The organism is Pseudaquidulcibacter saccharophilus (genome assembly GCF_019455445.1).
Lineage (GTDB): Bacteria > Pseudomonadota > Alphaproteobacteria > Caulobacterales > Aquidulcibacteraceae > Pseudaquidulcibacter > Pseudaquidulcibacter saccharophilus.
In genome coordinates this window covers 1-115,343 of sequence record NZ_JAHWUS010000004.1, presented here as the reverse complement: position 1 = coordinate 115,343, position 115,343 = coordinate 1, and the positions used below count along the sequence as shown (strand labels likewise).

The window sequence follows — 115,343 nt, the reverse complement described above, 5'->3', positions numbered from 1 at the left end:
GGTAAGAAACCAAATTTCCCAAATTACACATTATTTGCAATAGACGCAAAAAGCCAACCGTTAATCTCTGACCTAGTCGGTGTTCCCGATAAAAATGGCAAAAAGTGGGAAAAAGGACTTTTAATACCGCTTGCAAAAGACGGTCTTTATGAGCCTAAAAGTGGCACCTCGGGCTGGAACCAAAAAGCCGATGTCGGCATGCAACCTGTTGGTAATGGATTATTTTATCTGGCGGTAAATTCGGGCAGTAAAGATCAACAAACTGCTGACCTAACTCTAATGCGTTGGACAGGAAATAATCAGCAGCCGTTCAGCCCGACAGGCATTGAGGAATTAAACAAAATCATACACTAAAAATATTACGACCGCGCTCGACCTTCATACGATGCGTACCTGCAAGCGTGGTTGTTTTAGTTTTTACTGTCTGCATAAACAGCCATTCTCCCGTAACATTTTGTGGGGTGATTTCAATCATCATATAACCACGTTGATGGGTATTTGCCCATTTCATCTCATGGTTAGTAGTAACAAAACCATTTGCAACAATTTTTGGATCTGCGCCCATGCTGCCCTCAATGCCGTTTGAACTTACACTATGTCCGGCAAATTCTACACCTGCGGGACGTTTATCTTCAGCTAATTCATACGCCCAAGCGTTATGGCTATCGCCAGATAGCATTACCAAGTTTGCATCGGCATCTTGCGCCGCCTTTAATAGGCGTGAACGCGCCGCAGGATAACCATCCCATCTGTCCATCCACATTGGAAGACCGTGTTTGGCGGCAAGAACATTATTTTTAAAATTAGCTATATTACGTTCACTGGCATCAGCTTTTAGCCAACCAATAGCATCATTGGGCATTATTGTTCGCCCCATTATCGTTCCCATACCAACTAATTGCCAAATTGTTGAACGTGAATTGTTTTTAAACCCATGATACAGCCAACTTTCTTGAGTTGAACCAAGCATTGTTGCCGATGGGTTCTGCCACTCTCCATCACGAAATGTATCAAGCGCGGCATCAATATTTGTTGCACGATATGCCGCACCAATATCAGCCTGTTTGGTACGTCCCAAAAGACGGGATTCGGTGCGATATAAAGTTGCCAAATTACCGATTTGATATGCCTTCCATGGCTCTTCAGAAACCGGCATCCATTCACGATAGGCCTGCATCGCGGCAGCGCGGCGAATGCTCCAATCACCTTCCTTGTCAGGTTGATGGTTTTGCGCACCACCTTCCCAACTGTCATTGGCGGATTCATGGTCATCCCAAAATGCGGTCATAGGCGCCATTTGGTGCAAAGCTTGCAAATCTGCATCTGCACGATAACAAGCGTAACGCAAACGATAGTCTGCAAGTGCGATAATTTCATGATCGGGTGCTACCACCCTTCCCGCAACGATGTTGTCATGATTGGACGAATTGCCATATTCATAAAAATAATCGCCAACATGCATCCATAAGTCAAGGTCATCACGCGCCGCCGCATGGGCGTAAGCATTAAACCACCCTACCGGAAAATTTGAACATGAAAACACTGCCAACCCAAAGCGCTTAACATTGCCTACCGGAAGCGTTTTGGTTCTGCCGATTGGCGATTTACTGCCATCAGGAGCAATAAAACGATACCAATATACACTTCCTGGTTTTAACCCATCAATCGTTATTTTTGCCGTCCAATCACGCCATGAACCGGTTTGTATACTGCCGCCAGCAATTTTTTTTGTGAAATCCTTATCTGAAGCCACCTCAACTTCGAGTTCGACAATATCATTTTGTGCGGAAACATAGCGTGTCCACAATAATACCGAATCTTCAGATGGCTCACCACTTGCCACATTATGCGTAAAACCTTTCGCAGTAAGTAAATCTTGCGCAAGCGTTCGCCCAGCAGGAAGTAAGAGCGACATAAGCCCAATGCTTCCGCCCAAAATCAAACTACGACGATCAATATTCGTAATCATGGCAATTCCTTTTTTAAAAAGTTCCTTTGATACCAACATTCCACATAGATCCATATATGCTATATTGCTGTACACGGCTTGGAATGTTTGAATAAATAATATCAGGGGCATTAAAGATGTTGCGACCTGCGACCATAAATTCAAAGTTATTTTTGAATTTGTAGCTGGCACTTATGTTCCATAATTCACGGTCGGCATGGTATAAAATGCCGTTATTTGCGGTAGTTGGCGTATTACTAAGCGAACTTGTACGATATTTTGACTGCCAATTGCCAGTAAGCTGGAAGTTAAATGGCCCGCGATTATACTTCAGCCCCCAATTAGTAGAGGTTTTTGGCATACTCACACGTTCACCATCGGGGTCAACCTGTGTAATAGAACCGCGCAACCCAATTCCTTTTAACCATCCAGGAAGAAAGGTCATTTGTTGATCATATTCAAAGACCACTCCATTATTTGTGCTGGTCCCTGCAAGATTTTGCGCACTACGGAATATATAACCTGGATAGTCAGATGAACTATAACCAACATCTTCTGGATTAACGGTAATACCCGTTACCTGCATGTCCTTCATGTCAAGCTTATATGCAGAAAGCCCAATAATACCAGATGGCTCAAGATAATATTGTAAGCTTACATAATATTTGGTTGAATGTTCTGGCTTAAGTTCAGGGTTGGGAACCGTAACAATCATCGTATCATCGTTCACGGACACAACCCCACCCAAGTTTCCATAGTCAGGGCGCAAGATAGACTGGCTAAATGCAATTTGACCGACCAGCTTTTTGCTGAAATCATATTTCATCCCACCACTTAAAAACCAATCATCATACTCGCCACGACGCGTGGAATAAGTGCCATTATGATATTGATACAAAAGCCCTTCTACAGTGCTTAATGAATATCCTGCAGCAGTAACCTCTTTTGCCGGGCGGATATCCGCTATTCTTGATGCTGTTTTTGTTTTTTCATATCGCAAACCAAGGTCAAATCGTGCCTTGCCAATCTCTGCCTGCGTCTCTCCATAAGCGGCATAAATTTCTTCTTCGATCTTTTTGTTATTGTCTAATTTACGCTTTAAATTGCCCACAGTGTCCGCAACAAAATATTCAGGATGTGCAGCATATATATCGTACATCGCATAATTGCTGTCGGCACGCCAATTTTGTAAATTAAGATTACCAGCATCGAAACCTTTAATAACAAAATCATAATAGTTTGTTGCAGGAATCATTGCCGCTGGGTCTTTTTGTGTCAGATCATTATTTGGCCCAACATATTGGAATTGTTGATAAGAACCTTCGTTGGTTTGCCATTCATTTGTCCGCCCACCGAGACCGGCAAGCATTGTTACTTGAACCGAATTGACATTAAGCCTCTTCTTCAAATCAAGGTTTAAACCATACATCTTGCCTTTTGCATCGGATTCTGAGGTGCGGATATTATTACCAATATCACTGTCACGGTTGAAGCTTGTTGCATCACCCCAAGGACGGCCAGCGGTTTGATTAAGTGTCCATGCGTTTGAATCTTCTGATGCACGGTCAAGTGTAAAACCGATATTTGTTAGATAACTATCAGTACGTTGGAAAAACCCCTTGCTATTATCGCGGAAGTTGAATTGAGATGTTGAATAACTACCGCGCAAAACGGCTTCGATAGTGTCACCTCTATATTCAAGTTTTGGCGCAAAAAGATACACGGGAGTTGCCGCATAACGGTGTGAATATTGGGTATGAAGGCGGGTATTAGTTCCATTTGCATTTACGACAATATGAGTTGGCGTTGAATCAGCCGTTGCATAAGATTTCGTTGTCGTACCAAAAATTAAATAAGTATATTGGTTGAAATATTCCACATCATAAAAAGAATATGTGCCACGTAATGATAATGCGAGCTTGTCTGTAATCTTGTAATCAACGGCAAGGTTAGCGGCTTTACGATGGGTTAGCTTCGGACCCGGGCGCCACATTACCTGATAAGGCATAACACGACCATCAGGAAGATAAGACCAATCTGTTTGTATTCTGTCTTGTTGGACATAGTTTGCATTATAACTTGCGTTAAATGCAATACCCAAACGACCATCAAGAAATACATCACCATAACCAAATTGTGCAGATGGATAAATGGTTGAATGTTTTTTATCATCAGGAAAATAAATTGGATTACGGCGGGAATCAGATGTTCCCACACCGCCAATTTGGAAACGCAATAAACGGCTTTTACGTTGGAAGGCATATTGGCTGCGCATATTGATGCTGCCCCCCGGTGAGTCGGCATCCATACTGGCGGTTAAAGTGTTATTTAACTCAATTGAATCAATACCTGTAATCGACATTTGCTCAAATGAGTTCTGACGCCCACTATTATTATTTGATGTAGCTGTCGCCATGCGCGCGCCATCTGTTGTGAATGTTGAATATTTCGGGTCAAGGCCACCAATACGAACCGAAGTTGCATCAACTTCTGTATAATCAAGAGATAGACCGGGCATATTTTTCATAAATTCGCCCACATCGCCCATGGTCAAAATTCCGTAATTATCGGCGGCAACCACGCTTTTTGCATTTAAAGATGCGCGGCGCTCCATCAATGCTTTTGCTTGTCCACCACGTGCGGCGGTAACAATTACGGTGTTGGGGTCACTGCTGCCCAATGAAGTATATGACATTGGTTTTAATTCAATGTTTAATGTCGCGGTCTGATTTATTCCAACTTCAACCGGTGATTTCCATTCCTGCAAGCCTGCATATCTTACAGTAAGATTTGCCGTACCGGCAGGAACACCATTTAAAAAGAAAACACCGCCGTCACCAGAATAAGCAGAAATATTTGTGCCTTCAATTCTAACTTCTGCATTGGCAATATATTCGCCTGTCGCAGTATTTATTACCCGCCCTTGAATATTACCTGAAGTAACATTTTGAGCATAACTAATAGTAGGTGAAGCTGCAAAAAGCGCAATTAAAGCAGTACTTAAACACAATGCAGAATAACGATAACTCATTTTTTGCCCCTAAAAAAAATGTAATAATTGGGGCTGTTTAGTTAGTCGTTATAACAATTATTTGACATTAACTTTTCATTATTGCGAAATAAATAATACAATAAAATTGCTTCATACATCGTGAAGAAGTTTTGGAATTTTATGTCATGTGTTTAATTCTGATTTTTCCTTTTAAGATATCAAATCTGCTAAATCAACGCAAACTTAGGTTGTTAATATTTTGATTAGTCAATTGTTGTAAAACAACAAAATTATACCAGTTTTACAGGAATGATTAATGAAAAAACGAAATTTATCAATTTTTGTAATAATTTTTATTATTGTTGTGTTTGGTATTTTTATTTTCAAGAAATTTGAAAATGGTGCAAATTCGGATTTAGTCGCTTCAGATTTGCCAAATTTATCACCCAAAGAGCGTGGCGCTTTTTATTTTTCAGGCGACGCTTGGGGCGGGTTAAGTTTAGGAGCTTTGAAGACACATGCTATTCCGTGGAAAATAACTACTGCATCGCTTATCATTAATGAACAGCATATTAACCCCAATATCAAAACAAATAAATCTGAAATTGATAATATTTTCCAACAATTTGGTTTTCTAAAATACAAAGAAATTGCAAATTTTCCTAAAGGTGCAAAACCCATAAAATCGCAATTACCCAATGGCATGGTTTATGGTAATCTTTTAGGGGTTCAGATGGCAAATATTGGCTGTTCATCTTGTCATAGCGGCGTTTTATATAATGAAGATGGTACACCTAATACAGATAAAATATGGCTCGGATCACCCAATACTTCACTTAATTTAGAGGCCTATATACAAGAGGTTTATAATTCATACATAATCAGCCTTAATGATAAAGAACGCTTACTGAAGACCATAAAACAAATTTATCCTGAAACCACCGCCACCGAAATGTTTATGATTAAATATTTCATTCTGCCGCAAATAGAAAATCGTATGAAAATGCTTGCAAAAAGTGGACGTGCTTTACCATTTCCTAGCGGTTCACCTGGGGTTACAAACGGTGTTGCCGCACTTAAACTTATGATGAAATTGGATATGGATGATGGTGGCAACAATGAAACAGGTTTCACATCAATTCCCGACCTTGGAGACAGGGCTTGGCGAAGCTCAATGCTTTATGATGGGGCCTATGCACCAAGCAAGGATAAAAGACAAATTCCTTTGAAATATAAGGACATAAACCAAAAAAGCATCGACAGACTTGCAATAATTACAAGTTTCTTTTCTGTACCAAGCATGGGAGTAAGTCCAAATGTAACCCATAGAAATTACAACAAAGCCAAAGATGTCTATGCATTTTTAAAAGATTATCACGCGCCCAAATACCCTGCAAAAATCAATATGGTTGCAGCCAAAAAGGGTGAAGGAATTTATGGTGAAAAATGTGCGTCCTGTCACGGATATTATAATTATGATTTATCTAATCCAAAATTGGTGCAATTCCCAAATTGGATTGGTGATGTCGGAACCGATAAAAGACGGGCGCAGGTATTTAATCAAAATGCGGCAAATGCAGTAAATTCTACAATTTATAAAAAAGATTTGATCGCCAAACATACCGGTGAATATGTCGGAACACCATTATCAGGCATATGGCAAAGTGCGCCATATCTTCATAATGGTTCTGTTCCCACTATTGATGCGTTATTAAACCCGTCAAAAAGACCAAAAAAATTTATGACTGGTGGGCATAGCCTTGATTTCGTCAAACTTGGGATAAAGATTGATGAGAACGGAAATTATCCCGCAAACTATAAACCGTGGTCAAAACCTGAAATATACGAAACGACAAAATCCGGAATGTCAAATTCGGGGCATGATTACGGGTCAGAATTAACACCTGATGACCAAAAGTCTTTAATCGAATATCTTAAATTACTATAATAACAAATCCTCTGGCTTTAACCGCGCGCGAATTGCCATATTATCGGAACGACCTATACGAAATGTGGTAATAATTCGTCTTTCGTTGCCAATATTATATTTATTGCATAAAAGATTCTGACATTCTATATCATCTGCCAAAGAAGCCATTACCGCCGCTTGAAAGCCATTTGCAACAATTTTAAGCCAGGTTAGGTAAAAATGTCTTCCGCTTTCATAATGGCTTTCGGTTTTTGGGCGGTGTAATAATATTACGCCCGCACTTCCAATAACTTTGCCTGCTTCGGCTGTTATTGGCCCCCCCAGCCCAATTTTATCAATCAAGGGAAATATTTTTTTGCTTAATACAATGCCCGCTGCTTTCGCTTCAAATTCGGACATTGCCATTGCATCATAATTTAGACCATCAATAGACCATTTGGGGTGTTTTTTGGAAAGGCGCATCCACGATAATAATTCTTCGCGAAAATTATCATCCCGAAAAAATCTTAGGCTTGCGGCATCATAAATCTTACCAATTTCTTTTAAATCTTCTTTTTCGGTTACAGAAATAATATTATCGTCAGATAATGATTTTGCGGCGGCAGTATCCCGGGGAAGCACTTTATTAAAATTCCCACGTTGTGAATATCTTTTAGTTACAAATTCTGCAAGCGGATGTTTTCCTGCACCTTTTGTGATTTCAAAAGCCCTGCACGTTTTAATGTTATTTCCAAAGCCAATATCACTGTCAAACTCACCCTTATCAACAAGCGAGTAGCCTTGATTTGCAAGCTCTATCCTTAATCCTTCGGCGGCAATTCCAAGGCTAAAACCTGTATCACGCCCCATTGGGTCACCACATGGAATACGACGAGTTAAATCTTCTAAAAGGTAAATATTATCACCCGTGAAATGAAAACGTGCTGGTTGAACATTATGTACGCTTGGTGCGTTTGCAACCGCAGCAATAAGTTTTAATTGCTGTTCACGTGTAAACAACATTATGAGATTTCCTTTTTAAAAAGATGCAGGCCTTGCAATTTTTTTGCGCCGATTTTTTCAATTTGTCTAAGGCTGGCTTTATTTATGTCGGCTATCCAGGTAATCCCCAATTCTTCATAACCGCCGACTTTAAGTGCTTTAATAACATGCCCCAACATTGCAGGGTTAATTCCCATTTTATGAAATTCTTTTGCCACTGAATAAAAAATTATAACTGCCCGTTTGCGGTTAAAGCGATATTTTATGAAATTGAATAAGGTCATAAAATTATATCTTGATTTGGAATCTTTCATAAAACCATTCAAATCAGGGATACAAATTATCGTACCAACAGGTTTCCCGTCATGATGCACTATTGCAGATAATCTGGGGTCAAGTATCGACATCATTTCTTGTGCCTGAAATGTGAATTCCTCTGGTGTTAGTGGAACAAACATTGGGTTTTCACTAAAGCCATCATTTAAGACGATGCGAGCTTCTTCCATTCTTTTTTTAAAATCTTTACGCAAGATTGGAGCAAAGCTAAAACCACGGGCGGTAAACTCCTCATAATCTGGGGCATTTATTGTGGCATTGGCGACATCAAGGGTGAACGTAGACATTGGAAAAAATCGTATAAATCCATTTTTTTCAAGCAACTTTGGAATATATGGCGGGTTTACAACCATATCAGTATAAGTTTTAACGCCAAATCCTTCGGTAACAATTCCCGCCTGTTGCATTGCGGTAAGGTTAAAATTTCCGACAAGCTCTGTCATGCCATATTCACTTGCAAATTCAGCGGCAACATCAAGCAAAATTTTCGCAATTTTATCATCATTTTTGCAGTCAAAAAAACCAAATTGAGCACGTTTAATACTGTGTAATTCATTAGATTGGCGGTGAATATTGGCAATAATCCGGCCAACAGGTTTTCCGCCTTCAAAAACCACCCAAAACTTAAAAGGGTTACCACAACTGAATAACGGGTTTTTTTCAGCATCCAGAAATCGGAATATATCCGATTTCATTGGTGCAACATAATTATCAGTGTCATCGTAAATATTGAATGTGGTTTCAAAAAATGCCGCTTTGTCATTTTCAACTAATTTAATCATTACCTGCCCTTTCGGCAATTAAGGTAAATATTCTCAGTTCTGTGTCCAATTTTTTATCAAAGCCAATTTGCCCAGTAGCAATTGCCAAAAATTTTGCGGGAGACCTATTGAGGCGCAGAAGATAATTAGCCCCTGTTTCATCTAATAGATTTGATAATGCCTCTGCGGTTTTAGTTTTGGTATAGGTTTCGCGATTTATCACACGCTCTTGTAAAAAATCACTTATTGTTTCGTCATCGTATAATTGCAATTCCTTTAAACCCAGAATTTTCCCTGATGAAGTTAAAGGATGTGCTGAAATAATTTCATTAAGGCTTGAATTATCGCCAATCTCGCTAATTTTTTCGAGGAGGTTTTTACCGAATCTTGCATCAAGATAATTTTCAATGTTTCGATAAAGACCAAGAAGAACAATATTTATCGCAAAGGCAAAAGCCCAAACTTGCATCATCAAATTAAAGCCAACACCAGGTCGCAATATTAAAATAGCAATATCTAATAATGTCACGCTTAGAGATATGATTGCCAAATCCTGTAAAAGCTCTCGTGGCGATCCTTTTTCCGACGACAATGCATATGTGGTATTTACAAAAATTAGTATGCCAATTGCCCCCAAAGTTATCGGTATATTCGGCCACAACCCCCTAAATTCAGTAACTACAAGTAATGAGCAAACGGCAATTGCGATTGTAAAACTATCCACCATTTTTGTTTCAAAGAGTGAATTTTGATTATTGCGGTTTTTAATCAAAAATAACGTAATTATCAAAAGGCTTAGTGCGCAATATGCCGCAAAAAGCGTCAACCAAAAAACTGGCCATACCGCTCCCAGAAACAGTGCGCCAGCGAAGAAAATTCCTGCGCCGACTAATACAAAAAGTTTGATATATTTTTTTGCGTGTCGTCTTAAAACTTCTTCGGCAATCAATAATATTAAGAATGGCATGATTGCACCTGATGCCATTATAATATTCACCAAAAAGGGCAACAAATGAAAATAAAAAATTTGCCGAGCGAGGAAAAACACAACTAAACTTCCGTATAGAATACTAAGTTTATTGTCTAAGCTTGACTTATTTGGTTTAAGACCAGCCAGAAATGCGGCAACCACGCCAATCAGTGTTATAAAGTTTAGAATTGCATCCGCTATGAGCATTACTCACCTATCAGCTTATTTAAAAACTTTCTTACGAAATAAAGCTTTATATTTGCTAATAATGGCGATAACGGTCTTTCGGTTTTGGTGGTGTGAGTATTAAAGAAATAACCACGATAATCTGCACCGCCTGCACGCCCTAAAATTTGTCGAATAGCTTCTTCAGCCATCATAGTTCCTGCCATAGTTACCATGGTTGAAAATGAAAAACGCGAACGCTTACCCGCAGCTACTTCCGCGGCAATTTCCAAATCAACATATTTATGCGAATTTGAATTTACCAATACATATTCGATTTCCCGCATTAGACATTCATTGCGCATTTCCCGTGTGATGTTTTTCCAATCTATGCCTATTGTCGGGTAATTTAAGCGCTCCTCCGGGCGCGGGTCTTCAGGGCAAACCATTGTTACAGATGGCAATGGCGAAGCATAAGCATCAATGACTTTTAACCCATGCTTTTTGGCAATGCGATATAAATGGACGCCAGCAGCGGCATCATCCATTCCATTTACAAAAATATCAGACTTTGTAGCTATTTCTTCTAAATTCTCAGTCCAGTCACCGTGATAAACTTCTATATTCACTTCAGGGTTTATTTTAAGCGCTTGTGCTTTTGCTGCGACTGCTTTGTGAATATTTACCGTATCAAGATTGCAAAATAATTGTCGATTAAGGTTGGAAATTTCAAAACCATCAAGATCTGCAATTATAAAATTTCCGATACCTGCACGTAACATTGCCATAAACGCCGCGCCACCCATTCCGCCTATGCCTGGAATAAAAACTCTTGCATTACGCAATTTACCCTGTTCATCAGCATTAATAAAACCTGCATTACGCGTAATCATGGTTTTATAGGAAAATATTTCTGAAGCATTATCCATCATTTGTTCGGCCTTAATCTTCCAAGCTGTTTGTCAGAACATATCCATTGAATTATTGGAGCAACAATCGACTGAATGCTTAATAGTAAAATCTGCACCACAATTTGCGGAATTGCGTTTTTTGGCGTTGATTTTCTTATAAAGCCTCCGGCACTTTTTATATTTAACTGGCCGATTTGCAGAACATCATCGCCTCGTTCGTAATTTAAGCGCTCCAAGCAAAATTCATTATAAACAGCGTCACGGTGTTTCTGTGCATCGGCAAAAGTTTTTTTAAGATTATCAGAACCACCAGTATAAGCGTTAGTTATTATACTGTTGTCAATCTCATAGCCGGCATCGTCGCCAACGCCAAAAATATGGCGATATGAGCCCATAATTTGTCTTGCAATATACTGATGGGCAAAACTTGGCTCTGTACCTTTTTGTGCTGGCCAAACATTGTCAAATGTTTGCGCAACCATACCAACAACAGCAGGAACTTGGGTTACGCTGCTAACCCATAAAGGTCGTAGTTGCCGCCTTGTAAATAATAATATGCATGTTAAACCATAAAGTATCCATGACAACCCTGATGATCTTACATCGGGGCGAACCATAACAAGGCCAAGATGTAATAATTCCGTCTGACTACCACCAATATTCACTTTAATTAGTGGCATTGCATTAAAAGCGATCGGTTCATCTTTATTATTTTTGATTAATGTTATGATTGTATTTTTTAAATTTTCCGGATCATCGGAAAAGATTCCATAATCCAAAACAACACCCTTAAGGCATTCTCTAGCAATCGTTTTACATTCATTTGCTAGTTCTTTAAGTTCATTGTCGGGCAACCACTCACCTGGGCATTCAATTATTCGAACTTTTATGTCTTTAGATGGTGAAAAAGATAGATTTAACCTTTGTGAAGTTAATATATCAAAAAACATGAAATCATCAGCCCCTTAATAAAATATATAAACTTTAAATATTAATATTGAGATAAGGTTGTTTTAGATTAATATTCTCTGCCATGTTTAATTTTAATACCCAAATTATAAAACTTAATAATAATTATTTTACGCGTTATTATGACAGCGGTGGGAATGGCGAAGCCGTAATTTTATTACATGGTCTTGCTTTATCGATTGAAATATGGGGGAAAATTATTGACGGGTTAAAAGATAAATTCCGTGTATTGGCGTTTGATTTTCCAGGTTTTGGTCAAGCAGATAAACCTAATGTAAATTATGATTCTGAATTTTTCGGTGAACAAATCATTGCTTTTATGGATACCCTTAATATCGAAAATGCGCATCTAATTGGAAGCTCTCTTGGCGGTAGCACTTTAGTAAGGCTTAGTAAAAAGCACCAACACAGGATGAATAAAATAATCCTTATGGCGCCTGGTGGCTTTGGTCGTGAATGTAATATTATTATGAGGGCACCTTCTTTACCTTTAATCGGTTACATACTTGGAACACCTTCATATTCATCAAATAAATTTTCAATGTCACTTTCAATGGCAGATAAAAATAACGTGACGCATGAATTACTTGAAACAATCACTAAATACTCTTCAATGAAAGGCTATCAAAGAGCCTTTATACGATGTGTCAAAAGTGGCATTGGACCTTTTGGCGTAAAGAATGTTGAAAGTTTCCGTGAATGTGCTCGTAATATTAAATGTGATTGTCTAATAATCTGGGGGAAACAAGATAAAGTTTTTCCGCTTTTTCAGGCAAACATTGCTCATGAATTAATTGAAAATTCAAAACTTGCAATCATTGAAAATTGCGGTCATTACCCCCACTGGGAACAGGCTGAATCCTTCTTGAAATATACAATTGATTTCTTAAAGATTTGAAACGTAATTTCACACAAAAGCCTATGCTATCAAAACAGGTAGCTTATGAATATAATTTTCTTGTTCTGGCAAGGATTACAAATGAGAGATAGTCATCCAAAGAAGCTGATTGCAATTTCATCACCGATAGGTGAGATTTGTAATATTTAAGCCTATTAAAGCCGCTGAATATTTTTCTCGGCTGTGAGTAATAAATGACTTATTGTGTGTTTTGGGTGCGGGGGCAGGATTTGAACCTGCGGCCTTCAGGTTATGAGCCTGATTTTATTTTGCATAATTAATTGTTTTAATTTGTATTTTCATCTGCTAAATATTTTTATGTGCTAAATTATGTGCTAGACAACGCGAGTCCATTCCCTATTCTGGCTTTAAAGTGTGCTAAATTCCCCAATTTGTACATTACATTGCGCGCAAGTTTGTCTTCACCAATAAAACCAATAACCGATTTCAATAAATCTTTACGCTTTTCATACGCGCCACGGCAATAAATTAACAACCAATATACACCGAAAATATTAAACCCCTTCATGACAGGAGGTCAAAATGGCTTTTGTATATTTATTTATCTGCGCGTTTTTCTTTGCATTAACTGGTGCAGTAGTGGTTTATCTTGACAGAATGAAGGCGACAGAAAAATGACCATATTTTATGCCATAGCCGCAATCATTGCAGCTGCATTACTAATTTATCTGTTCGTGGCTTTGCTAAAGCCTGAACTATTCCCATGAACTTTCCCGTGAATTGAGGTATCAAGATGGCACATCTTCTTACGATGAACGGCTTATTACAACTCGTCGCATATTTTTTAATATTGGCAATTTTTTATATTCCAATTGGCAATTATATGGCGAACGTCTTTTCAGGGAAAAACACTGTTTTAAGCCCTATTTTTAAGCCAATCGAAAAATCCATATACAATTTATTGAGCATTAATCCTGAAAAAGGAATGAATTGGCGTGAATATGCAATTACACTTTTAGCATTTTCATTTGCAGGTTTCGTGCTTTTATATTTAATCTTATTATTCCAAGGACTTTTGCCATTTAATCCGCAAAAGTTTGCTGGACTTTCACCACACCTGGCATTCAATACCGCAGTTAGCTTCATCACCAATACAAACTGGCAATCTTATGGCGGCGAAAGCACTTTAAGCTATTTTTCCCAAATGGCAGGTCTTTGCACCCAAAACTTTGTATCAGCGGCAGTTGGTTTAAGCGTATTAATCGCACTAATTCGCGGGTTAAGAGGTGTTGAAACCAGTGACATTGGAAATTTTTGGGCAGATGTCACGCGTGCAAACCTATACATTTTACTACCACTTTCCCTAATTGTTGCAATCTTATTGGGTCTAAGCGGCGTCATTCAAAACTTTCAAAATTATCTTGAAATAACAACCCTTGAAGGTGCAAAGCAAACTATTGCAATGGGCCCTGTTGCATCTCAAGAAGCAATTAAAATGCTTGGCACTAATGGTGGTGGTTTCTTTAATGTAAATTCCGCCCACCCATTTGAAAACCCAACCCCAATAAGCAATTTTATTGAAGTAGTTTCAATTCTACTTATTCCGGTTGCCCTTTGCCAAACATATGGCGTGATGGTTAATGATAAAAAGCAAGGTCTTGCTATAATTGCCGCAATGGTTTTGATTTTTGCGCCATTATTAATTTTTTGCGTCACTCAAGAACAGGCTGGCAACCACGTCCTTACCACGTTGAACATAGATCAAAGCGTAAATTCGCTTCAAGCCGGTGGTAATATGGAAGGCAAAGAAACACGCTTTGGCATTGTTAATTCTGCCCTTTGGGCAAGTGCTACCACCGCCGCATCCAATGGTTCGGTAAATGCCATGCACGACAGCTTTACACCGCTTGGCGGGCTTGTACCTATGGTGTTGATGATGTTCGGCGAAGTTGTATTCGGTGGCGTAGGATCTGGTCTTTATGGAATGTTACACTTCGTCATTATGACCGTATTTATAGCAGGCCTTATGGTAGGTCGAACACCGGAATATCTTGGTAAAAAGATTCAATCTTATGAGATGAAAATGGCATCTTTGGCGGTTTTGGTACCAAGCCTTTTTGTGCTTATCGGTGTGTCCATCGCTCTCATGACCAAAGCAGGACAGGCAGGCATTTTCAATAATGGCGCACAAGGTTTTAGCGAGGTTTTGTATGCATTTACCTCTGCGGCAAATAATAATGGCTCTGCTTTTGCCGGTCTTGGCGCGAACAGTCCATTCTATAACACATTGCTTGGGGTTTGCATGTTGGCAGGGCGGTATTGGATTATTATTCCAACCCTTGCTTTAGCTGGTTCATTGGCTGGTAAAAAACATATTCCAATTTCAGCAGGAACTTTACCGACCCATACACCATTATTTGTCGGCATTCTTATTGGGGTCATTATTTTGGTTGGCGTATTAACTTATGCGCCATCACTAGCGCTTGGCCCTGTTGTTGAACATCTTCACATGATTAAGGAGTAATGCCATGAATGAAGGCATAAAATCCAATTCTTTATTTGATGGGGCAGACATAAAGGAAGCAATTATGCTTTCATTAAAACGCCTCGCGCCACAATATCAATTGCGTAATCCTGTTATGTTTTTGGTTTTTGTTGGCTCTGTTGTTACCACATTGATTTTTATTGCAATGTTATTGGATAAGAACTCTATTGCTGGCGGCGGTGAACCAATTTGGTTTGTTGGCGCGGTAACTTTTTGGCTTTGGTTCACCCTTATATTTGCCAATTTTGCAGAAGCAATAGCCGAAGGACGCGGCAAAGCGCAAGCTGGCTCTTTAAAGGCGGCAAGACGTGACGTTAGCGCGAAGAAAATTAATCACCCGGATGAATTTGAAAACTTCACAATGGTGTCCGCCAATACACTTCGCAAAGGTGATCTTGTTTTAATCGAAGCCGGCGATTTTGTTCCATCCGATGGACAAGTAATTCAAGGCATCGCATCTGTTGATGAAAGCGCGGTAACAGGTGAATCTGCACCAGTTATCCGTGAATCTGGTGGGGATCGTGATGCATTAACAGGCGGCACAAGAGTGCTTTCCGATTGGGTGGTAATGAAGGTTACATCTGACCCCGGTGAAAGCTTTCTTGATAAAATGATTGGACTAGTAGAAAGTGCCAAACGCCAAAAAACACCAAATGAAATCGCGCTTTCAATTTTATTGGCTATGTTGTCAATTGTTTTTCTTCTGGTTTGTATTACCTTACTACCGTTTAGTCTTTTCAGTGTCGAAAAAGCAGGGGCGGGTTCGGTAATTACAATTACGGTTTTGGTTGCCCTTATGGTTTGCCTAATCCCGACTACTATCGGTGGACTATTATCGGCAATCGGCATTTCGGGAATGCAACGGCTTATTAAAGCCAATGTTATCGCAACTTCTGGGCGCGCGGTTGAGGCAGCAGGTGACGTAAACGTACTTTTGCTTGATAAAACCGGCACAATAACTTTCGGCAATCGACAAGCAGCAGCATTTTACCCGGCACCCAATGTCTCTGATCAAATGCTTGCTAGTGCCGCTAGGCTTGCGAGTATAGCAGATGAAACACCTGAAGGTCGCTCCATTGTTGTTCTCGCTCAAAAGCTATTTAATTTATCACCAATTGACGTAAAAAGCCTCAATGCAACTTTTATTCCATTCAGCGCGGAACAGCGTATCAGTGGGATTGTTATCAATGACCGTCACATTATGAAGGGCGCGGGTGATGCAATTGCAAAAGTTGTAACCATAAAAGGAGGCAATGTGCCCGAGGCGATTACCAAAAAAATTGAAGAAATCGCACGCCAAGGCGGAACACCATTATGCGTTGCCGAAGAAGATGCAATTTTGGGCGTTGTGCACCTCAAAGATATTGTTAAACCCGATATCAAAGCCCGTCTTGCTGATTTGCGTAAAATGGGCATCAAGAGCGTTATGATTACAGGTGATAATCCTTTGACTGCGGCGGCGATTGCGTCAGAAGCAGGGGTTGATGATTTCATCGCCGAGGCTACCCCTGAAACCAAACTAAAATATATTCGCAAGATGCAAGAAGGTGGCGAATTGGTGGCGATGGTTGGTGATGGCACCAATGATGCACCCGCTCTTGCGCAATCAGATGTTGCCGTTGCAATGAACTCTGGAACACAAGCAGCGAAAGAAGCTGGCAATATGGTGGATTTGGATTCCGACCCTACGAAGCTGATTGAAATTGTGGAAATTGGCAAACAATTATTAATGACGCGTGGTGCATTAACTACGTTTTCAATTTCCAATGATTTGGCGAAATATTTTGCTATTATCCCTGCTGCCTTTGCTACAACCTATCCTGCACTAAACTCATTAAATATTATGGGTTTAACATCACCACAAAGTGCAATTTTATCGGCCGTTATCTTTAATGCCCTGATAATTATTGCGCTCGTACCATTGGCTCTAAAGGGTGTGAAATACCGCGCAGAATCGGCATCCAATATGCTTAGACGTAATGTCTTCATATATGGCCTTGGCGGAATAATCGTGCCTTTTATCGGTATCAAAATCATCGATATTTTATTGACAAGTGTCGGCTTGGCATAGGGGATTACTATGAACAATATAGCAAAAACTACACTTAAATCCTTTGGACTTATGCTGATATTTACCGCAATATTAGGCGGTATTTATCCAACGATTACAAGCTTGCTTCTCGAAGGGTTTGCAAAACCCCAAAGCATAGGCAGCCTGATAAAGGCTAAGGATGGAAGTATTTTAGGTTCATCTTTAATTGGGCAAAATTTTGAGGAGCCAAAATATCTTTGGGGACGACTTTCCGCGACATCAACCCCATATGATGCTGCGGCATCAAGCGGATCAAATTTGGGGGTAAATAATCCGGTTCTTTTGGAAAATGCCAAAGCAAGAATTCAAAACCTTAAAAAATATAAGAATGATGAAAGTGCAAAAATTCCAGTAGATTTAGTTACCGCATCTGGTTCCGGTCTTGACCCTGAAATATCGCCGTCGGCCGCTTATTACCAAATCCCAAGAATTGCAAAAGCACGAGGAATTGATGAGGCATCAGTTAAAGCAATTATTGATAAAAGCACGAAGAAGCGAACCTTAAATTTATTGGGCGAAAGTCGTGTAAACGTGCTAAAAGTCAATCTAAGGCTTGATGGGAAAATCGATTGAAAGATAATAGACCTAATCCCGATAAATTACTTGAAATGATCAATAATGACCGCGCCGTTAGTTCGCGCGGTCATTTAAAGATTTTTTTCGGTGCATCGGCAGGCGTAGGTAAAACCTATGCCATGTTGAATGAGGCGCGCCGCCTTTTAGACGAGGGGACAGATGTTATAATTGGCGTGGTTGAACATCACGGCAGGAAAGAAACACTTGACCTAATAGAAGGCATTCCGATTTTGCCGCTATTGGAGACCAATCACAGAGGGATAATTGTCAAGGAATTCGATATTGACGGCGCGTTAAAACGTAAACCTTCTTTAATTTTGATTGATGAATTTGCGCACACAAATGCGCCCGGCTCCAGGCATCCCAAACGTTGGCAAGATGTTGAAGAATTAATTGAAAATGGAATTGATGTTTATACAACACTTAATGTCCAACACCTTGAAAGTGTAAATGATCTGGTTGCAAAATTCACAGGTGTTTGGGTTAGTGAAACTGTTCCCGATAAAATATTTGATGCAGCCGATGAAATATCACTCATAGATATTCCAAGCGACGAATTGTTAAAACGTCTTGCAGAAGGCAAAGTATATATTGCAGAAGGCGCAAATAAACGTGCGGCTGAAAACTTCTTCAAGAAATCAAATTTGATTGCGTTACGTGAACTTGCATTACGCCGGACTGCTGAAAGAGTTGATGCACAAAGTGATGAATTAAATGCGGCCTTAGGTAAAAACGAAAATCAATTAGGTCAAAAATATTTGGTACTAATTGGACCTGATCCTGTTTCCGAAACCTTAATTCGAAAAACAAAACGCATGGCAAATTCATCCAAGGCACCGTGGTACGCACTCAATCTTAGAACTGACAAAAGCGCAAACCTTGATGAAAAAGCGAAAATTAGAACCGAAAAATTATTACGTCTTGCCGAAAAAATGGGGGCAATAATCGTAAGAATTAATGGTAATAATGCAGCCAAGGATATTTTGGAATATGCTGAAAAAAATGGGTTTACACGCATTATAGTGGGGCACAAAAAACGCAGTCGATTTTTAAAATTCTTGCCAAGCCTGGCATCTGAATTAGTCGAGAATGCGAGTGGAATAGAAATAAATGTTGTAAACCAAAGCAATGAAAAATTTACCAAACAAAAAGAAACCAAAATTGAGCATAATAGCTTAAACAAAATATATGATTATTTTTGGTCAATTCTCATAATATTATTCTGCACACTAATTGGTTTGCCGTTTCGCGATATTGTTGATGCCAATGTTTTTACCGTCCTTTTTATAGCCGGAATTTATGTCATTGCGGCACGCTTTGGGATTGGTCCCTCTGTTTTTTCAAGCGTTGTGGGAGTTGGGGCGTATAATTTTTTCTTTTGTCATCCATATTATACTTTGGACTTCTATGAACAATCATCTCGATATACTTTTTTACTAATGCTTATTACATCGCTTTTTGTTGGTTCAATGACGGCAAAGCTGTCGCGTCTAGTTAAATTATCAAGAAAAGATGAACAAGAAGCACAAATACTTTATGGCCTAACTAAAGGGCTTTCTGTTGCGCGCGGCATACAGGCAATGGCACAATTCACTCAAGCCCACCTTGAAAGTGCCACAAGATATAAAATCATATTAGCAATAAAGACTGGTGAAAAACTTCAATTCTTAAGCACCTCAAACATTCCTCTAAATTTGAAAGAACAAAGCACCATAGACTGGGTCATAAAAAATAATCAGAGCGCAGGACTTGGCACCGATACAAGCCCGTCTGCATTTGCATTATATATTCCACTTTCCACAGAAGGAGAAATCATAGGTGTTATTGGTTTTAACCCAAACGAAGCACAAAACAATATATCCATCACAGATATTCAATCTTTTGAAACTTATGCAAGCTTAGTTGCAAGCTCTTTGGCGCGGGCAAAACGATCCGATGAAGCAGCCCTTACCAGAGTAGATGCAGAAAATGAAAAATTGCGCAATATACTTTTGTCCTCGCTTTCACATGACTTAAGAACACCCCTTACAATAATGAATGGAATAGCCAGCAATATACTTAAACACAGAAAATCTATGCCTAGAGAAGCTGTTAATGAGATTGTTTCTTTATATCAACAAATTGAGCGCCTGCAAAAATTCGTTTCAGATTTATTAAGAATGGCATCACTGACTTCAGGAAACATTAAATTAAATCAAAGAGAATATTCAATCGAAGAAATCGTTGGTGCGGCAATTAAAAAAATCGAAAAACAAAAAGGAAAGCGGCGCATTCTGACCGCATTATCAGGGATTACCCCGCCAATATATGTTGACGGTGGACTAATAGAACAAGTTATAAATAATCTTTTAGAAAATGCGATAAACCATACTTCTGAAGATGGCACCATTAAAGTTAACATAAGTCGTAAAGGAAATAATGTTGAAGTTTCAATAATTGACGATGGAAACGGTATAAACAACGAAATAAAAGAAGTCTTATTTGAGCAATTTAAAACCAACGCACAAAATAAAAATGATCGACTTAATTCCGGTGTCGGACTTGGTCTCGCTATCTGCAAAGGCATTATTGAAGCGCATGGCGGTATAATTGAAGCAAGTAATATTTCAGATGGCAAGGGCGCATGTTTTTCATTCACACTTTCAGGTGTTAAGGAGAATGGGCAATGACAACATCAATATTAGTAGTGGAAGATGATAAGCAGATAATAAAGTATCTTAAATCCGCAATAACATCCAATAATATGACTTTTTTCGGCGCACAAAATGCAAAAGAAGCCATACAAAAAATAATATCCAACCACCCAGATATTATTATATTGGATCTTGGCCTTCCTGATTTGGATGGGCAAGACTTAATAAAAGAAATCAGGGAATGGTCGCACACACCAATTGTAGTATTGTCTGCACGCGAAGCCGAGGTCGAAAAAATCAAAGCATTGGAAAATGGTGCAGATGATTACATAACCAAACCATTTAATACTGGTGAGCTATTTGCAAGAATAAAAGTCGCTTTACGGCATAGCAAAAAGTTAAACTCTCAAGCTGATAGCATATTTAAATTTGAATACTTCACATTAGATTTTGCATCCCGTCGGGTTTTCATTGAGAACCAGGAAGTTCGTCTAACGCCAATAGAATACAAATTGCTTTCAATACTCGTGAAAAATTCTGGGAAACTAATTACAAGGTCGCAATTGCTGAAAGAAGTATGGGGTAAAAATTTTGATGATCATGGCAATCATTTACGCGTGCATACCCAGCATCTTCGTGAGAAATTGGGCGACAACCCCCTTTCGCCACGCCTCATCATAACTATCCCTGGGATAGGTTATAGATTTGGAGAAGGCTAATATAGCCAGTATAGCTAGCTGTGACATATTATCAAAGTCTATTAAATGAAGGAGGATTTGGGTGCGGGGGCAGGATTTGAACCTGCGGCCTTCAGGTTATTTTATTTTGCATAATTAATTGTTTAATATATATATTTTCTCATTTTTTGATTTTATGTGTAAATATTTATGTAAGTTTTGATGAGCCGAGAACTGCAAAAACTTTAACTTTTGCTACAAAATACAATCACGAATATTTTCTATACATTTGGATAACAAATTGTTAAGTTATTAAATTGATAGATAATACTATCTAAAAATTTGTGCCAGGAATAATAACTTCCAAAGGTGAATTGGCAAAAATTCAAATGGTAAAATTAGGTTTGATAGCTTAGATTTGCGAACAGTTAGCCAAAAACACTTAAATTTGCATCTTAGTTAAAACATGAAAAAATCTAATTCGAACGTAATCAGCGTCACCCAAATAAATTACCAAGACGAAGAATTGACTTCAATTGGACTTCCAAACGGGGAAATGAAAATCACGCGCGGCCTTGGGTCTGGTCTCACTCAACGCGAAGGCGACCCCAAAAACCACTTTTGGGCAATTGGTGATAGAGGGCCAAACTTCAAAGTATCATTTGCAATTGAACGGCTTGGAATAAAAGAATTTGAAGATTTGAAAATAGTCGAAGGGGTTAAAATTATGCCCGCCCCACACATTGGTCCCGCAATTTCTGAACTTAAATTAGATGGCGATACAATAAATTGTCTAAGAACGTTCGCAATAAAAGACATTAATGGGGAAAGTATTTCTGGATTGCCAAGTGCCGCTAATCCTGGTGAAACTGCTGTGGATTTAAGTGGGAATCAATTTGAATCCAGTGCAACTGGTGTGGATAGCGAAGGCATTGCCGCAATGAATGACGGCACATTTTGGATTGCTGATGAATATAGCCCTTCCCTACTTCATTTGCATGAAAGTGGCAAAATAATTGTTAGATTGATACCCAAAGGGCTTGGGATTTTATTTAAGGGCGCGAATTACCCGATAAATGAAATCCTACCTGAAATTGCTGCAAAACGGCAGTTTAATCGTGGTTTTGAAGCAATTGCAATTTCCAAAGACGAAAAATTTCTATATTTGGCATTTCAAAGCCCCTTGGCACATCCAAATGAAACGGCCCACATGAAGGCAAGACACATTAGGATTTGGAAACTTAAACTAAAAACAGGTAAAGTGGTTGCGCAATTCCTTTACCCCTTAGACAGCGCAGAAAGTTTTGTTAGGGATAATGCAATATCGGAATTTAAAAAGTCAGATATTAAAATAAGTGAATTAGTTACAATTGAAAGTGATAAATTATTAGTTTTAGAGCGCGGATCTGCTACCAGTAAATTTTACAAAATAAATTTAAGCAAAAAATTTGAAATTGCCGAAAAGCATTTGCAAATTGATACCCGCCCTACACTTGAGCAATTAAGCATTGATGGAATTGATGACACAAATATTCAAATTTTGCCTAAATCCCTTGTATTTACTACTGATGACTTTCCACAAATTGATTCCGATTTAGAAGGTGTAATAATGCTCTCACCATGCACACTTTTGCTTGTGAATGACAATGATTTTGGAGTCGAAGGCAAAAGCACCCATTTTTGGAAAATTGCATTGTCAAAGGATATATAGTTTCAATATCTAATCGGGTTACGTGGAATTATTACTATAAAATGGGCATTTTAGATTCCCATGCAAATCTTTACGCTTACCATACGCGCAACAGCATTAAATTAACAACTAATAGACATCGAAAGTTCTAAACTTCTTTTCCAACAGGAGGAGCAAATGGCTTTTGTCTATTTGTTTGTATGCGCGGCATTCTTTTTTCTAACGGGTGCGGCGGTGGTTTACCTCGATAAAATGAAGGTGGCAGAGAAATGACCATTTTCTATATGCTCGCCACAAATATCGCGTTCGCTTTATTAATTTATTTGTTCGTGGCCGCGCTAATGCCTGAGTTTTTAACATTATTTGAGATGTCACTTGCTGCCTTATGCTCTCGCCTTCATCTAAACAAATTCAATTTAAATCATCAGAAATAATTCATTATCTGCTATTTATCGCAACTCTCAGAAGATAAATTTGCGCTTATACTAGAGGAATTGCGCATCTACTCTTTTGCGAGTGCGTCTGAACTATTATATTTTGGACTATTTTTTAATGCTTCTTTTATACAAATAGCATTTTCGTCAAATGATGACGACCGTTTATCAAAATAGGCGCAACCGCCCAACGCGGCAAAAGAATATCAATATTTTCTTTTTAAGCAATGCAATTGCAGATTAATTTATAATAATATTCAGAAACTTAAGCTATATTCAAATTGTTCATTGAATTAGCTGCGGTCATGTTACTTACCAACTTTCAATTTAACAACCTCAAAATACAAACACTTTGTCCGCCTCAATTGACCAGTTTGCAAGTTCGTCAAGTGTGCCGCGATGAGTGCCTTCGATTAATTCTTCGGTTTTAATACCGCGTGCGTCCATACATGTGCCGCAAACACCGACCAAGCCGTCTTTAACACGCGCAAGGCGTTTTATCATTAATTCAATATTGTAAAAACCATCAGGGACTTTTTGCCCAGATTTTGCGCAAGATGCAGCATCGCCCATCAAAAAGACTTTTACCTCTTGAGTGGTGTCTTTGGCAATTGCCCCCGCAAGACGTAGCCCATTATAAGAATGTTCGGTTCCATAAGGTTGTGCATTTAAAATAAACAGATTTTTCATTTTATTCTCCAGTAAAGTGTGATAATATTCAATCATTCAATAATATCGTTGAATGATTAGAGCAAGAGTCTTAAAATGTCAATGCAAAATGAGAAACAAGTAATTTATGAGAACCTTGCGCAAATTGCCCAATCAATTGGTCACGCAAGCCGCCTTGAATTGCTTGAATATATTGCCCAAGGTGCAAAGGCGGTAGAGGATTTGGTTTCGCTTTGCGGTTTAAGTTTCGCGAATACGTCACGGCATTTACAAATTTTGCGCCGTGCACGGATTATTGATGCTAATCGCTTGGGAAAGCGTATTTTTTATAGCCTTAATAATGACGAAAGGATTGTAAATTTATTGTCCGCACTTTCACAAGTTGGTGAGCATAATAATGCCGAAATAAGTAATATTTTGAACAGTTTTTATCAAAATCGAGAGACTATGCAGGCCATTTCCCGCGATGAACTGAATGATAGGTTAAAAGACAATTTAGTGACAATAATTGATGTGCGCCCACCTCAAGAGTTTGCGGCAGGGCATATTTCAGGCGCAATAAATATTCCACTTAACGAACTTGAAGCCCAAATTCAAAACTTGCAAGGTGACAAAGAAATAATCGCCTATTGCCGTGGGCCATATTGTGTATTGGCACTAGATGCGGTGCGCCTATTGACGGAAAACGGCTTGCGGGCAATGCGCCTATCGGGCGGTTTTCCAGAGTGGAAGGCCGAAGGGCGTGCTATTGAAAAAGTTTGATTTTATTTATCATGTAAATTAAGCATCTATCATGATTTCAAAATTTCTTAATCAAATCGGCGGCGCGGGTGCGGCTTTACTATCGGCGTTATTATTTGGCCTTAGTGTGCCATTGGCAAAATCCATGCTTGGCAATACAAGCCCATGGCTAATTGCGGGGGTCTTGTATTTTGGGGCGGGGTTTGGGCTTTGCTTAATTCTTTTTATTCAAAGAATATTTGGTAAATTAGAAATACCAAAATTTGAAAAATCTGATTTGCTCTGGCTTGGGATAGTTACTATTTTTGGTGGAATTTTGGCGCCTATCTTGATGATGTATGGCCTTAAATTTACAAGTGCCGCTAATGCATCGCTTTTGTTAAACCTTGAATCAGTGGCGACCTTATTGATTGCATGGATAGTTTACAAAGAGCATCTTGATACAAAATTACTTATTGGCGCAATTGCCATTTTATTAGGCGCATTATGCCTTTCTTGGTCGGGCGGCAATTTTATGTTCGATAAAGGGGCAATATTTATTGCACTTGCGTGCCTATTTTGGGGAATTGATAATAACCTTACGCGCAAACTTTCCTATTCAAATCCTATATTTATCGCCGCCATTAAATGCACGATTGCCGGTTGTGTTAATTTATTGTTTGCAACACAAGCGCAATTTAATATGCCAAAAATCGATGTGTTTTTAATTACGGCAGTGATTGGTTTTTTGGGCTATGGCCTAAGCATTGCGCTTTTTGTATTATCATTGCGCCATTTAGGCGCGGCTCGAAGTGGCGCTTATTTTTCAACCGCACCCTTTATTGGCGCTATCTATGCCCTAATTTTCATGGGTGAAAAACTAAGCATTGCTTTAATCATTGCAGGGGTTTTAATGGCAATTGGGGTGATTATACATTTGATAGAAGATCATGCACACGAGCATATGCATGATGAAATCGAACACTCACACGCACATATACATGATGAACATCATCAGCATGATCATAGTGGCGACATTTCACCAAATGAACCCCATAGCCACCGCCATAGGCATAAAAGCCTAGTTCATTCACATAAGCATTTTCCCGATTTGCACCATCGGCACTCGCATTAAAAATTGCTAGTAGTCCTCAATTCATTCATTATCCCGCATTCATGCGAAGCACCGCTATGGTCACACAGACTATTCAGATGTTTTAGCTGTTGCTCAGTTTCATGTAATAATTTCAATTGTTCACGCACCTTTTTCAATGCACTTCCAATCAATCTATTAACCTCACCACAATCACTTTGCGGATTTTCAAGATGTGATTGAAGGGATTTTACTTCTTCAAGTCCAAGTCCAATATTGCGACATTGTTTTATAAAAACCAATTGCGCGATTTGTTCTTCACCGTAATCGCGGTAGTTATTTGCATTCCGTCCGACATTTTTGACCAACCTTTGCTTTTCATAAAACCGAATAGTCTCAATACTAAAGCCGGTTTCCAATGCAATATCACCAATTTTCATGCTGCAAATCCTTAATTGACCCTATATTCACTTCAGGGTTTATAAAGCCAAAAAACTTAAAAGGCAATTATAATGGCAAACTGTTGCGATGATGAAATTTGCAAAAGTAACGTTAAACAAGATGGTGAAAACCATATAAATGACGACCACAATCATGATAGCTCACAGGGGAAAACCCCTTATACCCTTGCGGCTATTAGTTTTTTGCTACTATTGCTAGGAATAATATTTGAACATATTTTCAAGTTTACCATTTTCAATAAAAATATTTCTTTAATCTGGTATTCCATTGCCTATCTTACGGTTGGCTTTCCAGTTATGCGCGAAGGGTTTGAAGCGGCACTTAAGCGTGACTTTTTCAATGAATTCACCTTAATGAGCGTCGCCACAATCGGCGCGTTTGCACTTGGGCAATATGCCGAAGGCGTTGCAGTAATGCTTTTTTATGCAATCGGTGAATTATTCCAAAATGCTGCGATTAATAAAGCAAAGGGTGACATTAAATCGCTGCTTGATGTGCGCCCACAAATTGCAAGGGTTTTGCAAGATAATGCCGTGATAGAAACAAACCCAAATGAAGTTGCAATTAATGATATTGTTCAAGTTTTAGCAGGTGAAAAAGTCCCACTTGATGGCGAATTATTAAGCGAAAATGGAAGTTTTAATTCAATCGCTTTAACTGGTGAATCTGTGCCTCGACAAATCAAAAAAGGCGAAAGTCTTTTGGCAGGAATGATAAATCTTAATAATGTAATCGAGCTTAAGGTTACGAAGAAATTTGCCGATAGTTCAATTTCGCGAATAATTGAATTAGTTGAAAACGCAGCCACGCGAAAAGCACCAACCGAATTATTTATTCGTAAATTTGCAAAAATTTATACGCCAATCGTGTTCTTTTTGGCGCTTGCTTTGGTGATTTCGCCGAAATTTTTTATGGCCGACTATGTGTTTAATGATTGGCTTTACCGCGCATTGGTGTTTTTGGTGATTTCTTGCCCGTGCGCCTTGGTAATTTCAATTCCATTAGGTTATTTTGGCGGAATTGGCGCAGGTTCAAAAAATGGAATTTTATTCAAAGGTGGTAATTATCTTGATTTAATGGTCAAACTAAATACCCTTGTGCTTGATAAAACCGGCACTCTTACAGAAGGGGTTTTTGCGGTTCGTGAAATAAAAACCCAAATGAATGAAGCCGAGTTTTTGTCAATTCTTTGCACCATTGAACATAAATCAACCCACCCAATCGCCAAGGCAATCGTAGACTATGCAAAAGGGAAAGTTACCGTATCTGAAGTTAATAAAGTTAACGAAATTTCGGGGCATGGCTTGCAAGGTCAAGTTAAAGGCAAAGAAATTTTGGTTGGCAATGGCAAACTTCTTAAAAAATTCGGCGTTGAATACCCAAAAGAAATTGATGAAATTGTGCAATCAATTGTTTTGATGGCAATTGATAACCAGTTTGCAGGTTATGTAATTGTTGCCGATGCACCAAAGGAAGATGCAAAATCGGCAATTGCCAGTTTAACAAAGCTTGGCTTGAAAGATATTTTTGTTCTAAGCGGCGATAAAAGCGCAATTACCAAAGAAGTCGCAACACGGATTGGAATCAATAATGCGTTTGGTGATTTATTGCCAGAAGATAAAGTCAAAAAAATTGAAGAGTTAAAACAAGATAAATCGCGGATTATTGCGTTTGTTGGCGATGGAATAAACGACGCCCCCGCCCTTGCACTTGCAGATGTCGGCATTGCAATGGGCGGACTTGGTGCCGATGCCGCAATTGAAACCGCCGATGTAATAATACAAACCGATCAACCGTCAAAAATCGCCACGGCAATTGCAATTTCAAAAGCAACCAAAAACGTCGTATGGCAAAATATCGCCTTTGCATTTGGCATAAAAATAATAGTTCTTATTTTGGGCGCTGGCGGTATGGCATCAATGTGGGAAGCCGTTTTTGCCGATGTTGGTGTCGCATTAATCGCAATTTTTAATGCAGTAAGAATTCAAAAAATGCGCTTTAGTAATTAACAAAATTGCAATATAGAGCACATAGGCTAAATTGATGACAATGAAAACGAAGAATAGTATGAACATTTTGGCTGCCATTTTTATGGCAGTGTCGTTGCTATTTTCGGTTCTTTCGACAGCTGATGTGCATGCAGAAGAATTATTCAATGCACCACCTGACCATGTGCAATTAATTGAAACTCCCCATGCTGATGAACCTACTTATAAAACAGGCCATATTGGGGCTATTTGTTTTCATTCTGCATGCCATCATATTAACAATAGTTTCTATGAAACCGTTTCAATTGATGTAAAACCACAATTGCGTATTGAAACTATAAAGCCAATTTATATTGCGCCACAATCATATAATTTGTCATCGCGGTTGAACCGTCCCCCGCGCGCTTAATTGTTTGTTTTTTTATAATTAAACCAAACAATTAACGGATAAATCATGACAAATAATAATTATTATGCTGCCTTTGGCAGCTGTGCGTTATTGCTATTTGCAATCTCGCAACCACAACCATTGCATGCACAAGATACAATTGGTTTCAAAGAGTTGGTAGAAAATTTTGAAAACCTGCCAATCAATGCACAATTAAACGCTATCGCAACAGCAATTGAAATAGATGTAAGAATTGCCGGGATGCGCCCAACTCCCGTTATTTCACTGGGAGTTGAAAATATTTTTGGGTCATCAAATTATAAAGGCTTTGAAGCCGCCGAAACTACATTGCAAATTTCACAAGATTTGCAACTTTTTGGTCGTAAACAGGCAAATATAAATTATGCAAAATCACTTGCCCAAAGCTCAAAGCAAGAAATAGCGGTCAAAAAGCAAGAATATATAAAAGACCTTGCACTTTTATGGCTTGAATTTGAAAATGCAAATTATCAATCTAATCTTGATGATGAAAAAATTAACGCCGCTAAAGATGATTTGATGTTTATCACTCTTTTAGTTGATGGTGGACGCGAGCCAAAACTTCGGCAATTGCAGGCGCAATCTGATCTGAAAAAAGCAGAAATTGCAAAATTACAAACCCAGAATTCAATCAATAATTCCAAAAACAACCTTGCGGTAATCGCCCAATATAATGGCACAATAAAATCGCAAAAATTATTCATGGAAAAAATGCCAAGTTTTGGCACTTTTGATATTTCCCAAAACGTTAATTATCAATTGCTTTTGTCAAAACAAAAGAGTGGCAAGGCTGCAATTGAACTTGCAAAGATAGACAGCAAACCAAATATTGGCGCGTACTTAGGGGCAAAACATTTAGCAGCCAATGACGCCTTTAGCATGGTGGGCGGCTTAAGCATGACCCTGCCGCTAGGCTATAAAAATCAAGCGATTTTAGCGCAAAGAAAAGCACAAGCTAATGCCAATGATATAGCAATTGATAGTTTTACTAGGAATATCGAAGCACAAAGACTGTCGCTTATCGCCAAAATAAATTCATCTACCCGTGAGATTGCTCAATTAAATGTAAGCATAACCCCGCTTCAGGAAGTTTACGATTTATCAAAAATCGGACTTAAGGCGGGAAAAATCAGCCTTATAGAAGTGCAAGCAGCAAGAAACGAATTATTCGCCACCAAAGATAAATTACGCCTTGCGAAGTTTGAACGCTCCCGCGCCGAAATAGAGCTCTCTTATATTGAAAACCGCCTTCCATTTGAGGTGTCAAATGAAAAATAAATCATATATTATAAGCATTATTGCCGTCATTTCTGCTTTGGGAGCAGGTTATATGCTTCCGAAAAGCAACCCAAAAACCGAGACAGCAACAGAAAAAAACAACAAAACAGAAGAAAGACAAGAACCAAGTGACATTGTTGAAATTAATGACAATGACGCAAAAGCAGCCGGTATTGAAACCGCAAAAGTTAATTTCGGAACCGGAAATGAAATCCGCATTTTGGGGCGAATTATGGCGGCACCGGAAGCAAAAATAATGGTTGGTGCGCCAATTTCTGGTCGTGTTTCGCGTGTCTATGTTGCAGCGGGATCATTGGTCAACAAAGGGGCACCACTTTTTGAAATTATTAGTGCCGAAGGGGCAGGAATTGTTGCCGATGCTCACGCTGCCAACGCAAATGTAAATATGGCAAGTGCGGCCGCTAATGCAGCGAAAGTTGCGTATGCTTCTGATAAATTTCTTTATTCAAAAGGCGTAATCTCACGACGCGAATTGGAAAATTCGCTTGCAAATTCAGTTAGTGCAAATGCAAATGTTGCATCCCAATCAGCATATGCCAGCGCGGCAAGAGCAAAAATAGGTGCTGCAGGCGCACCAAGTGCAAATGGCGCAATTATCATCCGTACGCCTATTACAGGCATTGTAAATAACATGCCTATTTCAGTTGGCGGATTTGTGCCGCAAGGCACAATAGCAGGTGAAATTACCAATGTTGATAATACCGAAGCAGTGTTTCAGATTGCCCCGAACCTATTGGAGAAAGTTGCAATTGGGCAAAGCGTAAATATTGAAACAAATGATGGAAAACAGCTAAACGCAACAATAAAGGCAATCGCACCGGGTGCTGAAGCTGGCGCAAACAGCGCAATAATTCGTGCCAAAATTGACGGCGCAAACCTTGCGGTTGGTACAGTTATTAATGCACAAATTATATTGCAAAATGGCGCTCAAAACCTACGCCCTATTGTACCAAACGATGCAATTAATTCCATTGGTGACGCAAAGAAAGTCTTTGTTAAAACAGACAAAGGCTATCGCGCAGTTTCTGTGATTATTGGCAATAGTTTCAGTGGGCAAACGGAAATCATAAGTGGTCTTAAAGGCGATGAAATCATCGTAATTAAAAACGCATTTTTATTAAAGTCCCAACTCGCAAAAAGCGAATTGGAAGAAGAATAGGAAGGGCAAAACATGTTTGATAAAATCATCGACCTTTCGGTTAAATTCCGCGCTTTTATAATAATACTTGTCGCAGCGATTGCTGGATTTGGCTTGTTTCAATTATCCAAATTACCTATTGATGCCACGCCAGATATAACAAATAAACAAGTAAGAATAACCACAAATGCGCCATCATTGTCACCGGAGCAAATTGAAAAGCAAGTAACATATCCTTTGGAAACATCGTTACAGGGTATTGTCGGGCTTGAAAGCACCAGATCGCTTTCTAGAAACGGTTTCTCGCAAGTTATCGCGGTGTTCAAAGAAAATACCGACATTTACTTTGCGCGAAATCAGATAAATGAAAGAATTAGTCAAGCCAAAGAAAATTTGCCCCCCGATGCGGAGCCAAAACTAGCCCCAATAACAACCGGATTGGGTGAAATTTTTATGTGGACGCTTGATTTCGCCCCCCCAAAAAGTGCCAATGACATAAAATCAGGCACAGCAGGATGGCAAAATCAGAATGATTACTTAACTCCCGAAGGAGAATTACTTTCGACACCGGTACAAAAGGCAACTTATCTTAGGACTTTACAAGATTGGTTGGTCGCACCCCATATGCGCACCACAAAAGATGTTGCGGGAGTTGATACCATCGGCGGTTATGTTAAAGAATATGTCATAGCCCCAGATGTTGCAAAGATGCAGGCATATAATATTGGGTTCGCCGATTTGGCAAGCGCACTTGAAAACGCCAATACACAGGCTGGTGCCGGCTACATCCAAAAATCTGGCGAAGCAATTATTGTCCGTGCCGATGGTAAGGCGCAGTCAATTAACGATCTTGCTGATACACCTATTAAATCTAATAACGGACTAATATTAAAAATTGGCGATATTGCCAATGTCGCAATTGGTCAAGCACCACGGATGGGTGCCGCAACATTAAATGGCCATGAAGTTGTTATTGGAACCGCATTAATGCTAACGGGGGCCAATAGTCGGACCGTTGCACATGATGCACGTAAGCAGCTTGAGAGCTTGGAAAAGTCGCTACCGCCAAATATCACGGCGACCCCAATTATGGACCGAAGCATATTGGTAAATTCGACCATTAAAACCGTTGAACGCAACCTTCTTGAAGGTGCATTATTGGTAATTGCGGTTTTATTCTTTGCGCTTGGCAATGTTCGCGCGGCGCTTATCACTGCATTAATGATACCATTATCGTTTTTAGCAGCAGTGATTGGGATGCACTATTTCAAAATAAGCGGCAATTTAATGAGCCTTGGAGCTTTGGATTTCGGGCTCCTGGTCGATGGTGCTGTCGTGGTTATTGAAGGAACATTGCTTGCGCTATCACAAAAGGCACAAATACTTGGGCGTGCTTTATCAATATCTGAAAGGATTGAGGCAGCAAGTCATAGTGCCAAATCAATGGTAAAACCTACATTATTCGGACAATTAATCATTCTTTTGGTTTATGCACCTTTATTAACACTTGAAGGCGTTGAAGGAAAAATGTTCCAACCAATGGCAGCGACTGTTATGCTTGCGCTCTTGGGGGCATTTATTTTCTCCTTCACCTTTATTCCGGCAATGATTGCAATTTTTGTGCGCGAACCGAAAATTGGCTATAAAAATCATGATAAAGAACATGAGACCTTTATTATTAAAAAAATGCGTCTGGTGCTTGATCCAGCAATTACATGGTCAATAAAACGTCCGCGCCAGATTTTTCTGGTTGCAATTGGCGCATTGATTGTTGGTTATGGCTCATTCTCAATGCTCGGGCGTGAATTTATTCCAAAACTTGATGAAGGGGATTTGGCAATGGTTGCCCTAAAGCTCCCTTCGATTTCGCTTGAACAATCTGTTTTAATGCAAGCAAATTTGGAAAAGGAAATTAGCAAACTTTCAGAAGTTGACCGTTATTTTGCAAAAACCGGTACCGCAGAAGCGGCAACCGATCCAATGCCTATAAATCTATCTGATGGTGTTATTATTTTAAAACCTAAAAAAGAATGGCAAAATCCAAATTTATCAAAAGAGGAATTAATTGAAAAAATCGAAACCCTTGCAAATAAACAATTAGGCATGAACTATGAAATCAGCCAACCAATCGAACTCCGGTTTAATGAGCTTATATCAGGTGTTCGTGCGGATTTGGCAATCAAAGTTTATGGTGAGGATTTTACAACTATTGCCAAAACCGCAAATGAAATTTCAAAGGTTATAAATTCAATTGACGGTGCATCTGACCTTCGGATTGAACAGATTGGAGGACAACAAACCCTAGTGGTAAATGTTGATAGATTGACGGCTTCTGCTTATGGTATTCCTGCAAGAGAAGTTACCGAAAGTGTTGCAACTGCAATCGGGGGGCGCGCCGTTGGGCAAATATTTGAGGGTGACAAACGCTTTAATGTTTCAATCCGTTTGGGTGAAAATGAACGAAACAATCCTGAAATTCTTTCCTCAATGCCATTGCCGACACCAAGCGGACAAAGTATAAATTTGGGTTCTGTTGCAAAGTTACATTTAATTGATAGCCCGAACCAAATTAGCCGTGACAATGGGAGCCGCCGCATGGTGGTGCAAGCCAATATTAGAGGGCGCGATTTGGGCGGTTTTGTTACCGAAGCCAAAAAACAAGTAAGTGAAAAAGTCCAACTCCCCGCCGGCGTTCGACTTGAGTGGGGAGGACAGATTGAAAACTTACAACGTGCCGAAGCAAGACTACGCATCGTAATTCCTGTGGTCGGGTTGTTAATTTTCCTTTTGCTTTTCATGGCACTTGGATCAATTGCCGAGGCAGGTCTGGTATTTGCTTGCGTTCCATTGGCATTGGTTGGTGGGGCCTTAACATTACTGTTGCGCGGAATGCCGTTTTCCATTTCTGCGGCGGTTGGTTTTATCGCGGTTTCGGGTGTGGCGACATTAAATGGCTTGGTTTTAATGCAATCCATTCGTCAAAAACTTGAAAGTGGCCTTGAACCGCAAACCGCAGTGATTGAAGGTGTATCATCACGGCTGCGTGCAGTTTTGACCACTGCATTGGTGGCAATCGTCGGCTTTATACCAATGGCAGTCGCGCATGGTTCCGGGGCAGAAGTGCAAAAACCACTCGCAACCGTTGTAATTGGTGGATTGATAAGCGCAACGATTTTAACACTTATTGTTTTACCAACATTTGTTGCAAAAACATTGCGAAAGGCATGATTAATTAGGGCGGCTTAATTGCCGCCCTCTTTCAAAGCTTGGAAATAGTTACATTCAAGCTCGTTATAATTAGCTAAGCCGTTTTCGAAGATATTTATCTATTGCTTTGGCTTCAGTGGTTGCAATACCTGCGATTTCTGAAAATTCAAACCAATTGGCCACGGCTTGTCCATTGTCCTAATGGATTATAAGCATAGGCAACATCAAAAGCCGGTGATAATCTCCATTCACCTACCCTGTTTGTGGATTCCACGCTAAAATTGCTTTTGCCCTGACTCCGCCCGCCGAAGTAACAACACGTATTATATTTTCTAATTCTTTTCTATCATCTTCCCCTGTGAGATTTCAATACAAGCTTTCGCGACTATGCAAGACTTCATTGGCAAGTTTTACCAACTCTTCAATTTCCAATTTTGTGCCTTATCATAAACATTGAAAATGTTTGGCTGGAACTCAAGCGCCCCCATCCCTCTTTCACCAATATAGCAAAGTCGTTCAACTGGATTAAATGATCTCGCCTCGCGACCCTGCCTTATAAGCCAAGCATCAATTATTGCATTTTATTGTAGAATATATTTACCATAAAGAGCAAGCATATTAACTATGGTTCTCTTTGTCTATATTATGCAAATAAATCCAGTAAGTTTATATCCCAGCATCGCCTTAAGCCCGACTTCAACATTTGACGTAAAGTAACTATCACGTCACGAATGCTTGAAAGTGGTGGCGTCTTTTATTTATTTTAGAGTTTTTAGCGCTTCATTGGCACGCAATACTTGTGGGCTAGTTTTGTGGAACTGGATGAAGTTTTTGTAAAAATTTGAATAATCATTATACCCGCAAAAAAAGCTTATTTTTTCCAATGACATATCGGCATAAGCAGGATCATAAAGCATTTTTAATGCCCTATTTTGTCTAATTAAATGCAATAATGAAATAAAATTAGTGCCAGATTTTGTCAAAATATGCTGCACCATTCGGGGCGATAATTGAAGTTTACGAGCAATAAACTTAACATCCAATTCAGCATTATTTAGATTGCGCCTAATTATCCGATTTATTGCAAGACGCCTTGCCGATATAGCGCTTTGTTCTGATCGTTCAGTTTTAATAATTTTTGCTCCAAGCCAAAAAGAAGCAAGTTTGCTTATATGATTTGTGATTGCGTTGATTTCACAATCTGTAAAATTATTAGCTTCACATACAAGCATACAACAATAGTTTTTTAAAAGCTGAAAACGCGAATTATTTATACTGCCCTTGGTGCCGATGAAATCATCGACAAAATCTATCCATTCATCATATGGCTCGCGGGGCAATATAAGGCAAACAACTTCACCAGATTTTGAACCATCAAGAATTTGTGGAAATTCTTGTGTAAGCAAAATTCCTTCATTGGGCCCAAGGAAAGTTTCCTTTCCCAATTGCACAACGCGCATATCGCTTTTACCGGTATTGAAGAAAAGCATTATCCTATCATCCATATCGCGGACGATATGTTCGTGATTTCGTTTAAGTATAAGCGAATTGGCGCTGCTTGTGGCAATCATTGTTCCTGAAGGCGCGCTTAATTCAACAAGACCATTAAATCTTATTTCTTTATCAGGAATTATTGCTTCACCATTATAGCCACCGTGTAATAGGGCATTCGACCATTCAATCGCCCTTTTTGTGGGGTTGAAGTGTGCTGGTAATTCGTCTGAAGAAAAGATTAATTTCTGCATGTTTATCCCAATAACAAATATGCAATAGCATTGCGCAATCGGCAATGGAACAAGATTCTGTCATTTACTATGCAACATCCATTAATTTAAAGGATGACATAAGCAATGACTAAAAAATCGGCGTTTCATATATTAAAAATTTCCATTCCCGCATTATTAATTGCAATGAATGCAGATATTAATTCCGCAAATGCACAAGTCGCTATTGCAGGTGGTACGGCAACCCATGGTTCAGATACTGCTGTCGGAAATGGTTCACAAGCTACGGGTGATAATTCAACCGCTTTAGGGTCTGCGGCACATGCAACCGGTCTAAGTTCAACGGCCATCGGTGATGGTACAGAAGCGACAGGTGAAAAATCTACGGCAATTGGCCAACAATCGCATGCGTATGCCGAAGGTTCGACTGCGGTAGGGCAGTTTTCATCTGCAAACGGCACATACTCAATAGCTGCCGGTAAAAATTCTAGTGCATCTGGCCAGAATTCTAGTGCTTTTGGCACGTTTTCAGATGCATCAGGCATGAATTCAATTGCAATTGGTGGCATGGCCTCAGCTAGGAGTGCGGATTCAATTGCGCTTGGCTATGGTTCTTGGGCCTACGGAAGTTTTTCAACTTCCATTGGCACAAACTCAGCAGCAATGGGATCTTCATCAATCGCAATGGGCGATAAATCGATAGCAAACGCTGATTTTGCAAGTGTATTTGGGGCAAGCTCTAAGGCATTTGGATATAATTCCAATGTATTTGGCGCAAACTCTAATGCCAATAGTGCATGGTCAAATGTTTTTGGAAATTATTCAAACGCAACTGGCGATTCTGCACTGGCTATTGGCAGCGGAACAACCGCGAATGGTGATTTTACAATCGCAATCGGTGCTTCAAACGCAATTGGAATAAATGCAATTGCGTTTGGAAACCATGCCTTATCAAATTCAAGAGGCGCAATATCTTTTGGTAATGATGCTAAAGCCTATTATGACAATAGTACTGCAATTGGATCTGGCGCAAAGGCAGGTAGCTATGTTTATGACGCGCCAACAAATACGACTACGTTATTTGGGCTTGGCGCTACAGTTTTCGGAAGTAATGCCACTGCCCAATTTAATTATAGTTTGGCGCTTGGTTACAGCTCTAATGCTTTAGGCGTAAATTCAACCTCCATTGGTTCATTTTCAGTTGCAGATTTAGACAATTCCTTGGCAATTGGTTCTTCGGTTCACGCATATGGTATAGATAATAATGCCATTGGTTACTTTACAAATGCAGGAGGAACTAATTCAGTGGCATTAGGGAATTATGCTAATGCAGGTTATTTATTTGATATTGTAAACGGCATAACCACCCTGTTTGATAATACCACTGCGATTGGCACTAAGGCGAATGCATTAGCGAATGGCGCAAGCGCCTTTGGTGAAGAAGCCAATGCATCGGGGCAAAACTCTATTTCATTAGGTTACTTATCAAATTCAAGTGCAGGGGGCGCAACGGCATTGGGTATGCAGGCTTCTGCAAGTGGCATTGGATCTACTGCAACAGGACAGGGTAGTTTTGCTGGTGGTGAATACAGCTCTGCTTATGGCTTTCAATCTGAAGCATCATCTATTCAAGGAATTGCAATTGGCAATAATGCTTATGCACGTGGATACATTGACTCTTTGGCATTGGGTTCCGGCGCAAAGGCAAATAATAGTTCGTCTATTGCAATTGGATCTACTGCCAATACCAATTCCGACAAAGCGATTGCAATCGGTGATAATGCGGCAGCTTCGGCTTTTAATTCTATTGCGTTGGGTGCAAATTCATATACTGATCGCCAATATGCGGTTTCAATTGGGCGTGGTAACGGCATAGGCGAAGGGTCATTTTTACGTCAATTAACTAGCCTTGCTGACGGCACTCAAGATACTGATGCCGTTAATCTACGACAATTAAACAACGCCCTTGCAGGGATTGGTGCATTTGGTGGCGTTAATTATCAGCCACAGATAGATGCTTTGAATGCCAATTACGCCATGGTGATTAGCAATTTAAATAGCCATGAAGCGCGTATCGCATCACTCGAAACAGTTAATACAACGCAACAAACGCAAATAGATTCATTGTCAAATGCTTCAGGAGGCGTAGGTACTGATAATAGCGCGGCAATAAACACACTACAAACATCAGATACAAATCAGAACAATCAACTAAATATACATAGTGCACAAATAGCAACCATTCAGGAAAAAGATGCCGCCCAAGATGTGGTTTTGACTAATCATTCTAATCAAATTTCTGCTTTACAATCATCTAACGTTACACAAAGTCAAACGCTTGTGGCGCATACAAATCAGATTACAGCATTACAGGCTTCGGACGTAACTCAAAATCAAGCTATTGCAACACACACAAGCCAGATTAATAGTTTGCAAGTAGCAAGCGCAAGTTATGCAAATCAAATTTCAAATTTACAAACTGATGTATCAAATTTGAATAAAGTATTGGGTGAAAATCGCAATGAAGCGCGCCAAGGCATTGCAATGGCAATGGCAATGGCACCCGCCCCAATGCCCTCTGCGCCTGGTAAAACAACTTATAGCGTAAATTTCGGAAGCTATAAAAGCGAAGGCGCATTTTCCGCATCATTTGCACACCGAATTAATGCGCCAACTAATTTAGCCGTTACATTTGGTTATTCAACAGCAGGTTCTGGAAATTCTGGCGCTCGAATTGGTATAGCTGGTGAATTCTAATTTCAATTATGAGGCGGCCATAGATAACATACAGATATGTAGTAAGATACGCCCCATGAATAATTATTTCAGATATCAAAAAACACTTGTAATTCAAAAAATATATAACCTAAATATAAAACAACACCAACTTGCGGGGAATTTTTATGGCTCTAAAACTTAGCAATAAGCACTTTCGAAATTTTATATTTACCGGCCTTATGACTATGGCATTTATTGCTATTTGTAATAATGCGAAAGCGGATGAAATTACGCCGGACATTATCCTCTTCAATGGCAAAATATTCACCGGTGATGAAGTAAAAAATGCGACTGCAATTGCCATCTCTGGCAATATAATTTCTGCGGTTGGACTTGATAATGATATTAAAAAATTTGCATCGTCTAATACGAAATCTTATGACCTAAAAGGACACTTAGTAATACCTGGAATTAATGATGCCCATGTGCATTTGTCTGTGTGGCCTAAATCAACATACTTCCTTGAAACGCCAACTTTCGATCCATCTTGGGAAGAAGTTGCGAAAGAAATAAATAAAGCTACTGCCTTAAAAGATAAAGTATCCTTTATTTTTGGCACGATGGGTCCCAAGATTTTTTATGATACCAACATTAATCGTCAATCACTTGATAAAATCGCACCAAATCACCCTTTGATTATTTTGATGTTTGATGGTCATTCCGCTATTTTAAATTCAGCCGCACTGGCAAAATTAGGATTTGATGAAAAAACGCCAGATCCAATTGGTGGCAAGTTTGAACGTGATGCCAACGGTAAATTAAACGGAATATTACGTGAATATGCTGTTACTTCTGAATTAAACACACATTTTGCGGCTGTAACATCAGAAGACGATTCGGTCCGTGCCTTAAAAATACAACTTAATCAGGCAATATCGTTTGGCATAACAACCATTCAGGATATGCCAAGCGACATGAGCGTGACGCGTAGTATTGAATTATTAGAAAAGTCACAAACGCCGATTAGGGTTCGTGTAACACGTATGAATCATACAACAAAAGATGGTTTTGATTTAAATACTGATCAAGTAACACCATCATCCAAAAACCCTTTAATCAGGACAAATGGCACAAAGTGGATAATTGATGGCGTAGTATTTGAAGGCAGTCTTACACCGCGTGAAGATGCAAAAACCCTATTTGGTAAAGATGATGGTCCCTATACAGTTACCAATTTACCAATATTATTTAATAGCAAGCAAATTGAGAAATTATTACAAGATTCACTAGAGAATAATTATCAAATCCAATTCCACATTTTTGGCAGACCTGGGGCGATTGCAGTTTTGGATGCTATGGACAAGACTGGTGGCCCAAAAATATGGGCAGGTCGCAGGGTTAGATTTGAACATGGTGATGGTATCACACCAGATTTATTAGACCGCATAAAGGCAAATGGCATTATAGTCTCTCAACAAGCAACCCACCTCGATATATCAGAGGTATCGGCAGAAAAAGGGGCAATTATAGCAAAAAATATTCAAGACAGCAAAGCACAGCCTTTGAAATCGCTAATTGATAAAGGAATACCCGTAGTCTTGGGTTCTGACGGCCCTCTTAACCCATATATTGGAATATTATTGGCAAGCGTTCACCCTGATAATCCAGAAGAAGCCATAAGTCGTGAACAAGCATTATTGGCATATACAAAACAATCTGCATTTGCAGAATATCAAGAAGCTGTAAAAGGAACGCTTAGCGTTGGTAAATTAGCTGATTTGGCAGTTTTGTCAGATGACATACTAACCATTGCGCCACCTGAATTACCAAAAGTATCGTCGGTCTTAACTATTATTGATGGAAAAATTGTGTATGACGCAAAAAAGCTGAGTGAGAATTAAGCTGATACTGTAAAAATTATTCAAAAAGGATCGGGTTACCATACGAAAACGACCTAGGACAAACAGATTTTTTAATGCAAATAATTAAAGAATGCATAATTTCAGATTTATGTATTACGCACGTAATAAGCCCATATTTGGGGCGTTATGTTAAGTAATTGTAATTATGTGGATATTTGGGTGCGGGGGCAGGATTTGAACCTGCGGCCTTCAGGTTATGAGACGGATTATACTTTAAGCAACCACTTGTTTTTATTGTGATATAGTTTCATTTATAAAGTTAGTGAGCCCATAAGTGCGCCTAAGCATAGTTCAATAATGAATTATTGCCATTATTAATTCAGTTCAAACTTGGGAGAATTTCAATGTGATTTGGTGAATAAAAAATTAAATTCTGATACTTAGACATAAGATTATTGCTTATCTGGGTTATTTCTTTTATCGCCTCCCGCCCAAAACGTCACTTAGCGTGTTACCGCCAATAAAATTTTGTAAAATAAGAGGATTAAAAATAGCTCTATCTTTCAGGAAATTCTGCATTTCCACGATGTCAGAAACAAGCAATTGATTTGGGTCAACAGTTGTTCGAACTTCAAAGTCAATATCCGAAGAAATCAAAATATCTAAACTTTCGACAAACTTATCAAAAGAGTTTAATTTGGTGACCGCCTCAAATTTGTGATTGGGTGCTTTAAAATCGATTGCGACATAATCGACCAAGTTTAATGAAATGGCTTCTCTCACAACCTGAGGGTTAGACCCATTTGTGTCTATCTTCACTTTAAAGCCAAGTTCCTTAATCAAGGAAGCAAAGGCAATAAAATCTTTGGCAAGCGTGCATTCACCACCTGAGAGAACTATTCCTTGAAGCAATTTTGAACGTGAATTTAAGAAACTGACGACATCTTCGAATCTAAGAGGTCTATATTTTCCCAAAACCAGATCAGGATTATGGCAGTAAGAGCAACGCATATTACAACCCATAAACCAGATAATCGCCGCAATGTGATCTGGAAAATCTTGAAAAGTAATAGGCGTAATGCTAGCTATTGGTAATTTTAATGACTTTTGCACCAAAGTTTTCAACCCTAGTTTGAATTTGGCTCGACATAATGCTTACGCTCATTATGCTCACCTTTTTTGCCAAGATTAAAACTTGAAACTGGCCTGTGATACCCCATAACTCTTGTCCAAACTTTTGTCTCTTCGCCACATTTTGGGCAATGTGCTTTTTCTCCTTTAATGTATCCATGGGTTGGGCATACTGAAAACACTGGGGTTATTGTAATGTAGGGCAATTTAAAGTTTTCGATGACCGTTTTAACAAGCTGCTTACATGCTTCACCTGAAGAAATTTTCTCACTCATATATAAATGCAATACCGTTCCACCAGTATATTTAGTCTGCAAATTGTCTTGCAACTGCAAGGCTTCGAACGGATCTTCTGTATGATTTACAGGAAGCTGGCTTGAATTAGTATAATATATATTTGCCGCCTCACCGGCTTGCAAAATGTCGGGAAATCGCTTTTTGTCTTCTTTTGCAAACCTGTATGTTGTCCCCTCTGCTGGGGTTGCTTCAAGGTTATAAAGATGCCCAGTTTGTTCCTGAAACTTTCTAAGTTCATCACGCATTAAATCTAAAATGTCTTGCGCAATTTTAATTCCTGCAGGCATTGATACGTTGATTTCATCGTTGCTAAAATTGCGTAATAATTCATTCATTCCATTAATCCCAATTGTGGAAAAATGGTTGTTGAAATTTCGTAAATATCGCCTTGTATATGGATAGAGACCTTGATCATACATTTCTTGAATAAAAATGCGCTTCTTCTCCAAAGTGGATTTAGCGATTTGCATTAATTCAATAATTTGGTTTTTTAGACCATTCATGTCACCTTTGAATTTATAACCAAGCCTTGCAAGATTGAGGGTTACAACTCCAATGGAACCTGTCATTTCTGCTGAGCCAAACAGGCCATTTCCGCGCTTCAATAATTCTCGTAAATCAAGTTGCAACCGACAACACATGGAACGAACTGCATGGGGTTCATATGCGTTAGGATTTTTTATTCTTGTGCCATTTTCATCAGATAAATATTGGCTGCCAATGAAATTTTGAAAATATGAACTTCCGATTTTCGCTGTATTATCAAAAATAGCCTTCGTAACTTTTGAACCCCAATTGAAATTCTCCATTATATTAACGGTTGGAATTGGGAAAGTAAAAGGTTGGCCATTGGCATCACCTTGTGTCATTATTTCATAAAATGCTATAACCAACATTTCCATTTCAGGTTTGAAATCTGCGTAAGTTAGGTCTTCAGGATTATTAATTCCTCTTTGCCTAATTCTATTTTTTAGCTCATCAGAAATGTCTTCACCGAAAAAATGATTATAATTTATTGTGGGTGCTTGAATGGCAAGATCTGGCGGAACATCAATATCAAAAGTAATATTAGTAAATGGGCTTTGTCCCCATCGAGCGGGAACGTTCAAATTATATATAAATTGCCGAAGCGCTTTCTTAACTTCACGAGAGCTCAAATTATCCTTGAATATATATGGCGCTAGATATGTATCAAATGAGCTAAACGCCTGCGCGCCCGCCCATTCTGATTGCAAAATCCCCAAAAAGTTGGCGATTTGCCCCAAGGCTTCACGAAAGTGTTTTGGCGGTGAACTTGCAACCTTGCCCTGCACGCCATTAAACCCCTCATTTAGGAGAATTCTTAAACTCCATCCTGCGCAATAACCAGTTAGGCAATCAAGGTCATGGATATGAATATCGCCTTCCCTATGTGCTTGACCTTCTTTTTGATTATAAATTTTATCTAGCCAATAATTTGCAATTATTTTACCTGCGCAATTATTTATGAGGCCAGCGTTCGAATAATCTGAATTTGCATTGGCATTGACACGCCAATCTGACCGAAAAATATATTCAGAAATCGCTTCGTTACAATCAATTTTGGTTGAATTTGAGCTAGTTTTAAATTCAATTGCTTGGTTTTTTAACATTGTGAACTCACTATATATGGGGTTTAGTTTTAGTATCACCACTATATATTGTGATTCGCTAAATAATTATTGACATAAATCAATTTCTATAAAATTTCTAAACTTTTTTTGAAAACCGCTCATTTGTAAGAATTAGGAAATAAATTGGAAGCATTAAAATAAATGAGAAACTTAATAAGGTTGCGGCAAATAAATAGATAGAAGAGGACTGATTTGACAAAATCCATACCCAAAATACCCGTGCAAATGCGGCCTCAAGTGTCAATAATGCCTATCCTCACGCAACTAAAGCTGAACTAAATGAAATTGTAAAAAATTATCTAAACCGCGTAGTTTTAGGCGATAGTATAAATAAATTGGCCAACAAAACGTAATTTGGCATGAAACAACACGTTTGCAAAATTACTTAATGAAAGGTCGGGATCGCACAAAAGTACCGCAATTTATAATAACCTTGAATTGGATGAAGTGATCTTGCTGGCTGTTCAAGTAGTAACGTTAACCAACGCCCCAAATCCCAAAGTCGGCAAAATCCTTGTTGTTAAACATAAACGCTCGCGCGATAGAAAACATTCATGGAATATAAAATTATTACCAATAACTCGAAGACATTCTAAACTTCCTCAGTGATTAAAAACATGAATCACATTCATATGCGGCAAAAAAAAATCATACAATGCCCTTTAAACTAATTTTCAAGGGAATTCTAGTTATGGTTTATACTGCAATCATTGCACCATTCACAATCGCCATTTGCGATGTGGCGATTAAATCTGCTTCGCTTTGGTTGTGGGTTACATAAAGCATAGGTATCCTAACTTTATCGCGGATTTTTAAAATCAGCTCAAGAATCTGCGCTTTATTGGCTTCATCTAAGGCCGCGAGCGGTTCATCTAAAAGCAAAAATTTAGGGTTTGATAATAATGCCCGCCCTAAGGCTATTCTTTGTTTTTCACCCCCAGAAAGATTTTTTATATTACGATTGAGAAGCGGCAAAATACCCAAAATTTCTACAATTTCATCAAATTCAATGAATTTATTTCCACCACGCCTTTTGTAACCAAACAGCAAATTTTCATAAACATTTAAATTCGGGAATAATAAGCCATCTTGATGCACAAAACCGAAATTCCGCAAATACGGTGCATGATTAATCCCTTTTTCAGCGTCAAACGAAGTTGTGTTTTCAAGTTTGATTGTACCGCTGTCAGGATTTAATTTTCCACTTATACATTTAAGTATTGTCGATTTCCCAGAACCAGAAAAGCCACGCAATGTACAAATTCCAATTGAAGGAATTTTTGCATCAATTTGCAAATTAAGGTTTTTAAAATTCTTTGTAAATTTCAGCTCAAGCATCTTGAACCTCGTGACCTAATTTTTGCAATAATTCAGACGCCACCAACGCCGCCACAGAAATCGCAATAGCCACAAGTGACAATCGTATCGCACTACTTTCACCATTGGGGCTTTGCATTGCCGAATATATCGCCAAGGCAAGGGTTTGTGTCTTGCCTTCTATATTCGCCGCAAAGGTAATTACTGCGCCAAACTCCCCCAATGATGCCGCAAAACCCACTAATAATGCCGCAATCAAACCACGATACGCATTGGGCAAAGTGATAGAAAAAAACACATCTAATGGCTTTGCCCCAAGGCTTGCGGCAATAAACTCCCAATCCTTATTTATTGCTTCAAAGGCTTGCTTGATAATTCGCAGCATTAATGGAAAAACCATAAATGCTGATGCAAATGCTGCCCCATTAGCGGTAAAAACCAATGGCATACCCCATTTTGAAAGATATTTGCCAATAGGACCATGATTGCCAAAAATCAGCAACAAAATTAAACCAATCACGACTGGCGGCAACACCAAAGAATAATTCAGCATTGCATCAAGAATAATTTTGCCAAAAAATTTTTTTCTTGCCAACAAATATCCAAAAATAATGGCAGGCATTATTGCCATAATAGTTGATTTAAGGGCAATTGAAATACTTAGAATAATTGCGGAAATTTCTTCTGGAGCAAAGATCATTTTTTCCGCTCTTCGGTCAAAACTTCGGCGGCAGCATTAAAGCCATAGCGCCCAAATACCCCCATAGCATAGGGCGATTTAAGATAATCATAAAAACTTTGCGCTTGTGAACTGGCATTAATTGTTAAAGACAAGGGATAAATTATTGCTTTATGCGAATTATCAGGAAATTCAGAAACTATTTTTATGTCTGGCTCAACAAAAGCATCGGATTTATAGACTATTCCCAAATTTGCCTCGCCATGCGCGACATAATTTAATGCCATTCTAACATTTTCTGTACGAATTATTTGGTTTTGCAAACTGTCCCACACCCCAAATTTAACCAAAGCAGTTTGTGCATATTTTCCAGCAGGAACATATGAAGGGTCAGCAATCGCAATTTTGCCCTGCGCCCCTAAATATTGCGCGATTGGAAAATTTTTTGCAATTTTTAAATTTACATTTGCGTTTTTAGGGGCAATTAATACCAAATGCCCACCCAATAAATCAAAGCGACTTTGCGGCTTTATTAAATTGCGTGATTGTAAATATTGCGTCCAATCACTATCGGCGGTCATAATTATATCTGCTTTGGCACCTGCCTCAATTTGTTTTGCAAGCAATGCACTAGAGGCAAAAGAATAGACAATTTTATAACCTGTCTTTTTTTGATAATTATTGCCAATTTCTTTTACTGCATCAGTAAGTGAGGAAGCCGCAAAAATAGTGATTTCATTAGCAGCCTGCGCCCATGAATTTAGGGGCAAGCAAATTAAAAATATATTAGAAATAAATAGAATGATATTAATTTTCATTTTTGACATAATTTCGTTATATCCTATCAAACATAACGAAAATTGATTTAGGTCAAGCCGGCAATAATTATTCAGCAGTTAAACGTTGTATTTGCTCAAAAAACTTACTTACAATAGCATTTGTTTCACTTTGGCAGGCACGATATTGTTGCAGCACAAAAACCCCTTCTGGCGATAATTTCGCACCACCGCCAGAGGCACCGCCTTTTTGCAAAATTATCAAAGGCGTCTTAAAACCACGATTTATCGCATCAACCATTGACCAAGCACGTTTGTAACTTATAGAAAGTGATTTTGCTGCTTTAGAAAGTGACCCACATTCTATAATTGCGCTCATTAAATCGGCCTTGCCAGGACCAAGGGCGATTTCTTCACCCTGCATCAGTCGAATGTATATCTTATAATCCATATATTGCCATTATCTTCGTGCCGCATAGCGTTCAGTGGTTAGGATTGGAAAATAATGAATTACAAAAATTAAAAATGCAATCGCCATCATCAAGGCAGAGACTAAATAAAGCGCAATTGCAAAATTCGGCAAAGCCCATGCCCCAAATACCCGTGCAAATGCTGCCATATTCACCAACCAAAAAGCAAATATCATTTTTGGTGCCGCTGCTAAAGGTCGCCCAGTATGTCCAAGGCTTACGCGTGCCATCATCCCCAATGTTAATGAACCAATTGCACCACTTGTTATCGCATGATTGGCAATTGCATTGGGTAACGAAATTCCAAATAAATCTATGGCTTTTAAAAATAGCCCAACTACCAACCATAAATAGCCAATATGCAAAATCCATAATAATGGATTGTCAAAAGTTTTTTTACTCTGCCATTGTGAAAACCGTAATAGATTGGCAATTGCGGCAACCAAAAGCGCAAACGCACTTAATGCCGGAAGAAAGCGCAAAACATCAAGGATTGCCGCGATTATCGCACTTATCATTGCAAATTTTTCAATATTTGGGTTGCGCGTTATTTTTATAGCTTTGGCATTTTCAGTAAAAAATGGAATCACTCGACCACCTAATACCAGCATTATTAAAACGATAATATTCAAACCAAGGCGCATACCAATATCGTATAAACCAAAGTGCATAAGTGCATTGGCAATAGTTTGCATACTTAAAAGCCCAAGAAAGAAATAGTTGCGTTTATTTTGCGTTTTGGTGAGTGCAGGAAATATTGATGCCGCCACCAAAAGATAAAATGGCACGTCAATTAGCGCGACAATTATTTTAGGCAAAAATGAAGAAAACATCATTGCAAGGCGACCTAAAAGCCAAAAACCAGCCAAAGCAGCTAAAATTTCATTTTTGGGGGTTTGTTGCCCTGTCCAATTTGGCACTGCGGTAAGCAAAAAACCGGCAATAACTGCGGCAGTGAAGCCAAACAACATTTCATGGCGGTGCCAATTTATTAAATCCCAAGATACATTTGTTATTGGCAAATATCCTGCGAATCCCAATGCAAAATAGCTTATTAGTATAAACATAAAGACCGCGGCCAATAGAAAAAATGGGCGAAAGCCGCCGCTAAATAAAGGTGATTTAAATATTTTTTCCATGTCCCAAATAATCTCTAAACAAGCAATCTCTACAAATAAGCAAACTTTGCAAATATGTATTTCAAATACTGATATTTACCCCTTTGCCTTGATCTAAATCAACCACCCTTATGCAAGTTTTAGAATATTTACCCTGTCGCAATGGGTGAATTAAAATACGAATTGGAAGTCCGTATTGCCTTTATTTGCGGTATAACTGGGAAAAAGAAATGAAAAATACTAAACTTTCTTTGCTAGCGACAGTAGCTAGTTTAATTTTTGCTGCGCCAGCAATGGCAGCAGATAATGCCACCAATCTAATTGATGCAATTACAAATGGTCAAACGCATTTTGATGCACGTTTGCGCTATGAATTTGTATCGCAAGACGGCATTGCCAATGACGCAAATGCCACAACCCTAAGAAGCCGCCTTAATTACCAAACAAAGCGTTTCAATGGTTTTAGCGGCTTGGTAGAATTTGAAAATGTAACCCATATTTTCGGCAATGACTTTAACAATACCATCAATGGCAAAACGACTTATGCAACGGTTGCAGACCCTGATGATACTTTAGTAAATCGCCTTTATGTTGATTATGTTGGACTACCTAAAACCGCAATCACACTTGGTCGCCAATCAATAAATCTAAATAATCAACGCCATGTTGGTGCGGGTGCATGGCGACAAAACGATCAAACATTTGATGCGCTTTCAGTCAAAAATAACAGCCTTCCAAATACTGAAATTTATTATGCCTATGCTACACAGGTAAATCGTGTATTTGGCACAAAATCACCACAAGGTGTGTGGAAAGATACAGCAATTCATTTGCTGAACTTAAGTTATGACGCGAAAACCTTTGGTAAAATTAGTGTCTATGACTATTTGTTGGATTTACCAAATGCTGCTGCCTTATCAACGCAAACATTTGGTGCGCGTTATGAAATTGTCAAAGCACACCCAACTTTCAAACTTGGGTTTAACGCGGAATTTGCTAATCAAAAAGATTATGCCAATAATACTGCAAACGTTGACTTAAATTATTATTCGCTAGAGCCTTCAATAAGTTTCGGAAATTGGCAAGTAAAGGCCCAATATGAAGCCAAAGAAGGCAATGGAACACGTGCCTTCCAATTCCCACTTGGAACAAATCATGCATTTGATGGTTGGGTTGACAAATTCCTAACTACACCCGCCAATGGCTTAGTTGATGCCAATATTGGGGTTAGTTATAAGGCCAAATCGCCAAATAAATTGTTAGATGGCACAAAATTCTCGATAGTTTTTCATGATTTTGAAGCTCAAAATGGCGGTTTAAAATATGGCACAGAATGGAATGCCACAATAGAACAAAATTTCGGCAAAAATTATAGTGCTGGCATTAAAATTGGCAAATATGAAGCCGATAATCTATTCACAAATACCACAAAAATAATGCCATATATTGGCTTGAAATTCTAATCAAAGATATAAATGTCGTGGGATTATGCATATTCCCACGACATTTTTTTGTTATAAGTGCTATGCATTTTATTTTCGAAAGGGCTTTGCATGGACGACCATATTCATTGGGACGGCGTTTATAACACCAAACAATCCGATAGCGTAAGTTGGTTTCAAGAAACACCTAGAATCTCGCTTGATTTAATCGGAAAAATTGCCAAATCAAAAAGCGATAATATTATTGACGTGGGTTCTGGTGCGTCAAAATTAATTGATGAACTTGAAGCGCGCGAATTTACAAATGTTTCAATTCTAGATATTTCGCAAACCGCATTAAATATAACAAAAAAACGACTAGTTAAATTTGCTGATTGTTATAAATGGCTAGTTGGTGATATTACGAAAATAGAATTGCCAAAAAACCACTATAAGATATGGCATGATAGGGCAGTTTTTCATTTCCTTACGGAAAAAGAACAAAGGCAAAAATATATTTCGCAATTAACAAATTCGATTGCACCAAATGGCAATGTAATAATTGCAACTTTCAGCCTTGACGGGCCAAAAAAATGTAGCGGGCTTGATATTGTGGGATATAGCGCTCTGACACTTGCGCAAGAACTTGGAAACAAATTCACTTTGATTGAATCGACAATAGAGCAACATCATACACCATCTGTTTCAATTCAGGAATTTATCTATTGTAATTTCAAAGTGGAAAGTTAAGTTCTGTCGAGCAGATTTACAATAAAACAACCCCCGCCAGCGGAACTGGCGGGGGTTATAATTTGCGATAAATTGATTATCTAACCAATGGGCTGGTTGCGCCCTCTAAATCAATACCTTTTATTTCGCTTTGACCGACCAATATTTGCAAATATTGCGACACAGCGGTTTGCCAAGAAACATCTTTGAGGAATGCCGCAATCGTAGGCTTCACATGCTCAAATGCTACATAATTTCCTGCTGCATCCCTAAACGTACCTTGATTAGAATTATAATATTGTAAACATGAAGCCTCATCGGCATCAGGTGTTTTAATATCTTCTTCCAAAACGCGTGAAATAAGAAAATCTTCTTTGACAATCTGGCTTTCATTTTCGTCAGGTAGTAAAATTTGCAATTCATTGGCGCGAGACAAAAGTAGCTTTCTTATCACCAATGCACGTCCTGCTTTTAGCATTGCTTCTTCAACATTAGCAGCAGGGTGATATTGCATCTCGTTAAAGACTTCTTCGTCCTCAATTTCAAAATCATCAACAAATATTGGCATTCTTATCTCCTTGCTTGACGCGAACGCACAATTTGCAAAGGTCTAGGAAGGTATTTTGCAGGTATGCTTAGCATGTGGACTAAGCGGGTGAATGGGAATAAAAGCAAGATTGTTAAACCCAAGAACAAATGACATTTAAAAATCCAATCGGCATCTTTAATAAAATCAGCAGCACCGCTTCTAAAAGTCAAAATATGCTGTGCCCATTGCGATAAATTAAGCATTTGCGTAGCGTCATGATGCGATAATGAAAATGGAATCGTAATTAATCCAAGCATCATTTGTAACCATAACAGGAATAAAATTAATATATCCAAAGGCGAAGATGTTGCACGAATGCGGGCATTGCCAAGGCGTCGGGACAAAAGAATTGAAAGTCCAATAAAGCCAAAAACACCTGCAATACCACCCGCAACAATTGCTAACATTTGCTTTTGCTCGGCTTTAATGAAATGTTCATAAAGCGCATGCGGGGTTAAAAGACCTACAAAATGCCCCATGAATATAAAAATTATGCCAAGATGAAAGAAAATATTTCCAATTGCCAAGCCTTTATCAGACAAGATTTGGCTAGATGAAGCTTGCCACGAATATTGTTCGCGATCATAGCGTATTAGTGTTCCAAGGAATAATGATACTAAAGCAATATATGGGTATATTCCGAATAAAAATGAGTGAATGAAGTCAATCATTGGGTAACTCCTTGCGGGATATTTGTTTGAAGGCTGCAATTAGATTTTACGCTTGAAGGGCATGTGCCACAGGAATTTGTGTCAACGCCATTATCTGGATTCTGCGCACCCAAGAATTCAATTTGCTTTTCTTCCCATTCCTTATCTAATTCGTCGAAAGAAGTTTCTTCATCAGCTTTAACAACCACATCGCCGATTTCCTGACCAACCATTTTCAAGAGAGCCTGAAAAATACAAAAATATTGATTTCCACGTTCTTTAAGCTTGGTACCAATCGCCTTTAAAATATGTGCAACTTCATCAAGCTCCTCTAACGCAGTTTCAACAGGCAGAGTTGCGAGATATTCCAAAAACATTGGCAAATAATCTGGCAACTCACTTGAATCAAGTTTAAGTCCTTGCTCTAGATATCTGTCGGACAAGTCAATCATTGCCTGCCCACGTTCGCGGCTATCACCATGAACATGCTCAAACAAATGTAGCGACATTGTGCGCACTCTATCAAAAGTGTCCACATAATTTTCTTGGAAGGTAAATAAATCGCCTGATTTCATGCTATTAATAAAGTCTTTGATTGCATTGAAATCTTTGTCTTCAATGCAATTCTCACTTTTCATGAGCGCTAACAATTCATCACTACATTCAAGCCATTCATTATTTGGATACCAAAGCAAAATTCCAAGTGCTTTAAAGCTGTTTCGGGTTTTAAGATTTAGATTATTTTCCATGTACGTGCGCCCCGCCAAATAGATTTTTGCGTTTAGGTTTTTCGAACAGATTGCTATCCGAATTGCCGCCAGAGCAGCCATTGCCAAAGCTAAAGCCACATGAACGAAGATCAAAAGTATCTTCGACATATTCGCGATGAGAGGTAGGAATTACATAGCGATCTTCATAATTAGCGATTGCCATATAGCGATACATATCTTCAACCATCTGCACATTTAGGCCGACCGATTCAAGAATTTTTGTATCTGCATCTCCTTCAACATGGCGACCACGCATAAAGGCACGCATTGCAAGCATACGCTCAAGGCCAAGAGTTACTGGCTCTTCATTTCCAGCTGTTAGCAAATTCGCTAAATATGTCACAGGAATACGAAGCGATTTAACATCAGGTATTATTCCATTCATGCCAATATCGCCAGTTGATGCTGCGTTTTGAATTGGCGACAATGGCGGAATATACCAAACCATTGGCAAGGTGCGATATTCAGGATGAAGTGGGAATGCCACTTTCCATTCCATCGCCATTTTATAAACTGGCGAATTTTTTGCGCCATCGAGCCATGATTGAGGTATGCCCTCTGCTAATGCAGCTTTAATCACCTCAGGGTCATTTGGATTAAGGAACATATCTAATTGCGCTTGATACAAATCCTTGTCGTCTTTAGTCGCTGCCGCTTCTTCAATCTTATCTGCATCATAAAGTAGAACACCAAGGTAGCGAATACGACCAACGCAGGTTTCCGAACAAACAGTTGGTTCACCATTTTCAATTCTTGGATAGCAGAATGTGCATTTTTCAGACTTGCCGCTTTCCCAGTTGAAGTAGATTTTTTTGTATGGGCAACCAGAAACGCACATGCGCCAACCACGGCATTTATCTTGGTCAATAAGTACAATGCCGTCTTCTTCACGTTTATAAATCGCACCGCTTGGGCAAGATGCAACGCAGGCTGGATTAAGGCAATGCTCACATAGACGTGGCAAATACATCATAAATGTATTTTCAAATTGTCCGTAAATATCCTTTTGAACATTTTCAAAATTATAGTCTTTTGAGCGATGCTCAAACTCGCCACCAAGGATTTCTTCCCAATTTGGCCCACCGACAATTTTATCCATTTTCTTGCCTGTGATTACTGAAACTGGTTGTGCTGTCGGCATAGTTTTAGTTTCAGGCGATTTTTGCAAATGGCCATAATCAAATGTAAATGGCTCGTAATAATCGTCAATTGATGGTAAATTAGGATTGGCAAATAGATTTGCCAAAATGCGCCATTTACCGCCTTGTTTTGGGGTTAATTTACCACTTGCATCGCGCTGCCAACCACCTTTCCATTTATCTTGATTTTCCCAGTCTTTAGGATAGCCAATACCGGGTTTTGTTTCGACATTGTTGAACCAAGCATATTCAACACCGCGACGTGAAGTCCAAACATTCTTACAGGTGACGGAGCAAGTATGGCATCCAATACACTTGTCAAGATTAAGAACCATTCCAATTTGTGCTCTTACTTTCATGCTCTTTTTCCTATTTAGAAGTTACAAATTGATTTGATGTGTCGTAATTTTCTTCATTCATAAAATCGACTTTTTCCATTTTACGAAGAATGATAAATTCATCACGATTAGATCCCACTGTGCCATAATAATTGAAATCATAGGCAAGCTGGGCGTAACCACCAATCATATGTGTCGGTTTAAGAACTGCGCGGGTGACGGAATTGTGAATACCGCCACGCGCACCCGTTATTTCAGATCCTGGAGTATTTAGGATTTTCTCTTGCGCATGATACATTAAAATCATGCCCTCATTTACCCTTTGCGATACCACTGCACGCGCAGTAATCGCGCCATTGGCATTATAGGCTTCGACCCAGTCATTATCGATAATGCCGATTTTTTTTGCATCTATTTCTGAAACCCAAACAATTGGCCCACCGCGCGACAATGTCTGCATCAACAAATTATCAGTATAAGTTGAGTGAATGCCCCATTTTTGGTGTGGTGTAATGAAGTTTAAAACCACTTGTTTATGGTTTTTGCCAGATTTGGATTTGGCAAATTTATCTACTACCTCTGCAGTAGTTTTCATATCTACAGGTGGCTTATAGACGCATAATTGCTCACCGAATGCGCGCATCCATTTGTGATCTTGGTATAATTCCTGCCGCCCGGTTAAAGTTCGCCAAGGAATTAATTCATGCACATTTGTGTAACAAGCATTGTAGCTTACATGCTCTGATTCAATACCCGACCAAGTTGGTGAAGATATAATCTTACGCGGTTGCGCTTGAATATCCCTAAAGCGGATTTTTTCATCTTCACGCGGAATGGCAAGATGGGTGTGGTCGCGCCCTGTATTTTGCCCCAATGCTTCCCATGCCTTGAAAGCAACATGTCCATTTGTTTCTGGTGCCAATGACAAAATCATTTCAGCGGCATCAATTGCACTGTCAAGTTTGGGAAGCCCTTTTGAAACGCCTTCTTCGGTAACTATGTGATTTAATTCCTCAAGCATTTTTAATTCGGCATCAGTGTTCCAACCGATACCCTTGCCGCCATTCCCCAATTTGCCAAGCAATGGCCCGATTGAAGTGAATTTTTTATAGGTGTTGGGATAATCCCTTTCGACTAAGAAAACCGCAGGCATAGTTTTGCCAGGGACTGGCTCACACTCACCTTTTACCCAATCTTGAACTTCAAAAGGCTGCGCAATTTCATTTGCAGTATCGTGTTTAATGGGGTTTAAAACCACATCATGTTCGACGCCTAAATGCCCCACACAAAGTTCTGAGAATTTTTTAGCAAAGCCTTTATAAATTTCCCAATCCGATTTACTTTCCCACGCAGGGTCAACCGCCGCAGATAAAGGGTGAATGAATGGGTGCATATCAGAGGTATTTAAATCATGTTTTTCGTACCAAGTTGCGGTTGGCAAAACGATATCTGAATACATGCAAGTAGTGGACATTCTAAAATCCAATGTAACCAACAAATCTAATTTGCCTTCTGGCGCATCGTCATGCCAAACTACATCGCGTGGTTTTTGCTCACCTGTTTGGCCTAAATCTTTACCCTGCACACCATGTGAAGTTCCAAGAAGGTGCTTAAGGAAATACTCATGGCCCTTACCTGATGAACCAAGAATGTTTGAGCGCCAGACAAACATATTTCGCGGCCAATTTACAGGATTGTCTGGGTCGTGGCATGAAAGTTTAAGATCACCAGATTTCAAACCTCCAACAATTGCTTCGCCAACATTAGCGCCAGAAGTATGGATTTTAGCGCCTAATTCAAGCGGATTAGTTTCTAATTGTGGTGCAGAAGGTAACCAGCCGAGGCGTTCGGATTTTGCGTTACAATCAATAAATGAAAGCTGTTTCCATTCCTTATCATCTTCTAATGGAGACAGAATTTCTTCCATTTTAAGTTTTTCATAACGCCACTGATCAGTATGGGCATAAAAGAATGAGGTCGAGTTTTGTTGGCGCGGCGGTCTATTCCAATCTGTTGCAAAAGCTAAAGGAACCCAGCCAGTTTGCGGACGTAATTTTTCTTGACCAACATAATGGCTCCAACCACCACCCGATTTACCGATACAACCACACATTACCAACATATTGATAATTGCGCGATAATTCATGTCCATGTGATACCAATGGTTCATCGCTGCTCCAATGATTACCATGCTTTTACCATGCGTTTTATGGGCATTTTCGGCAAATTGACGTGCAACATTAATTACATGCTCACGTTTTACACCTGTGATTTTTTCCTGCCATGCGGGCGTATATGGGAAATCATCATCAAATGATTTTGCAACATTCCCGCCGCCAAACCCGCGATCCACGCCATAATTTGCAAGAAATAAATCATAAACTGAGGCAACAAGCGTTTCGCCTTCTTTTAAATTTAGTTTTAGAATTGGAACATTTCTATCGAGAATGCTTTCGTGCGAAGTTGCCGCGAAATACCCATGCTCATGCTCTTGGTTGCCAAAATATGGAAAAGATACTGAGGCAATTTCATGTTTGCTATGCTCATTTAATGAAAGCATTGGCCAAATTTCTTCGCCAGTTACTTCATCTTTAAGTTCAAGGTTCCACTTGCCTTTTTGACCCCAACGCGAGCCAATAGTGCCATTTGGCGCGTGGATTTCCTCATCTTTTGCACCAATTACAACGGGCTTCCAATCGGTGTTATTGGTTGCACCTAAGTCATCGGCAAAGTCCGACGCACGTATCATACGTTCGGGCACCAATCGATCACCTTTTTTTACAAGGCGAACTAAGAACGGCATATCAGTATACGTTCGACAATAATCATCAAAATAGTCGGATTTGTTTTTCACATGCCATTCACTAAGAATTACATGCCCCATTGCCATTGCAAGTGCTGCGTCAGTCCCTTGTTTTGGATGCAGCCACAAATCACATAATTTTGCCACTTCGGAATAATCCGGCGTAACAGCAACCGTCTTTGCGCCTTTATAACGAACTTCTGTAAAGAAATGCGCATCGGGTGTTCTTGTTTGAGGAACGTTCGAGCCCCATGCAATAATGAAGTTTGAATTATACCAATCAGCAGATTCAGGAACATCGGTCTGCTCACCCCAAGTTTGTGGTGATGACGGTGGCAAGTCGCAATACCAATCATAAAACGACAGACATACTCCACCAATTAGCGATAAATAGCGCGAGCCAGCCGCGTATGAAACCATAGACATCGCAGGAATTGGCGAGAAGCCAATTATTCTATCGGGGCCGAATTTCTTTGCGGTATAAATATTTGCCGCAGCAATGATTTCATTAACTTCATCCCAATTCGCGCGAACAAAACCGCCGCGCCCGCGATAGGACTGATAATCTTTGACAGTCTCAGGGTTAGAAGCTACTGCCGCCCAAGCATTTACAGGGTCTTTGGCGATAATTTTTGCGGCACGCCAAGCTTTCAAAAGCCTTGAACGAATTAAAGGAAATTTTAGCCTTTGAGCGGAATATAGATACCAAGAATATGATGCACCACGCGCACAACCACGCGGTTCATGGTTTGGCATATCGGTTCGCGTGCGCGGATAATCAGTTTGTTGGGTCTCCCATGTCACTAAACCATTTTTTACATAAATTTTCCAAGAGCACGAACCAGTGCAATTCACACCATGGGTTGAGCGAACAACTTTATCATGTTGCCAACGGCTTCTATAACCTTTTTCCCAACCACGAGTTTCATCGGTTTTAACACCGTGGCCATTAGAGAATTCTTCTTTTTCTCTTTTGAAAAAAGTCAGTTTATCAAGAAAATAACTCATAGCAAGTTTCCTTTAATTATCAAATTATTGTTATGGGTTTTGGACATAGGCGTTCTTACGAAGGTAGAACCACCAATTAATAATGATGCAAAGCGCATAGAAAATTGCAAAACCATAAAGCGCATTCTCAGGTGTTGCGGCTTTAATTTGCTCACCAAAAATTTGTGGAATGAGGAATGCGCCATAGGCCGCGATTGCCGAAGTCCAACCCAGAACTGGGCCCGCTTGTTCTTTATTAAATACGATTGCAATTGTTCTAAATGTTGAACCATTGCCAAGACCAGCGGCCACAAATAATAAAAGGAATAGACCAAGGAACGGGCCGAAATATTGTTCAGGGGCTTCAGATGCATATGCAGCTTTCATATAATATGCCAAGCCAAATGCCGCGCCAACCATCACAAAGCTAATGATTTGTGTAACCAAAGCACCGCCAATTTTATCGGAAATATAACCGCCAACAGGTCGAATTAATGCCCCAATAAATGGCGCCATCCATGCATATGATAAAGCACTTGGACTATTTGGGTTTACAATTGTGTGGGTCATTACCCCATTAACCATCACATGTTTAAAACCGAAAATAACTTCGATTGACAATGCGAGAGCCGCCGAGAAACCAATGAATGAACCAAAAGTCATGGTATAAATCACAGTCATCGCCCAAGTATGCTTATTGTTAAAAATTGCATATTGGCGTTTTAACGCTGCTTTATATTGCGCACCCATTGGCACAATCATCAAAAGTGCAAGTGTTGCAATAGTAACCCCTGGAACTACAATCCATTTAGAGATATTCATTCCGCCTGCTTTTAATGGCTGCATCAACCAGAAACCAATAGCAGAAGTGCCAAGACCAATTCCAAGCATCACAAGAATTTTTGCAAAAGCAGAAAAAGGATTACCAAGATTTGGGGTTACGTGTTCGACCTTGATATTATTCATGCCAACCCAAGCCAAATTGGTTAGTGGCAATAATAACAACAACCAAACAAAGCCGGCATTATGAATATAAGTTTCAGCACCAGCAGGAATTTTACCAAAAATCCAACCAGAAGCTTTTTTAAGCACCATAGAATGACCGCCAAACAATGACATGGTCATTACCAATGGAATTAAAATCTGCATGGTGGTTACGCCAAAATTGCCCAAGCCTGCATTTAAACCTAATGCCAAACCTTGTTCTTTCTTCGGAAAGAAAAAGGAAATATTAGACATAGAAGATGCAAAATTTCCGCCACCCAAGCCAGACAATAATGCAAGTGCCTGATAAACAATCAATGGGGTGTTTTTATCTTGCAGCGCGATGCCAGTACCTATCGCGGGAATCATCAATAGCATAGTTGTAAGGAACAAAGTATTGCGACCGCCGGCAATCCTTATCAAGAATGAAGACGGAATACGAAGCGTGGCACCTGCAAGCCCACCCATTGCTGCTAATGTGAATAATTCAGGCTTTGTGAATGGAAAACCCAAATTAAGCATTTGCACAGTTACGATGGACCAATACATCCATACTGCAAAGCCACACAATAAAGCAGGAATTGAAATCCACAAATTGCGATTTGCAATATTTTTACCTTCTGTCGCCCAGAAACCACCGTCTTCTGGATCCCATATATCAAGATCTTTAGCCATTTTTGGCCTCCTTTGTTATTTTAATTAATTTCACGCGTCACCAAGTTCAGGTAAGAATTTGCCTTTGGTGAGTTCTGGGTGAGATTGATGTTCCATCATGCGAACAGTTATATGCATCCAAATTAGGGCTATGCTCACAAGGACGAACAAAAGCATGAAGCAGCTTGTCCAAATATTAGTAATGGTGTTGAGATAGCCAAACGCTAAAGGCAAAATGAAACCGCCTAAACCACCTATAAGCCCAACAATACCTGCGACAGATCCAACATTTGTCGGGTAGTAAACAGGTATATGCTTATAGACCGCTGCTTTGCCAAATGACATAAATAGACCAAGAACGAATACTACAATCGTGAACCAAGTAAAATTCAAACCAAGATGAACTTTAATGTCGCTCTTTATGCCATGCACAATGAAGTCAGTTGATGGATAAGAAAGTATAAACAGACAAATTATGCACACAATAAAGGTTAAATACATAACTGCGCGGGCGCCGAATTTATCAGATAAATAGCCACCAATTGCGCGAAATGCAGACGCCGCGACCGAGAAACTAGCAGCCAACATGCCGGCATGCTTAATATCCAAATTATACACAGCGACATAGTAACGAGGCAGCCATAAAGCCAAGCCAACAAAAGCGCCAAATACAAAGAAATAATATAATGAAAAGCGCCAAACCCTAAGCTCTTTTAATGGCTCCATTGCCATCGCAGTAGTTTTTGGCTTTTCACCTGTAATTCTTCGCTCTATTAATTCTGGCTCATCTGAAGTGGTAAACCAGAAAATAATAGCCATAACTACAAGCGCAACAGCCCAAACCTTGGCAACCATTTCCCAGCCATAAGCAACCATAACAAAAGGTGCGCCAAATTTTGTAACCGCCGCACCAATATTACCCATACCAAAAATGCCTAACGCAGTCCCTGCTTGTTCTTTTGGGAACCATTTTGATAAATATGAAATACCAACTACAAAGCTGCCGCCTGAAATCCCAAGACCAAGCGCTGCCAATAGCATCATATTATAGGTTTCAGCATAGGATAGTAACCAAGTTGCTATGGCTGACGAAATCATAACCAAAACCAAAACCGGTCTTCCGCCATATTGATCCGCCCAAATCCCAAAATTAAGGCGCACAAATGAACCAGTAAGAACTGGCAAACCAATTAAAAAGCTGAATTCAGTTTCCGAAAGCCCCAAATCTTTTTTAATTTTCACGCCAATAATTGCGAAAATTGTCCAAACCGCAAAGCAAACGGTGAATGCGATAGTTGTGGCAGACAAAGCAAATGTTTGCTTTATTTTACTGACTTTAGATAAGTCCACCATTATTTAGCCCTCCAAATATGGAGCACTTATAATGAGGGTTGCAAGATACTAATTGACCTAAGTCAATCGCTACCTGTGACATTGTGTCGTGAAAAAAGGATTGAAAAGTTTAAATGGATTGATGCCGATCAATTCTTTGCAATCATACTTAAACTATCAAAAGCAAGTCGAATTGTTGTTTAAAACTCTCCCGTGGGCAAAACTACTCGACAAAACTGATAAAAACTAAACTTGAGGTTTTGAAGCCTAGCCACCCCTCAAAAAGGCTGTTTTTCGAAGAAGAGCCTTCAAAATCTCAAGCTCCCTCTGCGACAATTAAACGCTGCCTTGTGATAGCTTATCTTGATTTACATCAAGCGAAGAGGTTATGTAGTATTTTAAATACATAATTATTTTAAAATGAAGCGAAAACAATGCTTGTGGCAATAAATATACTTTGCGATTTAATCCATGAAGTTCAGCTCGAAAGAGGGCTGGCATCATTGTATTTGCGTACAAGCAGCAATGAATTTGCAGAATCAATGGAGCAACAATTCACAAAAGTCGATATTATGCTTAATCGAATGAAAAGCATTCCATTGTCTAAAAGCAACCATTATGAGCCATTTAAAAACGCTCTACTCTATTTGTCGACCAAGCGAAAATTTATAGTCTCACGACAGATTTCGCCATCAGACACGCTTTTATTTTACACACGTGAGATCATTGCACCAGCCGTAGAAATTATCCAAGATTTGGCAATTTTTGACAAAAATAATTCGCCCGCTCGAATTTCTTCTTTAATTAACTTCTTACAATGGAAAGAGAGGGTTGGTCTTGAACGCGCACTAGGGACGCAATTTGTTAGCCTTGACACAAATAGTGGCGCGGAACTTAGAGATCGCTTAGGCTATATAATTGAAGAACAACACGCCTATGAGCGAATGTTTATGGCGCTAGCAGATGATCATTGCCGAAAAGCAATTGAAAAACTTGAAAAAAACAACGAGATTTTTCAAAAGATTGAATTAATAAATGAAAGCCTTTCAAAGGGGAATCATTCCCAAATTGCCCGCGAAATTGCTGCACAAGAATGGTTTACACTTTTTAGTGCCAAAATGGACTTACTTCACGAAGTCGGTAAATCAATTGCTTTCCATCTTGGCGTCGCGGATGAACTTTTGTTTAACAATATTGAAAAGACTAAAAACACTTCAAATGGCGAAGCTTCTATAAAATTAGAAAAATCAATTATTGAAAATTTCGAGTTTATATCAAAACTTCCACTATTTTCTGGAATAAGCGATACCGAATTAAAATCCTTGTTAAAACACGCACGTATTTCAAATTACTCAAAAGGAAATTTGATTTTTATGCAAGGTGAACAGGCAACAAGATTTTACATGGTCATAGATGGCTGGGTAAAATTATTTAAAGGCGACATAGAAGGTCATGAATCAATTTTGCAAGTTGTTCATCGTGGTGAAGCACTTTTGGAAAGTGTCCTTCTTAAAGATGCCATTTTCCCAGTAAGTGCCCAAGCGGTTGAGAATGTCACTTTATTGTCAATTCCATCGGCTTTTATTCGTGAAGAAATGCAAACTAACAAATTCCTAGCGATTAATATGTTAGCAACTATCGCAAGCCGTTCCCAAGAATTGATTAGCCAATTTGAACAATTAACTTTAAAAAGTGTTACTCAACGTGTTGGTTGGTTCCTTCTGAAACTTTATCTTGATGAAGGGGAAAAATCTTCTTCTTTGAAATTACCTTATGACAAGTCTCTTATCGCAGGATATTTGGGCATGAAACCTGAGACATTTTCGCGCACCCTTCAAGCGCTTAGGGAGCAAGGTATTTACTCTGAGCAAAATGTTATAAATCTTCGCAATGCATTGAAATTATGTGATTTTTGCGATGTAGAACTTTCTGCAAGATGTATGCGAAAAGGCACAAATTTGTGCAAAAATTCTGATTGCCAATTCTAGACTTGATTTAAGTCAAGCACAATTTTTAAAATCCCACCTAACATAAAATTATCCGAGCTTGAAAGCCTAAAACCAATTTTGGTCATGGCTTAAAGCCAGCGAATTATCGCAAGGGCCTGAAAGGAAACTTTTTAGCCTCCCGTGTTTGGAAAGGATTATTTGTGACAGAGAGTTTCCCCAAAAGTGTGAAGCGGTTTTTGAAAAAGGAACGCGACATACAAAAGAATCTAACACCCCATTTCGATGCAAATGAAATGGGAAAGCCGTTAGAGTTAAAGGACCAATTTGGTAGGGTCTTCCCATATCTTCGCCTTTCAATAACCGAGGCATGTAATTTCCGATGTCAATATTGCCTGCCGAATGGGTTTCAAAAACCCTGCGACATGAATTTTCTGCGGCGGAATGAAATCATTAATTTGATAAAAGCCTTCGCCCAACTTGGCACAAAAAAAATCAGACTAACAGGTGGGGAGCCGACAATAAGAAATGATCTTGTTGAAATAATTGGCGCGATAAGAGAAATAAAAACTATTGAAACCATTGCATTAACAACCAATGGCTACAAATTAGAGCATCAGGCAAAAAACCTAATTGATGCGGGGCTTAATGCAATCAATGTATCAATTGATTCTTTGAATGCAGATAAATTCAAAATAATAACTGGCCATGATAAATTGCAATCAATTTTAAACGGCATTTTTGAAGTTGCGAAGGCAAAGCACATTAAAATTAAGACTAATAGTGTTTTGCTAAAGGGAATAAATGACGACGAATTGCCCAACATTCTTCGCGTGATTCAAAACAATAATATCACCATGCGTTTTATTGAGCTTATGCGAACAGGTGATAATCAAGATTATTTCGAAAAGCATCATGTATCAACCAATTTGATGTTGAAGCACATTGAAGAAATGGGCTTTGAGAGAATTTCACGCGATAAAGTCGCGGGGCCAGCCTCTGAATATGCACATGAAGATTACAAGGGTAAAATAGGAATTATAGCCCCCTATTCAAAAGATTTTTGTTCAAGCTGCAATCGGTTACGAATTAGCGCACGTGGAGAATTAAAACTTTGCCTTTTTGGTGATGGCGGCCTTGATCTAAGACCTTATTTGCAAAGTGAAAATCAAATAGAGGAATTAAAATTCCAAATTTTAAAAGCTCTGAAATTCAAATTGCCAACGCATAATTTGGCGGGTGGCTACACTGGCTCCACTAAACATCTTGCACAAATTGGGGGCTAAGATGAATAATAATTTTAAAATGATTGATGTTGGCAATAAACAAATCACCCATCGCCTTGCAATCGCCAATGGTAAAATTTTCGTTGGAAAAGATGCCTTTGAATTAATCAAGACCAAAACTTTGCCAAAAGGTGACGCATTAATATTAGCCGAGATTGCGGGAATTAATGGCGCAAAATTAGCTTACCAAATGCTTACATTATGCCATCCGCTGGGATTGGACATGGTGAAAATCATTACTGAATTAAATGAAATAGAGCATTCAATTGAATGTTTTTGTATCGCATCAACCCATGCCAAAACTGGAATTGAAATGGAAGTATTGGCTGGGGTTAATAACGCGCTTTTGACAATTTGGGATTTGACGAAAATGATAAATCCTGACCTCAAAATAGGCGATGTTCAATTGCTTTTGAAATTTGGTGGAAAATCTGGAATTTGGAAAAACCCTAAGGGAATTCCCGCTTGGGCGGAAGAATATATTCCGAAAAAGCCCCTAACACTCAAAGACAGAAATGTTGCAATAATAACCATGAGCGATAGGGCATCTGCGGGAATTTATGAGGATATTTCAGGGGATAATATTAAGAACATAATGCTCGAAAATGGTGCAAACATTGTTCAAAAAGCAATTATTCCAGACGAAATTGAAGACATTAAAAGCGCCATCATTAAAACAATTAATGATTTTGAGCCCCACCTAATTATTTGTACAGGCGGCACAGGAGTTTCGCCACGGGATTTTACACCCGAGGCACTATTGCCAATGTTTGACAAATTAATCCCTGGCATTGGCGAAATCTTACGCCTCGATGGTTCAAAATATACACCACTGTCATGGTCAAGCCGCGCTATTGGTGGAATAATTGGCAATAGTTTAGTTATCACTTTGCCTGGAAACCCAAAAGCGGTGCTCGAAGGCTTAAGCGCCCTTTTGCCAAACTTATTGCCACACTTAATTAGAATTATGAGGGCAGAGAAATGATTTCCTTTAAAGAAGCTATATCAATAATTGATGGGGCATCCAAAAGTCTTAAAACAATAAAATGCGATATTTTGGAAAGTTTGGGCATGATATGCAGCGAAAATATCAAAGCAAAAATCAATGTTCCTTCTTTTGATAATTCTGCCATGGATGGCTATGGTGTGAAAACTGCGTGGCTTGCGAATGCTACACATTCAACCCCCATTAAAATCGAAAAAAAGAAAATTATTGCAGCAGGTGATTTTGAACCAATTCAAGATGAAAACGCAACATGCCACATAATGACTGGTGCAAAATGCCCAACATGGGTTGAAGCAGTAGTTCCAATTGAAAAAACTAAAATTGATGACACCTTTGTTTCCTTTTTCGAACCTGTAAAGCATAGTGAAAACCTAAGGAGAATTGGTGAAGATTCTAAAATAGGCGAAATCCTTATAAATAAAGGAACGATGATTAAGCCAGAGCATATTATGGTTTTAGCATCACAAGGCATCAATGAAATTGCGGTATTTGAAAAGCCAAAAATAAAAATTATCGCAACTGGTAATGAGTTACAGCCTTATAATTCAGGCGAATTAGAAAATGGAAAAATTTATAATTCCAACGCACCATATTTATTATCTAAAGCAAAGCATCTTGGCTTGGATGCAGAATTTGTAGGAATTTTCCAAGATGACATTTCCAAATTCGCCGACTTTTTAGATAGGAATACCCATAATTCCATAATTATTTCAAGTGGCGCAGTATCGGCGGGGCTTTGGGATTTTGTACCAGAAGCCTTAAAACTTGTGGGCGCAAAAGTGCATTTTCACAAAGTCAATATTCGCCCAGGAAAACCAATATTATTTGCGACTTTAAAAAATGGGAGTTTATTTTTCGGCCTCCCTGGAAACCCAATTTCTAGCGCAATCGGCTTTGAATTTTTCGTGAAACAGGCCCTAAGCAATTTGATGGCAATTGAACCAACACAAGATTTCGTGTCAATTTCTAATTCAAAATTCGCAAAAAAATTTAAAGGCACTCAATTCCTAAAAGCTAAAACACTTTTTCAAGGCAAATATTTCGAAACGGAAATTTTGAATGGACAGGAATCGTTCAAAATTAAACCATTTGGTGAGGCAAATTCATGGGTAATTTTAGATGAAGATGTTACCGAAATAGCTTTGAGCCAAATGCTTCAATTCAAATTTTTCAATTAAGGAACGCTCATGACCAACAATATTAATATAGAAATTGAGTATTTTGGCGCTTTTTCAAAGTTTAAAGATGAAACCCCATTAATCCTTAAAATGCCAGTTAATTCAACTATTCAAGATCTGAAAACTACACTTTTTAAAGCACTTTCGGAGTTTGATGATGGCAAACTTGAAGGCCTTATAATATCAAGTGCAATCGCAGATGATTATCGAATTTACAATAAGGATGAAACTATAAGTAAATCGGGCAAATTAGCGATTTTACCTCCTGTTAACGGGGGCTAAAATGCAATTTCTAACCAAGATAAGCCAAACCGCACTTAACATTGAAGAAGCGCTTGAATTTGCACAAGCAAGTTCAAATGGTTGCGCAAATTTATTCGTTGGAAAAGTTAGAAACAATAATTTAGGCCGCGAAGTATTAGGCGTTTCCTATGACGCATTTGATCCCTTATGTATCAATATACTTAATGAAATTGCCATTGAGGCGATAAAGGAATTTGAACACCGCTTAAGAATTTATGTTTCACACTTCAAAGGTAAATTGGAGATAGGTGGAATAAGTGTTGTAATTGCGGTTGGAAGCCCACATCGCGATGCATCTTTCCTTGCCTGCCGCTATATTATTGAAGAGTTAAAAAAGCGCGCACCAATATGGAAAAAAGAACATTATATAGACGGCGATGATGAGTGGTTGCTCGGGCATGAGCTTGAAAAACAATGAAAATTGTCGCAATCATATTGGCGGGTGGAAACTCAAGCAGAATGGGCAAAAATAAGGCATTGCTGCCCTATAATGGCAAAAGACTTGTTGACCACATTGCAAACCAATTAATTTTGTCTGGTATCAAGAATATCATAATTAGTGGCAGTGTCGAAGGATATGAATGTATTCCCGATATTATTAAAAATGGTGGGCCATTGGTCGGTATTGCCACAGTAATTTCAAAAATATACGGCGATTATGATTCATTCTTGATTTTGCCTGTCGACTTACCGCTTTTAAATTCTGATGTGATAAATCAATTAATCAACAATAATAATAATTGTGATGTGATTTGTTTTAAATCTAACCCACTTCCCTTCAAAATCAACAAATCTTCCGCGCTTTTGGCCAAACTCAATTCATCAAATTTCATTGATAATTCCTCAAAGCAAAGCGTCAAAAGTTTTCTATCCAAATTTAATACACAAATTTTGGAGCTTTCTGACAGAAACATTAACGCACTAACAAATACCAACACTCCAAATGAATGGGAGCTGGCAATTCGCCAGACGAATTAGGATGGAAATTCATATTGCCCAAGATAGAATAATTTATTTTGTTACCAATGACGAAATTGACAAGCTATTCAATAAGAAAATCTTGACTACAAAAATCGATATTGGAAGCATCTATTTGCGATTTGCGATAATAATCGAAAATAACGAAGAAGAAATTGACATTGGGGTTGATAGCGATGGTTACGTTCTGAAAATTGCAAATAGTGCGTTATCCAAGTTCTTTGATGTTTCACGTGGCAAAATAGCAATCCATAAAACCCTAAAAATTAATGAGAAAAATATTATGGTTGGTGCAGCCGTCATAAATAAGGAAAATTGATATGATAAATGAAAATAATTCTCTTGTAGATTTTGCCTGCAGAATTGAGAATGGTGTTTCAATTCTAATCGCGCTCGGGGCCGATTTGTTGCTAAATGGGGCTAAGGATATAAAAAGCGAATTTGCAACTCTGAACACTGATTTAGATCAAATTGTGCACAAATATGATATCGACATTCATGGCAAAAAGCCGCAAAAAGACTGGCGTGAAGAAGCACCGAATAAATTGATTTCTCACTTAATAGCGAATTTCCATGAAAGTCATAGAAATCAATTGCCAGAAATTATCAAACTGGCAAGCAAGGTTGAAGCCGTTCATTCTGAACACAAAGAATGCCCACATGGCTTAGCAGCACAGCTTGAAAAAATGCTTTTTGAACTAGAAAGCCACATGAATAAAGAAGAAATGATTTTGTTCCCAATGATTGCACAAGGTTCAAAAAACATGGCGGGCGGCCCCATATTTGTAATGCAGCAAGAACACATTTTACATATTGAAGAAATAAAAAGGCTTGCAGATTTAACAAATAATTTCATGCCACCAAGCGATGCCTGTAGCACTTGGCGGCTATTATATCAATTTGTGAAGGACTTTAAATTAGCACTTTGTGAGCATATTCATTTAGAGAATAATATATTGTTTGCTGATTGATATAAAATGCAAATATTTATTCTAGCAATTGCCTTTTTTTGTGTCGCACTAATCTATTCTAGCGTGGGGTTCGGTGGCGGCTCATCATATACCGCTTTGTTGGTTTTGATGGGTGTTGCTTATAATTCAATTGCGCCAATCTCATTAATATCCAATATAATTGTAGTTTCTGGGAATTCTATAAATTATGCAAGGTCGAAAGCAATAGATTTTCCCCTCTTTACGTATCTTGCTATCGCTTCTGTTCCTATGGCGTTTATTGGTGGACTTGTCCCAATCAGTAAGAATACATTTATTTGGCTTCTTATCTGCGCCCTTTTGCTATCAGGCGTTTCACTTTTAAGGTCTGCATTTAAGAAAAATTATGATGAGCCTCAATCAAGACCTACAAATCCGTCATTATTAATGCTTATTGGTGGCATATTAGGGCTAATCGCGGGTGTCACTGGGATAGGTGGCGGAATACTCTTATCGCCAATACTTTATCAAATACGGGCGGCAAATTCAAAACAAATTGCCGCCACAGCATCGCTTTTTATTTTGGTAAATTCCATATCAGGATTAATTGGTCAATTACAAAAGCATGGTTTTGAGACGCAAAATAAATTGATTTATCTATTGCCGATACTCGTATTAATCGGGGGCCAAATTGGCAATAGATTTGCCATAAAATTCTTTACATCAAAAAATTTGGCACTGACAACTGCTGCTTTAGTAATTATTGCCGCCGTTCAGTTATTTCTAAAGCAAATTAAACTTATTTAGGTTTATCATATTGATTAATTAAATCGCTTTTCTAACTTTCACTAAAAATTCTGATACCGAATTTCGCATTGCATTACTTTTCTGGGACAATTCGGTTGAGGTTTCAAGGATTTGTGAGGTTGCAACACTATATTCTGAAATGACTTGACTAATTGACCCAATGCTTGCGCTTACTTCCATTGTTCCAGTTGAGGCTTGGTCAATATTTCGCGCCACTTCACTTGTCGCAGCACTTTGTTCCTCCACAGCAGCAGCGATTGCGGTTGCTATCGAACTTACATTATTAATTGTATTGGCAATTGTTTTAATTGACTGAACTGCTTGATTACTAGAATTTTGGATTTCAGAAATTTGCAATGTGATTTCATCAGTTGCTTTTGCAGTTTGGCTTGCAAGTGCTTTTACCTCTGATGCTACAACTGCAAAACCCTTGCCTGCTTCACCAGCTCTTGCAGCTTCGATGGTCGCATTTAAAGCCAAAAGATTAGTTTGACTTGCAATATCAACGATTATGGAAAGAATATTTCCAATTTTTGATGAGCTTTCCGACAATTTATTAATATCTAAAGTTGCCTGCTCCACATCCATAACTGCATTATTAGTTATAATCGAAGATTGAGTAACTTGGTGGTTAATTTCTGCAACTGAATTCGCCATTTCTTCGGTAGCGGCGGCAACTGAATTAACATTTGCAGAAGACTGTTCTGCTGCCGCGGCAACATTGGTTGCTTGTTCTTGGGCCGAGGACGATGAATTCCTTAAATTCGCCGCCAAAGCTTCTAATTCAGAGGCCGAGGTTGCAACAGAATCAACAACTTCTTCCATTTTATTTTCAAAAGATTTGACGACAGTTGAAAAAGTGCCTACTTTTTTTTCAATAGAATCCATGGCCGCATTGGCGGCTCGGCTTGCCTCGCCAAATGCCCCCGGCATGCCGCGTTCTGATATACGTCTATAATATTTATTTGCGGCCATATATTCCAATGAAGCACGAGATTCGCGAATATATGCGTCTGATTTGTCTATTAAGCGATTAATAAGATGTAGAAGATTGCCGGCATCTCCTTTTTCATTGATATTTTTTATTCTCGCTTCGAAATCACCGTTTGAAACTGCTTCGCAAACTTCGATAGCTTTTAATACGGCTGATTTATAGTCATTTGAAAACATGTATTTACTCTATCTATTGTGCATTAGTTTAGGCTGCAGCTTGTTTAGTGGGGCGCAAGGTCGCTATAAATTCGTCATATTCAACCTTATTGCTCGCAAGTAAATTTGTAAGCATTTCACTTGACGCAATAAGTCCATCCTTACGATTTGCATGGCGATTTTCTTCTGCGAGTAAATTCCTATAAAGTGGTGAGATAATGTTGTTTAAAATTTCACGATCAGGAACCCGACGATTAGAATGAAACCCAATAATATTACCTGACGCATCACGACTTGGGGTGACATGGGCATTGACCCAGTAATAATCGCCATTCTTGCACCGATTAATAACATAGGCGAAAATTTCACGTCCGTCATGAATTGTGTCCCAAAGAAGTTTGAATACGCATCTTGGCATATCTGCGTGCCGAATTAAACTATGCTGTTGCCCGAGGCATTCAGATTCAGAATAGCCAGATATTCTGATAAAAACGTCATTACAATAAGTAATGCGGCCTCTTAAATCAGTCTTACTAACTATCAGTTCGTTTTCTCCAAAAAATCTTTCAACACTATTTGTCATGTTCAATTTTCAATTCTTTACTTTGTTTTAAAAATCCACTAAATAAAATTAGAAAACAATTTAAATATATAAATTTTTTACATATATAACATCTCGCGAAATGGATAATTTTGTCTTAAAATTGGACAAAATAAAGCAAAATTTCACATACGTTATGATTGCTTCATTCATAAACAGGCAAGTAAATCTAATTTGTATTTACTATATATATTTATTCTGCCAATAGAAAGATGATAATTTCTTAGGATGAAGAGTTTATTTATTTTATTTGACTGAGCACTAGCCCCCGCCAGATATTAATAAATTTTTTAGTATTAAAAAAAACGCGGGACTATCCTACTTCAATGAGTCATGTAAACTATTCTCCCAATATTTTATATTTGTTGTTATAATACGCATTTGTAGAATTATAGAAAAAATTAAAACACAAATTGAAACAGAGTAAAAAATAATCGAATAGCTTTTAAAACAATCCGCCAACATCCTAAAAATTAGTGATAACTGTAAAAGTGTAAAAACATATTTTTTAAAAAATGTTTCAGTTAGGTAATTGCTACAGGTCCTTTGCATTGACCTATTAATAAAAACAAAGGTCATGCTCATAAGGACGCCTAAAGTAAGTATATGTACCGTTATAACGTCCAATTGCGCAAGAAAAAAGACTCGAAGGCTTGCAAAGAAAATCCATAGAAATGGAATAATTACTAAAAGATTATATGGCTTTTTAAAATTAATTATTAAGACCCATAGCAAAATTCTAGTTATAAATAGTAAAATATAAATCAAACCGAAGATAGATTTATATTGCTGTACAATCATTAATATCCAAAGAAATAATGATAAAAATAAAAATACTTCTAATAATGAACTTAACCTGCGGTTAATAAAATGGTTTTGCATTTTATTAAGTGAGTTATGCATTTCACTATCCAAAATTCTTCCACCGTAAAACATTATAAGAATTGTGGGCAGCACAATCAGAATTCTTAACGATGTTTCAATGGCACCATTTGAATAAATGACGTTAGTAAAAATCAGCGCGACATTAGGTATCAAAATCAATTTTATGCGCATTGCACCTTCATCAAAAACAATATGAAGCAACAATACTAAAACAAATAAGGGGGCAAGTGAATTAACAATAAAATAGAGATTACTTGCTGGAAATACAAATGAAATATATCGCGCAACACCCCACAATAAAAACCAAATTTGAATCATTGGCAGTTTAAATTTGATATTTGCACGTTTCAATAAGGTCCAATGAAATGCATAAATGGTAAAAATGCCTGAAAAATAAGCATATATAAGCTCAAACCTATGTAAAAAGCCGAAATCTTTAATTGGCGAATTGCAACATATTAGATTAAACCACCAAAATAATAAACTAATAACTAACCAGATAAGCACCAATCTATAATATTCAAATTGCTTTGCCATATCCACCTATACATTAAATCCCTTGATATAAGCATTTTTCAAATTTACATAAACTGAATACAATGGATAGAATAAATAGTATTGGCATCACTTGAGCCAAATCAAGTTACAAATAAATATTTTAGTGCATCAGAGAGAATGAGTTTTTGCAACAATATAAAAATAGGCATTATTGGTGCTGGCATAAGTGGCCTAATGTGTGCGTATAAGCTATCGTATGATGGCTTTGATATTACGATCTTCGATAAAAGCGGCTTTCCTGGAAAGGGTGCAAGCCATGTTGCTTCGGGAATGATTAATCCCGGGGGCGAATTGTTGGATTTACCATATTCCTTTATTAATTGCTCGATTGAAAGCGTTGTTTTTTGGAATAATTTTTCTAAAAAGCATAATTGTATGCTCCAAACCAAGGGAAGTTTATTATTATCGCAAAGCTTCCAGCAATCAAAAATAAATAAATTCCAAAATATTCTAAAATCTACTGATATTGAATTTCAAACTTTCGATAGAAAACAATTAAAGTATTTGGAGCCAGACATTTCGTCCAAATTTACTGATGCAATATTTTTCCCCAAAGACATAAATTTAAGCGCACCAAATTCACAAAAAATAATTATACAACACTTAATAAAATGTGGTGCTAAACTAAAAAGAGAAATGGTAACACCTATAACTATAAAAGATCAATTTGATTGGGTTATCGATGCAAGGGGGTGGGAAGCAGATTATAATGACTTATTATGCATAAAAGGTGAAACAATCTTAATTGAAAATCATGATATTAAACTAACAAGGCCTGTTAGATTTTGGTACGAAAATAATATTTATTACATTGTCCCATGTGGTAAGGGACGTTTCATTATTGGCGCGACTTCAAGAATTGAAGAAGACGCAAACCCACGAAAAGCCCGAATAATAGGCTTAAAACTGCTTATTGAAGTTGCTAATGCATTTTCAAATAGATTTGAGAGTTCACATTTGTTGAAATTAAATAATGGAATACGTCCAAGCTTTAAAAATAAAACACCAAAGATTTCCTATAATGGCAATGCTTTTCACATTAATGGCATGTATCGGCATGGTTTCCTTTTTTCCCCAATCGCAGCAGAAGTTATTAGAGACAAAATATTAAACCGTGATAATGCCAATTCCTATTTATTTGAGAGTAATTTCAATCATTCATAAAGTAGCGAATTTCATGGCACCTAAGTATAAAAATATTTATGCCCCTCCTGCCCATAAAAAAAACCATTTGAAAAATTTTCATTTGGCATTAATCGCGTTAATTTTTCATACGCTTCACTTTTATCAAATTTATTTTGTTGAGCTTCATTAAATATTTTGACTACTTGCAATATATTTTCAGATTGTGGTGATACCCTAAATCTTGAAAAGCCATGATTATACAATATATCGATTTCACGAATCATATTTAAGCACGTTGAAGACATAGTTTGCGTGCCATTAATAATTAGATATTTTTCACCATCCAAAGTTTTAGAGAGCAGGCCTCCACGATCTTTAATACAAATGAAATCGCAGCTATCTTTTGTAAGGCCATATGACCTTGCATGATAGCAACGTGCAGATATTGCAAGTGGCATTTTTCCAAATACTTGAATTTCGAAATTTGTTTTCTTTGCTCTCAACAACTCTAATATCGTTGCTTCACTTAATTCGATAGGCAAAGTAAAGCCATTAAAGCCTTTATTAATAAAGAAATTCAAAGCCGATGGATTATAAATATTAATATATGGGCCAATTCGACAATGTTCTTTATTAACAAATTGCATTAAAGATAAATCGTTTAATTCGATAGCATCAAAATCGTGGTTCGAAATTATTTTTAATTGTTGCTTTTTCTCAGCTTCAGAATTTATTAGGCTTAGGCTTGAAAAAATTACATTTTTCCCACAGCGTTTTAATGTTTCTATTACACCGTCTAAGTGTTTTGAATAAAGCTGTAACCTTTTTGAACATACAACTTCACCAATATATACGTCAGAAACTTCTAATTCATTAGCCACCATAGAATAGAAATCTAAGAATTTTTCATCACTCCAATTAAATAATAATGGACCTAATGTAATAGTCATATTATCGCCACTTCCTGTAATATGCACCTGTCGTAACCTTCCCGCCCTCACACAAATGTGTAAGATTGGCATGCTGGTGTGGTAGATTATTATAGAAATCATCAATTGCTTTTCTAAATGTTCTAACTACTTCTTTTACATAGGCTTTCCCACGTTGCCGCCCTTCAATTTTAAGCGCAGAGACACCAGAGTTTACAACTTCAGTTAAGTTTTCTAAGACATTTAAACTTACTGGATCTTCAAAAAAATAATCCACATCATCGTTAATTCTGAACCTACCTTTGCAAAGGGTAGGATAACCAGCGAGTTCATTTTTATCAAATTTATTAATTGTAAAATCACCCAATCGGGATACAAGTTCACCTTTTTCATATAGATATTTAACATGTGATGCGGGGGAACAAACCCCATGCGAATTTGGTGATTTGCCAGTAATATAAGACGAAAGATAACATCTTCCCTCCGCCATTGGACACATTCCTCCAAAGGCAAAAATTTCAGTTTCAACAGAAATACTATTATTTAAATCCCTTATTTGTCCAAGCGTTAAAACGCGCGGTAAAACAACTCGACGAACACCAAATTCCTCGACAAAAAAATTAATATTGCTTATCGTCGACGCCGATGCTTGAACGGAAAGGTGCAATTTAGCCTTTGGATGCCTATCTCTTGCATAGGCTAATAAGCCAATATCGGCTAGTATTACGGCATCAGCACCTAATATTATTGCATCATCAACAGCTTGAAACCATTTATTCTCACTTGACGCATTCATATAAGTATTAATCGCAATCATAGCCTTGCAATTTTTAGAATGGGCGTATAAAATGGCTTCTGCCGCTTCTTCACGACTAAAGTTTAGCCCCGGAAAATTTCTTGCATTAGTCTCATCATTAAAGCCGAAATAAATGCAATCTGCACCCTCATCTATTGCAACAATTGCCGCCGACAATGTGCCAGCAGGGCATACTATTTCAAGTTTTTCCATAATATCAACCTCTGGCAATACGCCCTTCTAGTTTTTCTATCCGAAGGTTTGTACGTTCTAAATCAGTAAAAAAAGTACTCATTTCCGTTTCTAAATCATCTATTCTAAAATTAAAATTTTCATCAAAAAACTGATCAACTTTTCCGAGTTTAGTATCAATCTCTGTGATTATTCTATTTATTGAGGCAGCAAATATTGCATTTTTAGGCGATATAATATTTCTAAATTCAAGCCCTTCATTTTCGAGGGCATTTCTTAGGAGCACCAATATTTCGGCATTGCCTTCAATTACAATGTTTCTTGAAAAAAATAGTGCATCGCCATCAACTTCACCTTCGGAAAGTTTCAATAAATCAATTATTTCACATGATATTTTTACGTCAGCATTTTTGACATCATTTGCGGTACCAATCTTTATTCTAATTTTTCCATTAAGAATTGTCATTTTCAGAAACTTTTCTGAAAATGTTGGCTTATATATTATAATTTTATTTTCTAACGCCTTTAACCTAAAAATCAATTTAGAGTAAAGGTGATTTATTCTTGAGCTTAACAAGTCCAACAAATATTGTTTTAAAAAATATGGTGCATTTAAAAATTTGTTGAACCCCTTCCTGATTATTATATTTTTCAAATTACCAAATCTAAACTGTTTAAATTTATTACGGTTTTCCAAGTTATATCCCCAATTTTAATATATATAACTAATATAACGTGCTTAAAAATGATAATTGATTGAAATCAAATCGATTGCTTAAATATGATATTTTAATGTGCTCGGGTTTACAGTCCCACCATGACACACCACTCCTCCATATCGACACAATTTCTGTAAATCATGGTTAATGAGTCGTTAAAATTATGAATAAGTCGGAGAAAATGACACTCAACTATAAGCTCGTTCGAGTTTTTTACTGCGCAAACAATAAGATATATTTATTACATTAAAACAATAACTTAACCATTATTTACCCTTATACTGCGCATCCATACCGATTAGTAAGTTGTTTCAATTAAATATTTGGCCTCACCTTGCGCCATTCTTGGCACAATCCTTGCCAGACCAATATCAAGTAGCTTTTCACTTCGCATATAAAGCTACCAGTATTGGTTCCAATCAAGGAGGCTTAAGAATGGCTGAACAGATGGTTTCATTGCAGAGCTTGCAAGCGTCTCGACTTGAAGAGAAGTTGGCCCGCGAACTTGGAACTAAAATCTGCGCCCTTTTAAAAGAGCCTCATGTTATTGAAGTCATGCTCAATCCTGACGGCAGTCTTTGGGTTGAAAGATTGGGCGATGGTATTGAACTTGTTGAGAGCAATTTCTCTCAAACTCGTGCCGAAGGTTTAATCGGAACTATAGCTGCGCATTACAGAACCACCGTTACTCGTGAAAACCCTATTATTGAGTGCGAGCTTCCCCTGGACGGAAGCCGCTTTGAAGCCATGATACCGCCAGTGGTATCGGCGCCATGCTTCACAATCCGTCGCAAAGCCACTCGTATATTTACCTTAGAAGATTATGTTGCAACCAACATTATGAGCGCTGGGCAAGCTGACTTCATAAAGAAAGCGGTCATTGATAAACAAAACATCTTAGTTGTTGGCGGTACCGGAACCGGTAAAACCACGCTTACTAATGCCATAATTGATTATATGGCGGAAGTTGTTCCAAGTGATAGATTGGTTATAATTGAAGATACTGCTGAAATTCAATGCAGGTCTCCAAATAAAGTAATTCTTAGAGCAACTTCTAACGTCGATATGTTGCGCTTACTAAAAGCAACAATGCGCTTAAGGCCTGACCGCATTCTGGTAGGTGAAGTTAGAGGCGGCGAAGCATTATCACTTCTTAAGGCATGGAACACAGGCCATGCCGGTGGCGTTGCAACAGTACACGCCAATGATGCCAAATCTGGCCTAACCAGAATTGAAGCCTTGGTTGCAGAAGTTTCTTCAACACCAATGCCAGGCGTAATCGCAGAGGCAATTAATATCATAATTTCTATCGCCAAGACTAATGATGGTAGGCGAGTTAAAGAGGTTATTCGCGTGAAAGGGTTCGGCGCGAATGGATACCAAATAGAACCCATTTAATCGAACTTTTGAGAAGGAGCTTCGAATATGAAAAGAGTGAGTAGTTATGTAAATCAAGTTTCCAAATATCTTAACCAACACCGAATATTGAATTTTGCCTTCAATTTTCTAATCGCTTTTATTGCTTCACTATTCATCGCAAGCACGGCAAATGCCCTTCCTTGGGAATCTCCCCTCCAACAAGTACGCCAATCAATTTCAGGTCCAGTGGCAATGGGCATTTCAATCATTGCAATTGTTGCGGCCGGCGCAACTCTAATTTGGGGCGGCGAAATTAACGGCTTTGCCAGAACAATGGTTTTCATCGTGTTGGTAATCTCAGTTATTGTTGGTGCAAATAGCATCATTAGTATCTTTGCTAGCTAAAATGAGCCTACGCAGAACACCATTATCGCGCGCCTTAAACCGTCCGAATTTAATTGCGGGCGGGGAGCGCAAGCTAGTCCTACTAGCTGCCCTTATTTGTTTCGCACTTATCTTCTCTGCCCTTAATTGGTTCACGGCAATTGCAGCCATCATAATTTGGTTTGGCGCAATCACGGCATTGAGACAAATGGCAAAAGCCGATCCACAAATGAGCGAGATCTATCTGCGAAGCATCAAATACCAAGGATATTACCCAGCGAGGCCCAAGCCCTTTCAAAAATAGACAATTCATAAATAGCCATTTTAAAAAGTGAGGCGACAATGTTAGCTATCAAACAATTCCAAGAAACTGCCAAAGGTATGCCAGATTTATTAAATTGGGCGGCTCTTATAGATGATGGGATTGTGTTGGGCAAAGACGGCTCACTTATGGCTGGCTTTTATTATAGAGGCTCGGATTTAGCGAGTGCGACACCTGAAGAGAAAAATTATATCTCTGCGCGAATAAATGCCGCCATGTGCCAATTAGGGTCTGGCTGGGTAACTTGGCACGACGCAATAAGATTACCGGCTGAAGACTATCCTGCCGAATACCGTTCTTCTTTTCCAGATAAAATTTCTAAACTGATTGAAGAAGAACGTCGCCAACACTTTATGACCGAAGGTGAACACTTTGAGAGCGAATATGTTCTAATAATGATGTACACACCACCTCTTCGGCGCGAAAGTAAAATTCAAGATTATCTCTATGATGAAGATAAAAACCTAAAAGGAATATCACCAGCCTCCAAAATTCTTGAACAATTCAAAAAAGCTATCAACGAAATGCAAGATAGATTAGGTAATTACCTATCATTGCGCCGGATGAAGAGCTTTGAATTCGAAGATATAAATGGGCGCAAACATTTACGAGATGAATTAGTAAATTATCTGCAATTCTGCCTGACAGGTGAATTAAATCCCGTCAATATTCCACCCATTCCCATGTATATGGATGCCTATGTTGGTAATGTCGAAACTTATGTTGGTGATACGCCAAAAATTGGTGAAAATTATGTTGCCTGTGTTGCAATAGACGGCTTCCCTGCAGAATCCTATGTCGGCATTCTCGACATATTAGATCACCTTCCTATCACATATCGTTGGTCATCACGTTTTATCTATCTTGAACAATATGAAGCGGTAATTGAGCTTAATAAATACCGCCGTCAATGGAAGCAAAAGGTTCGTGGGTTTTGGTCACAAATGTTCCGTACCGAAGGCGGGGTTATCGATGAAGATGCCCTAATGATGCAACGCTCTACCGAAGGTGCAATTGCCGATGCCAACAGTGGCGTTGTACTTTACGGCTATTATACCCCAGTTGTTGTTATTTATGCTAAATCTGCCGAACTTGCTTTAGAAAATGCAAGGTTAGTTGCCAAACAAATTAGACGTGAAGGTTTTTCTGCCAGAATTGAAACCATTAATGCCATGGAGGCATTCTTAGGTTCATTACCTGGTCATCCAATCCCCAATATAAGAAGACCATTCCTTCATACATTATCACTAACCGATTTAATTCCTTTGTCATCAGTTTGGGCAGGACGTGAAAGCAATCCGTGCCCATTTTATCCAACGAACTCACCACCATTACTTCATGCCTCGACAAGTGGCACAACACCATTCCGCCTCAACCTTCATGTTGGTGATGTGGGGCACACATTGATTTTTGGTCCAACCGGTGCAGGTAAATCAACATTGCTTGGTTTGATTGCTGCACAATTCAGGCGTTATCCCAAAGCCAGAATTACCGCCTTTGACAAAGGCCGCTCAATGATGCCACTTGCCTTAGCAACCGGTGGAAAACATTATGATATAGCGGCAGACGTAAACTCAAGCAGCCAAAGTCAAATTGGAATGTGCCCCTTGGCATATCTTGAAACCGACAATGATATTGCATGGGCTAATGATTGGCTAGCCACACTTTTTGAATTGCAAACCAATCGACCACCAAGTCCCAATCAAAGAGAGGCAATCTACCGCGCAATAAAACTAATGCAGGCCAATCATGATGAGAATGGCAACCCATCTCAATATGGCCACACTATGACTGATTTTCTGGCAACGGTTCAAGATGAAGAAATTCGTGCAGCACTAAGTTTCTATACCCTTCAAGGAGCTATGGGACGCTTACTTGATAATGATAAGGATGAATTAGCTAATAGCACATTTTCAGTATTTGAAATCGAAGAATTAATGGGAATGGGTGAGAAGAGCCTTATACCTGTCCTTCTATATCTTTTTAGAAGATTTGAACGTTCGCTTGATGGTTCACCTGCCATACTAATCTTGGACGAAGCATGGGTAATGTTAGGACATCCGACATTTCGTGAGAAAATTCGCGAATGGCTTAAAGTGTTACGCAAAGCCAATTGCGTAGTTGTCCTTGCAACCCAATCCCTTTCAGATGCGGTCAAGTCAGGCATATTAGATATATTACTTGAAGCCTGCCCGACTAAAATCCTACTTCCCAATGAAGAGGCCGATAAATCCGGCACAGAAAATATAGTTGGGCCACGCGATTTATATAAAATCTTCGGCATGAATGATGCCCAAATAGAGATTATTCGCAATGCCACCAAGAAGAAACATTATTATTTCGTTTCCCCCGAAGGACGCAGACTTTTTGATCTGAATTTAGGTCCGATAGCCCTCTCATTTGTTGGGGTTTCAGACAAAGAACAATTATCCCGCATACGTGAGTTAGCTGCAAGATATGGCGATAATTGGCCCTATCAATGGTTAAAGGAAAGGAATGTGAAATTATGAAAAGTACAAATTTATCAAAGAGATCATTTCTCACACTCTCAGTAATAAGTTTGTTTGCATTTACGTCCACAATAATCCCAAAATCAGCAAATGCACTTGTGGTTTATGACCCGACAGCAGTTGCTAAACTAATAGAACAATTAAACCGTCAGCTTCAACAATTAAAAATCGCTCAACAACAATTGAATGATATGGTTGTTAATTCTGCCACTTTGCCTGCCCAATATTGGGGACAGACAATGCAAAACATCAATCGTGTAAATCAATTGATGAATGATGTTAAATCATTGTCCTATCAAGGCAATAATATCGAACAACAAATCCGCCAAAGATACCAAGGTTATAGTACATATTCAGGTAGTGGCATTAATTCCATTACCGGCAAATATAATCAATGGAGCGATGAAACCAATAGCTCAATCCAAGCAACTTTGGCGGCACTTGGCATGCAAAATAGTCAAATGAATGATGAAGATGCTTTGATGCGCCAATTGGAAGCCATGGGTAACAGTGCGCAAGGCAGAATGCAAGCGGCACAAGTCGGCAATCAAATGGCGGCGCAAGGCGTTAGGCAAACCCAAAAACTTCGCCAATTAATGATGCTACAAACTCAAATGCAAGCAAATTGGTATGCAAGCCAGCAAGATCAAGCCGATGTGAAAGCCGCAGCAAGCGGTCGTCTTCATAAATCTCGTAACTTCAAAATAACTGGTGGAAAGAGATATTAATGAAACATGGTATAAAGGCAATTAGCGCATATTTGATAATTGGCAATATCATTGCATTTGCCTTTATTCCAAACTTTGCACATTCAGCAACCGTATCACCTGAAGTTCTAAATGCAGTGCCTGATTTATTTCAGGCAAGATTTCAAGGAATGCAAGGCGTATTGCTTGGTTACGCAAGAAGTCTCTTTATGATTTTGGCGGGTATTGAATTTAGCTATGCAATGATTTCAATTGCCTTCAAACGTGGTGATTTAGGTGACGTAGCAGCAGCACTTATTCAACAAATTCTATTTATAGGCATTGGGCTATTTATCATTCAAAATGGCGCTAATCTCGGAAACATAATTGTACAAAGCTTTTCTCAGGCAGGCGGCGGAGCAGCGAGCTCTGTCGGTGGAAGTGCTGGTTTAAGTCCCGCAGATATTTTCAACTCTGGCATGAGTATTGGTCAAGCAATGCTTGATAAAATGACGCTCACAGAAATAGCAGACAGCATAATTATCGGTATAACGGCGATAGTGACAATGGTAGTGTTTGCACTAATTGTTGCAATGATGATTATGACATTGGTTGCCGCTTGGGGCATTTCTACAATGTCGGTATTATTCTTAGGGTTTGCTGGCTCTCGCTGGACAAAAGATGTCGCTTATAAAGCTATTATGGGCGTGATGGGAGTGGGTGCAAAACTCTTTGTCATGCAAATCATTGTCGGGGTAGGACAAACCTTATTCTCCGATTTAGCTAATGCCGGCATTGATGATATTAATGATGCACTCATCATGCTTGGCTTTGCCGTTGTTATGCTGGCATTAGTTAAAATAATTCCCGATATGGTTCAAGCGGTAATTAGTGGTGCTACCTTCACAGGTGGCGGGGCATTAGTTGGTGCAATGGGTGGAATTGCTGCAGCAGGAGCTAGTGCAGCAGCAGCCGCTAGCTCAGCTGGCGAAGCAATTGCCGGTACCGGCATGGCAGCATATAGCGCCGGAAAATTAGCAAGCGAACAATTAAAATCCTCTGCTAGTTCTGAAACTGCTCCACAAGGTATGGGCTCGCAATTTATGACTACGGCAGCAATGGCGACAGGAAACTTAGCTAAAGCCGCAATATCAGACATTGGAGCGCGGCTAAGTGGCCAACATATGGGTTATGGCACGATGGGTGGGCGAATGTCTGCCGATATGGATAACCAAACCAACCAATTGCAACAAAGCAATATTGCCAACCAAGCAGCAAATGGTGGGGCAACTGGCCCAATCCAGAACCAATTACAAAACCAAGACCAAGAAAAACCTCAAGAAGTAAATTCTATTGAGGCTGAATAGACCAACATATGAAAGTAACCACTTTGACTAATTAAAACGACCTAAAGCGAAAGGTAATGACCATGTTTCTGAATAAAGCGCATCGCCAAGATTTTAAATCGGCAATACCAAACACCAAAGAGCAAACCAATGTGTATTTATCCGCACGCAGAGAGTGGAATGAAAGATATGGAAGTTATATTTCGCAAACTAGGAATTGGCAAATAATTGCAATTACTTCGCTTTGTTTAGCAGGTCTTGCATGTGGTGGTCTCGCATGGGTTGGCGCACAAAGCAAAATCACACCTTATGTGGTTGAAGTTGATAAATTAGGTGAAGCCGTCGCGATCGGTGTTGCGGACAAAGCCTCAATACCTGATAGCCGTATAATTCGGGCACAATTGGCAAGATGGGTTACTAATGCAAGGAGCGTATATTTTGATAAAGATGCGCAAAATAAAGCGGTAAATGAAGCCTATGCTCTAGTTGGAAACAGCACGCCTGCATTTAGCACCTTGGCCGATTTCCACACTAATTTTCAGCCATTTGAACGCGCTAAAACCGAAAGCGTTTCAATTTCCGTTCAATCAGTTCTCCCCATTACGAAAGATTCTTATCGAATTGAGTGGCGTGAAGAGGTTCTCCAACGCGATGGCCAGTTAATAAGCAACACCAACTGGCAAGCGCAAGTCGGGATTTCAATTGTTCCGCCGACAGAAGAAAGCAAAGCTTTAATTAATCCGATGGGCATTGTCATTAATTCCCTTAGTTGGTCGCAAAGAATTTAGGAGGCTAAAATGCGTAATAAATTTATAATATCACTTTCCGTTTTGGCCTTATTAATAAGTGGCAATTCACATGCTAAAACCACACATAGACCTCAGGCAAAGTCACATCATAGTTACTCTAAAATAAAACACAAAAAGCCTGTGACTACACAGAACCCAAAAGTTCCTGCTATTGGCTCAAATGGGCAAAATACTGACACTGTTTTATCTAACACACCGATAATGCCGTCTCCAGATAGTTTAATTACTGAACCGGTAGCTATTGAAACCAGAAAAGTTCCTCCGCCCCCTGCAAACCTGATGTCTGGCAAAAACTCTAGCCTTACTAAACGCGAGACAGCAGGAATGGCGATCGCAAAGAGTTATTCAAATAACCAAGTAATGCCTGTCAAAGGTGCCGAAGGAGTTGTGGTTTTCCCATTTGGTGAAACTATGCCATCAATAGTCTGTGCGCCATTGATAGTATGCGACATAACTTTGCAAGAGGGTGAAATCGTAAATGATATTAATGTTGGTGACGCGGTACGCTGGAAGCTAAGCCCAGCAACAAGTGGCTCTGGCATGAATGTAACCACGCATATAATCGTGAAACCAACTGATGCTGCATTACAAACCAATGCAATTATCACCACTAACCGACGAACTTATGTTTTAAAATTGGTAAGTCGTCGTACTGACTATATGGCACGCATTTCCTTCACCTATGCGGAAGATATGGAAGACCAATGGCGTAATTATAAAATTCGCATGGGAACACAAGAAACCGCGCAAACTGAGCAAGGTAATTTGAACTTCAATTACAATATAAGTGGTGCGAAACCTCGTTGGAAGCCTATCCGCGTTTATAATGATAATGTCAAAACTTATATTGAATTTCCTGACGCTATTAAAACCACCGAAGCACCAGCTTTATTAGTGTTAGGCGACAACCAAGAGCAATTAGTCAATTACCGCGTAATTGGCACGAGATACGTTGTTGATAAAATATTTGACAAGGCCGAGCTAATTGGCGGCACGGGCAATAAACAAACCAAAGTTACTATTACTAGGAAGGATTAGGACATGAAAAAACGTCTTATTTCCATTATAGCATTGTGTATTGCGACTTCCGCTTGCGCCACAATAGATACACCATCAACCAACAAACCTCACGCTTCAGATTTGCAAGATTACTCAACCTATATCGCAGCAGCAATAACCGATTGGGTTATTGAAGAAACACAAGATAAGCAATTTAACTACGTGAAATTACTTACTAGCGAACCATACGTTGCAAGAAGTGAAATTGAGAAAAGGCTAAAGCTAAATTCTATCATAGTCACCAATGATGAAAGCCTGCCAAGTCTGAAAGTTTCTTATTCCGTATATGAAATAGATGATAAAATTCTAATTAGGATTAAAACTGATGATTTTGAAGCAACGCGGTTTTTTAGCAAATCTGAAGGTAATTCAATAATTCCGGCATCACCATTAACCATTAGGGCAGACCCATGAAAAATGATAACATAAACATTGATGCCCCTGAGGCATCACCATCTCTTTTAGGTCGCATTCCCACCCGTGGTGCTGGTGTTAGAAGATTAAATAATGTTCCAAAATATATTGCCATTGGGCTCGGTGCTTCTGTCGTTGCTTTAATGATGTATGCAACAGTCGCTAGAGGCAATGTAAAATACAAAAAGGCCGATACTTCTTTAAAAGCGACCCAATCAGCTTCACCACCCAGAGAAGTTTTGCAAAATGATGAAACAAACAGTGTGGAAGGCAATGCACAATTAAATCAAATTGACGCCAATAACGAAGTTGAGAAAAACCAAGTTCCATCGATTAGTGAAACCCAAAACCAAGCTGCACAGAATAATTACTCCAACTATTCTAATAATAGCCCACCTCCTTCACCATATGCAGAACAATGGGCAATTTATAAACAAAAACAAACCACAGCTAACCAAAGCCGTGAAACGGCTTTTATGGCGGCATTAAATGCCCCAACCTCTATTAATTCAAATCAAAGTAATGGCAATAACGCCAGTATCAGCAACAGCAGTTATTCAATAGGTAGTAGTGATATACCAACCGCAACTAACAGCACTTCATTTACAAACATCGCTCATTCTGGTTCTGGCGACAATGATGCTGAATTTAATGGACAAGATGCTAAGCGTGGTTTCTTGCAACAAAAGAATTACGCAAGCAATTATTCTAGCTCAAGCAAAATGCCTGCATTATCACCATATGAACTTAAAGCAGGTTCAATCATTCCGGCAATTATGATTGGTGGTCTCAATTCAGATTTACCAGGGCAGATTATCGCCCAAGTTTCTGAAAATGTTTATGACACCAAAACTGGCAAACATCTGCTTATTCCACAGGGTTCTCGCTTAGTTGGAACCTATGACAATGGAGTAACTACTGGGCAAAACCGAGTATTAGTTGCGTGGAATAGAATTATATTTCCAGATGCTTCTTCACTTGATTTAAATATGATGCCAGCAGCAGATCAAAGTGGCTATGCTGGCTTCAATGATAAGACTAATAATCATTATGGGAAGACATTTGGGGCAGCATTATTAATGTCAATATTCTCTGCCGGTGTTCAAGTATCACAACCCCAAGCATCCAATGGCGAGAACATCACAAATGGTCAAACCATAGCCAGTGCAATTGGGCAACAATTAGGACAAACCGGAAGCCAAGTTATAGGGCGCAATATTCGCATTCAACCAACGCTACAAATCAGGCCTGGATACAGGTTTAATGTTAGCGTGACTAAGGATTTTATTATTAGGTAATAGTGTAACTGAATCGTCTACGGAAATATATTTTGTTATTTATTAGTTTATTTTAAATAAATCTAAGCAGTAGTTAATTGAATAAACTACTTGGTTCCTTTTACCCTAAATTAATATAATCACATGTCGATTTAGTAGATTTTTTACATGGGTTTCGCCTGCTTGAGCAATAGTGCTGATTTAAATATATACTCAAGCTTAAGAATTTTAATATTATAATGGCTCAATATTAACACACCAATGCTGAAACCAAGCCCCAAGCTAATTGTTATATAATTCATTATCTTGATAATTGACACAGCAGAAAAAAGACCAATCAAGGCAACAAATCCACTCATAGCCAGCCCCAAAAATGCTTCAATATTAGTCTTACTATTTATAATATTTTTTGCATACGCAATATCGCCAAGTCGTTTATTTAATTCATATTCATCCCAGTTTGAAAAATCATCAATAAAATCTTTTTCAATGAAGCCTGGCCCATCAATCTCATTTGCAAATTTTTCAGGGTTATTAATATACGTCTTAATTAGATCAGTATAAATATAAATATTTATTACAGCCATTGTTAGAATAATAATTAATAAACATGCGACTTGGACTAAAAGCAAAAAGCTATGCAGCTTTGGGACAAAATTTTCGACAAAAAGTAAAACTACATATGCTGATAAGAATGTAAATAGAATTTTTATATGCATATCGTAATTAGGCAACACAGTTGTTTTGCTTTTGTTTGTATATAACTTATTTATTATTTCAGAGTTTGATAATTTTACTGTCATGGAATATTTACTTATTTGATATTTGGTAATTTGAAAAAATTAAAATGGTCATAATAAAATACATTTTTTGCGGGAAGATAAGTTTTGCGCTTACCAATATATTTCTGCCTTAATATAAAAATTTGGGCTGCCCGAAAGCAGCCCAAAAATAGCTAAAATTTATAACCAAACGTTACACTCACATTCCTTGGGGCAGCATAGTAAGCGGAATATTGAACAGTCTTCAGATATTTTTCATCAAACATATTATTAACATTCAACTTTAAAACAACATGTTCATTTACATCATAAGATGCAAAACCATTTAGGACAAAATATGAATCTTGTGATGCAACACCGGGGTTAGTCGCTTTTGATGACCATTTTCCGTTCAATCCAAGTTTAAGCTTTGGATTGAATGTTGGTCGCGTATTCACCATTAAATTAAATGTTTGGCGTGGAATCCATGTGTAAATATTACCGCCATCGGGCCCAATTAGGTCAAGATTGGTGTAACCAACAGTAATACTTGTATTATCAGTAACTCTACCTGTTGCCTCTAATTCAAAACCTTTAGAAGTTACATCTGCGCCATAATACCAATATGTACCATCACCAGAGATGCCGCCGTATGTAGCAAGGCCTTCTTGTTCCGCTTCAAATATCGCAAGTGTAGTTAGCAGTTTTTTATCAAGCCATTCCGCCTTCAAGCCAGCTTCATAGTTTACACCTTTTGTTGGGTCTAAATAATGTTTGTTTTGGTCAGATTGATCTTGGTTTTGGAAAATATCTGAATAAGAAATATATGCCAAAACATTATTTGTGATGTCATATGTTAAACCAAAATATGGGCTAAATTTCTTAGTTGCAGGATATTTAATAACATCAACAGCACTACCATATCTTGAGCTGCCTTCACGCTCTAAATTAACAGCATTTGCACCAATAATTACCTTAACTTTATCAGACAGTTCTAAGCGGGTGGCAAAATATGCCCTAGTAAGTTTTTGTTCACCACCTGAACTTGGGGTGCGGGCACCCCAAACTGGTTCAGGATAAACATTGCCAGCATACGGAAAAGCAGGGAATGGCAAATACAAATACGAACTATCAAATGGCAGCAGATCAGTTTCGAACTCTTGGCTAGAATGGCTTATACCTGCGATCAAACTATGTTCCCGATTAAACAGGCTAAATTTCCCGTTTACAGACGCATCAAACAAATGATTTTTAGTTTCAGTAATCCCATAATAAGGCCAACCCAATAGACCTGTATTATCAGCATTCAATGCACCAAAAGCATAGAGAATTTTTGCATCTTCATTACCTTTACGATAATTATATGATACTTTTGCTTCCCAATTATCACTTAATCTATAGGCATATTCCGCAAAGGCAGTTATTGAATCTGTGTTCCAAAACGTCCAATCTTGGGACGTTGATGATGAAACATCAAAATCTGCTTGTGTACCATCAGTCCTAATGAGACCTAATGCGCCCCACATAGGTGAATCTTGGTTGTTTTTTTGATAAGTTGTACCAATAGTCAAAACACCACTGTCGCCAATCTGACCATCTATTACGCCATAAACAACTTGGCGTTTATCATGTAGCGCCCGCAAATAAGAATCTTTATCTTCAATTGCTGCAACAATACGCCCCGACCAACGACCATCTGCGGTTAGCACTTTGTTATAATCAACATTTGCACGAATTAAGGAATTATCGCCTGCTGTAATGTTGAATTCACCACCAGCAATGTTTTTGGGACGCTTACGAACATAATTTATGGTGCCTGACGCATTACCAACCCCAGTTAACAATCCGTTTGCCCCACGAATTAATTCAATTTTCTCGAACAAGAAAGTGTCCTGTTGTCCAGTGACACTACCCCAATCATTGGTCATGCCAATGCCATCTATTTGCGTAAGCTGTACATCAAAGCCACGCGCATTATATGCGGCACGATTAGTTTCATATTGGGCAACATTAAGACCAGTTCCCATTGCCAAGGCTTCATTTGAACCACTTGTCGCATAATCTGATATCTGCTCTTTGCTAATTACGCTAATAGTTTGCGGCGTGTCCTTTATTGCCATCGGAAGTCCAGTCGCACCATTAGAAATACGATTTAATCGTTTGCCCTTTACGATAATTACTTCTTTTGTATTTGCATCTTGTGCATATGCCGATGCAAACGGTATTGCCAACGCCAAGGCACAGACACTTATTAATATTTTACTTCTCATTTCCCACTCCACTTTAATGCAATTGCAACGCATTTGCATATGATAGTTAAAACCAATACTTCAAACTTGAATATCTTGCTCGACCAATATTTGTTTTTGTTTTAGATTAATTAGCGACCTAAAAATTGGCACCAATATAAAAACGGCGATTAATATCAATGGAACGCTCACCGACATGGTGGCAAAATTAACGACTTTAAACTTAATAAAATGCGCAATCACCAAAAGCAAAATTGAAAGAGCAAATATAGCACGCATCAAACGTCCTAAATACAAAACGTTTTGCTCAAACGTGTTAAACGCCACCAAGCCAATAATAATCAGCGAAATAAGTGAGCCCCAATAAATAATTACATCAGACTTTAAATCAAAAAAATTTGACGTCATTGCAATCGCGATTGCACTAATTGAAGAATATACAAAACTAACCCAAATGGCATGCAAATATGGTTTTGGTTTTGCTTTGGCAGCGCTTTTGGTAAACCAAATTTCCATACCCGCATTAATCATAAAGCAAAGCGCAAAGCCAACAACGAAATACGCGATTTGAATTGGTAAGCCGCCATAATTCCCAAAATGCAGAGGAAAGAGACTTGCGTAAATTTGCTTACCAATAGCGCCATTAAGATAACCATTTTGCGTCTTTAAATTACCGTCTGCATCAAATCTATAAGTCTCGCCAAACGCCAAACGATCTGCCTTTTTTGCTATAATTTCTAGCGATGGCGTATATGTCGCAGCATTCTTTAAAACCAGATAAGTAGGTATTGCATCAGGTTCATTTTTCTTTAGTTCGGAAATTGCTCTAACAATTGCAGCCTCACCCTTAAGCGGGACATTTTGTGTAATTTTGGTTATTTCATGTTGTGAACCCAACATTGGATCCATAACCTTGCTAAAATCGCCCTGATAAAATACCGTAGCAATAAGAAAAACAATCAATTGCGAAAAGCCAACAAATGATCCCGTTGCAGTCACTACAAGCGCAAAAGGCAAAGTCCAAGTACCAATTCTATTGTGTGTATCGGCGCGCCCCAAGTGCCCCTCGGCTCGCGGACGCAATTTAAATGCATCGGCAAATATTTTTTTGTGCGAAAGCGCTCCACCAATCAAAAGCGCCAGCATAAAAATACCCAAAACACTCACTACAATCATTCCGTAGCTCTCTGGCAGGTGAAGATAATAGTGTAGCTCGCTTACGAAATGGACGTTAGGATGATTAGCACTGCCAACATAATTACCTTTACTATCATATGCACGCGCATCATCACTATAGCCGGCCACAATTCTTGGTAAATTATCACTTGGAAAGCCGATATAAATATCTTCTTCTACAGGAGAACGGTTTTTGTCGGCAACCATAACCTTTTGCGTATCCAGCGCAGCCCTAGCTATAGCCGAATTATCGTATGCCGTATATTCTGGAAGAGTTGGTTGTTCCCAGCGTTCCATTTCTACAAAAAACACAACAATTGTGCCTGTCATACATATTAAATACAAAACGGCGCTAAATGCTAGGCCAAGAATTTTATGTCCATCAGTTAACTTTGAAATAGTGTTTTTTGAAATTTTCAAATTCATTTCAACATCACTTTCCCACTTAATGCGATAATACCCATGCAAATCACGGCAATCACTAAACCAAATAAAAATGCGCGGATATTGTGTTTTGTACTAGCGAAGTATGTTATAAAGCCAGCAAAACTAAGAGATGCGATAAAAGCTGTATAAATAACTAAATCTACCTCTGCGATATTTACCACAGAATGGAACATTATCCCTACCAATGCCCCAAGCACCGCTGAAAGAATAACTACATTTATGACACGGAGTAGAACATTAAAAATACTAATATACTTGAACGATAACTTCTTTTTAATTTTGATAATAACAATTGGCTTATATAGATTCTGCGGTGCAATAATTGATGTATTATATTTCCTAAATACAATCAAAATACTCACCGAAACAAAAATCGCATAAAAAGCAGCAATAAAAAAATCGGCACTTATCAAGAAGCACATACCAATTACAATTGTTACAAGCCCAAACCAAAAAACATTGATACTTGGGTAGTTTACAATCGCGTTGAAGCGCGCGCCCTGCACTGAACGCGTCTCAAGCACATAAACGAAGCACGCAGAAATGAGCAATATAAGAATGTATATCCAAATATGAGGCATACGCCCCATTAATGCAAACAACTCGCATTATCAAGAACAATTTTCACCATACGCTAATATTCATTCACAATAGCCTAGCCTAGTCTTTTACGAAGATATTTATCTATTGCTTTGGCCTCAGTGCTTGATATCCCTGCGGCTTCTGCGTACTCAAACCATTTGCCTACGGCTTGTTCGATTTCGCCGATAATAGACTTGGCTTTTGCTGATTTAATCTCACAAAATCTTGCAAATTCGATGAGGTCATTAAGTGTGAAATTATCCCGCTTGCCATTCAAACTCATTTGATGCTGGCTGGTCCATTGCCCGTTCGGATTATAAGCATAAGCAACATCAAAAGCTGGTGATAATCTCCATTCCCCAGTCCTATTCATCAAAAATGCAATATTTTTTACATGGTCATCTTGATTGCGAATTAAAATATTAAGTACAGCACGACGAAATTGTTGCTCTATATCGTACCTTGGTAGCTTCAAAGCCCTGATTGTGTTTATAGCTTGCTCATATGAATATGCGCCTGCCATATTCAAATCATAATGCTGCAAAGCTGCAAGAGATTGCATATGTAGCTTTTTGCCATTCTTATCTCTATCGAAGCGCTTAGTCATGAAGTGGGCGCGTCCGCCCTCTTTAAATAACCTTGATTCCGACATATCAATTTGTGCATCAAGCGCCATTAAATAGAACGCATACTCAATCTTGCCAAAACCTTGTGGATCGGCGGTTTCTTTATCAAAGTTATTGGAAACGCCATCAAACTTCAAAAGCCAATATGTAAATCCGTCATCAGCTTTAATCTGACCGGATCGGAACTCTCCTGTTTGTGGGTTCCATGCTAAAATTGCTTTTGCACGTGCGCCACCAGCTGAAGTTCCAACGCGGATTATATTCTCTAATTCTTTTCTATCATCTTTACCTGTTAGCTTTCCGTATAGGCTTTCTCTGCTCTGCAAAACTTCATTGGCAAGATTTACCAATTCTTCAATTTCCAATTTTTGTGCTTTATCTGAAACGTTGATGATGTTTGGTTGGAATTCAAGCGCACCCATCCCTCTTTCGCCAATATAGCAAAGTCGTTCAACTGGATTAAACGAACTTGCCTCACGCCCCTGTCTGGCAAGCCATGCATCTATTATTGCATTGCCAAATTTATCCGGCAATGAATCTGCCAACAATCCTGGCAAGCCCTTGAATGCTTCTCTTGGTAATTCAGGAAATTCATATGGCATATCACGAAGCGGCATTTTAATTGGAGAAAGTTCAATTCCGCTTTTTATAAAGTCAGGCTCATATTGAAAAATGCCAATATTACGTTCTGCAACCCAACTGATTGCACCAATATTCGTACCCCATAGCTTAACTATTGCATCGGTCATACTTCGTCATCTCCCCAAGCCCATTGAGATGCCTTGACTATTTTTTCTTTTGCCGAAGCACGTTGCCTTTCACGCCCTTTAAGTTTTACTCGTTCGATGGGGCGAACATCTGTGTCAGGAAAAATGGCAAATAATCGCTCTGTTAGATTCAAAGAATTAAAAACTTTAAGCAATGTCTCAAGCGATGAATTTTCGCCAGCTTCCAATCGCTTCAAAGTTCGTAAAGATATACCTGATAGTTTTGCCAAGTCTTCTTGTGCCATATTATGACCGAGCCTAAGTTTTGACACTCTTTTCCCAATATCTTTTATTTGCATTTCAACATTGCCAGACAAAACATATCCTCACTAAAAGTCATATATTACCCTATAGGCTAATTTTTATAATTAATGTGTAATATAATACACTTTATCACAACATTCAATAAAATTATATTAAGTGCAATATATCGCTCCTAATGACATGATTTTACCATAAGAGGCAATATATTGTATTGTTGAGCACAGGTAACAATTGCCTTAAAATAAAAATCATAGCTCAAATCGAATGAAAATTGGGCAAAGAGCGTAATTATTAGAGGGACGAAACGTTAGAAGGGCGACCTTTAACGCTGGGAAATATTTATATTAAATAATTCGTTCTCAAGATATTACTACTCCCTCGAATAAACCGACGTTGTAGAACCATATGGATCAAGCTCTTCCACTAAAATCTCTTTAAAATTATCAGGAGGAGGCCCTTTTAATGAAACATTTGCTGAAGCGATTGCCGCCTCATAAACATTTGAAAAACCAAATGTAGGCTTGCCTTTATAATATTTAGCAACATAGCCATTACGAAGCCCCTTCACCATGCTTCCAGTATTATATGCGGACAGGGCTGCGCGTAGAGCAGTCTCGCCAGGACCATAAATGTCAACAGCTTGGGCATAATTGGCAGAAAGAATTTTTGTACCGACACGAATATTGGTACATGGATCAAATATCGTCTCTGGGCTAAGACCAAATCTAGCCATATTTGCGCTATTTATTTGCATTAAGCCCATATCTATATTCTTACCCTCAGCGAGAAGACTGCGCGCTATACGTGAGGCTTCAGAAATATTATTGGGCTTACGTTTATTGCTACCACCATAATTCACCCCGATAGCATATGGATTACCTGCACTTTCAACCTGAATAATGGCTTTGACCGTGTCGGGGTGGGTATTATATGCGCATTGCGCAATTAAAGCGTCCAACATATTTTAGTTCCCCTTCTGAAAGTTAACCCTGAATGCCTCAAGCGGCTTTGTTGATTGCGAGCTTTGAAATTTATGAGCACTAACGTCTGGTTCTTTTTTAATTGGTTCGATTTTAGCTCTTCGCAAAAAGACAGGGTCTTGAAAATATAATGTTTGAGTTCCTTTAATTGGTGCATGTCCTGCCACAAAAACCAATACCTCCCCCGCCTCAATAATTTGATCTCGCGAATCTTTTCTTGGGGCTTTCAGCCTTAACGCTTCGTCTATTGTTAAAAGCGGTCGTGATAATTCATGATAGGAACGATTAACATTCTGAAGCACCGCACCAAACCTTGCTCCTGAAGTCGTAAAGTCTTCTTTAATTACTGTCATAGTGCCGCTCATACCGCTGAGCCATTCTGCGGTTTCAAGTCGGTTGGGTGCGAATGCAATCCTTACATGGCAATTGGCGGTTATGGTCTCGTCATTGCCATAACCAGTTTCTCGGCTTCTAAGTTGCGCCATATCTTGGCAAACAATATAGGCTTTTATTCCATAACCAGCTATAAAAGCCAAAGCTTCTTGGAATACTTCTAAGCGCCCATATGAAGGAAACTCATCGAGCATTAACAAAAGACGATGTTTATGTGGCGGCAATGGTTTGCCATTTTTGAACGTTAATTCAGGACGCAATAAAACACGTACAATTTGGTTCAATATCATACGGATTAGTGGCTTTAAGCGGTCCTTATCTTCTTGACGTATTACCAAATATAGACTGTGGGGTTTATCTGCATCCATCAAGTCTTCGATTTGAAAATCACTTCGGCCTATATTCGCGGCTATTAATGGGTCGCGGTATAAAGCAAGGTAGGACATTGCGGTTGATAATACTGAACCGCGTTCTTCTTCATGGCGATTGAGCATATCACGTGCCGCTGCAGCTACGCCTATATGTAGATTTTCACCATAAGCATCCTGCCATAATTGTAATTCAACTTTATTATCAATATCCTTTAGCGGCCTTGCTATTTTTCCAATCAAATGTTGATTAAATAACATTTCAGAATAATAGTCATCTATTGAACGTGTCGGATCTGAAAGCGCTAATGCGATATCGGATAAATTGACATTTCGACCACTTAGTTTTGATTTGTAATATTCATGAATCACTACCCCAACCAAAAATGCATGAGCAGTCTTTGACCAATGGTCGTTTAAACCTTTACCGTCTGGATCAACTAGAATGTTCATGGTGTTTTGAACATCACCGATTTCATGGCTGGTCTCAAAGCGAATGCAATCAAGTGGGTTATATCCCGCTCCACCTTCTGCGGAAGTTGGGTCGAATTTTATTACCACATTATTTGCATGCTGCGCTCTCCAACCAGCGCTCATATTATAAAGCTCACCTTTACTATCAAGAATTACGCAGCTCTCACCCCAACTAAGTAATGTTGGGACAATTAGGCTAACACCTTTACCTGAACGAGTTGGGGCAAGTAATAAAACATGTTCAGGGCCATTATGGCGAAGGTAATGTATATTGCCTTTTTTATCCGTCCAACCACCAACATAAACACCGGCATTAGAACCAGTATCCGAGCTCAAAAGGCCAGTTGCCATAACTTCTTGCTCATCTGCCCAGTGTGCGGTTCCATGAATACCATCATGTTGCTTTGGTTTGCGGCTAGCTAACCCAACTGTAAGTGCATAAACCACGAAGCCAGAAACTAATGCCAGCGCCAGATACAATTCAACAATAGTAAATAATTTTGGGAATTGGTTTCCAAACTTAAAAGCCCAAACCAGCCAATTAAATGGCATATAAGGCTGTTCCCATATAGGCTTACCTAAAGCATTATGATGATAAAATATTTTTGCTAAATATTGGGTAGCTAAAGAATTACAAATCAAAACATATGCAATTAGCAAAGGAACACCTATTAAAGCTCCAAATGAACTCTTTGGCTTTTCATTATGATTTGCCATCCTTTGCGCACTCCAACTTACATAATTGTCTCATTCCAATTCACGAAAGAAAATTATAGCAAGACACGCAATGATTGTGCCATATTCTTATCGCCCCCTATTTCTAGGTTTAATATTAGGCTTGATTGTTTGGTGTGTATCTATTTTGGGTTGGATTAACTTATTTTGGGATTTTTCTGCTTTCAAAATCGCAACCGCATCATTCAATGCTTTATCAGCAAATCGAACCACAAAATCTTTTGATGCTGCAACCATTATTAATTCACGCTTGAAGGCATCACTACCATTAACTCGCAAGCCCTTCCCCGCAAACTTCTCTTGCGCCAATGACAATGCAAGAAATGCTGAACCTGTTGTTACCGTTTCAACATTAAGCGCCTTACCGGTATCAAGCACTTTTCCACCATCTTTGATGAAATAAATAATATCACCATTACGCCGCACAATTGGCGACATATCCTTCAATATTATGTTTCTAGCCTCATGAATATCATCGCATTTAAGAATATTGCCTATAAATTTCTCTTTGCTTTTTTCATGGGCGCGCAATACTTCAAGCGCATTTTCATTACCCTGTGCAACCTGATTTTGAAGAAACTCCGGCCAAGTATATAAAGGGATATCCTTTTCGATTTTCGTTTTTTCATTAGCAAGAGAATTTTTATGAACTTGCCAAATCTTTGCTTGTTCAAGCTTTAGTTTTTGATATTCGGATTTCTTACTCAAACGCCCAAGTAAGTGATTATTTTTAATTAAAGATTTTTTGTTTAAAAAGGCTTCTTTTATAACTCTCGCCGCAAGTTCGCCTCTTTCATTCAATATTGCCTTAGCCTCGCGCCTGTTGGCAATTGATTGCAAACGGTTACTTTGGAATTTTGCAAAAAGTGGCGCCGATATTTCTTTATTAATCTTCGGTGTCTTGGAATATGATTTTGTCGGTATAAGTTTTGGTGAAGTTTGTGCGGGCTTAAACTCGCCTAATTTACTAATCAATGTTTTATAAGTAAGCCCTCGGTCAATCGAGCTGGCTTTAACCGCCACATCCTGCCCTATTGTTTTAATAACTATACCCGCTCCACGAAGCTTAAATTCAAGCCCTGTTTCAGCTGACTTAACATGAAATTCATCCCACGAATTTGATGCTTTAAATGCTTCTAACAATTGCGCCTTAGCATTATTTTTTATCCATGATTGCAAACTCTCGCCATTCTCAAAATTCAATCCATTATCACGAACTTCATAATTTGTTCTCCGGCTTTTGGATTGTGCCCCTGCCAATTCCCCATGATGAGTAATCATCAAGCCATGTTTTCTTTCTAACTCCGCACAAGTTCGCATCAACGCATTTTTATCATAAAATGGCTCAACGTTACGATAAGTTTTCGGGTGAACTTTATTGATGGCAATATGGACATGATAGTGATCCTTATCATCGTGCGCCGCAGATATTCTTTGATGTTCTCCTAGGCCAATAGATGCTACTAAATTATCTTCAATATCATTCAATATTTCACGACTTGGCTTCTCACCAGGGGGAAATGAAAATATCATATGGTAAGTTTTATCGGTCTTTGACCTGGTATTCATATCTTGAGTTATCATCATTGCCAGAACCGCATCACGCAATTCATCACTTGGTAAATTGCTAACCCGTACAAAATCTACCCTTGCACCATCACTTACCGCATCAGTGATGTAATTTATCAATGGCGGCCAATCTTGTGGCTGCCTGGTTTCCGGCAAGCCAACTATATAACCAGCTAAGACTGAAATGCTGGAAGTGCTAACTTTCTTTGTGACACGTTTAGCAATCAAACCGAACCTGCCTTCCGCCTGATTTCATCCATGGTGTTATCTATTTTTTCAAGTAAAGAGTGAATGTCTGAAACTTCCACATTGTTCTTCTCGCTAATCAATAATTTCAAAAATCCACCTAATCGTCCTAGTTCACCATTTATCTTGAGGAGATCCATTGCAACCGCGCCATCAAGCGCACTTCTAGTTCTTTGTCCAAGCCCAGATTTACGCAAATAAGCACTAACAGATAAATTGCATTCATCTGCCCGTCTTTCAATTATTTTCCTATCTTCATCACTTAGATAAACTCGTAAACTTTTCTCGCGATTAACCGTTCCTGATTTCATTCAACCACCGCCTATCATAAACCTCCACAAGGAATTTAAATAATTCTTGTCGAGTGACTGCCTCTTCTATTCTTTCATTCCGAAGCACGATAATCGTTGAGCAGAATGCGAATAAGAGGCTTTTTCGGTAATGAGGCTACAAATTCATTTGTAGGCTTACATTACACATCTTGCCCTACAATTTGCCACAAATTCCCAAGAATTCGACAAGATTCCCCAAATAATTGAAACTATTTGCGTAATTGCTGATTATGGCAGTTAATTGCGGAAATCAGCGTTATTTGGTGGTTTATTGCGTAATTTTGAATGAATTTAAAATTACGCGAAAATCACTCAAATTCAGATAGTTCGGGAGTATTTAATGGCACAGAAAATCCGCCCTCGAGTAGCGTTTTATTCAAGGCTTATTGACATCAAATCGATGATTGAAGGCTGCGAATTTCTTAAAGACATTCACGAAAAATATTTCCCAAATGGCGAAATTTCGTATCGCCAATTTTGCTATTATGTGAAGGAATTGGAGTTGATAAACCCGCTTCATTCACAGAAAAAATTTGCGGAAACAAGGCCCGTCGAAGCGACTTCTGAACCCACTCCCAATCGACAAGAAGTAAGTTTATTCCATAGCCCAACTTTGCAAAATCGTGACGAAGTCTATTGATAGGAGCGTTGAAAATGAACTCAATAAACCTCATTTTGCAGGCTAAAAATGACGTAGGGAAAACCTATATCGCATCAATCTTGGCTGAATATTTTCAGGCAATGGGTCACGAATTTCGCGCCTTTGACGCGGACAAATCCAAAAATTCATTTTTTAAATTTGACGGATTGAAAGTTGCGCCTATCGAAATACTGGACGCAAACCGACACCTCAACCCGACAACATTTGACAAGTTTTGGGCAGAAGCGATTTCACATAATAATAACTTAGTCATAGATACTGGAGGCGATATTTTCGAACCGTTAGTGCAACATTTTGTTAAAAATGGGTTCGATAATTTAATTGCTGAAAGCACAACTGAGATAATCGTGCATACCGTCATCGCTGGTGGCGACAGGCTCGATGACACCATAAATGGCCTAGTCACGCTGTGCAATAAATTACCTTTTAAGGTAAAAATAGTGGTGTGGTTGAATGAAAATTTTGGCCCGATTGAAGTCGCTGGCAAGCCATTTGAGGGGTTCAAAATATATGAAAATAACAAGGATAAAATTCATGGGATTATCAGAATTCGAGAGCAAAATTCTGACCTTTTCAAGGCAGATTTACTTAAGAAAAATACACTGAAAATGACCCTCTCTGAAGCGATTAAATCGGAGGAATTTTCTGAAGTTTCAAGTCGCAGATTTGAAGAATTTCAACGGGAGTTATTTGAGCAATTGGACATTGTTTTCGCGTCACAAATTGCATTGAAAAGGAAAACTGAAATGCAGAAAATTGTCGAGAATGTAGACAAAAAAACTGCTCCAAAGGCATTCGAAACCGATGCACTAATTTTAGGCCAAACCCTCAATGAAGAAGCTCTGGCGAAATATTCTAATGCAATTAATAAGGCTTTCGAAAAGCACTTAGACCAGCTAGCTTCAGCAAATGCGCTGCATTTAAGCGAAGCTAACCGATGCGCTGAAATTGTTATTACCCAAGCCGCAGAATATTTGACCAAGCACTTAAACAAAGCCGCAGAGGAAATCATTGCTAGCACTTCAAGGCTGCTAGCCGCGCAAATTATTGAGGCAAACAAGGCGGCAAATGAAGCCAAGAACGCGAGAAATTTGGCATTAATTGCCGCAATTATTTCCTTATTTTTTATTTCAGGCTTTTCATTGCGGCAATTTATGAATTAATTTGCTATATTTTGCTCAAGAGCAAGACAAATATTTGCGAAAATTTCACCTGCAAGATATGTTATATTATCATTTTCTACTGACTTAATCGTTCCGACAAATAAGTTCGGCGGGGAAAGAGCTTTCTTTGTTCCGTATAAGTTCCCCAGCTCAAGTATTTTTTTAGATAAATTACTATCAAGTATGGTCGCATCATGCTTATGGTCAAAACCGATACAATCCCAATGAATATCAGATTTATTTCGTTTGGGCTTAATAACTATATATGGGATTTGTAAATCTTTACATAAAGAGTAGTGCGCGTTTTGGTCTTCTAATTTGTTGCTAATAACCCAGGGTGGAAGAAATATGCGTTCAAAAACACTCTCGGAAACATCAAAATCTCCTTTGTAAGATTTATCAAATAGCCAATTTTTGAATGAGTCCTTATTAAAATCGAATAAGCGGTTATAGATTGTAGTCTTATTTGATAGGAAATCTCGTAACGCTGCGTTTGAACCAAATTTTAATCCGCGCGCGATTGCTTCGGTCAAATGAGATGACTTAACTTGCGGATAATCTTTCTTTAAAATTGATTTTAAATCTTCAATATTCTTTTCAATTAGAACAAATTTGCTCATAGCAAACCTCCTATTTAATCGTCAGGTCTGCCCATTACTCACCGACGAACAATTAGGTTGTTTGCCGAATACAAATTATAGATTTTTTTAACTAGGCAGCAGGTTTGGTAAAATCGAACCATAACAAACCTACCAAGGTTCTGATTTTAGTCAATATCAATTTTGCTGATACTAAGGCACGAATTTCCAATAATAGTTTTCAATTCATGACAATGAACTATTTATCCGCAAAAGCGGACTAAAAACCCACAAGTGCGGATATTTTGCCCTTTTTAATAGACATTAAAGTATTTTGTGTATATTATAATAGACAAAGAGGTATATATGAGAACCACGCCACCATTACCGTTACCCGTAAAGCGTGCCCTTCTAAAGCTAGGGGGCGATATTAAAGATGCGCGTCTTCGTCGCCGTATATCGACCACGACTATGGCAGAACGAGCCTTTATCACGCGCACGACTTTAGGCAAAGCTGAGAATGGCGACCCTACAGTCTCAATGGGAACGTATGCCACACTTTTATACATACTTGGCATCGCAGACAGGCTGACAGAACTTGCCGATATAAAAAATGATGAAGTTGGCTTACAATTGGATTCGGCACGACTTCCCAAGCGAATAAGAGAAAACCAATAAATGGAACATAAAATTTGCGTTTCAATTGATCTTGATGACCAAACCCATATTGTTGGCACATTATGGGCACGGCAAAATCGCGGACGCGAGTCATCTTCTTTTGAATATTCAAAAGAGTGGTTAGAAAATCCTAAGCGGTTTTCACTTGAACCAGCGTTGCAAATTGGGCGCGGTTCATTTCACACACAAAATAATCAAAGCATATTTGGCGCATTTGGGGATTCAGCGCCCGATAGATGGGGTCGTGTTCTTATTCAAAGAATGGAGCGGCGAACTGCTCGCGAAGAAAATAGACCGCCTAAAACTATATTTGAGATTGATTATTTACTTGGCGTTGGTGACAGAGCAAGGCAAGGTGCATTACGATTTAGCCTAGAAAATGGAAGCCCCTATCTTGCGATTGATGGTATAAACCCTATTCCGCCATTAATTGAAATACCAAAACTTTTGAATGCAGCTAACCGCTTTGCCAATGATGAAGAGACACCTGAAGATTTGCGGTTATTACTAGCCCCTGGCTCTTCATTGGGCGGTGCTAGGCCAAAGGCTTCAATCATTGATAAAGATGGAAGTCTTGCGATTGCCAAATTCCCAAAGCCTGATGATGAAATAAATATATCAGCATGGGAGGCTGTAGCTCTGACTATGGCGCGTGACGCAAAAATTCCAACGCCTGATTTTCGTATAGAGAATATAGACGGAAAATCAGTTTTGATCCTGCAAAGATTTGACCGTCAAAACGGCAAACGGATTCCTTTCTTATCGGCCATGAGTATGTTGGGTGCGGAAGACAATCAAACCCGATCATACATGGAAATTGCAGATGCATTGAGGCAATATGGCGCAAAGGCCGATGATGATTGTGCGCAATTATGGCGGCGCATTGTATTCAATATCATGATTGCCAATACAGATGACCATTTACGCAATCATGGCTTTTTATATGAGAAAAATGGCTGGCGATTATCTCCTGCCTATGACTTGAATCCTGTGCCGCTTGATATCAAACCAAGAGTTCTAAGCACCGCAATAAATGAGGTTGAAACCGAAGGTAATTTAGAAATAGCTTTAGAAGTTTCGAAGCATTTTGGGCTTAAACTTGATGAAGCCAAAAATATAATAAGCGAAGTGAAAAATATTGTTTCGAACTGGAAAAGCTACGCATTAAAGTTTGGAATTTCAAATAAAGAAATTGAACGTATGACCTCGGCGTTTGATACCAATGTCACAAACTAAAAAAATGACCACAAATATTAAACCAAAAAGAAGACTCTTTATAATTGGCAACGGATTTGATTTATATCATCTGAACGGTTCCAAACCTGATACTAGTTACAACTCATTTGCAGCACATATTAAAGCAAATAAGAAAGAACTTTTTGAGCTTATATGTCAATCATTTCCTCTATCATGTGATACTACTGACAGAATATGGGGTGAATTCGAGTCAGCTTTAGCAAATTTTGATCATGAATATGTGTTCGAAGAATGTAATGGATACTTAGATGATTCAGACCCTCACAGAATGGGTGAAGCAAGCTGGGAGGCGCAAAGACACATTGAAAAAATCTCGAAGGGGTTGGCAGAAGCGCTTAATGAATTCATTAAAGACGAAGTTAAATTTCCAATCCTAAAAGACAATATAAAATTGCCGCTCCCCCAAAATGAAGATGATTTATATTTGAGCTTCAATTATACCAATACTCTTGAGCGCTATTATCAAATTCTAGCTTCACAAATATGTTATATACATGGAAAAGCTGGAGAAAATTCCGCTTTGCAAATCGGACACTCTGTTAAGCCGCATTCTGCAACATCAGCCAGACCAATATTAGAAACAGCACCAGAAAATCTTACGGATGGAAAACGTGAACTGTGGGATGAATATATGAATGATAAGTTCAGTCAGTCCACTGAATGGGTTTACGACGAAATAGACATGTACTGGGCCTTGTCATTTAAAAACGCGAAAACCAATATCAAAAATAATATCAATTTTTTCGATAAAGCTCGCGAAATTGCCAACGTTTCAATTTTGGGGCATTCTCTGTCAGGTGTTGACCTGCCTTATCTTGAAGAAATAAGAAAACGTGCCTCTAAAGATGCAATTTGGCGGGTGTCATATTTTAGCGAAAACGATAGAGAAAAGCATAGACTTACACTGAATGAATTAGGCGTACATGAAGAATTTATTGTGCAGGCACCACTTGGCGCAATTCTAACTTCAACTTAGCAGATTTAGATCATCTTATAATTGCAGTTGCAAACAAACAAGGTATGCAACGAAAGGCAAAAAAGGCAAAATGACGGTAGATTACCGACGCGCCTAGGCGCATCGGTAAATATAGCGGGTTCCATCGATTGTGATTTCAGAATAGTCCATTGATAAGTCGCGTGCGATTGCGTCGTAATCGATATAGTATTTAAGCGATTGTGGAATTGTTCCATATAGGCCGTCTTCGACGAATTGTTCAGCAAGTTCGCGCATTGTATCGAATTGATAAATATCAACGTCAAAATCGTCGGGATTGTCACTTGATAGGTCGAATTTGTAAGCGCATTCACCGACTGCGATAATGGCTTTGAGCTTTTGACCTTCATCCCAATTTAGGGCTGCGTTGAAATATGCTTCGATATTGCATTGAGTGATATTGAGGGCTTCAAATAGCTTATAATCAATGCCTTCTCCCTCGATAAATTGGATTTCATATTCTTCAATAAGTGGGCCATTGAGATTGAATGATTTGGTGACATATTCATCAAGGTTGTGGAAATAGAAGCCGTTGGCTGTGAAATCATAAGGTTGTGCAAATAAAGTTGTCATGTCGACTATCCTTTTTGGGAAAATGGCGGGGGCTTTCGCCCCCTAATTTGCTTAAGATTTGGCTTCTGCGGTGCGCATGATGATGCGTCCGTTAAGCGGCATTGAGTTGAGGCTTAGTGTGTAGCCTTTGCCATCTTTGGTAGGCCAAGCGACGCCAATGTCGTTCCATCTTGCGGCTTCACCTTCACCGGTAACGGTGTAAAGACGATGAGAAGGTTTGGTAGTTTTAGTTTCTTTAGTCATTTTCATCTCCATTTAAGAAGCCGTCGGGACCATTCCATCGGGCTTCATGGGAATAAAAAGACCAGCCGCTAAGTCGGGTGGTTCAAGGCAGAGCGAAGCGAACAGGCGTGCTTAGTTGCACAAGCAAGCGCATTCCGAAAAGTGGCGTAGCGAATTCATTCGCGTAATCGAAAAAGTATTCAACTTTTTCGCGCTCATTTGTGGTTTTCGGATAAAATGCGCGTCATTGAAAATGTGCGCGGAAACGTGCAGCCTTGAACCAATCCCGCGAGGATGGTTATAAACCCATGAATGCAAGCACGAGGAATTAGTCCCCTATTCGGCTAAAGGGTGATGTATGCGGGGGAAACGAAATGCAAACCGAATAATAAACTGACCAATAGTTTCAGGTGAAAAATCAATCTGCAAGGAACGATTTTAATCGCCCCTGCCCCAAGATTTGGAGTGATCCAATCGGCCATCAACCAGACCCCAATGGACATCAAAATCGCACCAAGATTAATCCAAAATGCAAACCTAATGAATAGAAACGGGACGCATTCAGCCAATTTTATAACTGGAAATCGTCCAATGTTCTCCCATTTTCACTTTCGAACTTTTCATGCAAAGGAGTTAAATTACCAATCTCCGATATCCTAAACTTCCTAAAGCTCTGTCGAAGCTCACACCACGCGAATAAAAAATAGTCATCACCTGTTGGTTGTAGAGCTAAGGGGCGGATCCTTCTGTCTTCCAGTGAATCCTTGTAAGTGATTTGTAAAAAGGAACTTTCTTCTATTGCGTCATGTATAGAATTGATCAAACAGCCAAGTAAAACATCTTCTCGAAATTCATCACCGAGAAGTTCAGTTACCACATTATCGGAAATTGAGGGGATTATATGATTTTGAATGCTTTGCATTAGTTCAATTGTATCGGTATTGCTATTGAGGCTCTCTTGGAATTCCAAACAAGAATTGCTAGCACCGAATACTAAACTAGGGAAATCGATGCCAGAATTCAACAATAGATAAATTGTTCTAAATTTACATATTCGCAATTGATTAGAATAATTTACTATCATCCCATTTTTATCGCGATAGCGGGAAGCCAGATTGCCAAGATTTCTTCGATATGAAACAGAATGCCCATTTCTGTGCATTTTCAAAGTAATATCATCTAGTCTTTTTGATAGAGTCGCTAATTCTATTGATAAGGGTATTAAGGTAAGTTCCGCCCAAGGAAAACTCTGAAACAATACATTTAGGACATTTTTTGTATAATCAATATCCAGTTCCAATTTAAGCGAATCGTTTTCTTTCAGATGCTTTTTTGCTAATTCAATTGCTTCGACCAAAACCGATGTTTCTGAAACTGAAAATGGTAATTCGCAACGTGCAATTGCATTTTCAATGTGCCATTTTTGATGCCAATAGTATTTTGCAAAAATTAATTCTTTGGCGACCACGGTGGCTAATTCGAGAAACTTTGCAGTTTCAATTCGTAATGTGAAGTCATCAGCGCTGAAATTTACAATTTCAGCTAAGACTGAAATGGCGTCGTCAAGTGTAGAAATTTTCGGGTATTTGTTTCTAAGTTTATCAAATTCCGAAATTGACGGTATAAATCTGTTAGTGCCATATTCGGGTATTCTGAAATTATTTTTTCTAAATTCATTTACAGCTGGTATGGCTGAATTCACACGCTCCTTTGACAAAGAACTTGGCGGTTCTGGCTTATCTTTACATATTTCAATTAATATCTGTTTGGCTATTGCAACATGGCCAGAAAGCAAACTTTCAGCCGCTTTTACCCAAGCCTCATAGTTTTGCTCTAGCCAGAATGTGTCACTTTCCAAAAACAATTCAATCATTGAAAGGAACTTGATTTTTTGCCAATTAGAATAATGAATCAGCCTTAATATTTCTTCGTCATTTGGGAAAATTATTTTATCGTATTCTTCTACAAAACCCGAAGAAGTCTTTGGGATTTCACCCAAAGATCGTGACAAACCATGCTTATAAATTTTAGTTGATTTGCATTTTGGGCAATTTACCTTTTCAACTTCTGAAATGACCCAATGCGTCCGTTCGTCACCGCATTCGCAAGCGGTTCTGCGAGCCAACTTCCCTTCGCTAATTTCTTCGATTTTACCAATAAAATGAATAAGCATTGTTCAATTCCGAAAGTATTAATTTCTATTCACTTTCGTCTAATCTATTTCCAAAAGTTAACTGCGTCTGCAAATTGCAAACTGCTACGCTCAGCCAATAAAAGTGTTTTTCCAAATCTGTGCCATTTCTATCCGACAATTCACAAATAGCTTCGAATGAAGATTCATAATGTCTCAAATTTTTGAAAATTATCTCGTTTTCAACTGAATTCCCAGATCCATCAGAACTTGTTCCCTTGACTCTCAATTTTGAACAAATGTATTGAACGGTTCCGAGCAATTTTAATCTTTCAATAACTTCCGAATTTCTTGCTTCATTCGAAATAAGTTCTAAGCTTGCGATCGCTTTTTCTATTCTCATAATAATTTCTCCACACAATATTACTCAAGATTGGTGAGCTTTTTTACTAAGTCAAGCTTAAACAATGCTATTGATATTTAATGTCAATTTAAATTTTCGACTATTTAATAAGCAAGTTTACTTCTAAAATTTTGACCATTTTCTTAATTATATGAATAGTCGAGCGATGGCTTTTTTTGGCGAGTTTAGATTTCAGGCATTCAAAAACGCACCATTTCCTATAAAAAGGCACTTCAAGTATTTTTTTAGTGGGGGACTTTAAGAGCGCTGCGAACACCACGTGTTGTATCAAATTCTGCGTCCTTACAATGTTTCATTTAGATTTTAGCGAAATGAAATCATGTTATGCCGCCCCTTAAAAAAGGACGGGATGGTTTGGAAATGGGTTTTGAACTTTGAATTGGCTTTGGCGGGAATGATTATTTAGCCATTCGAAGGCAAATTCTTCGACACTATCAAAATTATCAACTTCATTGGCAATGGTTATAATTTCTTTATAGCCGCATTTGCAATCTGGAAGTGATGCGCGATTTAGGCTTTCGATTTCCACACGGGCTTGCCAATTTCCATCATCAAATTGGATAAAATAGCGATCAAAGCGGATTTCGATATTAATGCCATTCCAAATTTTGCGTGTGATTGAGAAGTCTTTTTTCATAACTGCCTCCGATAGGATTGATTGTACATTTGACGGGGCACTTGCGGCAGGTTTTTAGAATTTGATTGTCACCATCGGGGAACGGCTTGCCCGTTGACAAGCAAATCCAACCTGCCAAACACGTCAATTGTAATGGACATTCAAGCAAACTTTCGAGCAATGATTATGAAAACTTCGAAACAACAAATCGTGATAAAATGACATATATCGCCAATCCCCAATCGCTATTCAAATTGATGAAGCAAGGCAATTAGAGGCAAGCAATAATCGGAGCCAATCGCCCAGGCTTTTGCAAACTCGACAGAAATTATAAAACCAAAATGAAGCTGATTTGATAGTCTGTGAATTTCAATGGCAAAACATTCTCCCCAAATGCTTATAACCAAAAAAACACCAAAACACGCCTTTTTCTCGGGCGGTCAATTTTCGATACGTTTGATAATTATGGTTGGAATTTGCTATATTGCGCGGCTAACTAATTTTACCGTTCGAGCCTTGTCGCAATAATCATAATAATGCTTCTCTATAAATTTTACGCATTTAGTTTTAACCACTAAATCGGCTATTGGAACATCAATTTTCAATTCTTCGGCAATCGCCTGCGCCAATTCAATTTGGGCTTTGGAACTTGGTCGATTTTCTGGGCTAAGGCACAAAGGCAATGTATCGGCCATTTTATCGGCAGTTTCGCACATTTGCGATTTACCATCTGGTAAAACCATTTGCTTTATAAGCGCATCAATTACAAACTGTTGTAATTGAAAAGAAATTTCCACGCCATTGAGATTTAGTGAACATTCAAAACTTGCAAAAATATCGCGATTTTCCATCTAAACCTCAAACAATATCCCAAAATGGGTTTATTCTAAATTGGGATTATACCCCTTCCCTTGAAATATCAAGCGGAAAATATGAAAAGCCTTAACAATCCCAAACAATTAATTTTTCAAGATATGATTAGGGAAGCAAGGCTAAATGCTGGCTTAACACAAGCCAAACTTGCGGAGAAACTTGGAAAGCCACAATCCTATATTGCCAAATACGAAACTGGTGAACGCAGGCTAGATGTTATTGAATTGCTGGACATTATTGACGCAATTGGCGGCGATGCCGCAAAATTCATAACCGCGTTTAATTCGGCAAAAATTTCGGAAAGAGAATAGATTTACAGCTCCAATTGAGCAATTTTCGCTTGAGGTTCTACATTATTTAAAAGCCGAAATTAGATTTAAGAACTAATCATAACAAACAAAAGACCATGGACACGACACAAAGTATTAACATTAAAACCGCTTCAAAAATTCCTCAATACAGCTTCTATATGTCCGATTTAGGTGTATAATGCCGTTAATACATTTTTTTTTAAATCATATTAATGAATTTTCGAATCAGTCAGAGCTTTGCTTTTTAGCGAGCTAAATTAATTGTGAGTGCATAATGGCGACGGCAGAACAAATTAAATCTTTAATACGTTCTCATTTTTCTGAAGAACCAGAAAGATTTCATACTATTGCACTTCAAATTGCTGCGCATGAAGCTAAACAAGGCCATGCGGCAATCGCCCATGACATTCGAAATTTAGTGGACATGGAACGAAAAAAGGCTGGCCCAAGAATTATTTCGTTTCCACGAGACCTGAAAGGACTTGTGCTAACTGAAGACCCCAACACTTCAAAGCAAGTGCTTGTTATGAGCGATGAATTAAAAGCTCGCATTGACCAGATTATCCATGAATTCCGGCAAAGGGCAAAATTAAAATCTCACGGACTCCAGCACAGACGTAAAATATTATTAATTGGTCCACCGGGCACTGGAAAAACCATGACAGCTAAAGTGCTCGCGCACGAGCTTAGAGTTCCACTTAACACTATACAAGTGGACCGCTTAGTTACAAAATTCATGGGAGAGACAAGCGCTAAATTAAGGCAAATTTTCGATTTTATGTACGAAAATGTGGGTGTTTATTTCTTTGATGAATTTGATGCTATTGGAGGAAATAGGTCAATGGAAAATGACGTCGGCGAAATGCGGCGTGTCTTAAATACTTTTTTACAATTCATTGAACAAGACACTTCAGATAGTTTACTTATTGCGGCAACCAACAACCCTCAACTTCTGGATTCTGCGTTATTTAGACGATTTGATGACGTTTTATATTACAAGAACCCAACTGAAAAAGAGATTGAACTAATAATTCGAAATAGGTTAGAATTATTTATTCCCTCGAGGTTCAATTGGAATAAAGTGATAACTTGCTGCAAATCGCTAAGTCAAGCTGAAATAGTTATGTCGTGTAATGATGCAATTAAATCTGCAATCTTAACAGACAAGTCAAAAATTACTGCAGCTGATTTTATTTCTAAAGTGGAAAATCGTAATTATCAGCACGTAGGGTAATAAAGCGTCTTATGAAACGAGAATTGCCGCATATTAAAAATGAATTTAATCCCGAAGTACTTGGTTTCACATCTGTAAGCTCAGGTGGAAGCGGGTTTGAAATTCCGTCAAGAAATCGAATTTCTCATGGTGAACGAATTCAAAATTATTTGCGAGACGCATGGGCGACTGCAAATACAGAAAAGGTTGCAGTGCATTCAACCCGCGCTGGTACATATCTCGAGTTCGAAAGTAGCACTGATTTCAACCTAGTCGTCAAAAGCCTGGAAGATGCCAGGTATAGTGTAAGGCTTTGCAATGTAAGGGAGGCAGGGATCGTCAAAGACGATGGAACCCGCCATAGCACACAATTTGCCACTGTTTTCGTTCCAAACGGAATGGAAAAAGTATTTGAGTCAAAAATCAACGATTATTTGACCAAAAATACTAAAGCCGAGAAGCCAAAAAATAAGCCTCTTATTGAAAGTATAGAAGAACTTCGAAACGCTCTAAGCGTAGACTCATTTTGGACAGACGATAGAAGCCTTATCCCAGCAGCTGATGCAGAATGGTGCGAAATTTGGCTGCGCAAAGAAAATGTCGAAGTAATTGGGGAATTTGAGCATTATATTCAATCAAAAAAAATTGAAGCAAAAGCAGGAATTTTAAATTTCCCTGAGCGAGCGGTGAAAGTAATAAAAGCTAATAGGGAGCAACTTAGCGAATTAACAAGAAACTTTGCATTTATAGCGGAATATAGAAAAGCGAAGACTACAGCGGACTTTATACTGTCTATGAAGCCATCTGATCAATCGGACTGGGCGAAAGATTTACTCACTCGCACAACATTTAGTAACACTAATAATGTCTCCATCTGCTTGTTGGATCATGGCGTTAATAATGGACACCCATTACTTCAAAAAGTTCTTTCTATAAACGACTGCAACACAATTTCCACTAGTTGGGGAACCTCGGATGGACATCCGCATGGTCACGGGACCTCTATGGCAGGGCTTTTAGCCTATGGTGATTTAAAAGAAAAACTTGAAACGCTGGACCATTTATCAGTTAATCATGCTTTGGAATCTATCAAAATATTTCCGCCCAAGGGAAGCAACCCTGCTGAACTGTGGGGATACATAACCCAACAAGCGGTAAACATCGCCGAAATTAGCGCGCCTGAAAGAAACCGTATCACTTGTCTGCCTGCAACTTCTTCTGATACTAGAGACAGAGGGCGTCCGACATCCTGGAGCGCTGCAATAGACCAAATGTCTTTTGGCGAAGTCGAAAATTCCCAGCGCTTGGTTTTTATTGCGTCCGGCAATTTTGATTCATCGGAAAATTACATTCCTTACCCAGATTCACTACTTACAGATTCTGTACATGACCCAGCACAATCGTGGAACGCTGTCACAGTTGGTTCTTATACTGAATATGACCATATTTCCGATTCAACATATTCTGGATACACACCGATAGCTGGCAAAGGACAAATATCGCCTTTTACTACTACGTCTTTAACTTGGGAGACTAAATGGCCAATAAAACCGGAAGTCGTGTTTGAGGGTGGGAATGCAGGTATAGAAAAAAGTACAAATTTTTGTACGACAATGGATGATTTATCATTAATTTCGACACACTTTGACTTCAATTCACGACAATTTAGCGACTTCAGCATGACGAGCGCATCAGTTGCATTAGCTGCTAATTTTGCCGCAAAAATCATGTGTGCTTATCCATTATACTGGCCAGAGACTGTTAGAGCATTAGTAATACATTCTGCGGAATGGCCCAATGCACTTAAAAGCCAAATTATTGGCACCAACAATAATAAATCTGAATTTGGTAAATTGCTTCGGGTTTGCGGTTACGGTGTACCAAACTTTGAAATGGCGGCGTATTGCGCAACGAACAGTCTCACTTTGGTAAACGAAGCCGAGATAACTCCTTTCAAAAAGGATGGTAGCACTTACAAAACAAATGAAATGCATTTCTACGATCTTCCTTGGCCAACCGAAATTTTAGAAACTCTTGGTGAAGCAAATGTTGAAATGCGAATAACTCTCAGCTATTTTATTGAACCTGCACCAGGTGAAATTGGTTGGAAGGATAGGTATCGTTATCAATCACATGCATTGCGATTTGACGTATGTGCGCCTGGCGAGGATAAATCTACATTTCTAAAAAGAATTAATAAGCAATCTCGCGAAGACGACGATGAAAAAGTTACAAGTTCGTCAGCAAGTAGTCATTGGACTATTGGTGCTCAACAAAGAAACAAGGGCTCGGTTCACTCCGATATATGGAGAGGAACAGCAGCGGAGCTGGCGAGTTCAAATCTAATTTCTGTTTACCCAGTCGTGGGTTGGTGGAGAGAGCGGCACAATCTAAAAAAATACAATAATTCAACTAGATATTCGCTTATTGTTTCAATTTCTACGCCAGAAAATGATGTTGATATTTATACACCCGTTAAGGCAAAAATCAGCTTACCTGTTCCTATTCCAGTATAAAGTTATTTCTGTTAGGCCAATTGCCCCTCAAAATAGTGACAATTGACACGATCTGGAAATATGATTTTGCCAAGCGATATTATCCTTGGCTTCACCATCAAGCCACATTTTGGCATATTCAACCGGTCCGCCGAATTCTTCAATAAGGCATTTTGCTGTGAAATAAGATTTATAGCCAGTTTCGGTAATTGGCAATGGCTCGCGAGTTTTGCTCATAATTTCTAAATGAACAATTGTAGTTTGCTCATCGACTTTGGCAACATAATCGCAGTAACGAATTTCAATTTGGATATTTTGCCATATAATTGGATAAGTTTCGTATTTTTCAAAAGGCTTATTCATAACGCTCTCCGAAATAATGAGGATTTACAGAATGCGGCTTGATTTGAACCAAGCCGCGTATCGTTAAGTGTCACCACCAAGCGTAATAAGCGACTTGCCGACCTTGGGCGAGCGCTTCCCGTGCTTTGGCGATAAATTCGAGGTCGTCTTCAAGCTCTTCGCCAGTGGTTTCACCAAAGAAGAAACCAGAAGTTTCGGGAAGGTCTTTTGCCTTAATATCTTCTTCAAGCCGATTAATGTCTTGCTCGGTAAGTAAAACCGTCGCGACATTGAAATCTTCGTTTTCTCCGCCATTTTGGAAATAGAGGTCTTGCATCCAGCCGTGAAGATTTGGGTGTTTGCGCCAATAGTGAAGGTCACTGTATTTATCTTCGTCTAATTTGAAATCAGTTGCTGGACGATTATCGTCTTTTGCGATTGAAACGGCATACATATCTAGTCCCATTTTAAGTCTCCTTATCTTCAGCCCGCATGATTGCGCGACTGATGAAGACAAAGGGCAGCGGCAACTCACGCCTTCAACGCACGAGCTTGCGAGCAGAGTTTATGCTTGAAGGCATTAGTGAGTGGCTGATGCGAAGGTCGCCATATTCAGCTAGCTTATTCGATGGCTGAGATTGGAGAAGTTTGGGAAGATTATTTGCTTGAACGCAAAAGCTACCCCCATTCATTGCTTATTGATACGACGAATATTCACTAATAACTTTGGCACCTTAACCCGCCCGAGCGATACACTCGCTACATTTCAAAGTGGCAATAAGATTAATTTGCGGCTGGTATTCATTATAGGCTGAGCGCGCGAGATGCTTGAATGAGCTGCAAGGCAACAAGTTCCCATGAATAACTATCCGTTCTGATTGAAGAGCCACAATGGCTTGGAGAGATTACTGGCAGGTATTATTGCTTGTATATGCTTAAGAGAGAGAGAGCCGCCGAATAACGAAGTGCCGCTAGGCTTAGCTGATTGGTAGATTTATGCCGTAAAGGCGGTCGCTAAATTGGCGGGCAATTTGCTTGGGATTTTGCATAAAAGTGGTTCAACTTTTAGACTTGCAAAATAGGGATTTCCGAATGGTTTCAGTTCTGTAACCTAGTATTCATCATCTTCATCGTGATTTTCATATTTATCACGCGATTGGGCTGACCTGCGGACATTGATTGCTCTGGCATCAAGGGTATTCTTGATGTGGGCTGCGTAAAACTTCTCTATCATCTCAACTGATGTGCGACAGTTCTTGGCGATTTGATAAATATCTGCACCTTCCATAAGACGAAGGCAGATATAGGTATGACGTAAACTATATGATGTGCGTGGTTGACCATCACGGTCATATTTAAGCCCTGCCTTATCTAGGACCTGATTGAACATTTTGAGATTGCTACCAGGGAATAATAAATCTGTACGCTTTGGTAGAATTGCTGGTGATGGCTCTTCTCCTTTTCGTAAGCGAGCTTGTGGCTGCGGCATTGGCCGTGCCAACATTCGCTCATACACGCGAACCGCCCCAGGCATGGATTTGCAATAACCAACACCACGTTTACCACGTACCTCTATTTCAAGGATGCGCTCCCCAGTTGCACCATCTTTAACAATTGCAACATCGCGGTGTTGCAATAATTTTACTTCATCTGGACGAAGACCAGTATTACCCATAAATAGTACGAAATCATGTAATTGTTCGGCATTCCATTTATAACGTGGCGAAATGGTTTTGGCATGCTCACGGGTTGCCCGATATAATTCTTTATACTCATTAGGACTAAACCATGCCCGATGAACTATCTTGCCTTGTGATTTATAAGGTGGCGTTAAATTCGGAACATGTTTAACCCAACCATGTCTTGCAGCCGTTTTAAGCACTTGGCGCAAGGCAACTATCTCATCATGTATTGTTGAACGTGACGGTGGCTTAATATAGCCTTTGGGGGCATTCTTTGGCTGCCGCCCAGCTTGAGTGGCACGATATACCCTATAATCTTGCACACGACCTTCTGTAATCTGCGAAATTGGCATATCACCAAAATATGGCAATAAATGAAGCCGCAATCTAATCTCATAGCCTTCAACCCATTTCCTACTTCTTTCGCCTTCTGTGATAGTCTCATATTCAAGCATGAATTGCTCCGCGACATCGGCGAATGTAATTTCACGCGGTGCATCTTTCTTAACAAGTTCGCCAGTGCGCTCAGCACCAAGTAGTCCTAAAAACCAATCCTCAGCAAAGGATTTGGCAGACGCCAGACGCTCTTCCTTAGTGCTTATTCGATATTGTTGCCCACCTACCGAACAAGAGCACTGCCAATATTTGCTATTTGGGCGCTGAAATAGCTGCACCCTTCCACCCAAAATTTCATGATTTGACATGCCAAAAATCCTTCACATAACCCTTAAAGGAGTTGAAATTGCACAGAGTCTATCAGGTTTTTGTGGATTGTCAAAAGTGTGCTAATTATGTGCTAGCGATTTTAACGCAAAAAAGCCCCAATTTGATGATGGGGCTATTTTTTAACTTATTGTTTTATTTGAGGATTTTGGGTGCGGGGGCAGGATTTGAACCTGCGGCCTTCAGGTTATGAGCCTGACGAGCTACCGGGCTGCTCCACCCCGCGATAAAATTGGTGCTGACGAAATTGTCAGCGAAGGAACCATTGGTGGG

The 115,343-nt window shown here is 38.8% G+C and carries 101 protein-coding genes, 1 tRNA gene and 1 riboswitch (1 of these 103 running past the window's edge); of the genes, 50 read left to right on the top strand and 52 right to left on the bottom strand.

Features of this window, described 5'->3' with window-relative positions:
• Positions 1-354, top strand: the 3' end of a protein-coding gene (locus KXV15_RS11890) for a YncE family protein (protein ID WP_240008427.1). It extends 819 nt beyond the left edge of the window; the window shows 354 of its 1,173 coding nt (coding positions 820-1,173); its start codon lies off the left edge, out of view; the stop codon is at positions 352-354.
• Here KXV15_RS11890 and KXV15_RS11885 read toward each other — a convergent pair.
• A complete protein-coding gene (locus KXV15_RS11885) occupies positions 344-1,969 on the bottom strand; it encodes an alkaline phosphatase D family protein (protein WP_240008426.1) in 1,626 nt (541 codons plus the stop codon). The two genes, KXV15_RS11890 and KXV15_RS11885, sit on opposite strands and share 11 nt — an antisense overlap.
• Positions 1,970-1,982: 13 nt before the next feature.
• On the bottom strand, positions 1,983-4,979 hold the full coding sequence (locus KXV15_RS11880; protein WP_240008425.1) for a TonB-dependent receptor: 2,997 nt from the start codon (positions 4,977-4,979) through the stop codon (positions 1,983-1,985).
• Positions 4,980-5,256: 277 nt separating this feature from the next.
• Here KXV15_RS11880 and KXV15_RS11875 point away from each other — a divergent pair, with 277 nt between their 5' ends.
• On the top strand, positions 5,257-6,888 hold the full coding sequence (locus KXV15_RS11875) for a c-type cytochrome (protein ID WP_240008424.1): 1,632 nt from the start codon (positions 5,257-5,259) through the stop codon (positions 6,886-6,888).
• On the opposite strand, the gene KXV15_RS11870 is transcribed toward KXV15_RS11875, so the two are convergent.
• From KXV15_RS11870 to KXV15_RS11850, 5 genes are all read right to left on the bottom strand, one after another.
• Positions 6,883-7,872: a hypothetical protein gene (locus tag KXV15_RS11870; protein WP_240008423.1), complete on the bottom strand. Its 990-nt coding sequence runs from the start codon at positions 7,870-7,872 to the stop codon at positions 6,883-6,885. The two genes, KXV15_RS11875 and KXV15_RS11870, sit on opposite strands and share 6 nt — an antisense overlap.
• On the bottom strand, positions 7,872-8,969 hold the full coding sequence (locus tag KXV15_RS11865) for a GNAT family N-acetyltransferase (protein ID WP_240008422.1): 1,098 nt from the start codon (positions 8,967-8,969) through the stop codon (positions 7,872-7,874). The genes KXV15_RS11870 and KXV15_RS11865 overlap by 1 nt, the downstream gene beginning before the upstream one ends.
• Positions 8,962-9,948 (bottom strand): hypothetical protein, encoded by a 987-nt coding sequence (locus KXV15_RS11860; RefSeq protein WP_240008421.1) that lies wholly within the window; start codon positions 9,946-9,948, stop codon positions 8,962-8,964. Before KXV15_RS11860 ends, KXV15_RS11865 begins: the two co-directional genes overlap by 8 nt.
• 176 nt (positions 9,949-10,124) lie before the next feature.
• The gene (locus tag KXV15_RS11855) at positions 10,125-11,015 is read right to left on the bottom strand and encodes a ThiF family adenylyltransferase (protein WP_240008420.1); all 891 of its coding nucleotides are present in this window, start codon (positions 11,013-11,015) and stop codon (positions 10,125-10,127) included.
• Positions 11,012-11,944 (bottom strand): hypothetical protein, encoded by a 933-nt coding sequence (locus KXV15_RS11850; RefSeq protein WP_240008419.1) that lies wholly within the window; start codon positions 11,942-11,944, stop codon positions 11,012-11,014. The genes KXV15_RS11855 and KXV15_RS11850 overlap by 4 nt, the downstream gene beginning before the upstream one ends.
• An 83-nt stretch (positions 11,945-12,027) precedes the next feature.
• Here KXV15_RS11850 and KXV15_RS11845 point away from each other — a divergent pair, with 83 nt between their 5' ends.
• From KXV15_RS11845 to KXV15_RS11815, 8 genes are all read left to right on the top strand, one after another.
• Positions 12,028-12,861, top strand: a complete 834-nt coding sequence (locus KXV15_RS11845) for an alpha/beta fold hydrolase (protein ID WP_240008418.1) — start codon at positions 12,028-12,030, stop codon at positions 12,859-12,861.
• 635 nt (positions 12,862-13,496) lie between these two features.
• Positions 13,497-13,589, top strand: a complete 93-nt coding sequence (gene kdpF, locus KXV15_RS13575) for a K(+)-transporting ATPase subunit F (RefSeq protein WP_420830587.1) — start codon at positions 13,497-13,499, stop codon at positions 13,587-13,589.
• Between the two features lie 26 nt (positions 13,590-13,615).
• Positions 13,616-15,346 carry a potassium-transporting ATPase subunit KdpA gene (kdpA, locus tag KXV15_RS11840; RefSeq protein WP_240008417.1) on the top strand — a complete coding sequence of 577 codons (1,731 nt, stop codon included), beginning with the start codon at positions 13,616-13,618 and terminating at the stop codon, positions 15,344-15,346.
• Positions 15,347-15,350: 4 nt separating this feature from the next.
• Positions 15,351-17,438: a potassium-transporting ATPase subunit KdpB gene (kdpB, locus tag KXV15_RS11835; RefSeq protein ID WP_240008416.1), complete on the top strand. Its 2,088-nt coding sequence runs from the start codon at positions 15,351-15,353 to the stop codon at positions 17,436-17,438.
• A gap of 9 nt (positions 17,439-17,447) precedes the next feature.
• A complete protein-coding gene (kdpC, locus tag KXV15_RS11830) occupies positions 17,448-18,032 on the top strand; it encodes a potassium-transporting ATPase subunit KdpC (protein ID WP_240008415.1) in 585 nt (194 codons plus the stop codon).
• Complete coding sequence (locus tag KXV15_RS11825) at positions 18,029-20,704, top strand: sensor histidine kinase (protein WP_240008414.1); 2,676 nt, start codon at positions 18,029-18,031, stop codon at positions 20,702-20,704. The genes kdpC and KXV15_RS11825 overlap by 4 nt, the downstream gene beginning before the upstream one ends.
• The gene (locus KXV15_RS11820) at positions 20,701-21,387 is read left to right on the top strand and encodes a response regulator (RefSeq protein WP_240008413.1); all 687 of its coding nucleotides are present in this window, start codon (positions 20,701-20,703) and stop codon (positions 21,385-21,387) included. The genes KXV15_RS11825 and KXV15_RS11820 overlap by 4 nt, the downstream gene beginning before the upstream one ends.
• A 424-nt stretch (positions 21,388-21,811) precedes the next feature.
• Positions 21,812-23,056 (top strand): esterase-like activity of phytase family protein, encoded by a 1,245-nt coding sequence (locus KXV15_RS11815; protein ID WP_240008412.1) that lies wholly within the window; start codon positions 21,812-21,814, stop codon positions 23,054-23,056.
• Between the two features lie 749 nt (positions 23,057-23,805).
• Here the strand turns inward: KXV15_RS11815 and KXV15_RS11810 are convergent.
• Entirely contained in the window at positions 23,806-24,159 is a 354-nt protein-coding gene (locus tag KXV15_RS11810) for a DsrE/DsrF/TusD sulfur relay family protein (protein ID WP_240008411.1), read from the bottom strand.
• Positions 24,160-24,234: 75 nt separating this feature from the next.
• Here KXV15_RS11810 and KXV15_RS11805 point away from each other — a divergent pair, with 75 nt between their 5' ends.
• Positions 24,235-24,900 (top strand): ArsR/SmtB family transcription factor, encoded by a 666-nt coding sequence (locus KXV15_RS11805; protein ID WP_240008410.1) that lies wholly within the window; start codon positions 24,235-24,237, stop codon positions 24,898-24,900.
• 31 nt (positions 24,901-24,931) lie between these two features.
• Positions 24,932-25,993, top strand: coding sequence for a DMT family transporter (locus KXV15_RS11800; protein ID WP_240008409.1), 1,062 nt, complete (start codon positions 24,932-24,934; stop codon positions 25,991-25,993).
• Here KXV15_RS11800 and KXV15_RS11795 read toward each other — a convergent pair.
• Positions 25,990-26,391, bottom strand: a complete 402-nt coding sequence (locus tag KXV15_RS11795) for a MerR family transcriptional regulator (protein ID WP_240008408.1) — start codon at positions 26,389-26,391, stop codon at positions 25,990-25,992. The two genes, KXV15_RS11800 and KXV15_RS11795, sit on opposite strands and share 4 nt — an antisense overlap.
• 72 nt (positions 26,392-26,463) lie before the next feature.
• Between KXV15_RS11795 and KXV15_RS11790 the strand changes: the two genes are divergently transcribed.
• The 5 genes from KXV15_RS11790 to KXV15_RS11770 are packed head-to-tail and all read left to right on the top strand — an operon-like array spanning position 26,464 to position 34,493.
• Positions 26,464-28,422, top strand: coding sequence for a heavy metal translocating P-type ATPase (locus tag KXV15_RS11790; RefSeq protein ID WP_240008407.1), 1,959 nt, complete (start codon positions 26,464-26,466; stop codon positions 28,420-28,422).
• Between the two features lie 40 nt (positions 28,423-28,462).
• Complete coding sequence (locus tag KXV15_RS11785; RefSeq protein WP_240008406.1) at positions 28,463-28,810, top strand: hypothetical protein; 348 nt, start codon at positions 28,463-28,465, stop codon at positions 28,808-28,810.
• Positions 28,811-28,855: 45 nt separating this feature from the next.
• Complete coding sequence (locus KXV15_RS11780; RefSeq protein ID WP_240008405.1) at positions 28,856-30,106, top strand: TolC family protein; 1,251 nt, start codon at positions 28,856-28,858, stop codon at positions 30,104-30,106.
• Positions 30,096-31,286: an efflux RND transporter periplasmic adaptor subunit gene (locus KXV15_RS11775; protein WP_240008404.1), complete on the top strand. Its 1,191-nt coding sequence runs from the start codon at positions 30,096-30,098 to the stop codon at positions 31,284-31,286. The genes KXV15_RS11780 and KXV15_RS11775 overlap by 11 nt, the downstream gene beginning before the upstream one ends.
• A 12-nt stretch (positions 31,287-31,298) precedes the next feature.
• The gene (locus KXV15_RS11770) at positions 31,299-34,493 is read left to right on the top strand and encodes an efflux RND transporter permease subunit (RefSeq protein ID WP_240008403.1); all 3,195 of its coding nucleotides are present in this window, start codon (positions 31,299-31,301) and stop codon (positions 34,491-34,493) included.
• 389 nt (positions 34,494-34,882) lie between these two features.
• Here the strand turns inward: KXV15_RS11770 and KXV15_RS13570 are convergent, their stop codons facing one another.
• Both KXV15_RS13570 and KXV15_RS11765 read right to left on the bottom strand, forming a co-directional pair.
• On the bottom strand, positions 34,883-35,029 hold the full coding sequence (locus tag KXV15_RS13570; RefSeq protein WP_420830588.1) for a hypothetical protein: 147 nt from the start codon (positions 35,027-35,029) through the stop codon (positions 34,883-34,885).
• A gap of 201 nt (positions 35,030-35,230) precedes the next feature.
• Positions 35,231-36,217 (bottom strand): helix-turn-helix domain-containing protein, encoded by a 987-nt coding sequence (locus KXV15_RS11765; protein WP_240008402.1) that lies wholly within the window; start codon positions 36,215-36,217, stop codon positions 35,231-35,233.
• 105 nt (positions 36,218-36,322) lie between these two features.
• Here KXV15_RS11765 and KXV15_RS11760 point away from each other — a divergent pair, with 105 nt between their 5' ends.
• Both KXV15_RS11760 and KXV15_RS11755 read left to right on the top strand, forming a co-directional pair.
• Positions 36,323-38,953, top strand: coding sequence for a YadA-like family protein (locus KXV15_RS11760; protein ID WP_240008401.1), 2,631 nt, complete (start codon positions 36,323-36,325; stop codon positions 38,951-38,953).
• Positions 38,954-39,153: 200 nt separating this feature from the next.
• Positions 39,154-40,815 carry an amidohydrolase gene (locus KXV15_RS11755; RefSeq protein ID WP_240008400.1) on the top strand — a complete coding sequence of 554 codons (1,662 nt, stop codon included), beginning with the start codon at positions 39,154-39,156 and terminating at the stop codon, positions 40,813-40,815.
• A gap of 438 nt (positions 40,816-41,253) precedes the next feature.
• Here the strand turns inward: KXV15_RS11755 and KXV15_RS11750 are convergent, their stop codons facing one another.
• The 7 genes from KXV15_RS11750 to KXV15_RS11720 form a co-directional block, all read right to left on the bottom strand.
• Positions 41,254-41,889: an anaerobic ribonucleoside-triphosphate reductase activating protein gene (locus KXV15_RS11750; RefSeq protein ID WP_240008447.1), complete on the bottom strand. Its 636-nt coding sequence runs from the start codon at positions 41,887-41,889 to the stop codon at positions 41,254-41,256.
• A gap of 14 nt (positions 41,890-41,903) precedes the next feature.
• Positions 41,904-43,835: a ribonucleoside triphosphate reductase gene (locus KXV15_RS11745; protein WP_240008399.1), complete on the bottom strand. Its 1,932-nt coding sequence runs from the start codon at positions 43,833-43,835 to the stop codon at positions 41,904-41,906.
• 717 nt (positions 43,836-44,552) lie between these two features.
• On the bottom strand, positions 44,553-45,194 hold the full coding sequence (locus KXV15_RS11740) for an ATP-binding cassette domain-containing protein (protein WP_240008398.1): 642 nt from the start codon (positions 45,192-45,194) through the stop codon (positions 44,553-44,555).
• Positions 45,187-45,873, bottom strand: coding sequence for a molybdate ABC transporter permease subunit (gene modB, locus KXV15_RS11735; protein WP_240008397.1), 687 nt, complete (start codon positions 45,871-45,873; stop codon positions 45,187-45,189). Before modB ends, KXV15_RS11740 begins: the two co-directional genes overlap by 8 nt.
• The gene (modA, locus tag KXV15_RS11730; protein ID WP_240008396.1) at positions 45,870-46,670 is read right to left on the bottom strand and encodes a molybdate ABC transporter substrate-binding protein; all 801 of its coding nucleotides are present in this window, start codon (positions 46,668-46,670) and stop codon (positions 45,870-45,872) included. The genes modB and modA overlap by 4 nt, the downstream gene beginning before the upstream one ends.
• A 67-nt stretch (positions 46,671-46,737) precedes the next feature.
• Positions 46,738-47,052, bottom strand: coding sequence for a winged helix-turn-helix domain-containing protein (locus tag KXV15_RS11725; protein WP_240008395.1), 315 nt, complete (start codon positions 47,050-47,052; stop codon positions 46,738-46,740).
• 36 nt (positions 47,053-47,088) lie between these two features.
• Positions 47,089-48,237 carry an NnrS family protein gene (locus KXV15_RS11720; protein ID WP_275671626.1) on the bottom strand — a complete coding sequence of 383 codons (1,149 nt, stop codon included), beginning with the start codon at positions 48,235-48,237 and terminating at the stop codon, positions 47,089-47,091.
• 209 nt (positions 48,238-48,446) lie between these two features.
• Here KXV15_RS11720 and KXV15_RS11715 point away from each other — a divergent pair, with 209 nt between their 5' ends.
• The gene (locus KXV15_RS11715; RefSeq protein ID WP_240008393.1) at positions 48,447-49,679 is read left to right on the top strand and encodes an alginate export family protein; all 1,233 of its coding nucleotides are present in this window, start codon (positions 48,447-48,449) and stop codon (positions 49,677-49,679) included.
• Positions 49,680-49,769: 90 nt separating this feature from the next.
• Positions 49,770-50,387: a class I SAM-dependent methyltransferase gene (locus tag KXV15_RS11710; protein WP_240008392.1), complete on the top strand. Its 618-nt coding sequence runs from the start codon at positions 49,770-49,772 to the stop codon at positions 50,385-50,387.
• A 76-nt stretch (positions 50,388-50,463) separates the two neighbouring features.
• Here the strand turns inward: KXV15_RS11710 and KXV15_RS11705 are convergent, their stop codons facing one another.
• The 7 genes from KXV15_RS11705 to KXV15_RS11675 are packed head-to-tail and all read right to left on the bottom strand — an operon-like array spanning position 50,464 to position 60,633.
• The gene (locus KXV15_RS11705) at positions 50,464-50,934 is read right to left on the bottom strand and encodes a hypothetical protein (protein ID WP_240008391.1); all 471 of its coding nucleotides are present in this window, start codon (positions 50,932-50,934) and stop codon (positions 50,464-50,466) included.
• A gap of 2 nt (positions 50,935-50,936) precedes the next feature.
• Entirely contained in the window at positions 50,937-51,626 is a 690-nt protein-coding gene (gene narI / locus KXV15_RS11700) for a respiratory nitrate reductase subunit gamma (RefSeq protein ID WP_240008390.1), read from the bottom strand.
• Positions 51,623-52,354, bottom strand: a complete 732-nt coding sequence (narJ, locus tag KXV15_RS11695; RefSeq protein ID WP_240008389.1) for a nitrate reductase molybdenum cofactor assembly chaperone — start codon at positions 52,352-52,354, stop codon at positions 51,623-51,625. The genes narI and narJ overlap by 4 nt, the downstream gene beginning before the upstream one ends.
• Positions 52,344-53,873 (bottom strand): nitrate reductase subunit beta, encoded by a 1,530-nt coding sequence (gene narH, locus KXV15_RS11690; RefSeq protein WP_240008388.1) that lies wholly within the window; start codon positions 53,871-53,873, stop codon positions 52,344-52,346. The genes narJ and narH overlap by 11 nt, the downstream gene beginning before the upstream one ends.
• 10 nt (positions 53,874-53,883) lie before the next feature.
• Positions 53,884-57,663 carry a nitrate reductase subunit alpha gene (locus tag KXV15_RS11685; protein WP_240008387.1) on the bottom strand — a complete coding sequence of 1,260 codons (3,780 nt, stop codon included), beginning with the start codon at positions 57,661-57,663 and terminating at the stop codon, positions 53,884-53,886.
• 30 nt (positions 57,664-57,693) lie between these two features.
• Positions 57,694-59,301: an MFS transporter gene (locus KXV15_RS11680; protein ID WP_240008386.1), complete on the bottom strand. Its 1,608-nt coding sequence runs from the start codon at positions 59,299-59,301 to the stop codon at positions 57,694-57,696.
• 30 nt (positions 59,302-59,331) lie between these two features.
• Complete coding sequence (locus tag KXV15_RS11675) at positions 59,332-60,633, bottom strand: MFS transporter (RefSeq protein ID WP_240008385.1); 1,302 nt, start codon at positions 60,631-60,633, stop codon at positions 59,332-59,334.
• A 413-nt stretch (positions 60,634-61,046) separates the two neighbouring features.
• Here KXV15_RS11675 and KXV15_RS11670 point away from each other — a divergent pair, with 413 nt between their 5' ends.
• From KXV15_RS11670 to KXV15_RS11625, 10 genes are all read left to right on the top strand, one after another.
• Entirely contained in the window at positions 61,047-62,600 is a 1,554-nt protein-coding gene (locus KXV15_RS11670) for a nitrate- and nitrite sensing domain-containing protein (RefSeq protein ID WP_240008384.1), read from the top strand.
• A 38-nt stretch (positions 62,601-62,638) separates the two neighbouring features.
• Positions 62,639-62,772, top strand: a riboswitch (molybdenum cofactor riboswitch).
• 82 nt (positions 62,773-62,854) lie between these two features.
• The gene (gene moaA, locus KXV15_RS11665) at positions 62,855-63,844 is read left to right on the top strand and encodes a GTP 3',8-cyclase MoaA (RefSeq protein ID WP_240008383.1); all 990 of its coding nucleotides are present in this window, start codon (positions 62,855-62,857) and stop codon (positions 63,842-63,844) included.
• Position 63,845: 1 nt separating this feature from the next.
• The gene (gene moaCB, locus KXV15_RS11660; protein WP_240008382.1) at positions 63,846-64,829 is read left to right on the top strand and encodes a bifunctional molybdenum cofactor biosynthesis protein MoaC/MoaB; all 984 of its coding nucleotides are present in this window, start codon (positions 63,846-63,848) and stop codon (positions 64,827-64,829) included.
• Positions 64,826-66,028, top strand: coding sequence for a molybdopterin molybdotransferase MoeA (locus KXV15_RS11655; RefSeq protein ID WP_240008381.1), 1,203 nt, complete (start codon positions 64,826-64,828; stop codon positions 66,026-66,028). The genes moaCB and KXV15_RS11655 overlap by 4 nt, the downstream gene beginning before the upstream one ends.
• 9 nt (positions 66,029-66,037) lie before the next feature.
• Positions 66,038-66,310 carry a hypothetical protein gene (locus tag KXV15_RS11650; RefSeq protein WP_240008380.1) on the top strand — a complete coding sequence of 91 codons (273 nt, stop codon included), beginning with the start codon at positions 66,038-66,040 and terminating at the stop codon, positions 66,308-66,310.
• 1 nt (position 66,311) lies between these two features.
• Positions 66,312-66,749, top strand: a complete 438-nt coding sequence (locus KXV15_RS11645; protein WP_240008379.1) for a molybdenum cofactor biosynthesis protein MoaE — start codon at positions 66,312-66,314, stop codon at positions 66,747-66,749.
• Positions 66,746-67,309, top strand: a complete 564-nt coding sequence (mobA, locus tag KXV15_RS11640; RefSeq protein WP_240008378.1) for a molybdenum cofactor guanylyltransferase — start codon at positions 66,746-66,748, stop codon at positions 67,307-67,309. The genes KXV15_RS11645 and mobA overlap by 4 nt, the downstream gene beginning before the upstream one ends.
• Before the next feature lies 1 nt (position 67,310).
• Positions 67,311-67,628, top strand: coding sequence for a hypothetical protein (locus KXV15_RS11635; protein WP_240008377.1), 318 nt, complete (start codon positions 67,311-67,313; stop codon positions 67,626-67,628).
• A gap of 1 nt (position 67,629) precedes the next feature.
• Positions 67,630-68,280: a hemerythrin domain-containing protein gene (locus tag KXV15_RS11630; protein ID WP_240008376.1), complete on the top strand. Its 651-nt coding sequence runs from the start codon at positions 67,630-67,632 to the stop codon at positions 68,278-68,280.
• Positions 68,281-68,286: 6 nt separating this feature from the next.
• Positions 68,287-69,045: a sulfite exporter TauE/SafE family protein gene (locus KXV15_RS11625; RefSeq protein ID WP_240008375.1), complete on the top strand. Its 759-nt coding sequence runs from the start codon at positions 68,287-68,289 to the stop codon at positions 69,043-69,045.
• A gap of 18 nt (positions 69,046-69,063) precedes the next feature.
• Here the strand turns inward: KXV15_RS11625 and KXV15_RS11620 are convergent, their stop codons facing one another.
• From KXV15_RS11620 to KXV15_RS11610, 3 genes are all read right to left on the bottom strand, one after another.
• Positions 69,064-70,215 carry a methyl-accepting chemotaxis protein gene (locus tag KXV15_RS11620; RefSeq protein ID WP_240008374.1) on the bottom strand — a complete coding sequence of 384 codons (1,152 nt, stop codon included), beginning with the start codon at positions 70,213-70,215 and terminating at the stop codon, positions 69,064-69,066.
• 28 nt (positions 70,216-70,243) lie between these two features.
• Entirely contained in the window at positions 70,244-70,777 is a 534-nt protein-coding gene (locus tag KXV15_RS11615) for a PAS domain-containing protein (protein WP_240008373.1), read from the bottom strand.
• Positions 70,778-71,113: 336 nt separating this feature from the next.
• The gene (locus KXV15_RS11610) at positions 71,114-72,217 is read right to left on the bottom strand and encodes an NnrS family protein (RefSeq protein ID WP_240008372.1); all 1,104 of its coding nucleotides are present in this window, start codon (positions 72,215-72,217) and stop codon (positions 71,114-71,116) included.
• Positions 72,218-72,298: 81 nt separating this feature from the next.
• On the opposite strand from KXV15_RS11610, the gene KXV15_RS11605 reads away from it, so the two are divergent.
• Entirely contained in the window at positions 72,299-73,402 is a 1,104-nt protein-coding gene (locus tag KXV15_RS11605; RefSeq protein WP_240008371.1) for an FAD-dependent oxidoreductase, read from the top strand.
• Between the two features lie 20 nt (positions 73,403-73,422).
• On the opposite strand, the gene ubiV is transcribed toward KXV15_RS11605, so the two are convergent.
• Genes ubiV through ubiT form a run of 3 tightly spaced genes read right to left on the bottom strand, consistent with a single transcriptional unit; the run spans position 73,423 to position 75,977 of the window.
• Positions 73,423-74,313, bottom strand: coding sequence for a ubiquinone anaerobic biosynthesis protein UbiV (gene ubiV / locus KXV15_RS11600; protein ID WP_240008370.1), 891 nt, complete (start codon positions 74,311-74,313; stop codon positions 73,423-73,425).
• A 1-nt stretch (position 74,314) separates the two neighbouring features.
• The gene (ubiU, locus tag KXV15_RS11595) at positions 74,315-75,301 is read right to left on the bottom strand and encodes a ubiquinone anaerobic biosynthesis protein UbiU (protein ID WP_240008369.1); all 987 of its coding nucleotides are present in this window, start codon (positions 75,299-75,301) and stop codon (positions 74,315-74,317) included.
• 4 nt (positions 75,302-75,305) lie between these two features.
• The gene (gene ubiT / locus KXV15_RS11590) at positions 75,306-75,977 is read right to left on the bottom strand and encodes a ubiquinone anaerobic biosynthesis accessory factor UbiT (protein ID WP_240008368.1); all 672 of its coding nucleotides are present in this window, start codon (positions 75,975-75,977) and stop codon (positions 75,306-75,308) included.
• 457 nt (positions 75,978-76,434) lie between these two features.
• Here ubiT and trbB point away from each other — a divergent pair, with 457 nt between their 5' ends.
• From trbB to KXV15_RS11545, 10 genes are all read left to right on the top strand, one after another.
• Positions 76,435-77,397 carry a P-type conjugative transfer ATPase TrbB gene (gene trbB, locus KXV15_RS11585; RefSeq protein WP_240008367.1) on the top strand — a complete coding sequence of 321 codons (963 nt, stop codon included), beginning with the start codon at positions 76,435-76,437 and terminating at the stop codon, positions 77,395-77,397.
• A 27-nt stretch (positions 77,398-77,424) separates the two neighbouring features.
• Entirely contained in the window at positions 77,425-77,763 is a 339-nt protein-coding gene (locus KXV15_RS11580) for a TrbC/VirB2 family protein (RefSeq protein WP_240008366.1), read from the top strand.
• A gap of 1 nt (position 77,764) precedes the next feature.
• A complete protein-coding gene (locus KXV15_RS13565) occupies positions 77,765-78,046 on the top strand; it encodes a conjugal transfer protein TrbD (RefSeq protein WP_420830586.1) in 282 nt (93 codons plus the stop codon).
• A 38-nt stretch (positions 78,047-78,084) separates the two neighbouring features.
• Entirely contained in the window at positions 78,085-80,574 is a 2,490-nt protein-coding gene (locus KXV15_RS11575; RefSeq protein WP_240008365.1) for a VirB4 family type IV secretion/conjugal transfer ATPase, read from the top strand.
• Complete coding sequence (gene trbJ, locus KXV15_RS11570) at positions 80,571-81,302, top strand: P-type conjugative transfer protein TrbJ (protein WP_240008364.1); 732 nt, start codon at positions 80,571-80,573, stop codon at positions 81,300-81,302. The genes KXV15_RS11575 and trbJ overlap by 4 nt, the downstream gene beginning before the upstream one ends.
• Positions 81,302-82,627 carry a P-type conjugative transfer protein TrbL gene (gene trbL / locus KXV15_RS11565; RefSeq protein WP_240008363.1) on the top strand — a complete coding sequence of 442 codons (1,326 nt, stop codon included), beginning with the start codon at positions 81,302-81,304 and terminating at the stop codon, positions 82,625-82,627. The genes trbJ and trbL overlap by 1 nt, the downstream gene beginning before the upstream one ends.
• A gap of 62 nt (positions 82,628-82,689) precedes the next feature.
• On the top strand, positions 82,690-83,394 hold the full coding sequence (gene trbF / locus KXV15_RS11560; protein ID WP_240008362.1) for a conjugal transfer protein TrbF: 705 nt from the start codon (positions 82,690-82,692) through the stop codon (positions 83,392-83,394).
• 9 nt (positions 83,395-83,403) lie between these two features.
• The gene (gene trbG / locus KXV15_RS11555; RefSeq protein WP_240008361.1) at positions 83,404-84,453 is read left to right on the top strand and encodes a P-type conjugative transfer protein TrbG; all 1,050 of its coding nucleotides are present in this window, start codon (positions 83,404-83,406) and stop codon (positions 84,451-84,453) included.
• A 3-nt stretch (positions 84,454-84,456) separates the two neighbouring features.
• Positions 84,457-84,888 (top strand): hypothetical protein, encoded by a 432-nt coding sequence (locus KXV15_RS11550; protein ID WP_240008360.1) that lies wholly within the window; start codon positions 84,457-84,459, stop codon positions 84,886-84,888.
• Positions 84,885-86,186, top strand: coding sequence for a TrbI/VirB10 family protein (locus KXV15_RS11545; RefSeq protein ID WP_240008359.1), 1,302 nt, complete (start codon positions 84,885-84,887; stop codon positions 86,184-86,186). The genes KXV15_RS11550 and KXV15_RS11545 overlap by 4 nt, the downstream gene beginning before the upstream one ends.
• A gap of 143 nt (positions 86,187-86,329) precedes the next feature.
• On the opposite strand, the gene KXV15_RS11540 is transcribed toward KXV15_RS11545, so the two are convergent.
• From KXV15_RS11540 to KXV15_RS11495, 10 genes are all read right to left on the bottom strand, one after another.
• On the bottom strand, positions 86,330-86,968 hold the full coding sequence (locus KXV15_RS11540; protein WP_240008358.1) for a hypothetical protein: 639 nt from the start codon (positions 86,966-86,968) through the stop codon (positions 86,330-86,332).
• 152 nt (positions 86,969-87,120) lie between these two features.
• Positions 87,121-89,196, bottom strand: a complete 2,076-nt coding sequence (locus tag KXV15_RS11535) for a TonB-dependent siderophore receptor (protein WP_240008357.1) — start codon at positions 89,194-89,196, stop codon at positions 87,121-87,123.
• A gap of 60 nt (positions 89,197-89,256) precedes the next feature.
• Positions 89,257-90,777, bottom strand: coding sequence for a PepSY-associated TM helix domain-containing protein (locus tag KXV15_RS11530; RefSeq protein ID WP_275671625.1), 1,521 nt, complete (start codon positions 90,775-90,777; stop codon positions 89,257-89,259).
• Entirely contained in the window at positions 90,774-91,322 is a 549-nt protein-coding gene (locus KXV15_RS11525) for a hypothetical protein (protein ID WP_240008355.1), read from the bottom strand. The genes KXV15_RS11530 and KXV15_RS11525 overlap by 4 nt, the downstream gene beginning before the upstream one ends.
• A gap of 131 nt (positions 91,323-91,453) precedes the next feature.
• Entirely contained in the window at positions 91,454-92,755 is a 1,302-nt protein-coding gene (locus tag KXV15_RS11520; protein WP_240008354.1) for a type II toxin-antitoxin system HipA family toxin, read from the bottom strand.
• Positions 92,752-93,090: a helix-turn-helix transcriptional regulator gene (locus KXV15_RS11515; protein WP_240008353.1), complete on the bottom strand. Its 339-nt coding sequence runs from the start codon at positions 93,088-93,090 to the stop codon at positions 92,752-92,754. The genes KXV15_RS11520 and KXV15_RS11515 overlap by 4 nt, the downstream gene beginning before the upstream one ends.
• A gap of 317 nt (positions 93,091-93,407) precedes the next feature.
• Positions 93,408-93,998, bottom strand: a complete 591-nt coding sequence (locus tag KXV15_RS11510) for a lytic transglycosylase domain-containing protein (RefSeq protein ID WP_240008352.1) — start codon at positions 93,996-93,998, stop codon at positions 93,408-93,410.
• A gap of 3 nt (positions 93,999-94,001) precedes the next feature.
• The gene (locus KXV15_RS11505; protein WP_240008351.1) at positions 94,002-95,969 is read right to left on the bottom strand and encodes a type IV secretory system conjugative DNA transfer family protein; all 1,968 of its coding nucleotides are present in this window, start codon (positions 95,967-95,969) and stop codon (positions 94,002-94,004) included.
• A gap of 87 nt (positions 95,970-96,056) precedes the next feature.
• Positions 96,057-97,784 carry a TraI/MobA(P) family conjugative relaxase gene (gene traI / locus KXV15_RS11500; protein WP_338050449.1) on the bottom strand — a complete coding sequence of 576 codons (1,728 nt, stop codon included), beginning with the start codon at positions 97,782-97,784 and terminating at the stop codon, positions 96,057-96,059.
• On the bottom strand, positions 97,781-98,113 hold the full coding sequence (locus KXV15_RS11495) for a plasmid mobilization protein (RefSeq protein WP_240008349.1): 333 nt from the start codon (positions 98,111-98,113) through the stop codon (positions 97,781-97,783). Before KXV15_RS11495 ends, traI begins: the two co-directional genes overlap by 4 nt.
• Positions 98,114-98,474: 361 nt before the next feature.
• Here KXV15_RS11495 and KXV15_RS11490 point away from each other — a divergent pair, with 361 nt between their 5' ends.
• Both KXV15_RS11490 and KXV15_RS11485 read left to right on the top strand, forming a co-directional pair.
• Positions 98,475-98,774: a TraK family protein gene (locus KXV15_RS11490; protein ID WP_240008348.1), complete on the top strand. Its 300-nt coding sequence runs from the start codon at positions 98,475-98,477 to the stop codon at positions 98,772-98,774.
• Positions 98,775-98,788: 14 nt separating this feature from the next.
• Positions 98,789-99,958, top strand: a complete 1,170-nt coding sequence (locus KXV15_RS11485) for a P-loop NTPase family protein (protein ID WP_240008347.1) — start codon at positions 98,789-98,791, stop codon at positions 99,956-99,958.
• Here KXV15_RS11485 and KXV15_RS11480 read toward each other — a convergent pair.
• Positions 99,955-100,578: a hypothetical protein gene (locus KXV15_RS11480; protein ID WP_240008346.1), complete on the bottom strand. Its 624-nt coding sequence runs from the start codon at positions 100,576-100,578 to the stop codon at positions 99,955-99,957. The two genes, KXV15_RS11485 and KXV15_RS11480, sit on opposite strands and share 4 nt — an antisense overlap.
• 324 nt (positions 100,579-100,902) lie before the next feature.
• Here KXV15_RS11480 and KXV15_RS11475 point away from each other — a divergent pair, with 324 nt between their 5' ends.
• The 3 genes from KXV15_RS11475 to KXV15_RS11465 are packed head-to-tail and all read left to right on the top strand — an operon-like array spanning position 100,903 to position 103,447.
• On the top strand, positions 100,903-101,214 hold the full coding sequence (locus tag KXV15_RS11475) for a helix-turn-helix domain-containing protein (protein ID WP_240008345.1): 312 nt from the start codon (positions 100,903-100,905) through the stop codon (positions 101,212-101,214).
• Entirely contained in the window at positions 101,215-102,450 is a 1,236-nt protein-coding gene (locus KXV15_RS11470) for a type II toxin-antitoxin system HipA family toxin (protein WP_240008344.1), read from the top strand.
• Positions 102,437-103,447 carry a bacteriophage abortive infection AbiH family protein gene (locus tag KXV15_RS11465; protein ID WP_240008343.1) on the top strand — a complete coding sequence of 337 codons (1,011 nt, stop codon included), beginning with the start codon at positions 102,437-102,439 and terminating at the stop codon, positions 103,445-103,447. Before KXV15_RS11470 ends, KXV15_RS11465 begins: the two co-directional genes overlap by 14 nt.
• Before the next feature lie 93 nt (positions 103,448-103,540).
• On the opposite strand, the gene KXV15_RS11460 is transcribed toward KXV15_RS11465, so the two are convergent.
• The 6 genes from KXV15_RS11460 to KXV15_RS11435 form a co-directional block, all read right to left on the bottom strand.
• Positions 103,541-104,038, bottom strand: a complete 498-nt coding sequence (locus KXV15_RS11460) for an antirestriction protein ArdA (RefSeq protein ID WP_240008342.1) — start codon at positions 104,036-104,038, stop codon at positions 103,541-103,543.
• Between the two features lie 51 nt (positions 104,039-104,089).
• Positions 104,090-104,281, bottom strand: coding sequence for a hypothetical protein (locus KXV15_RS11455; RefSeq protein WP_240008341.1), 192 nt, complete (start codon positions 104,279-104,281; stop codon positions 104,090-104,092).
• 550 nt (positions 104,282-104,831) lie between these two features.
• Positions 104,832-106,433 (bottom strand): helix-turn-helix transcriptional regulator, encoded by a 1,602-nt coding sequence (locus KXV15_RS11450; protein WP_240008340.1) that lies wholly within the window; start codon positions 106,431-106,433, stop codon positions 104,832-104,834.
• Positions 106,434-106,458: 25 nt separating this feature from the next.
• Positions 106,459-106,794: a hypothetical protein gene (locus KXV15_RS11445; RefSeq protein ID WP_240008339.1), complete on the bottom strand. Its 336-nt coding sequence runs from the start codon at positions 106,792-106,794 to the stop codon at positions 106,459-106,461.
• A 355-nt stretch (positions 106,795-107,149) separates the two neighbouring features.
• Positions 107,150-107,452, bottom strand: a complete 303-nt coding sequence (locus KXV15_RS11440; RefSeq protein WP_240008338.1) for a hypothetical protein — start codon at positions 107,450-107,452, stop codon at positions 107,150-107,152.
• Between the two features lie 458 nt (positions 107,453-107,910).
• Positions 107,911-108,282, bottom strand: a complete 372-nt coding sequence (locus KXV15_RS11435) for a hypothetical protein (protein WP_240008337.1) — start codon at positions 108,280-108,282, stop codon at positions 107,911-107,913.
• Positions 108,283-108,363: 81 nt separating this feature from the next.
• Between KXV15_RS11435 and KXV15_RS11430 the strand changes: the two genes are divergently transcribed.
• From KXV15_RS11430 to KXV15_RS11420, 3 genes are all read left to right on the top strand, one after another.
• Positions 108,364-108,615 (top strand): helix-turn-helix domain-containing protein, encoded by a 252-nt coding sequence (locus KXV15_RS11430; protein WP_240008336.1) that lies wholly within the window; start codon positions 108,364-108,366, stop codon positions 108,613-108,615.
• Between the two features lie 274 nt (positions 108,616-108,889).
• Positions 108,890-109,849, top strand: coding sequence for an AAA family ATPase (locus KXV15_RS11425; RefSeq protein ID WP_240008335.1), 960 nt, complete (start codon positions 108,890-108,892; stop codon positions 109,847-109,849).
• Between the two features lie 11 nt (positions 109,850-109,860).
• The gene (locus tag KXV15_RS11420) at positions 109,861-112,344 is read left to right on the top strand and encodes a S8 family peptidase (RefSeq protein WP_240008334.1); all 2,484 of its coding nucleotides are present in this window, start codon (positions 109,861-109,863) and stop codon (positions 112,342-112,344) included.
• A 27-nt stretch (positions 112,345-112,371) separates the two neighbouring features.
• On the opposite strand, the gene KXV15_RS11415 is transcribed toward KXV15_RS11420, so the two are convergent.
• From KXV15_RS11415 to KXV15_RS11400, 4 genes are all read right to left on the bottom strand, one after another.
• Entirely contained in the window at positions 112,372-112,686 is a 315-nt protein-coding gene (locus KXV15_RS11415; protein WP_240008333.1) for a hypothetical protein, read from the bottom strand.
• Positions 112,687-112,756: 70 nt separating this feature from the next.
• Entirely contained in the window at positions 112,757-113,131 is a 375-nt protein-coding gene (locus tag KXV15_RS11410) for a hypothetical protein (RefSeq protein WP_240008332.1), read from the bottom strand.
• Between the two features lie 645 nt (positions 113,132-113,776).
• On the bottom strand, positions 113,777-115,051 hold the full coding sequence (locus tag KXV15_RS11405) for a tyrosine-type recombinase/integrase (protein ID WP_240008331.1): 1,275 nt from the start codon (positions 115,049-115,051) through the stop codon (positions 113,777-113,779).
• 168 nt (positions 115,052-115,219) lie between these two features.
• Positions 115,220-115,296: transfer RNA gene (locus tag KXV15_RS11400), tRNA-Met, on the bottom strand.
• Positions 115,297-115,343: the final 47 nt, after the last annotated feature.

Excerpts from the sequence above, each read along its gene's own strand:
- KXV15_RS11885 (WP_240008426.1), bottom strand. The coding sequence starts at position 1,969 with ATGATTACGAATATTGATCGTCGTAGTTTGATTTTGGGCGGAAGCATT.
- KXV15_RS11880 (WP_240008425.1), bottom strand. The coding sequence starts at position 4,979 with ATGAGTTATCGTTATTCTGCATTGTGTTTAAGTACTGCTTTAATTGCG.
- KXV15_RS11875 (WP_240008424.1), top strand. The coding sequence starts at position 5,257 with ATGAAAAAACGAAATTTATCAATTTTTGTAATAATTTTTATTATTGTT.
- KXV15_RS11870 (WP_240008423.1), bottom strand. The coding sequence starts at position 7,872 with ATGTTGTTTACACGTGAACAGCAATTAAAACTTATTGCTGCGGTTGCA.
- KXV15_RS11865 (WP_240008422.1), bottom strand. The coding sequence starts at position 8,969 with ATGATTAAATTAGTTGAAAATGACAAAGCGGCATTTTTTGAAACCACA.
- KXV15_RS11855 (WP_240008420.1), bottom strand. The coding sequence starts at position 11,015 with ATGATGGATAATGCTTCAGAAATATTTTCCTATAAAACCATGATTACG.
- KXV15_RS11850 (WP_240008419.1), bottom strand. The coding sequence starts at position 11,944 with ATGTTTTTTGATATATTAACTTCACAAAGGTTAAATCTATCTTTTTCA.
- KXV15_RS11845 (WP_240008418.1), top strand. The coding sequence starts at position 12,028 with ATGTTTAATTTTAATACCCAAATTATAAAACTTAATAATAATTATTTT.
- kdpF (WP_420830587.1), top strand. The coding sequence starts at position 13,497 with ATGACCATATTTTATGCCATAGCCGCAATCATTGCAGCTGCATTACTA.
- kdpA (WP_240008417.1), top strand. The coding sequence starts at position 13,616 with ATGGCACATCTTCTTACGATGAACGGCTTATTACAACTCGTCGCATAT.
- kdpB (WP_240008416.1), top strand. The coding sequence starts at position 15,351 with ATGAATGAAGGCATAAAATCCAATTCTTTATTTGATGGGGCAGACATA.
- kdpC (WP_240008415.1), top strand. The coding sequence starts at position 17,448 with ATGAACAATATAGCAAAAACTACACTTAAATCCTTTGGACTTATGCTG.
- KXV15_RS11820 (WP_240008413.1), top strand. The coding sequence starts at position 20,701 with ATGACAACATCAATATTAGTAGTGGAAGATGATAAGCAGATAATAAAG.
- KXV15_RS11815 (WP_240008412.1), top strand. The coding sequence starts at position 21,812 with ATGAAAAAATCTAATTCGAACGTAATCAGCGTCACCCAAATAAATTAC.
- KXV15_RS11810 (WP_240008411.1), bottom strand. The coding sequence starts at position 24,159 with ATGAAAAATCTGTTTATTTTAAATGCACAACCTTATGGAACCGAACAT.
- KXV15_RS11805 (WP_240008410.1), top strand. The coding sequence starts at position 24,235 with ATGTCAATGCAAAATGAGAAACAAGTAATTTATGAGAACCTTGCGCAA.
- KXV15_RS11800 (WP_240008409.1), top strand. The coding sequence starts at position 24,932 with ATGATTTCAAAATTTCTTAATCAAATCGGCGGCGCGGGTGCGGCTTTA.
- KXV15_RS11795 (WP_240008408.1), bottom strand. The coding sequence starts at position 26,391 with ATGAAAATTGGTGATATTGCATTGGAAACCGGCTTTAGTATTGAGACT.
- KXV15_RS11790 (WP_240008407.1), top strand. The coding sequence starts at position 26,464 with ATGGCAAACTGTTGCGATGATGAAATTTGCAAAAGTAACGTTAAACAA.
- KXV15_RS11785 (WP_240008406.1), top strand. The coding sequence starts at position 28,463 with ATGAAAACGAAGAATAGTATGAACATTTTGGCTGCCATTTTTATGGCA.
- KXV15_RS11780 (WP_240008405.1), top strand. The coding sequence starts at position 28,856 with ATGACAAATAATAATTATTATGCTGCCTTTGGCAGCTGTGCGTTATTG.
- KXV15_RS11775 (WP_240008404.1), top strand. The coding sequence starts at position 30,096 with ATGAAAAATAAATCATATATTATAAGCATTATTGCCGTCATTTCTGCT.
- KXV15_RS11770 (WP_240008403.1), top strand. The coding sequence starts at position 31,299 with ATGTTTGATAAAATCATCGACCTTTCGGTTAAATTCCGCGCTTTTATA.
- KXV15_RS11765 (WP_240008402.1), bottom strand. The coding sequence starts at position 36,217 with ATGCAGAAATTAATCTTTTCTTCAGACGAATTACCAGCACACTTCAAC.
- KXV15_RS11760 (WP_240008401.1), top strand. The coding sequence starts at position 36,323 with ATGACTAAAAAATCGGCGTTTCATATATTAAAAATTTCCATTCCCGCA.
- KXV15_RS11755 (WP_240008400.1), top strand. The coding sequence starts at position 39,154 with ATGACTATGGCATTTATTGCTATTTGTAATAATGCGAAAGCGGATGAA.
- KXV15_RS11745 (WP_240008399.1), bottom strand. The coding sequence starts at position 43,835 with ATGTTAAAAAACCAAGCAATTGAATTTAAAACTAGCTCAAATTCAACC.
- KXV15_RS11740 (WP_240008398.1), bottom strand. The coding sequence starts at position 45,194 with ATGCTTGAGCTGAAATTTACAAAGAATTTTAAAAACCTTAATTTGCAA.
- modB (WP_240008397.1), bottom strand. The coding sequence starts at position 45,873 with ATGATCTTTGCTCCAGAAGAAATTTCCGCAATTATTCTAAGTATTTCA.
- modA (WP_240008396.1), bottom strand. The coding sequence starts at position 46,670 with ATGAAAATTAATATCATTCTATTTATTTCTAATATATTTTTAATTTGC.
- KXV15_RS11725 (WP_240008395.1), bottom strand. The coding sequence starts at position 47,052 with ATGCAGGGTGAAGAAATCGCCCTTGGTCCTGGCAAGGCCGATTTAATG.
- KXV15_RS11720 (WP_275671626.1), bottom strand. The coding sequence starts at position 48,237 with ATGGAAAAAATATTTAAATCACCTTTATTTAGCGGCGGCTTTCGCCCA.
- KXV15_RS11715 (WP_240008393.1), top strand. The coding sequence starts at position 48,447 with ATGAAAAATACTAAACTTTCTTTGCTAGCGACAGTAGCTAGTTTAATT.
- KXV15_RS11710 (WP_240008392.1), top strand. The coding sequence starts at position 49,770 with ATGGACGACCATATTCATTGGGACGGCGTTTATAACACCAAACAATCC.
- KXV15_RS11705 (WP_240008391.1), bottom strand. The coding sequence starts at position 50,934 with ATGCCAATATTTGTTGATGATTTTGAAATTGAGGACGAAGAAGTCTTT.
- narI (WP_240008390.1), bottom strand. The coding sequence starts at position 51,626 with ATGATTGACTTCATTCACTCATTTTTATTCGGAATATACCCATATATT.
- narJ (WP_240008389.1), bottom strand. The coding sequence starts at position 52,354 with ATGGAAAATAATCTAAATCTTAAAACCCGAAACAGCTTTAAAGCACTT.
- narH (WP_240008388.1), bottom strand. The coding sequence starts at position 53,873 with ATGAAAGTAAGAGCACAAATTGGAATGGTTCTTAATCTTGACAAGTGT.
- KXV15_RS11685 (WP_240008387.1), bottom strand. The coding sequence starts at position 57,663 with ATGAGTTATTTTCTTGATAAACTGACTTTTTTCAAAAGAGAAAAAGAA.
- KXV15_RS11680 (WP_240008386.1), bottom strand. The coding sequence starts at position 59,301 with ATGGCTAAAGATCTTGATATATGGGATCCAGAAGACGGTGGTTTCTGG.
- KXV15_RS11675 (WP_240008385.1), bottom strand. The coding sequence starts at position 60,633 with ATGGTGGACTTATCTAAAGTCAGTAAAATAAAGCAAACATTTGCTTTG.
- KXV15_RS11670 (WP_240008384.1), top strand. The coding sequence starts at position 61,047 with ATGCTTGTGGCAATAAATATACTTTGCGATTTAATCCATGAAGTTCAG.
- moaA (WP_240008383.1), top strand. The coding sequence starts at position 62,855 with ATGGGAAAGCCGTTAGAGTTAAAGGACCAATTTGGTAGGGTCTTCCCA.
- moaCB (WP_240008382.1), top strand. The coding sequence starts at position 63,846 with ATGAATAATAATTTTAAAATGATTGATGTTGGCAATAAACAAATCACC.
- KXV15_RS11655 (WP_240008381.1), top strand. The coding sequence starts at position 64,826 with ATGATTTCCTTTAAAGAAGCTATATCAATAATTGATGGGGCATCCAAA.
- KXV15_RS11650 (WP_240008380.1), top strand. The coding sequence starts at position 66,038 with ATGACCAACAATATTAATATAGAAATTGAGTATTTTGGCGCTTTTTCA.
- KXV15_RS11645 (WP_240008379.1), top strand. The coding sequence starts at position 66,312 with ATGCAATTTCTAACCAAGATAAGCCAAACCGCACTTAACATTGAAGAA.
- mobA (WP_240008378.1), top strand. The coding sequence starts at position 66,746 with ATGAAAATTGTCGCAATCATATTGGCGGGTGGAAACTCAAGCAGAATG.
- KXV15_RS11635 (WP_240008377.1), top strand. The coding sequence starts at position 67,311 with ATGGAAATTCATATTGCCCAAGATAGAATAATTTATTTTGTTACCAAT.
- KXV15_RS11630 (WP_240008376.1), top strand. The coding sequence starts at position 67,630 with ATGATAAATGAAAATAATTCTCTTGTAGATTTTGCCTGCAGAATTGAG.
- KXV15_RS11625 (WP_240008375.1), top strand. The coding sequence starts at position 68,287 with ATGCAAATATTTATTCTAGCAATTGCCTTTTTTTGTGTCGCACTAATC.
- KXV15_RS11620 (WP_240008374.1), bottom strand. The coding sequence starts at position 70,215 with ATGTTTTCAAATGACTATAAATCAGCCGTATTAAAAGCTATCGAAGTT.
- KXV15_RS11615 (WP_240008373.1), bottom strand. The coding sequence starts at position 70,777 with ATGACAAATAGTGTTGAAAGATTTTTTGGAGAAAACGAACTGATAGTT.
- KXV15_RS11610 (WP_240008372.1), bottom strand. The coding sequence starts at position 72,217 with ATGGCAAAGCAATTTGAATATTATAGATTGGTGCTTATCTGGTTAGTT.
- ubiV (WP_240008370.1), bottom strand. The coding sequence starts at position 74,313 with ATGACTATTACATTAGGTCCATTATTATTTAATTGGAGTGATGAAAAA.
- ubiU (WP_240008369.1), bottom strand. The coding sequence starts at position 75,301 with ATGGAAAAACTTGAAATAGTATGCCCTGCTGGCACATTGTCGGCGGCA.
- trbB (WP_240008367.1), top strand. The coding sequence starts at position 76,435 with ATGGCTGAACAGATGGTTTCATTGCAGAGCTTGCAAGCGTCTCGACTT.
- KXV15_RS11580 (WP_240008366.1), top strand. The coding sequence starts at position 77,425 with ATGAAAAGAGTGAGTAGTTATGTAAATCAAGTTTCCAAATATCTTAAC.
- KXV15_RS13565 (WP_420830586.1), top strand. The coding sequence starts at position 77,765 with ATGAGCCTACGCAGAACACCATTATCGCGCGCCTTAAACCGTCCGAAT.
- KXV15_RS11575 (WP_240008365.1), top strand. The coding sequence starts at position 78,085 with ATGTTAGCTATCAAACAATTCCAAGAAACTGCCAAAGGTATGCCAGAT.
- trbJ (WP_240008364.1), top strand. The coding sequence starts at position 80,571 with ATGAAAAGTACAAATTTATCAAAGAGATCATTTCTCACACTCTCAGTA.
- trbL (WP_240008363.1), top strand. The coding sequence starts at position 81,302 with ATGAAACATGGTATAAAGGCAATTAGCGCATATTTGATAATTGGCAAT.
- trbF (WP_240008362.1), top strand. The coding sequence starts at position 82,690 with ATGTTTCTGAATAAAGCGCATCGCCAAGATTTTAAATCGGCAATACCA.
- trbG (WP_240008361.1), top strand. The coding sequence starts at position 83,404 with ATGCGTAATAAATTTATAATATCACTTTCCGTTTTGGCCTTATTAATA.
- KXV15_RS11550 (WP_240008360.1), top strand. The coding sequence starts at position 84,457 with ATGAAAAAACGTCTTATTTCCATTATAGCATTGTGTATTGCGACTTCC.
- KXV15_RS11545 (WP_240008359.1), top strand. The coding sequence starts at position 84,885 with ATGAAAAATGATAACATAAACATTGATGCCCCTGAGGCATCACCATCT.
- KXV15_RS11540 (WP_240008358.1), bottom strand. The coding sequence starts at position 86,968 with ATGACAGTAAAATTATCAAACTCTGAAATAATAAATAAGTTATATACA.
- KXV15_RS11535 (WP_240008357.1), bottom strand. The coding sequence starts at position 89,196 with ATGAGAAGTAAAATATTAATAAGTGTCTGTGCCTTGGCGTTGGCAATA.
- KXV15_RS11530 (WP_275671625.1), bottom strand. The coding sequence starts at position 90,777 with ATGAATTTGAAAATTTCAAAAAACACTATTTCAAAGTTAACTGATGGA.
- KXV15_RS11520 (WP_240008354.1), bottom strand. The coding sequence starts at position 92,755 with ATGACCGATGCAATAGTTAAGCTATGGGGTACGAATATTGGTGCAATC.
- KXV15_RS11510 (WP_240008352.1), bottom strand. The coding sequence starts at position 93,998 with ATGTTGGACGCTTTAATTGCGCAATGCGCATATAATACCCACCCCGAC.
- KXV15_RS11505 (WP_240008351.1), bottom strand. The coding sequence starts at position 95,969 with ATGGCAAATCATAATGAAAAGCCAAAGAGTTCATTTGGAGCTTTAATA.
- KXV15_RS11495 (WP_240008349.1), bottom strand. The coding sequence starts at position 98,113 with ATGAAATCAGGAACGGTTAATCGCGAGAAAAGTTTACGAGTTTATCTA.
- KXV15_RS11490 (WP_240008348.1), top strand. The coding sequence starts at position 98,475 with ATGGCACAGAAAATCCGCCCTCGAGTAGCGTTTTATTCAAGGCTTATT.
- KXV15_RS11485 (WP_240008347.1), top strand. The coding sequence starts at position 98,789 with ATGAACTCAATAAACCTCATTTTGCAGGCTAAAAATGACGTAGGGAAA.
- KXV15_RS11480 (WP_240008346.1), bottom strand. The coding sequence starts at position 100,578 with ATGAGCAAATTTGTTCTAATTGAAAAGAATATTGAAGATTTAAAATCA.
- KXV15_RS11475 (WP_240008345.1), top strand. The coding sequence starts at position 100,903 with ATGAGAACCACGCCACCATTACCGTTACCCGTAAAGCGTGCCCTTCTA.
- KXV15_RS11470 (WP_240008344.1), top strand. The coding sequence starts at position 101,215 with ATGGAACATAAAATTTGCGTTTCAATTGATCTTGATGACCAAACCCAT.
- KXV15_RS11465 (WP_240008343.1), top strand. The coding sequence starts at position 102,437 with ATGTCACAAACTAAAAAAATGACCACAAATATTAAACCAAAAAGAAGA.
- KXV15_RS11460 (WP_240008342.1), bottom strand. The coding sequence starts at position 104,038 with ATGACAACTTTATTTGCACAACCTTATGATTTCACAGCCAACGGCTTC.
- KXV15_RS11455 (WP_240008341.1), bottom strand. The coding sequence starts at position 104,281 with ATGACTAAAGAAACTAAAACTACCAAACCTTCTCATCGTCTTTACACC.
- KXV15_RS11450 (WP_240008340.1), bottom strand. The coding sequence starts at position 106,433 with ATGCTTATTCATTTTATTGGTAAAATCGAAGAAATTAGCGAAGGGAAG.
- KXV15_RS11445 (WP_240008339.1), bottom strand. The coding sequence starts at position 106,794 with ATGAGAATAGAAAAAGCGATCGCAAGCTTAGAACTTATTTCGAATGAA.
- KXV15_RS11440 (WP_240008338.1), bottom strand. The coding sequence starts at position 107,452 with ATGAAAAAAGACTTCTCAATCACACGCAAAATTTGGAATGGCATTAAT.
- KXV15_RS11435 (WP_240008337.1), bottom strand. The coding sequence starts at position 108,282 with ATGGAAAATCGCGATATTTTTGCAAGTTTTGAATGTTCACTAAATCTC.
- KXV15_RS11430 (WP_240008336.1), top strand. The coding sequence starts at position 108,364 with ATGAAAAGCCTTAACAATCCCAAACAATTAATTTTTCAAGATATGATT.
- KXV15_RS11425 (WP_240008335.1), top strand. The coding sequence starts at position 108,890 with ATGGCGACGGCAGAACAAATTAAATCTTTAATACGTTCTCATTTTTCT.
- KXV15_RS11420 (WP_240008334.1), top strand. The coding sequence starts at position 109,861 with ATGAAACGAGAATTGCCGCATATTAAAAATGAATTTAATCCCGAAGTA.
- KXV15_RS11415 (WP_240008333.1), bottom strand. The coding sequence starts at position 112,686 with ATGAATAAGCCTTTTGAAAAATACGAAACTTATCCAATTATATGGCAA.
- KXV15_RS11410 (WP_240008332.1), bottom strand. The coding sequence starts at position 113,131 with ATGGGACTAGATATGTATGCCGTTTCAATCGCAAAAGACGATAATCGT.
- KXV15_RS11405 (WP_240008331.1), bottom strand. The coding sequence starts at position 115,051 with ATGTCAAATCATGAAATTTTGGGTGGAAGGGTGCAGCTATTTCAGCGC.